The sequence below is a fragment of the Paracoccus sp. (in: a-proteobacteria) genome (genome assembly GCF_046289755.1).
GTDB lineage: Bacteria > Pseudomonadota > Alphaproteobacteria > Rhodobacterales > Rhodobacteraceae > Paracoccus.
In genome coordinates, this window is record NZ_JBKBVD010000010.1 from 1 (window position 1) to 97,953 (window position 97,953).

Annotated in this window: 95 protein-coding genes and 2 pseudogenes; 54 read left to right on the plus strand and 43 right to left on the minus strand. The window is 67.2% G+C overall.

All coding sequences use genetic code 11. The annotated features are described in order from the left end of the window. Both ACK41U_RS05335 and ACK41U_RS05340 read right to left on the minus strand, forming a co-directional pair. Positions 1 to 610: TCP-1/cpn60 chaperonin family protein (locus tag ACK41U_RS05335; protein ID WP_409676997.1), on the minus strand; the 610-nt coding region annotated here is incomplete at its 3' end. A gap of 46 nt (positions 611 to 656) precedes the next feature. Next, positions 657 to 944, minus strand: coding sequence for a co-chaperone GroES (locus ACK41U_RS05340; RefSeq protein ID WP_409676999.1), 288 nt, complete (start codon positions 942 to 944; stop codon positions 657 to 659). 186 nt (positions 945 to 1,130) lie between these two features. Between ACK41U_RS05340 and ACK41U_RS05345 the strand changes: the two genes are divergently transcribed. Then, on the plus strand, positions 1,131 to 2,156 hold the full coding sequence (locus ACK41U_RS05345) for a TraB/GumN family protein (protein ID WP_409677001.1): 1,026 nt from the start codon (positions 1,131 to 1,133) through the stop codon (positions 2,154 to 2,156). 27 nt (positions 2,157 to 2,183) lie between these two features. Here the strand turns inward: ACK41U_RS05345 and ACK41U_RS05350 are convergent, their stop codons facing one another. After that, entirely contained in the window at positions 2,184 to 5,468 is a 3,285-nt protein-coding gene (locus tag ACK41U_RS05350) for a hypothetical protein (protein ID WP_409677003.1), read from the minus strand. A 199-nt stretch (positions 5,469 to 5,667) separates the two neighbouring features. Between ACK41U_RS05350 and ACK41U_RS05355 the strand changes: the two genes are divergently transcribed. Next, complete coding sequence (locus ACK41U_RS05355) at positions 5,668 to 6,516, plus strand: SIMPL domain-containing protein (RefSeq protein WP_409677005.1); 849 nt, start codon at positions 5,668 to 5,670, stop codon at positions 6,514 to 6,516. A gap of 64 nt (positions 6,517 to 6,580) precedes the next feature. Here the strand turns inward: ACK41U_RS05355 and ACK41U_RS05360 are convergent, their stop codons facing one another. Together ACK41U_RS05360 and ACK41U_RS05365 are read right to left on the minus strand one after the other, a co-directional pair. Then, positions 6,581 to 7,867 (minus strand): O-acetylhomoserine aminocarboxypropyltransferase/cysteine synthase family protein, encoded by a 1,287-nt coding sequence (locus tag ACK41U_RS05360; RefSeq protein WP_409677007.1) that lies wholly within the window; start codon positions 7,865 to 7,867, stop codon positions 6,581 to 6,583. Between the two features lie 92 nt (positions 7,868 to 7,959). After that, the gene (locus tag ACK41U_RS05365; protein WP_409677009.1) at positions 7,960 to 8,802 is read right to left on the minus strand and encodes an AAA family ATPase; all 843 of its coding nucleotides are present in this window, start codon (positions 8,800 to 8,802) and stop codon (positions 7,960 to 7,962) included. A gap of 172 nt (positions 8,803 to 8,974) precedes the next feature. On the opposite strand from ACK41U_RS05365, the gene dksA reads away from it, so the two are divergent. Beyond that, positions 8,975 to 9,397: an RNA polymerase-binding protein DksA gene (gene dksA / locus ACK41U_RS05370; RefSeq protein ID WP_409677011.1), complete on the plus strand. Its 423-nt coding sequence runs from the start codon at positions 8,975 to 8,977 to the stop codon at positions 9,395 to 9,397. A 22-nt stretch (positions 9,398 to 9,419) separates the two neighbouring features. Then, entirely contained in the window at positions 9,420 to 10,556 is a 1,137-nt protein-coding gene (locus ACK41U_RS05375; RefSeq protein WP_409677013.1) for an FAD-dependent monooxygenase, read from the plus strand. A 10-nt stretch (positions 10,557 to 10,566) separates the two neighbouring features. On the opposite strand, the gene ACK41U_RS05380 is transcribed toward ACK41U_RS05375, so the two are convergent. The 3 genes from ACK41U_RS05380 to ACK41U_RS05390 form a co-directional block, all read right to left on the minus strand. Further along, positions 10,567 to 10,929 (minus strand): ribbon-helix-helix domain-containing protein, encoded by a 363-nt coding sequence (locus ACK41U_RS05380; RefSeq protein WP_409677016.1) that lies wholly within the window; start codon positions 10,927 to 10,929, stop codon positions 10,567 to 10,569. A 27-nt stretch (positions 10,930 to 10,956) separates the two neighbouring features. Beyond that, entirely contained in the window at positions 10,957 to 11,514 is a 558-nt protein-coding gene (locus tag ACK41U_RS05385; protein WP_409677018.1) for a DJ-1/PfpI family protein, read from the minus strand. Between the two features lie 96 nt (positions 11,515 to 11,610). Further along, a complete protein-coding gene (locus ACK41U_RS05390) occupies positions 11,611 to 12,339 on the minus strand; it encodes a DUF1428 domain-containing protein (RefSeq protein WP_409677020.1) in 729 nt (242 codons plus the stop codon). Between the two features lie 97 nt (positions 12,340 to 12,436). Here ACK41U_RS05390 and ACK41U_RS05395 point away from each other — a divergent pair, with 97 nt between their 5' ends. After that, complete coding sequence (locus ACK41U_RS05395) at positions 12,437 to 13,093, plus strand: winged helix-turn-helix transcriptional regulator (RefSeq protein ID WP_409677022.1); 657 nt, start codon at positions 12,437 to 12,439, stop codon at positions 13,091 to 13,093. Between the two features lie 43 nt (positions 13,094 to 13,136). Beyond that, positions 13,137 to 14,399: a glycerate kinase gene (locus ACK41U_RS05400; RefSeq protein WP_409677024.1), complete on the plus strand. Its 1,263-nt coding sequence runs from the start codon at positions 13,137 to 13,139 to the stop codon at positions 14,397 to 14,399. Here the strand turns inward: ACK41U_RS05400 and ACK41U_RS05405 are convergent. From ACK41U_RS05405 to ACK41U_RS05415, 3 genes are read right to left on the minus strand one after another with little or no spacing between them, the layout of a single operon-like run. Continuing rightward, complete coding sequence (locus ACK41U_RS05405; protein WP_409677026.1) at positions 14,377 to 15,435, minus strand: ABC transporter substrate-binding protein; 1,059 nt, start codon at positions 15,433 to 15,435, stop codon at positions 14,377 to 14,379. The genes ACK41U_RS05400 and ACK41U_RS05405 overlap by 23 nt on opposite strands. Beyond that, positions 15,405 to 16,814, minus strand: a complete 1,410-nt coding sequence (locus ACK41U_RS05410; RefSeq protein ID WP_409677028.1) for a sensor histidine kinase N-terminal domain-containing protein — start codon at positions 16,812 to 16,814, stop codon at positions 15,405 to 15,407. The genes ACK41U_RS05405 and ACK41U_RS05410 overlap by 31 nt, the downstream gene beginning before the upstream one ends. After that, positions 16,811 to 17,476: a response regulator gene (locus ACK41U_RS05415; RefSeq protein ID WP_409677030.1), complete on the minus strand. Its 666-nt coding sequence runs from the start codon at positions 17,474 to 17,476 to the stop codon at positions 16,811 to 16,813. Before ACK41U_RS05415 ends, ACK41U_RS05410 begins: the two co-directional genes overlap by 4 nt. 105 nt (positions 17,477 to 17,581) lie before the next feature. Between ACK41U_RS05415 and ACK41U_RS05420 the strand changes: the two genes are divergently transcribed. From ACK41U_RS05420 to ACK41U_RS05445, 6 genes are read left to right on the plus strand one after another with little or no spacing between them, the layout of a single operon-like run. Then, positions 17,582 to 18,541 carry a Bug family tripartite tricarboxylate transporter substrate binding protein gene (locus tag ACK41U_RS05420; protein WP_409677032.1) on the plus strand — a complete coding sequence of 320 codons (960 nt, stop codon included), beginning with the start codon at positions 17,582 to 17,584 and terminating at the stop codon, positions 18,539 to 18,541. Then, entirely contained in the window at positions 18,538 to 18,981 is a 444-nt protein-coding gene (locus ACK41U_RS05425) for a tripartite tricarboxylate transporter TctB family protein (RefSeq protein WP_409677034.1), read from the plus strand. The genes ACK41U_RS05420 and ACK41U_RS05425 overlap by 4 nt, the downstream gene beginning before the upstream one ends. Before the next feature lie 4 nt (positions 18,982 to 18,985). Next, the gene (locus ACK41U_RS05430) at positions 18,986 to 20,515 is read left to right on the plus strand and encodes a tripartite tricarboxylate transporter permease (protein WP_409677036.1); all 1,530 of its coding nucleotides are present in this window, start codon (positions 18,986 to 18,988) and stop codon (positions 20,513 to 20,515) included. Between the two features lies 1 nt (position 20,516). After that, the gene (locus ACK41U_RS05435) at positions 20,517 to 21,866 is read left to right on the plus strand and encodes an acyclic terpene utilization AtuA family protein (protein WP_409677038.1); all 1,350 of its coding nucleotides are present in this window, start codon (positions 20,517 to 20,519) and stop codon (positions 21,864 to 21,866) included. Beyond that, on the plus strand, positions 21,863 to 22,165 hold the full coding sequence (locus tag ACK41U_RS05440) for a DUF4387 family protein (RefSeq protein WP_409677040.1): 303 nt from the start codon (positions 21,863 to 21,865) through the stop codon (positions 22,163 to 22,165). The genes ACK41U_RS05435 and ACK41U_RS05440 overlap by 4 nt, the downstream gene beginning before the upstream one ends. Next, positions 22,158 to 23,177 carry an AbrB family transcriptional regulator gene (locus tag ACK41U_RS05445; RefSeq protein ID WP_409677042.1) on the plus strand — a complete coding sequence of 340 codons (1,020 nt, stop codon included), beginning with the start codon at positions 22,158 to 22,160 and terminating at the stop codon, positions 23,175 to 23,177. Before ACK41U_RS05440 ends, ACK41U_RS05445 begins: the two co-directional genes overlap by 8 nt. On the opposite strand, the gene ACK41U_RS05450 is transcribed toward ACK41U_RS05445, so the two are convergent. From ACK41U_RS05450 to ACK41U_RS05465, 4 genes are all read right to left on the minus strand, one after another. Then, the gene (locus tag ACK41U_RS05450) at positions 23,174 to 23,923 is read right to left on the minus strand and encodes an SDR family NAD(P)-dependent oxidoreductase (RefSeq protein WP_409677044.1); all 750 of its coding nucleotides are present in this window, start codon (positions 23,921 to 23,923) and stop codon (positions 23,174 to 23,176) included. The two genes, ACK41U_RS05445 and ACK41U_RS05450, sit on opposite strands and share 4 nt — an antisense overlap. 22 nt (positions 23,924 to 23,945) lie before the next feature. Next, positions 23,946 to 25,277, minus strand: coding sequence for a TRAP transporter large permease (locus ACK41U_RS05455; RefSeq protein WP_409677046.1), 1,332 nt, complete (start codon positions 25,275 to 25,277; stop codon positions 23,946 to 23,948). Beyond that, the gene (locus ACK41U_RS05460; protein ID WP_409677048.1) at positions 25,270 to 25,764 is read right to left on the minus strand and encodes a TRAP transporter small permease; all 495 of its coding nucleotides are present in this window, start codon (positions 25,762 to 25,764) and stop codon (positions 25,270 to 25,272) included. Before ACK41U_RS05460 ends, ACK41U_RS05455 begins: the two co-directional genes overlap by 8 nt. An 81-nt stretch (positions 25,765 to 25,845) precedes the next feature. Further along, complete coding sequence (locus ACK41U_RS05465) at positions 25,846 to 26,853, minus strand: DctP family TRAP transporter solute-binding subunit (protein ID WP_409677050.1); 1,008 nt, start codon at positions 26,851 to 26,853, stop codon at positions 25,846 to 25,848. Between the two features lie 148 nt (positions 26,854 to 27,001). On the opposite strand from ACK41U_RS05465, the gene ACK41U_RS05470 reads away from it, so the two are divergent. The 4 genes from ACK41U_RS05470 to ACK41U_RS05485 are packed head-to-tail and all read left to right on the plus strand — an operon-like array spanning position 27,002 to position 31,351. After that, complete coding sequence (locus ACK41U_RS05470) at positions 27,002 to 27,799, plus strand: IclR family transcriptional regulator (protein ID WP_409677052.1); 798 nt, start codon at positions 27,002 to 27,004, stop codon at positions 27,797 to 27,799. Next, positions 27,796 to 28,965, plus strand: a complete 1,170-nt coding sequence (locus ACK41U_RS05475; protein WP_409677054.1) for an acetyl-CoA acetyltransferase — start codon at positions 27,796 to 27,798, stop codon at positions 28,963 to 28,965. Before ACK41U_RS05470 ends, ACK41U_RS05475 begins: the two co-directional genes overlap by 4 nt. After that, positions 28,962 to 30,533: an acyl-CoA synthetase gene (locus tag ACK41U_RS05480; RefSeq protein WP_409677056.1), complete on the plus strand. Its 1,572-nt coding sequence runs from the start codon at positions 28,962 to 28,964 to the stop codon at positions 30,531 to 30,533. The genes ACK41U_RS05475 and ACK41U_RS05480 overlap by 4 nt, the downstream gene beginning before the upstream one ends. Further along, positions 30,533 to 31,351, plus strand: a complete 819-nt coding sequence (locus tag ACK41U_RS05485; RefSeq protein WP_409677058.1) for a hypothetical protein — start codon at positions 30,533 to 30,535, stop codon at positions 31,349 to 31,351. The genes ACK41U_RS05480 and ACK41U_RS05485 overlap by 1 nt, the downstream gene beginning before the upstream one ends. Here the strand turns inward: ACK41U_RS05485 and ACK41U_RS05490 are convergent. Next, complete coding sequence (locus ACK41U_RS05490) at positions 31,348 to 31,668, minus strand: antibiotic biosynthesis monooxygenase family protein (protein WP_409677060.1); 321 nt, start codon at positions 31,666 to 31,668, stop codon at positions 31,348 to 31,350. The two genes, ACK41U_RS05485 and ACK41U_RS05490, sit on opposite strands and share 4 nt — an antisense overlap. A gap of 153 nt (positions 31,669 to 31,821) precedes the next feature. On the opposite strand from ACK41U_RS05490, the gene ACK41U_RS05495 reads away from it, so the two are divergent. Beyond that, a complete protein-coding gene (locus ACK41U_RS05495) occupies positions 31,822 to 32,100 on the plus strand; it encodes a SelT/SelW/SelH family protein (protein WP_409677062.1) in 279 nt (92 codons plus the stop codon). 321 nt (positions 32,101 to 32,421) lie between these two features. Here ACK41U_RS05495 and ACK41U_RS05500 read toward each other — a convergent pair. The 5 genes and pseudogenes from ACK41U_RS05500 to ACK41U_RS05520 form a co-directional block, all read right to left on the minus strand. Next, a pseudogene (locus tag ACK41U_RS05500) lies at positions 32,422 to 33,456 on the minus strand (ABC transporter substrate-binding protein); the annotation flags it as partial. A gap of 95 nt (positions 33,457 to 33,551) precedes the next feature. After that, positions 33,552 to 34,442, minus strand: coding sequence for a polyphosphate kinase 2 (gene ppk2 / locus ACK41U_RS05505; RefSeq protein ID WP_409677064.1), 891 nt, complete (start codon positions 34,440 to 34,442; stop codon positions 33,552 to 33,554). Beyond that, positions 34,439 to 35,371, minus strand: coding sequence for a homoserine O-succinyltransferase (metA, locus tag ACK41U_RS05510; protein WP_409677066.1), 933 nt, complete (start codon positions 35,369 to 35,371; stop codon positions 34,439 to 34,441). The genes ppk2 and metA overlap by 4 nt, the downstream gene beginning before the upstream one ends. A gap of 3 nt (positions 35,372 to 35,374) precedes the next feature. Next, positions 35,375 to 36,238 carry an ATPase gene (locus tag ACK41U_RS05515; protein ID WP_409677068.1) on the minus strand — a complete coding sequence of 288 codons (864 nt, stop codon included), beginning with the start codon at positions 36,236 to 36,238 and terminating at the stop codon, positions 35,375 to 35,377. Between the two features lie 129 nt (positions 36,239 to 36,367). Next, positions 36,368 to 37,489, minus strand: coding sequence for an OmpP1/FadL family transporter (locus tag ACK41U_RS05520; protein ID WP_409677070.1), 1,122 nt, complete (start codon positions 37,487 to 37,489; stop codon positions 36,368 to 36,370). A gap of 220 nt (positions 37,490 to 37,709) precedes the next feature. On the opposite strand from ACK41U_RS05520, the gene guaB reads away from it, so the two are divergent. Next, positions 37,710 to 39,158, plus strand: a complete 1,449-nt coding sequence (gene guaB, locus ACK41U_RS05525; protein ID WP_409677072.1) for an IMP dehydrogenase — start codon at positions 37,710 to 37,712, stop codon at positions 39,156 to 39,158. 15 nt (positions 39,159 to 39,173) lie between these two features. Here guaB and pth read toward each other — a convergent pair whose 3' ends face one another. Beyond that, a complete protein-coding gene (gene pth / locus ACK41U_RS05530; RefSeq protein ID WP_409677074.1) occupies positions 39,174 to 39,872 on the minus strand; it encodes an aminoacyl-tRNA hydrolase in 699 nt (232 codons plus the stop codon). Positions 39,873 to 40,038: 166 nt separating this feature from the next. Between pth and ACK41U_RS05535 the strand changes: the two genes are divergently transcribed. Next, positions 40,039 to 40,671 (plus strand): ATP-dependent Clp protease proteolytic subunit, encoded by a 633-nt coding sequence (locus ACK41U_RS05535; RefSeq protein WP_409677076.1) that lies wholly within the window; start codon positions 40,039 to 40,041, stop codon positions 40,669 to 40,671. Positions 40,672 to 40,832: 161 nt separating this feature from the next. Next, positions 40,833 to 42,098, plus strand: a complete 1,266-nt coding sequence (gene clpX, locus ACK41U_RS05540) for an ATP-dependent Clp protease ATP-binding subunit ClpX (RefSeq protein WP_409677078.1) — start codon at positions 40,833 to 40,835, stop codon at positions 42,096 to 42,098. Between the two features lie 425 nt (positions 42,099 to 42,523). On the opposite strand, the gene ACK41U_RS05545 is transcribed toward clpX, so the two are convergent. Continuing rightward, a complete protein-coding gene (locus ACK41U_RS05545; protein ID WP_409677080.1) occupies positions 42,524 to 43,492 on the minus strand; it encodes a LysR family transcriptional regulator in 969 nt (322 codons plus the stop codon). Positions 43,493 to 43,624: 132 nt separating this feature from the next. Here ACK41U_RS05545 and chvE point away from each other — a divergent pair, with 132 nt between their 5' ends. The 15 genes from chvE (at position 43,625) to ACK41U_RS05620 (ending at position 59,496) form a co-directional block, all read left to right on the plus strand. Beyond that, complete coding sequence (chvE, locus tag ACK41U_RS05550; RefSeq protein WP_409677082.1) at positions 43,625 to 44,680, plus strand: multiple monosaccharide ABC transporter substrate-binding protein; 1,056 nt, start codon at positions 43,625 to 43,627, stop codon at positions 44,678 to 44,680. A gap of 54 nt (positions 44,681 to 44,734) precedes the next feature. Continuing rightward, on the plus strand, positions 44,735 to 46,255 hold the full coding sequence (gene mmsA, locus ACK41U_RS05555; RefSeq protein ID WP_409677084.1) for a multiple monosaccharide ABC transporter ATP-binding protein: 1,521 nt from the start codon (positions 44,735 to 44,737) through the stop codon (positions 46,253 to 46,255). A 9-nt stretch (positions 46,256 to 46,264) separates the two neighbouring features. Continuing rightward, positions 46,265 to 47,455, plus strand: coding sequence for a multiple monosaccharide ABC transporter permease (gene mmsB, locus ACK41U_RS05560; protein WP_409677086.1), 1,191 nt, complete (start codon positions 46,265 to 46,267; stop codon positions 47,453 to 47,455). A 3-nt stretch (positions 47,456 to 47,458) separates the two neighbouring features. After that, positions 47,459 to 48,448 (plus strand): AraD1 family protein, encoded by a 990-nt coding sequence (gene araD1, locus ACK41U_RS05565; protein WP_409677088.1) that lies wholly within the window; start codon positions 47,459 to 47,461, stop codon positions 48,446 to 48,448. A gap of 11 nt (positions 48,449 to 48,459) precedes the next feature. Further along, the gene (gene araD / locus ACK41U_RS05570; protein ID WP_409677090.1) at positions 48,460 to 50,202 is read left to right on the plus strand and encodes an L-arabinonate dehydratase; all 1,743 of its coding nucleotides are present in this window, start codon (positions 48,460 to 48,462) and stop codon (positions 50,200 to 50,202) included. Further along, on the plus strand, positions 50,202 to 51,113 hold the full coding sequence (locus ACK41U_RS05575; RefSeq protein WP_409677092.1) for a Gfo/Idh/MocA family protein: 912 nt from the start codon (positions 50,202 to 50,204) through the stop codon (positions 51,111 to 51,113). Before araD ends, ACK41U_RS05575 begins: the two co-directional genes overlap by 1 nt. Before the next feature lie 10 nt (positions 51,114 to 51,123). Beyond that, positions 51,124 to 52,632 carry an aldehyde dehydrogenase (NADP(+)) gene (locus ACK41U_RS05580; RefSeq protein ID WP_409677094.1) on the plus strand — a complete coding sequence of 503 codons (1,509 nt, stop codon included), beginning with the start codon at positions 51,124 to 51,126 and terminating at the stop codon, positions 52,630 to 52,632. Positions 52,633 to 52,681: 49 nt separating this feature from the next. Beyond that, positions 52,682 to 53,632, plus strand: coding sequence for a galactofuranose ABC transporter, galactofuranose-binding protein YtfQ (ytfQ, locus tag ACK41U_RS05585; RefSeq protein ID WP_409677096.1), 951 nt, complete (start codon positions 52,682 to 52,684; stop codon positions 53,630 to 53,632). 55 nt (positions 53,633 to 53,687) lie between these two features. Then, positions 53,688 to 55,187 (plus strand): sugar ABC transporter ATP-binding protein, encoded by a 1,500-nt coding sequence (locus ACK41U_RS05590; protein ID WP_409677098.1) that lies wholly within the window; start codon positions 53,688 to 53,690, stop codon positions 55,185 to 55,187. After that, positions 55,184 to 56,191, plus strand: a complete 1,008-nt coding sequence (locus ACK41U_RS05595; RefSeq protein WP_409677100.1) for an ABC transporter permease — start codon at positions 55,184 to 55,186, stop codon at positions 56,189 to 56,191. The genes ACK41U_RS05590 and ACK41U_RS05595 overlap by 4 nt, the downstream gene beginning before the upstream one ends. Then, complete coding sequence (yjfF, locus tag ACK41U_RS05600) at positions 56,188 to 57,162, plus strand: galactofuranose ABC transporter, permease protein YjfF (RefSeq protein WP_409677102.1); 975 nt, start codon at positions 56,188 to 56,190, stop codon at positions 57,160 to 57,162. The genes ACK41U_RS05595 and yjfF overlap by 4 nt, the downstream gene beginning before the upstream one ends. Next, entirely contained in the window at positions 57,159 to 58,139 is a 981-nt protein-coding gene (locus ACK41U_RS05605; RefSeq protein ID WP_409677104.1) for an aldose epimerase family protein, read from the plus strand. The genes yjfF and ACK41U_RS05605 overlap by 4 nt, the downstream gene beginning before the upstream one ends. 92 nt (positions 58,140 to 58,231) lie before the next feature. Continuing rightward, positions 58,232 to 58,606, plus strand: a complete 375-nt coding sequence (locus ACK41U_RS05610; RefSeq protein WP_409677106.1) for an NADH:ubiquinone oxidoreductase subunit NDUFA12 — start codon at positions 58,232 to 58,234, stop codon at positions 58,604 to 58,606. Further along, the gene (locus tag ACK41U_RS05615) at positions 58,607 to 59,113 is read left to right on the plus strand and encodes an outer membrane lipid asymmetry maintenance protein MlaD (protein ID WP_409677108.1); all 507 of its coding nucleotides are present in this window, start codon (positions 58,607 to 58,609) and stop codon (positions 59,111 to 59,113) included. Further along, positions 59,110 to 59,496: a DUF2155 domain-containing protein gene (locus tag ACK41U_RS05620; RefSeq protein WP_409677110.1), complete on the plus strand. Its 387-nt coding sequence runs from the start codon at positions 59,110 to 59,112 to the stop codon at positions 59,494 to 59,496. Before ACK41U_RS05615 ends, ACK41U_RS05620 begins: the two co-directional genes overlap by 4 nt. Here the strand turns inward: ACK41U_RS05620 and aat are convergent. The 6 genes from aat to hisA form a co-directional block, all read right to left on the minus strand. After that, positions 59,463 to 60,092: a leucyl/phenylalanyl-tRNA--protein transferase gene (gene aat / locus ACK41U_RS05625; RefSeq protein ID WP_409677112.1), complete on the minus strand. Its 630-nt coding sequence runs from the start codon at positions 60,090 to 60,092 to the stop codon at positions 59,463 to 59,465. The two genes, ACK41U_RS05620 and aat, sit on opposite strands and share 34 nt — an antisense overlap. Before the next feature lie 7 nt (positions 60,093 to 60,099). After that, positions 60,100 to 61,446 (minus strand): acetyl-CoA carboxylase biotin carboxylase subunit, encoded by a 1,347-nt coding sequence (gene accC, locus ACK41U_RS05630; protein ID WP_409677114.1) that lies wholly within the window; start codon positions 61,444 to 61,446, stop codon positions 60,100 to 60,102. Between the two features lie 4 nt (positions 61,447 to 61,450). Continuing rightward, positions 61,451 to 61,960 (minus strand): acetyl-CoA carboxylase biotin carboxyl carrier protein, encoded by a 510-nt coding sequence (gene accB, locus ACK41U_RS05635; protein WP_409677116.1) that lies wholly within the window; start codon positions 61,958 to 61,960, stop codon positions 61,451 to 61,453. A 151-nt stretch (positions 61,961 to 62,111) separates the two neighbouring features. Then, the gene (locus ACK41U_RS05640) at positions 62,112 to 62,426 is read right to left on the minus strand and encodes a phosphoribosyl-ATP diphosphatase (protein ID WP_409677118.1); all 315 of its coding nucleotides are present in this window, start codon (positions 62,424 to 62,426) and stop codon (positions 62,112 to 62,114) included. Beyond that, positions 62,423 to 63,184 (minus strand): imidazole glycerol phosphate synthase subunit HisF, encoded by a 762-nt coding sequence (gene hisF, locus ACK41U_RS05645; protein WP_409677120.1) that lies wholly within the window; start codon positions 63,182 to 63,184, stop codon positions 62,423 to 62,425. The genes ACK41U_RS05640 and hisF overlap by 4 nt, the downstream gene beginning before the upstream one ends. 138 nt (positions 63,185 to 63,322) lie before the next feature. Further along, on the minus strand, positions 63,323 to 64,039 hold the full coding sequence (gene hisA / locus ACK41U_RS05650; protein ID WP_409677121.1) for a 1-(5-phosphoribosyl)-5-[(5-phosphoribosylamino)methylideneamino]imidazole-4-carboxamide isomerase: 717 nt from the start codon (positions 64,037 to 64,039) through the stop codon (positions 63,323 to 63,325). Between the two features lie 141 nt (positions 64,040 to 64,180). Between hisA and ACK41U_RS05655 the strand changes: the two genes are divergently transcribed. After that, a complete protein-coding gene (locus tag ACK41U_RS05655) occupies positions 64,181 to 64,564 on the plus strand; it encodes a DUF2147 domain-containing protein (protein ID WP_409677123.1) in 384 nt (127 codons plus the stop codon). A 35-nt stretch (positions 64,565 to 64,599) separates the two neighbouring features. Here ACK41U_RS05655 and ACK41U_RS05660 read toward each other — a convergent pair whose 3' ends face one another. After that, positions 64,600 to 65,268 (minus strand): ABC transporter ATP-binding protein, encoded by a 669-nt coding sequence (locus ACK41U_RS05660; protein WP_409677125.1) that lies wholly within the window; start codon positions 65,266 to 65,268, stop codon positions 64,600 to 64,602. Further along, positions 65,265 to 66,359 (minus strand): sugar transporter, encoded by a 1,095-nt coding sequence (locus tag ACK41U_RS05665; protein ID WP_409677127.1) that lies wholly within the window; start codon positions 66,357 to 66,359, stop codon positions 65,265 to 65,267. The genes ACK41U_RS05660 and ACK41U_RS05665 overlap by 4 nt, the downstream gene beginning before the upstream one ends. 502 nt (positions 66,360 to 66,861) lie before the next feature. Between ACK41U_RS05665 and ACK41U_RS05670 the strand changes: the two genes are divergently transcribed. Beyond that, complete coding sequence (locus ACK41U_RS05670; protein WP_409677129.1) at positions 66,862 to 67,734, plus strand: ABC transporter permease; 873 nt, start codon at positions 66,862 to 66,864, stop codon at positions 67,732 to 67,734. A 9-nt stretch (positions 67,735 to 67,743) separates the two neighbouring features. Here ACK41U_RS05670 and choV read toward each other — a convergent pair whose 3' ends face one another. The 3 genes from choV to choX form a co-directional block, all read right to left on the minus strand. Next, entirely contained in the window at positions 67,744 to 68,766 is a 1,023-nt protein-coding gene (gene choV, locus ACK41U_RS05675) for a choline ABC transporter ATP-binding protein (protein WP_409677131.1), read from the minus strand. Further along, positions 68,763 to 69,611: a choline ABC transporter permease subunit gene (choW, locus tag ACK41U_RS05680; protein WP_409677133.1), complete on the minus strand. Its 849-nt coding sequence runs from the start codon at positions 69,609 to 69,611 to the stop codon at positions 68,763 to 68,765. Before choW ends, choV begins: the two co-directional genes overlap by 4 nt. Before the next feature lie 73 nt (positions 69,612 to 69,684). Then, positions 69,685 to 70,626 carry a choline ABC transporter substrate-binding protein gene (gene choX / locus ACK41U_RS05685; protein ID WP_409677135.1) on the minus strand — a complete coding sequence of 314 codons (942 nt, stop codon included), beginning with the start codon at positions 70,624 to 70,626 and terminating at the stop codon, positions 69,685 to 69,687. An 85-nt stretch (positions 70,627 to 70,711) separates the two neighbouring features. On the opposite strand from choX, the gene betI reads away from it, so the two are divergent. The 3 genes from betI to betA are packed head-to-tail and all read left to right on the plus strand — an operon-like array spanning position 70,712 to position 74,335. Continuing rightward, positions 70,712 to 71,278 (plus strand): choline-responsive transcriptional repressor BetI, encoded by a 567-nt coding sequence (gene betI, locus ACK41U_RS05690; protein WP_409677137.1) that lies wholly within the window; start codon positions 70,712 to 70,714, stop codon positions 71,276 to 71,278. Further along, positions 71,275 to 72,732, plus strand: coding sequence for a betaine-aldehyde dehydrogenase (betB, locus tag ACK41U_RS05695; RefSeq protein ID WP_409677139.1), 1,458 nt, complete (start codon positions 71,275 to 71,277; stop codon positions 72,730 to 72,732). The genes betI and betB overlap by 4 nt, the downstream gene beginning before the upstream one ends. Next, positions 72,719 to 74,335, plus strand: a complete 1,617-nt coding sequence (betA, locus tag ACK41U_RS05700) for a choline dehydrogenase (RefSeq protein ID WP_409677141.1) — start codon at positions 72,719 to 72,721, stop codon at positions 74,333 to 74,335. The genes betB and betA overlap by 14 nt, the downstream gene beginning before the upstream one ends. Here the strand turns inward: betA and ACK41U_RS05705 are convergent. After that, positions 74,305 to 74,724 carry a winged helix-turn-helix transcriptional regulator gene (locus tag ACK41U_RS05705; protein ID WP_409677143.1) on the minus strand — a complete coding sequence of 140 codons (420 nt, stop codon included), beginning with the start codon at positions 74,722 to 74,724 and terminating at the stop codon, positions 74,305 to 74,307. The genes betA and ACK41U_RS05705 overlap by 31 nt on opposite strands. Before the next feature lie 96 nt (positions 74,725 to 74,820). On the opposite strand from ACK41U_RS05705, the gene ACK41U_RS05710 reads away from it, so the two are divergent. After that, a complete protein-coding gene (locus tag ACK41U_RS05710; RefSeq protein WP_409677145.1) occupies positions 74,821 to 75,666 on the plus strand; it encodes an NAD(P)H-binding protein in 846 nt (281 codons plus the stop codon). 75 nt (positions 75,667 to 75,741) lie between these two features. Here the strand turns inward: ACK41U_RS05710 and ACK41U_RS05715 are convergent. Then, positions 75,742 to 76,686: pseudogene (locus ACK41U_RS05715) on the minus strand (DsbA family protein); the annotation flags it as partial. Between ACK41U_RS05715 and ACK41U_RS05720 the strand changes: the two are divergent. The 5 genes from ACK41U_RS05720 (at position 76,588) to ACK41U_RS05740 (ending at position 84,116) form a co-directional block, all read left to right on the plus strand. Continuing rightward, the gene (locus tag ACK41U_RS05720) at positions 76,588 to 77,721 is read left to right on the plus strand and encodes a pyridoxal phosphate-dependent aminotransferase (RefSeq protein ID WP_409677147.1); all 1,134 of its coding nucleotides are present in this window, start codon (positions 76,588 to 76,590) and stop codon (positions 77,719 to 77,721) included. The pseudogene ACK41U_RS05715 and the gene ACK41U_RS05720 sit on opposite strands and share 99 nt — an antisense overlap. Continuing rightward, positions 77,718 to 78,968, plus strand: a complete 1,251-nt coding sequence (locus ACK41U_RS05725; protein WP_409677149.1) for an N-acetylmuramoyl-L-alanine amidase — start codon at positions 77,718 to 77,720, stop codon at positions 78,966 to 78,968. The genes ACK41U_RS05720 and ACK41U_RS05725 overlap by 4 nt, the downstream gene beginning before the upstream one ends. Positions 78,969 to 79,056: 88 nt before the next feature. After that, positions 79,057 to 81,609: a penicillin-binding protein 1A gene (locus ACK41U_RS05730; RefSeq protein ID WP_409677151.1), complete on the plus strand. Its 2,553-nt coding sequence runs from the start codon at positions 79,057 to 79,059 to the stop codon at positions 81,607 to 81,609. Positions 81,610 to 81,796: 187 nt separating this feature from the next. After that, the gene (gene prfB / locus ACK41U_RS05735; protein WP_409677153.1) at positions 81,797 to 82,924 is read left to right on the plus strand and encodes a peptide chain release factor 2; all 1,128 of its coding nucleotides are present in this window, start codon (positions 81,797 to 81,799) and stop codon (positions 82,922 to 82,924) included. Positions 82,925 to 83,051: 127 nt separating this feature from the next. Further along, positions 83,052 to 84,116, plus strand: coding sequence for a patatin-like phospholipase family protein (locus tag ACK41U_RS05740; RefSeq protein ID WP_409677155.1), 1,065 nt, complete (start codon positions 83,052 to 83,054; stop codon positions 84,114 to 84,116). A gap of 7 nt (positions 84,117 to 84,123) precedes the next feature. Here the strand turns inward: ACK41U_RS05740 and ACK41U_RS05745 are convergent, their stop codons facing one another. The 3 genes from ACK41U_RS05745 to ACK41U_RS05755 are packed head-to-tail and all read right to left on the minus strand — an operon-like array spanning position 84,124 to position 86,265. Then, entirely contained in the window at positions 84,124 to 85,041 is a 918-nt protein-coding gene (locus ACK41U_RS05745; RefSeq protein WP_409677157.1) for a pseudouridine-5'-phosphate glycosidase, read from the minus strand. Further along, positions 85,038 to 85,916 (minus strand): PfkB family carbohydrate kinase, encoded by an 879-nt coding sequence (locus tag ACK41U_RS05750; RefSeq protein ID WP_409677159.1) that lies wholly within the window; start codon positions 85,914 to 85,916, stop codon positions 85,038 to 85,040. Before ACK41U_RS05750 ends, ACK41U_RS05745 begins: the two co-directional genes overlap by 4 nt. Beyond that, positions 85,900 to 86,265, minus strand: coding sequence for an ArsR/SmtB family transcription factor (locus ACK41U_RS05755; RefSeq protein ID WP_409677161.1), 366 nt, complete (start codon positions 86,263 to 86,265; stop codon positions 85,900 to 85,902). The genes ACK41U_RS05750 and ACK41U_RS05755 overlap by 17 nt, the downstream gene beginning before the upstream one ends. A 216-nt stretch (positions 86,266 to 86,481) precedes the next feature. Between ACK41U_RS05755 and ACK41U_RS05760 the strand changes: the two genes are divergently transcribed. From ACK41U_RS05760 to ACK41U_RS05780, 5 genes are all read left to right on the plus strand, one after another. Then, positions 86,482 to 86,856, plus strand: a complete 375-nt coding sequence (locus ACK41U_RS05760; RefSeq protein WP_409677163.1) for an AtpZ/AtpI family protein — start codon at positions 86,482 to 86,484, stop codon at positions 86,854 to 86,856. Between the two features lie 2 nt (positions 86,857 to 86,858). Then, the gene (locus ACK41U_RS05765) at positions 86,859 to 87,608 is read left to right on the plus strand and encodes a F0F1 ATP synthase subunit A (protein WP_409677165.1); all 750 of its coding nucleotides are present in this window, start codon (positions 86,859 to 86,861) and stop codon (positions 87,606 to 87,608) included. 78 nt (positions 87,609 to 87,686) lie between these two features. Next, positions 87,687 to 87,923, plus strand: coding sequence for a F0F1 ATP synthase subunit C (locus ACK41U_RS05770; protein WP_090743205.1), 237 nt, complete (start codon positions 87,687 to 87,689; stop codon positions 87,921 to 87,923). 73 nt (positions 87,924 to 87,996) lie between these two features. Beyond that, positions 87,997 to 88,623 carry a F0F1 ATP synthase subunit B' gene (locus tag ACK41U_RS05775; protein WP_409677167.1) on the plus strand — a complete coding sequence of 209 codons (627 nt, stop codon included), beginning with the start codon at positions 87,997 to 87,999 and terminating at the stop codon, positions 88,621 to 88,623. Then, positions 88,620 to 89,183, plus strand: a complete 564-nt coding sequence (locus ACK41U_RS05780) for a F0F1 ATP synthase subunit B (protein ID WP_409677169.1) — start codon at positions 88,620 to 88,622, stop codon at positions 89,181 to 89,183. The genes ACK41U_RS05775 and ACK41U_RS05780 overlap by 4 nt, the downstream gene beginning before the upstream one ends. 149 nt (positions 89,184 to 89,332) lie before the next feature. On the opposite strand, the gene ACK41U_RS05785 is transcribed toward ACK41U_RS05780, so the two are convergent. Beyond that, entirely contained in the window at positions 89,333 to 90,448 is a 1,116-nt protein-coding gene (locus ACK41U_RS05785; protein ID WP_409677189.1) for a TRAP transporter substrate-binding protein, read from the minus strand. 232 nt (positions 90,449 to 90,680) lie between these two features. On the opposite strand from ACK41U_RS05785, the gene ACK41U_RS05790 reads away from it, so the two are divergent. Then, positions 90,681 to 92,123: a PLP-dependent aminotransferase family protein gene (locus tag ACK41U_RS05790; protein WP_409677171.1), complete on the plus strand. Its 1,443-nt coding sequence runs from the start codon at positions 90,681 to 90,683 to the stop codon at positions 92,121 to 92,123. A 62-nt stretch (positions 92,124 to 92,185) separates the two neighbouring features. Here ACK41U_RS05790 and eno read toward each other — a convergent pair whose 3' ends face one another. The 3 genes from eno to ACK41U_RS05805 all read right to left on the minus strand — a co-directional run bounded on the left by eno (position 92,186) and on the right by ACK41U_RS05805 (position 95,684). Continuing rightward, entirely contained in the window at positions 92,186 to 93,460 is a 1,275-nt protein-coding gene (eno, locus tag ACK41U_RS05795; protein WP_409677173.1) for a phosphopyruvate hydratase, read from the minus strand. A 66-nt stretch (positions 93,461 to 93,526) separates the two neighbouring features. After that, positions 93,527 to 94,246: an endonuclease/exonuclease/phosphatase family protein gene (locus ACK41U_RS05800; protein WP_409677175.1), complete on the minus strand. Its 720-nt coding sequence runs from the start codon at positions 94,244 to 94,246 to the stop codon at positions 93,527 to 93,529. A 40-nt stretch (positions 94,247 to 94,286) separates the two neighbouring features. After that, positions 94,287 to 95,684 carry a protein adenylyltransferase SelO gene (locus ACK41U_RS05805; protein ID WP_409677177.1) on the minus strand — a complete coding sequence of 466 codons (1,398 nt, stop codon included), beginning with the start codon at positions 95,682 to 95,684 and terminating at the stop codon, positions 94,287 to 94,289. A 110-nt stretch (positions 95,685 to 95,794) separates the two neighbouring features. On the opposite strand from ACK41U_RS05805, the gene obgE reads away from it, so the two are divergent. Together obgE and proB are read left to right on the plus strand one after the other, a co-directional pair. Next, positions 95,795 to 96,826 carry a GTPase ObgE gene (gene obgE, locus ACK41U_RS05810; protein WP_409677179.1) on the plus strand — a complete coding sequence of 344 codons (1,032 nt, stop codon included), beginning with the start codon at positions 95,795 to 95,797 and terminating at the stop codon, positions 96,824 to 96,826. After that, a complete protein-coding gene (gene proB, locus ACK41U_RS05815; protein WP_409677181.1) occupies positions 96,814 to 97,929 on the plus strand; it encodes a glutamate 5-kinase in 1,116 nt (371 codons plus the stop codon). Before obgE ends, proB begins: the two co-directional genes overlap by 13 nt. Positions 97,930 to 97,953: the final 24 nt, after the last annotated feature.

The following is a 97,953-nucleotide window of genomic DNA, read 5'->3' on the forward strand; positions in this document are numbered from 1 at the left end:
AGTAGGGCGACAGGTAGCCGCGGTCGAACTGCATGCCTTCGACGACTTCGACCTCGGTCTCCATCCCCTTGTTCTCTTCGACGGTGATGACACCCTCGTTGCCGACCTTCTGCATCGCGTCAGCGATGAAGCGGCCGATCACAGCTTCGCCATTGGCCGAGATCGTGCCGACCTGCGCAACTTCGTCGCTGTCGGTGACGGGACGCGAGGCCGCTTTGATCGCTTCGACCACTTTCGAGGTGGCCAGGTCGATGCCGCGCTTCAGGTCCATCGGGTTCATGCCGGCCGCAACGGCCTTCATGCCCTCTTTGACGATGGCTTGGGTCAGCACGGTCGCGGTCGTGGTGCCGTCGCCTGCGGTGTCATTGGTGCGCGAAGCGACTTCGCGGACCATCTGAGCGCCCATATTCTCGAACTTGTCGGACAGTTCGATCTCTTTGGCGACCGAGACACCGTCCTTGGTGATGCGGGGCGCACCAAAGGATTTGTCGATGACCACGTTGCGGCCCTTGGGACCAAGCGTGACCTTGACGGCATCGGCCAGCGTGTTGATGCCTTTCAGCATGCGGTCGCGGGCGTCGGTGCCGAACTTGACTTCTTTAGCAGCCATTATGAGTCTCCTAATATCTTGGGGGAAGGATGGAACAGTCCGGGGATCAGTTGATCACGCCCAGAATGTCGCTTTCCTTCATGATCAGCAGCTCTTCGCCGTCGATCGTGACTTCGGTGCCCGACCATTTGCCGAACAGAACCTTGTCGCCTGCCTTGACGGTCGGCGCGATCAGCTCGCCCGAGTCCTTGCGTGCGCCTTCGCCGGTCGAGATGACCTCGCCCTCGGCGGGTTTTTCCTTGGCGTTGTCCGGGATGATCAGACCGCCCTTGGTCTTTTCTTCGCCTTGGACGCGGCGGACCAGCACGCGGTCATGCAGGGGTGTGAAAGCCATGTCAGAACACTCCGATATTTCAGGTTGCAGTGTTTCGTTGTTGGCACTCACCGACTGCGAGTGCCAATGACGGTGATTTAGGACGGTCTCGCGGCGATGTCAACGGGCTGTTGTCCCGCGTCGGGTGGAAGGCCGCCGCCCGATGTGCCACAGTCCGCCCGAAATCGGATGGGCAGGGAGACGGCGATGACGCGCCATGTCGTGACAGCGGTGACATTTGTTCTGGGCTGCGGATTCTCTGCGGCGCAGGCCTCGGTCTGCGAGGGGCAGAACCTGTTTCAGACCATGCCGCCCGAGCGTGCCGCCGCGATCGAGGCCGCGACCGAGGGCGTGCCCTTCCGCAACGGCCTGCTGTTCCGGGCCACGCGCGGCGAGGCCCGGATGGTGCTGGCCGGGACCTATCATTTCGACGATCCGCGCCATGCCGCCCTGCTGGACCGCGTCGCCCCGGAACTGGACGGCGCGGCGGCGCTGTTCGTGGAGGCCGGCCCCGATCAGCAGGCGCAGCTGGCCGACGCGCTGGCCCGTGACCCGTCGCTGATGGTGGACCCCGAGGGCGCGACCCTGCCCGAACGGCTGACCCCGCAGGAATGGCAGACCCTGTCCGACGCCCTGTCAGAGCGCGGCATACCTGCCATCGTCGCCTCGCGGATGCGGCCCTGGTATGTGTCGATGATGCTGGGCATTTCGCCCTGCATGATGCGCCAGATGGCCGAGGCGGGCGGGGTGGCCGAGGGGTTGGACCAGATGCTGATGCAGCGCGCCGGGGCACATGATCTGCCCATCCGCGCGCTTGAGCCGTGGGACACCGTTTTTTCGCTGTTTGACGATCTGACGCCCGGGCAGGAGCTGGACATGATCCGCGCGAACCTGCCTGCCGCCGCCCATGCCGATGACTACGCGGTGACGCTGACGGATGCCTATTTCGAGGGCGACGTCTGGAAGATCTGGGAGTTCGCCCGCCATGACGCCTATGCCAATTCGGGGCTGGGGCGGGACGAGATCGACGCCCAGCTGGCGCTGGCGCAGGACCGGCTGATGGATCAGCGCAACCGGGCGTGGATCGCGCCGCTGATCGAGGGCGCCGATGAGGCCGCCCGCGACGGGCGCCACATCGTCGCGGGCTTTGGCGCGCTGCATCTGCCGGGCGAGGCCGGGGTGCTGAACCTGCTGGCGCAGGAGGGGTTCGAGATCGAGCGGCTGGACGACTGATCGTTCCTCTGCCCGCGGCCCCGCGCGCTACTGGCCGTTCAGCACCCCAAGCGCCTGCAGCTGGCCGTTGCGGTTATAGATGATGCGGCTGTCGCGGATCTCGGTGATGGTGCCGCCATTGATCTTGTCACCGATCCGCAATGTCAGCACCCGTCCGTTGGACAGGCGCACCAGGGCGCGGCTGGCCTGACCGGCGCCGACCGTGCCGATGATCTGGGTGCTGTTCAGCCGGATGCCATCCTTGACCGTGGCGGTTTCGGCGGCATTGCCGATCGCACCTTGCGGGACCGCTGCGACGACATCGGGCTCGTTATCAACTTCGGGGGCGCGGTATTGCTGGTTGCGGGCGGCAGCGGTGCGGGCCTCGGCCTCGGCCTGCGCACGGGCGCGGGCTTCGGCCTGCGCGCGGGCCTGCGCATCGGCACGGGCGTCGGCGGCGGCATGGGCACGGGCACGGGCCTCGGCCTGGGCCTGCAGCTCGGCATCCTGACGGCGCTGCGCCGCCATCGCCGCATCGGCCGCCTGTGCTTCGGCGGCGGCGCGCAGATCAGCCGCAGGGGGACCGGCCGCGGCGGCAGCAGCGACGGGGGCCGCGGTGGCCAGCATGGCATTGCTGGTGACGGTCGAGGCTGTGCCAGCGGCACTTGCAACAGCGCTGGCCGCACGGCTGCGGCGCGGGGGCAACGGCGATGAGGACAGCGCCGTCAACGCCACGGCGCCCGGCGATGCGGGGCTGTCAGCGACAGCGGCGGCGATGGCACTTTCGACCGCCCCGGCCGACCGGCGGGCCGCGGGCGGACGTCCGGCAAGCGCGCCGGGCCGGGCCTGCGGACGTGCCGAGCGTGCCAGCGTCCCCGATGCGGATGCAGATGGGGGCGCGCTTGTTGCGACGGCGGCGGTCGAAGGATTGGCGGCTGGCGGGCTGGCCGGGGTGGTGGCGCTGCGCGGCTGTGGGCGATCACTGCTGATCGCCTCTGACACAGCGGCGGCGACGGCGGCCTGCGTCGGCCCGCGCACCGCCACCGGCTTGCGCAAGGGGCGCGCATCGGCCAGCTGGAAGACCAGCCCGCGCTCGGCCTCGCTGAACCCGGTGGCCCCGGCCTGAGCGGTGCGCAGATCGCGCAGCTGACGCATGATCAGCGCGCGCTCGGCCTCGGTCAGGCGGCGGGGTTCGGCCTCTTCGATGGCGCTGCCTTCTTCCAGCAGAGACAGATTGGCAGGGCGCGCGGGCGGACGCGCACCGCCGGGTGCGGTCGCGGCTGGCGCCGTGGCCGTGGGTGAGGGTGCCGCTGGTGCGGCTGCGGGCGCATTGGCGGGCTGCTGACCGCTTGTCGCCGGACGTGCTGCGGGGGGCGCGCTGGGGGGGCGGGGTGCCGCAGCCGCATCAGATGGCGCGGTCGCTGCGGCGGGTGCCGCTGCGGGCGCTGCTGCGGGCGCTGCTGCCGGACGGGTGGCAGGACGTGCCGGGGGACGCGTGGCGCTTGCGACGGGTGCGGGGCCTGTGCCGGCCTGCGCAAAGGGTGCCGGGCTGGACGGCACGGCCGGACGAGGATCGGGCGTTGCCGGTGCCTCAGCACGGGCGGGGGCCGCTCGCGGCGGACGCGGCGACGCGGTCAGGCGCGCCGCGCTGGTCGCAGCGGCCTGAACACCGGCAGGCGCTGCTGCGGGGGTTGACGCAGGCGCAGGTGCGGGCGCAGGCGGTGGGCTTGCCGCTGCGCTTTGCGCGGGCTCTGCCGCAGGCTGTGCCTCTGCCGGGGCAAGTGCCGCGGCGAGGGTCGCAGCTTGTGTCGCAGCTTGTGTCGTCGCCTGCGTTGCCGGATCACTGGCGGTGAACGGTGCGGCCTGATCTGACCCAGCCTGATCTGACGGGGCCTGATCTGACGGGGCGATGCCAAGCGCCTCGTTCAGCGCACGGGTCAGGGCATCGTCGCCCTGATCCGCTGCGGTCGCGGCAGGCGGCGTGGCGATGACCTCGGCAGGCTCCCGAGCTTCGGTTCCGGGTGCGGTGGCCGGGGGGGTGGCCGCCTGCTGCGGGCGCGCCAGCGGCGCTGTGCCGCTGTCCCCGGTTGGCGCAGGCTGTTGGGTGACAGGCTCATCCCCGGCAGCTTGGGGTGCGGCAGGCTCGGTTCCGGCAGGCTGGGTTCCGGCAGGCTGGGGTGCCGCAGTCTCTGGCGCAGCGGTCTCGACCGGCAAAGCGGGTGCAACCGGGGGCACGGCAGGGGGGGCGTCGGTCTGTGACAGTTCGCCCGCCACCGGATCGGCGATTGCGGGGGCGTCAGATGCCGCGCCCGGGTTGGCCGCAACCTGCGGCTGGTCGGGGCGCTGGCCCAGAAACCACAAGCCCAGAACCAGCAGCCCGGCCAGCAACGCGACCATGACCGGCAAGCGCGTCAGATCCAGACCGCGCCAGCCGCTGACAAGCCGGTTGCGGCCCTCTGGCTGGTCTGCCGCAGGCTCGGCACGCAGGGCGCGCGCGCCCGCGGCGCGGTCATGGACCGCCTTGGCGCGCGGTGACAGCGCAGGTCCGGGTTGGGCAAGCTGGCCGTGACGGATCACCGGGCGCGTCGCGGCCTCTGCGGCAGACTCCGCCTGAGGGGCCGGTGCGGCCCCGGCGGCGGCCTTGGCCGAGGCTTCGGGCGCAGGTTCGGCCCCTGGCTGCGCGGCGGTCGCGGTCGCGACCACCACATGCGGCGTAATGCGCGAGGACACCGGCGCTTGCGGCACGCCGGGTTCGGTCAGGTCGATGACCGGCGCGGTCACGCGGGCCTGGGTCAGATCCGGCTCGCTGAAGGGACGGCGGTTGAACTGCTCGGCGGCAAGGCGCGAGGGACCGAAATCGGGGTTGCCCTCAAAGCGGTCGTCGCCCGGCCGCGCCTGAAACCCGGACGGGCGGAAGCCTTGCGCCCGCGCAAAATCCTCGGCCTCTTCCAGCGTGCGCCGCGTGACAGCCGCCACGCGCAGCGTTTCGATGTCGCCGGTGGCGGCGGGGCACCAGTCAAAGACCAGTTCGCCCGCCCCATAGGGCGTCAGCGCCTCAAGCGCGCGCGCAATGATGGCCTGCGTGTCCGAGCCGAACGGCACGGTCAGCGAGGTATAGAGGATCTGATCCTCGGGGATCACCAGAACGGTGTCGAGTTCGCCCGACTGGCCGCCTGCGTCATCGCGCAGACCCCCGAGGACAAAGGCCAGATCCCCCTCGGCAAAACGGGCCTGACCAAGCGGACGCCAGTCAAGGCCTTCACGTCTTTCAAGCAGCACGGCCTCTTCGGTGAAGCTCATGGCAAACTCGGGTGCGGCGGCGTGCTGATTCATGTTATGTTTCGCTGCTCGATTTGCATCATGCGTTCCGTGGCACGATGTCGTTGATGTTCCCTATCACTATCGCAAAACAGACAAATCGAAAAGCGGAACTGGCGCATCTGTGAACGCTTTTCCGTCATGAGCGCGCTATTCTGTCACGGGGCAATGGGGCACAAGGATGGCCGCAGCCTCCGAGTCGAAAGGACACTCCATGCCGCAATTCTCCCGTTCCCCGCGCCGCTTCGCCACAACGGCGCTGGCGCCCGTTCTGGCACTCTTGTTCGCGGGTCAGGCGCTGGCTGCGCCGGTCGGTCAGGCCTGCGGGCCGATGCAGGGGCTGTCGCGCCTGACCGTGACGGGCGAGGGGCAGTCGCGGATCGCACCCGATCTGGCGACCGTGCAACTGGGTGTCACCACACAGGCCGACAGCGCGGCCGAGGCGATGCGCCAGAATTCCGACCAGCAGGCCGCCGTGATCGCGGCCTTGCGTGAGGCTGGGCTGGCCGAGGCCGATATCCAGACCTCGGGGCTGAACCTCAGCCCGCTGATGCAATATGCTGACGGCGTGGCGCCCACGGTGACCGGCTATCAGGCGACCAACCTTGTCAGCATCCGCGTCGCCGAACTGGCGCGGCTGGGCGAGGTGCTTGATGCGATCGTCGCGGCCGGTGCGAACGAAATTCAGGGCATCGCTTTCACGCGTGAAGACGGGGCCGAGCCGCTGGACGCCGCGCGCCGCGATGCGGTCGAGGACGCCCGCCGCAAGGCCGAGGTGCTGGCGGGCGCGGCTGGCCTGTCGCTTGGCCCGGTCCTGACGCTGCGCGATCTGGCGCAGGGTGGTGGCGGTCCGCGCCCGATGATGCGGATGGAGGCGGCGATGGCCGACAGTTCGGTCCCGGTCCAGCCCGGCGAACTGTCGATGACGGCGCAGGTCGAGATCGAATATGCGCTGACGGGCGAAGAGGCCTGCGCCCCGATGCAGCGTCACCGGATGCCGCATGGCGATATGGTGCCGGGCGACATGCCGGGCGATGACGCCCCCGCCGAACCGGCAAACTGACCCGCAGCAAAACCAATGCAGCAAAACCAATGTCGGGGGGCATGATCGCCCCCCGACACCCCGTTCAGGCGGTGGCTGCGGCCAGTGCCTGATCCAGATCGGCGATCAGATCATCCGGGTTCTCGATCCCGATCGACAGGCGCACGACCTCGGGCGCGGCCCCTGCGGCGCGCTGCTGATCCTCGGTCAGCTGCCGGTGCGTGGTGGAGGCGGAATGGATCACCAGCGACCGCGCATCGCCCAGATTGGCGACATGGCTGAACAGCTTCATCGAATCGACCAGTCTGACCGCCGCCGCATAGCCGCCTTTGATCGCAAAGGTGAACAACGCGCCCGCCCCCTTGGGATACAGCCGCCCGGCCGTCGCGTTCCAGGGCGAGCTTTTCAACCCGGCATAGGTCACCCGCTCGACGCGCGGGTCATTTTCCAGCCATTCCGCGACCCGGACCGCATTGGCGACGTGACGCTCCATCCGCAGGCCAAGCGTCTCGATCCCCATCAGCGTGTAATGCGCGCCCTGCGGGTTCATGGTCATGCCCAGATCGCGCAGCCCGATGGCAATGCCGTGGAAGGTAAAGGCCAGCGCGCCGAAGGTCTCGTGGAATGTCAGCCCGTGATAGGCAGGCTCGGGCGCCGACAGGCTGGGGAACTTGTCGCTGGCCGACCAGTCAAAGCGGCCACTGTCCACCACGACACCGCCGGTCACGGTGCCGTTGCCGGTCATGTATTTGGTCAGGCTGTGCACGACCAGCGTCGCGCCCATCTCGATCGGGCGGCACAGATAGGGCGTGGCCAGCGTGTTGTCTACGATCAGCGGAATGCCCGCCGCATCGGCGATTTTCGCCACCGCCGGAATGTCGGTCACATAGCCGCCCGGATTGCTGATCGATTCGCAGAACACCGCGCGGGTGTCCCCGTCGATGGCCGCCTCCAGCGCCGCCGGATCGTCGAAATCCACGAATTTCGCCGACCAGCCAAAGCGCCGGATCGTGTGGCTGAACTGGGTGACGGTGCCGCCGTAAAGCCGCGTCGAGGCCACGATATTGCGCCCCGGCGCCATCAGCGGGAACAGCGCCAGCAGTTGCGCCGCATGCCCCGAGGAACAGCAGACCGCGCCCGCGCCCCCCTCCAGCGCCGCAATCCGCGCCTGCAGGGCGGACACGGTCGGATTGGTCAGGCGCGAATAGATGTATCCGACCTCCTGCAGGTTGAACAACCGCGCCGCGTGATCGGCATCGCGGAACGCATAGGCGGTGGTCTGATAGATCGGCACCTGCCGCGCGCCGGTGGCCGGGTCGGGCGCGCTGCCCGCATGAATGGCCAAAGTGTCAAAGCCGTGACTGTCGCTCATCCGAGCCTCCCTTATCCCTCGGGCCGCAGCCTAGCCGGGCGCGCGCCCCGGCTGCAACCGCCCTGCCATGTCTTCGTTGCCCAATCCCCCCTTTACCGCCCCTGCCGCCGGGCCATGAAGGCCAGCTTTTCGAACAACCCCACATCCTGCTCGTTCTTCAGCAACGCGCCATGCAGCCGGGGCAGCATCGTGGCCGGGTCGCGGGCCAGATCCTCGGGCGCCAGATCCTCGGCCAGAATCAGCTTCAGCCAGTCCAGAAACTCGCTGGTCGAGGGCTTCTTGCGCAGGCCCGGCACCTCGCGCAACTCAGTGAACTGGCGCAGCGCCTCGTCCAGCAGGCGCGGCTTCAGGCCGGGATAATGCACCTCGACGATGGCGCGCAGGGTCTGGGCATCGGGAAAGCGGATGAAATGAAAGAAACAGCGCCGCAGAAACGCGTCGGGCAGTTCCTTTTCGTTGTTCGAGGTGATGATGACGATGGGCCGGTGCCGCGCGCGGATCGTCTCGCCGGTCTCGTAGACATGGAACTCCATCCGGTCCAGCTCCTGCAACAGGTCGTTGGGAAACTCGATATCGGCCTTGTCCACCTCGTCAATCAGCAGCACCACCTTGGCGGGCGCCTCGAAGGCCTGCCACAGCTTGCCCTTGCGGATATAGTTGCCGACATCATGCACCCGCGCCTCGCCCAGCTGGCTGTCGCGCAGGCGGCTGACGGCATCGTATTCGTAAAGGCCCTGCTGCGCCTTGGTGGTCGATTTCACATGCCATTCGATGATCGGCAGACCAAGGGACGCGGCCACCTGCCGCGCCAGTTCGGTCTTGCCGGTGCCCGGCTCGCCCTTGACCAGCAGCGGGCGCTCCAATGTCACGGCGGCGTTCACGGCCATCGCCAGATCGGGCGGGGCGACATAGCGGGCGGTTCCCGAAAACTGCATCTGAACTCTCCTTTTCGGCAAGGTATTTGCGCGCACTTGATGGCCCGGCGGAACGGCTTTGCACAATACGCATCATCATGGTGCAGAGCCTAGTGACAAGCAGCACGTCATACTTTATGGGGGCGCGCAAGGTGCCGGAATTTCTGACCCGCCCGGCGCCGCCGGAGGACGTATGAAAGCCCAGACCTTCCTTCCCCAGGACTATCGCCCTGCCGAGGACGAGCCGTTCATGAATGAGCGTCATCTCGAATATTTCCGGCGCAAGCTGGAAGCCTGGAAGCAGGAATTGCTGGACCTGTCCGCCGAGACGCTGGAAGGTCTGCAGGACAGCGCCCGGTCCGTGCCCGATCTGGCCGATCGCGCCAGCGAGGAAACCGACCGCGCGATCGAGCTGCGCACCCGCGACCGTCAGCGCAAGCTGGTCTCGAAAATCGACGCGGCGCTGCGCCGGATCGAAACCGGCGATTTCGGCTATTGCGAGATGACCGGTGAGCCGATCAGCCTGCGCCGCCTTGACGCCCGCCCCATCGCCACCATGACGCTGGAAGCGCAAGAGCGGCACGAGCGCAAAGAGCGCGTCCACCGCGACGACTGACCGTGGCACAGGCAGGCTCGCCATGACCGCCACCGGCGCCCTTTCGGGGCGCGCGGTGACGGTCGTGGGCGGCGGCATCGGCGGGGTCACGGCGGCGCTGGCGCTGGCGCGGCGCGGGGCGCAGGTGCGGGTGCTGGAACGGGCGCCGCAACTGTCCGAACTGGGCGCGGGGCTGCAGCTGTCGCCCAACGGGATGCGGGTGCTGACGGCTCTGGGGCTGGATCAGGCGGTGGCGCAGGTCTCGCGGCCCGGTCAGGGCGTGCGGCTGTTTGACCACCACGCAAGGCCCGTGCTGCATCTGGACATGGCCCGGCACCGGCCCGATGCGTCATTCCGCATGATCCACCGGGCGCGGCTGCTGGACTGTCTGACCGATGCCGCCCGCACAGCCGGCGTCGATCTGCGGCTGGGGCAGGAGGTCCGGACCCCGCCCGACACGCCGCTGGTCATCGGCGCCGATGGCCTGCATTCGCGCATGCGGGTGGCGCTGAACGGGCGCGAGGTGCCCTTTTTCACCGGCCAGACCGCATGGCGCGCGCTGATCCCCGATGACAGCAGCGGCCCGGCGCCGGCGCAGGTCTTCATGGGGCCGGGCCGCCATCTGGTCAGCTATCCTCTGGCCGGCGGGCTGCGTAATATCGTTGCCGTGACCGAGCGGCGCGAGTGGCAGGATGAGGGCTGGTCCCAGCCCGGCGATCCCGACGATCTGCGCGCCGCCTTTGCGGGCTTTGGCGGGCCGGTTCAGGGCTGGCTGGCGGCGGTCACGCAGGCGCATCTGTGGGGGCTGTTCCGCCACCATGTCGCGCCGGTCTGGCAGGACGGGCGCGTCGCGCTGCTGGGCGACGCCGCGCATCCGACGCTGCCCTTTCTGGCGCAGGGCGCGGTCATGGCGATCGAGGACGCCTGGGTGCTGGCCGCCTGTCTGGACGCCGATCCCGACCAGTCCGCCGCCCTGGCGCGCTATCAGGCGGCCCGCCTGCCGCGCACGGCACGCATCGTCGATGCGGCCACGGCCAATGCCCGCAACTATCACCTGACCGGCGCCCGCCGCCTGATCGGCCACAGCGTCCTGCGTCTGGCGGGCCGGTTCGCGCCCGGCCTGATGCCCGCGCGGTTCGACTGGCTCTATGATTTCGACCCGGTGGCCGAGGCGCTCTGAAGCGCCGCGGCTAGTTCATGCGCAGGCTGCGACGGCTGGCCTCTCGCGCCAGTATTTCGCGCGCGGGGTGGCTGGCAATCGGGCGGCGCCGGTCGGCCGAGATTTCACCCATGGCGATCAGCGCGTGATAGCGCGCGCAGCAGACCCGCAGGAACGAGGTGAAATTGCCAAGGTCGTGATCGGCATCCACCGCCTCGTGCCACAGGCGGGTGATCAGCTGCGCGACGGTCAGCCCGTCGCGGGCGCCGATCTCGGTCAGGGTGTCCCAGAAATGCGCCTCGATCCGGATCGAGGTGGCGACCCCGTCGATGCGCAGGCTGTGGGTGCGGCTTTGCCATTGGCTGGCATCGGCCTTGATGAACAATTCGCACATCGCAAGTCGCCTCCCTTCCCGGTGATGTCAGAGGATCGCCATGAACTGCCGCAGCCATGCCGGATGCGCGGGCCAGGCGGGCGCGGTCACCAGATTGCCATCGGTGACGGCCTCTGTCACCGCAATATCGGCGAAGGTGCCGCCCGAGGCGGTGACCTCATAGGCGCAGGCCGGATAGGCCGAACAGGTCCGCCCCGTCAGCACCCCCGCCGCCGCCAGCAGCTGCGCGCCATGACAGATCGCCGCGACCGGCTTGCCCGCGTCAAAGAAATGCCGGACCATGTCCAGCACCTGCGGGTTCATGCGCAGATATTCCGGCGCCCGCCCGCCGGGCACGACCAGCGCGTCATAGCTGGCGGGGTCCACGGCGGCGAAATCGGCGGTCAGCGCGAAATTGTGGCCGGGCTTCTCGGAATAGGTCTGATCGCCCTCGAAATCATGGATCGCGGTCTTGACCGTCTCGCCCGCCGCCTTGTCGGGGCAGACCGCGTCCACCTCGTGACCGCAGGCCAGCAGGCACTGGAACGGGACCATGGTTTCATAATCCTCGGTATAGTCGCCGGTGATCATCAGGATCCTTGCCATCTCACATCCTCCCTTGCTGATGGTATCGGCAAGGCTAGGGCGCGGGGCGGGGCCACGGGTGGTAGCCGGATACTACATCCGCGGCCCCGGATGGCCTCAGGCTGGGGCCGCGTCGCTGTCAAACAGCGGCTCGAACCCGGCCCACATCATGCGCATCCCGTCAAAGGGCATCTGCGAGGCGTCGAAACCGGCCATCTCGGCCTCCATCGCGCGGGCGGCGGCGTCGCAGGTGGCGCGGTCGGGCCAGAGGGTCCAGCTGAAGACCGGAACCTCACCGGCTTCGGCCCTGGTGGCGCGGTAGATGTCAGTGACCTTGCCGCGTGGGACATCGACGCCCCATGTCTCGACCATGCCGAGGGCGCCGCCCTTGTGAAACATCGCCCAGCCCTCTGCGGCCATCTGGACATAGGCGTCCTGATTGCCCTCGGGCACGGCCAGCAGGAAGCCCTGATAATAGCCCCCGCCTGCGCGCGGTCCGGCCTCAAAGACCGGGGCGAAGCCGCCAAAGATCATGCGGCTGCCGTCAAACGGCATCTCGGGGATCTCTTTCATCGCCGGATCGCTTTGCATCCTGGGCCAGGCGGCATCCGCCGTCGCCCTGTCGGGCCATTCGATCCACGCGAACACGATGGTCTCGTCATCGCGGGCCTCCACCGCGCCGTAAAAATCGGTGACCTTGCCACGGGGCACATCCACGCCCCATGTCTCGACCATCCGGGTGGCGCCATAGGATTTCATCAGCGGCCAGACCGCCTTCACATGTTCAAGGTATCTGGCCTTGTTGGCCGTCGGCACTGCCGCCACCGAGCCGGTGAGAAAAGTCATGTCGCGTTCCTTTCGGTTGCTGTGGCAGGGGGTGATTCCCGCTTGTGCCCTGATGGTGCCAGCGGTAGTATTAAAAAACAACTGTAAGTATGTAAAAATGACCGAGCAGGCAAATTTCCCCCGTCTCCGCTATGACGAAGGCTGTCTGGCCTCGCATGCGCTGAATCTGATCGGGGACAGATGGGCGCTGTTGGTGGTGCGCGAACTGATGTTCGGACCCAAGCGGTTCCAGATGATCCGTGCGGGCCTGCCCGGCGTCACCGCCAGCGTGCTGACGGGCCGGCTGGCGCAGCTGGCGCAGGCCGGGGTGGTGGATCACGACGCGCGCCTTGGCCTTTACGCGCTGACCGATACCGGGCGCGGCCTGCTGCCGGTGCTGGAGGCGTTGTGCCGGTGGGCGCTGACGGTGCCGGGCCATGATCCGGGGCGCTTTATCAGCCCCTCGGCGCTGATGATCTCGATGGGAGTGACCCTGATGCGGGACGCGGCGCAGGGGCACGAGGCGCGGGCGGGGTTCGATTTCGGCAACGAGACCTTCGAGATGCGGCTGGCCGGGGGACAGCTGCAGACCCGCCCGGTCGCACGGTCCGATGCGCCCTTTGTGCTGTCGGGCAGCGGCAATACGCTGGCGATTGCGGTCTATGGCGCGGTGCCACTGGCCGATCTGGTCGTGGCTAGCGGGGTCGGGCTGCGCGGCGATATGGCGGCGGCTGCGGATTTTCTGCGCCTGTTCCGGCTGGCGCCGCAGGGGTGATTGCCTATGCTCGGGGGTCTGAGGGCCACGAGATGAGACGCAGATGAGCACCCCCCACCCCGATCCCCGCCGCTTTCTGACCGGCCTCTTCGAGGCCGCCGTCGCGGCCGCCGATCCCCGGCAGGCGCTGGCCGCGCATCTGCCCGAGATGCCGCAGGGGCGTACCGTCGTCATCGGCGCGGGCAAGGGCGCGGCCCAGCTTGCCCGCGCCTTCGAGGATCTGTGGCCAGGCCCCTGTTCGGGTGTGGTCGTGACCCGCTACGGATATGCCTGTCCCACGCGCCGGATCCGGGTGCTGGAGGCCGCGCATCCGGTGCCCGATGCCGCCGGGCTGGTCGCCGCGCAGGCGCTGATGGCGGCAGTCTCGGGGCTGGGGCCGCAGGATCTGGTGGTGGCGCTGATCTGCGGCGGCGGCTCGGCGCTGCTGCCGATGCCTGCCGGGGGGCTGACGCTTGACGATGAGGCGGATCTGAACCGGGTGCTGCTGGCCTCGGGCGCGCCGATCGGGGGGATGAACGCGATCCGCAAGCAGTTTTCGGCCATCAAGGGCGGGCGGCTGGCGCTGGCGGCGCATCCGGCGCGGGTGGTCACGCTGGTCGTGTCGGACGTGCCGGGCGACGATCCGGCGCAGGTCGCATCCGGCCCGACGCTGGCCGATGCCACCACCCGCGAAGATGCGCGCCAGATGCTGCGCGACTATCGCATCGACCTGCCGCCCCGGCTGCACGACCATCTGGCGGGCGAGGGGGCGCCCGCGCCGCTGCCCGATGATCCGCGCCTTGCAGGCCACCGGCACAGCGTCATCGCCTCGGCCCGCCTGTCGCTGGAGGCAGCGGCTCAGGCGTCCGGGATGCCGGCGGCGATCCTGTCCGACAGCGTCGAGGGCGAGGCCGCCGATGTGGGTCGCGTCCACGCCGCCATCCTGCGCGAGATTGCCACGCGTGACCGGCCTTTCCGGCGCCCGGTGCTGCTGTTGTCGGGGGGCGAGACCACGGTCAGCATCCGCGATGGTTGCGGCAAAGGCGGGCGCAACAGCGAGTTTCTGCTGGCGCTGGCGCTGGCCGCCGAGGGGTGCCGCTTTCACGCGCTGGCCGCCGATACCGACGGCATCGACGGGTCCGAGGCGAATGCGGGTGCCTTTGCCGATGGGACCACGGCGGCGCGGCTGCGCGCGCTTGGCCTGTCGCCGCGCGCGCTGCTGGCGGGGCATGACAGCTGGACCGCGTTCGACGCGCTTGGCGATCTGTTCCAGCCCGGCCCCACAGGCACGAATGTCAACGATTTCAGGGCTGTTCTGCTGGGCTGAGGGCGGGTTGATCCAGTGCGGCCTGCCATTCCGACAGCAGGCCCGCACGGCGCAGCCGGTCGCCATAGACCAGCAGGCCTGCATCCAGCCGGATCGGGCGCAATTGCGGGGCGGGGTCGGGGCCAGTGCCCTCGATCAGCGCCACGCCGCTGGCCCCGGCGATCAGTTCCTGCGCCGGGGGCGACAGCAGATAGGACAGGAACCGCTCGCCGCCTTCGGGATCGGGCGCGTTCACCGGCAGGAAGGCGGACCGGATGATGGCCAGAATATAGTCATCCACAGCGATCTGAATCAGATCGGGATCGTCGGGCCGGTAGCGCGCGGCATAGCTTGCGACCACATTATAGACCACCGACAGCTCGCCCGCGCGCAGATCGTCGATCATCTCACCCCAGCAGCAATACAGCTGCGCGTTCAGCCGCCCCATCACCTCGGCCAGCCGCCAGAACCCGTCCGAGACCTGATCGTCCTGCGACACGAGGAAATACCCCACGCCCGAGATCTGCGGATCATAGCTGCCGATCCGGCCCTGAAAGCGGTCGGGATGGGCGCGCAGGGTGGCGATCAGCTCGCGCCGCGTGCGCGGAATGGGCAGGCCCGCAAAGGCGCTGCGCGAGGCCAGCGTCACGACCGGCTCCAGCGCGATGCCCCATAGCTGATCGCGCCAGCGCGCCCAGTCGGGCAGACCGGCCGCCGGGGGCATGACCGGCGCGGCAAAGCCGTCATTCACCAGCCGCATCTGCAGATCCATCGCGGATGAGATGACCAGATCGAACCGCGCCCCCTCTTCGGCGATCGCCCGGTAGATCTGGGTCGACGACGCCTGCACATAGCGGATCGCATGACCCGGATGACGGGCCACGAAGTCCTCCAGCACCGGGGCAAAGGCCTGCATGTCGGTGGTCGACAGAACCGCGATACGGGGCGCGTCGTCGGGGCCAAAGACACGCTCGGCCTCGATTTCATAGCCATGGCCGGGGGCCGCAAGGGCCAGCGTCGCGGCGATCAGGCCAGCGGCAAGCTGAGCAAGGCGCATGTTCCCCCCTCGGGTCGCGGGACCAGTTGAAAGCGGCCGCGATGGGCGGCGGCGACTTCGGACACGATGGTCAGGCCCAGACCCGAGCCCGCCACATCACCGACATTGTCGCCCCTGCGGAACCGGGTGACAAGCAGCGCCGGATCGCCCGCCAGCCCGCGCCCGTCGTCGCGCAGGCTCAGCACGGCCTTGCCACCCGTCTGCGACAGGTCCAGCGCGATCACGCCCTCGGCGCGCGAATATTTCACGGCGTTGTCCAGAATGTTGCGCAGGGCAATCTCCAGCATCCGCTCATCTCCGACGACGGGGCAGGGCGCGTCCAGCCCGGTTGCGGTGATGGTGATGTCGCGCATCTCGGCCAGAGGCTGCACCGCGCGCAGGACGGAGGCCGTCAGCACGCTCAGGTCCATGGCTGCTGCGTCGAACTGGTCGGTGCGATACATCACCATCGCATGATCCAGGATCTGGCTGGCCGAGCGGCTGCTTTCCCCGATGGCGCGCACCATGCGCCGCAGGCGGGTGCGGGTGGCCTCGTCTTGCGTTTCGGCCAGCGCCAGTTCCGCCTCGGTGCGCACCAGCGACAGGGGCGTGCGGATGCGGTGCGCGGCCTCGAAGATGAAGGTCTCGGCCAGATCGAGGGCGGCGCGCAGGCGCGCGATCAGCCCGTTCACGGATCGCAGCAAGGGCGCCAGTTCGCGCGGGGTGGGGTGGCGCACGGGCGACAGATCACGCGGGCCGCGCGCCGCGACCACCTGCGCCAGCCGCTGCACCGGCGCCAGCACCGCCTGCGCCGCCAGCAGCGCCACCGGCAGCGCCAGCGCCAGAAACCCCAGCGCCACCCAGGTCGCACCCAAAGCCGTCTCGCGCGCGATCGCGGCCTGCCCCTGCCGCGTCTGGCCAAGGATCACGGTCACCGGCGCGATGCGACCGTCGATCAGCATGGGCCGCGCGACCGCCGCAAGACGCAGTGCCGCGCCCTGATAGCTGTCGCCCCAGAACACCGGCGCCAGTCCCAAGGGCGGCTGTGGCGGCGGCGGCAGGCCCTCATAGCCGGTCACCACCTGCCCGCCGACAAGCACGGCGTAAAAGATCCGCTCGTCCCCCATCGCGCCCAGCATCGAGAATGTCGCATAGGGCAGGTTCAGCTCCAGCCCCTCATCGACGCTGCGCACGCCTTCGGCGATGGCGGTCACGGCAGCCCCCAGCACCGCATCCTGCGACGCGCGCGAGGCACGCTCGGCCACCCAGCCCACGGTCACGAACAGCCCCGCGACCAGCAGCGTGGACAGGACCAGAAACTGCCAGACCAGACGCCGGCGCAGCGACCGGATGCGCGCAGGCTCCATCGCGCGGCGCAGGGCACGGGTCGCGGCGCTCATTCCGGGGTCAGCCGGTAGCCCACGCCGCGCAGCGTCTCGATCCGCGCGCCCGAGCCGTCCAGCTTGCGGCGCAACCGGCCCACATAGACCTCGATCGCATTGTCGCTGACCTCTTCGTCGAAGGAAAACAGCCGGTCGATCAGATGCGATTTGGAATAGGCCTGACCGGGGCGCGACAGCAGGATTTCCAGCAGCCGCAATTCGCGCGCCCGCAATTCGCGGGTCTCGCCTGCCACGGTCACGCAGGCGGCCAGCGCGTCAAAGGTGAAGCCCGCGAAATGACGGCGGCTGTCGGCGGCCCCCGCATGGCGGCGCAGAACGGCGCGGCAGCGGGCCTGCAATTCGGCGAAATCGAAGGGTTTGGTGATGTAATCGTCCGCCCCCTGATCCAGCGTGCCGACCCGGTCACTGACCGAGGCAGAGGCCGTCATCATGATCACCGGCGTGTCGCGTCGCGCGGCCCGTTCGCGCACCAGAAAGTCGCGACCGTCCCCGTCAGGCAAGGAAATATCAAGCAGGATCAGGTCGTAAGGCACGCTTTCCAGAAACAGCCGCGCATCGGCCAGCGTGGCGGCATGGTCCACGCCATGCCCCTCTATCGCCAGCCGCGATGCGACGGCCTGTGCCAGTTCTGCGCTGTCTTCGACCAGTAAAAATCGCATCTGCCGGGTTTTTCGTCAGTCCGTGACAGGTTCGTGTCAGCTTTTCACCAAATGCTGTGCCCCGCAAGCCCGCCATATCCCGTGCGGGCAGTCTGGGAGGACAGCATGAAAAAATGGACCCGTGCAGCCGTGGCTGCACTGACGATGAGCGTCGCGACCCCGGCCTTGTCCGCCGAATGTATCGCACCGGCAAACCCCGGCGGTGGCTGGGACTTTACCTGCCGCCAGATCGGCCGGATCATGACCGAACTGGGGCTGGTCCCGAACATGGTGCAGGTGACCAACCTTGCCGGCGCGGGCGGCGGCGTGGCCTATACGCAGGTCGTCAGCAAGCGCGGCAGCGATCCGGAGGTGTTCGTGGCGGCATCCTCGGCCACCACGACCCGTCTGGCGCAGAACGCATTTGCCGGTGCGACCGCCGATCAGGTGCGGTGGGTCGGCTCGATCGGTGGCGATCCCGGCGTGATCGTCGTGGCGCAGAACAGCCCGTTCCAGTCGCTGACCGATCTGGTCGAGGCGGTGAAGGCCGATCCGGGCAGCGTGGCCTTTGCGGGCGGGTCCGCCGTGGGCGGGTTCGACCATCTCAAGGTGCTGATGACGATGGACAAGGCAGGCTTTGGCGATGCCCGCGCGATCAAGTATATCGGCCTTGACGGCGGTGCCGACGCGATCACCCAGACCGTCGGCGGGTTCGCGCAGGCGATGACCGGCGATCTGTCGGAAATCACCGGCTTTATCCGCTCGGGCGATGTGCGCCCCATCGCGGTTCTGTCGGAAAACCGCGTCACGGGTTTTGACGATGTGCCGACAGCCAAGGAACAGGGCGTGGACATCGTGGCGATGAACTGGCGCGGCGTCTATGTGCCCAAGGACATCAGCGACGAAGACTATCAGAAATGGGTCGACATGCTGCGCCAGGTCGGGGAATCCGAGCAGTGGCAGTCGGTGATGGCCGAGAATGGTCTGGAATCCTACGCCCTGTTTGGCGAGGAATTCGAGACCTTCGTGAATGACAACATTGCCGAGGTGCAGGACATCTCGCGCGAGATCGGTCTGATCCAATGATCAGAGGCGACCGCATCTTCGGAGCGTTCATGCTGGTCGTGGCGTTGGGGTATATCCTCAGCGCCCGCAGCATCGCGACAAGCTTCATGTCCGATCCCGTCGGGCCGCGGGTGTTTCCCTATCTGGTCGCTGCGGTCGTCATCATCTCGGCGCTGGTGATGATCCTGCGCCCCGACCCCGACGAGGAATGGCCCGCAGGCCCGATGGTGGGCCAGCTTGGTCTCGCGCTGGTTGTGCTGGCGGGCTATTCGCAGGCGATCAGCCCGCTTGGCTTCCTGATCCCCACGACTGTCGTGGCGGGTATCCTCAGCTGGCAGATCGGCGGCAATCCGATGCGCTCGGCCCTGACGGGGCTGGGGCTGTCGGTGGGCCTGTTCGTGCTGTTCCGTATCATCCTGGGACTGGGCCTGCGCGGCCTGCCCGAAGGCATGGGGTTCTAGATCAATGGAAACACTAGCCAATCTGGCGATGGGATTTTCCATCGCCCTGACGCCCTATACCCTGATGCTGGCGATCATCGGCTGTTTCGTGGGCACGATCATCGGCGCGCTGCCGGGCCTTGGTCCGTCGAACGGCGTGGCGCTGCTGATCCCGATCTCGTTCTCGATGGGGCTGGACGCGATCTCGGCGCTGGTGCTGCTGACCTCGGTCTATTACGGCGCGATGTATGGCGGGCGGATCAGTTCGATCCTGCTGAACATTCCGGGCGATGAGCCTGCGATGATGACGACGCTGGACGGCTATCCCATGGCCAAGCAAGGGAAGGCCGCTGAGGCGCTGGTCGTGTCGGGCGTGGCGTCCTTTGTGGGCGCGATGCTGGCCACGATCGGGCTGATGATCTTTGCGCCCTATCTGGCGCGGGTGGCCTATCAGTTCGGCCCGGCCGAGTATTTTGCCCTCTATATGCTGGCCTTCTGCACGCTTGGCGGGATCGGGTCCAGCAATCAGGCCAAGGCCGCCATGGCCGCCGCCATCGGTCTGGGCATTGCCATGATCGGCATGGACAAGACCACCGGCATGCCGCGCTTTACCTTTGGCGAGCTGCACCTGATGGACGGGGTCGATTTCCTTGTCGCCATCGTCGGTCTGTTCGCGGTGGCCGAGGTGTTCCACTTTATCGAAAGCCACGGCAAGAACAGCGCCATCGGCGTCAAGCTGGGCAAGATCCTTGTCCCGTGGAAGATGCTGAAGCAAACGACCGGCGCCATGCTGCGCGGCACCGGTATCGGCTTTGTGGCGGGTGTTCTGCCCGGCGCGGGCGCATCGCTTGGTTCGTTTCTGGCCTATATGGCCGAGAAATCGGTCGCCAAGGACAAGGACAAGGCATCGTTCGGCAAGGGCAACCCCCGCGGCGTCGCAGCGCCCGAGGCAGGCAATAACGCCGCAGCCGGTGGCGCGCTGGTGCCGATGCTGACGCTTGGCGTGCCGGGCTCGGGCACGACCGCCGTGCTGCTGGCGCTGCTGCTGACGCTGAACATCACGCCCGGTCCGCTGCTGTTCGCCGAGCGCCCCGAGGTGGTGTGGTCGCTGATCGCGTCGCTGCTGATTGCCAACGTCGTGCTGCTGGTGATGAACGTTCCGATGGTCAAGGTGTTCGTGCGGATCCTGTCGGTGCCCGCATGGGTGCTGCTGCCGGGCGTGACGATGATCGCCTTTGTGGGGATCTATTCGCTGACCGGCTCCAGCTTTGACATGCTGCTGATGGTGGGTTTCGGCGTTCTGGGCTATGTCATGCGCAAGCTGGGCATTCCCACGGTCCCGGTGATCCTGGGCATCCTGCTGGGCAACGCGATGGAGGACAACCTGCGTCGTGCCATGGTGCTGTCGAACGGCGAGTGGTCCTATCTGCTGTCCTCGCCCATCGCTATCGGCTTGTGGGTCGCGGCGATTGTTGGTTTTGTCGCGCCGATCTTCCTGCGGCGCATTCTGAAGAAACCCGCGGTCCCCCACGACCCGACCCTGAACGAGGACTGACATGGCCACACGCGTATTGGTGCCCTCGGGCGTTCTGGGTCTCGGCTTTGACGCACAGGCGCTGGCACGCGGGGTGGCGATGTCGCCCGACATCATCTGCATCGACGGAGGGTCCACCGACAGTGGGCCCTTCAGCCTTGGCGCGGGGGTGTCGAAATATTCCCGCGCCGCAACGAAATCGGAATGGCGCGCGCTGATGCTGGCCCGTGCGCAGGCCGGGGTGCCACTGGTCATCGGCACGGCGGGCACCTGCGGCACCGACAGCACCGTGGACTGGATGTTCGATCTGACGGTCGAGCTTGCGGCCGAGCTGGGCCAGTCCCTGTGCGTCGCACGGCTCTATTCCAGCCAGCCCGTGGCGCGTCTGGCCGAGGCGCAGGCCGGGGGCCGCATCGCACCCCTGACGCCCGCGCCCGAATTCCGGCTGGATGACCTGACCAATATCGTCGCACTGGCCGGGGCCGAGCAGATCCACGCCGCACTGGCCACCGGCGCCGACATCATCATCGCGGGCCGCACCACCGACACCGCCACCATCGCCGCATTGCCGCTGTCGCGCGGCGCCCATCCCGGCGGCTGCTGGCATGGCGCCAAGATCGCCGAATGCGGGGCGCTGTGTTCGACCAACCCGACCTCGGGCGTGATCATGGTCGATTTCGACGCGGCGGGGTTCACCGTGACCCCGCTGGCCGAGACCGCGCGCTGCACGCCGCATTCGGTCAGCGCGCATATGCTCTATGAGAATTCGGACCCGTTCCGCCTGTACGAGCCCGGCGGTTATCTGGATGTGACCGCCGCGCGCTATGCCGCGCTGGACGATCGTCGCGTGCGGGTCGAGGGGTCCGAATGGGTGCCCGGCCCCTATACGGTCAAGCTGGAGGGCGCGCGGATCGCGGGCTATCAGACCACCATTCTGGCGATCCTGCGCAATGCCCATTACGCCGGGAATGCGCGCGCATGGGTCACGCGCCTGACCGGCTTTCTGCATGCCGAGATCGCGCGCCGGATGGGTCTGACGCAGGACGCCTACAGCATCGAATTTCGTCTGATCGGCGTCGATGGCGCGCTTGGGGGCCTTGAGAACCGCACGGGCGATCCCGTCGAGGTGGGCGTTCTGGGCATCGTCACCGCCCGCACGCAGGCCGAAGCTGCCGAAATCGGCAAGCTGATCAACCCGTTTGTGTTGCATTACCCGCTGACCGATGACGAGGAACTGCCGACCTTCGCATTTCCCTATTCCCCCGCGACCACCGATCGCGGCCCCTTGTATGAATTCGCGCTGAACCATGTGATGCAGCTCGACGATCCCATGTCGGCCTTCCGCCTGACCGTGACCGAGGTGACCCCATGACCACGCTTGGCGATCTTGTCCTGAAGGTGCGGTCCAAGAATGCCGGGCCGTTCTGGGTGACCATCGACGTGTTCTGCGACGAACCGGCGATCTTCCAGCGCCTGACACGCGATCTGACCAGCGACCGCGTGGCCGCGCTGTTCCACGTCGCGCCCCAGACGCTGAAGCGCTTTGACATTGCCGGTCTGCGGGTGATCAAGTTCAGCCTGCCGCGCCCGGTCGTGCAGGGATCGGCCGCCGACCGCGACATGCACGGCGCCCAATATGCCGCCCTGCTGGAAGAGATGACGATTGACTAAAGCGCGCCTGACCACCTTTGTCGCAGCCCTTGCCGGGGCTGCGGTCTTTCTGCTGATCGGTCTGCCGCTGCCCTGGCTGCTGGGGCCGATGCTGGGCTGCGTGATCGTGGCGCTGGCGGGCGCGCGGATGGCGGGGGCGGGGCAGTTCGGCGTCTTCATGCGCACCTTTCTGGGGGTGGCCGTCGGTGCCTCGATCACCCCCGAGGTGCTGACGGGCCTGCCCGCCATCGCCGGGTCGCTGGCCATCGTGCCGGTCTTTATCGTGGTGATCGCGCTGATCGGCTATCCGCTGTTCCGCCGCGTCTTTGGCTTTGACCACCCGACCGCGTGGTATGCGGCCATGCCGGGCGGGCTGCAGGACATGCTGGTCTTTGGCGAAGAGGCGGGCGGCGACATCCGCGCCCTGTCGCTGATCCATGCGACGCGGATTCTGGTGATCGTGACCGTCGCGCCGCTGATCATGACGTTTTACTGGCAGGTCGATCTGACCCAGCCCCCCGGCGCGCCCCTGGCCTCGGTCGCGTGGGACCAGATCGCGCTGATGGTGGTGGCGGGCATCGCGGGCTGGAAGATCGGCGAGCGGGTGGGCCTGTTCGGCGCCTCGATCCTGGGGCCGATGATCCTGACGGCGGCTTTGTCGCTGACGGGCGTGATCCAGACCCGCCCCCCGGCCGAGATCATTCAGGCCGCGCAATTCTTTATCGGCATTGCGGTGGGCGCGAAATATGCGGGCATCACCGCCCGCGAATTGCGGGTCGATGTGACCGCGGGGCTGGTCTATTCGCTGATGCTGGCCGTGGTCAGCCTGATTTTCCTTGAGATCGTCTATCTGCTGGGGCTCGCGCCCGCGCTGGACGCGTTTCTGGCCTTTCTGCCCGGCGGGCAGGCCGAGATGGTGATTATCGCCATCATCGCGGGCGCCGATCTGGCCTATGTCGTCAGCCACCATATCCTGCGGATCGTGCTGGTGATCCTGCTGGCGCCGGTTGCCGCGCGGTTTCTGAACCGCTAGCCGCGCAGCGCAGGCAGCCCCACCCCCGCCGCGTCGAAACCCCCGTCGGCGGCCAGGATCTGGCCGGTGACATAGCTGGCGCGGTCCGAGCACAGGAACACGATGGCCTCGGCAATCTCGGTCTCGCGCCCGTAGCGGTTCAGCGGGATCGCGTCGTGATAGGCCGCCCGGATCGCCGGGCTGTGCACCGCCAGCGCCAGCTTGGTATCGACCGGTCCCGGCGCCACGCAATTGGCGCGGATGCCCCATTCGCCCAGTTCCACCGCCTGCTGCCGCGTCAGATGGATCACCGCCGCCTTCGAGGTGCCGTAAGCCACCCGCAGCGTCGAGGCCCGCAGCCCCGAGATCGAGGCTACATTGACGATGGCGCCGCGCGTGGGTTTCAGATGCGGGATCACCGCCTGCGAGGTCAGGAAGACCCCGTCCAGATTGGTCCCCATGACCCAGCGCCACGTTTCAAGATCGGTCTCGGCGAGGGGTCGGAAATCGGCCACGCCCGCATTGTTGACCAGCGCGTCGATGCGACCCGCCCACTGCGCCACATCGGCCACCATGGCGGCGACCTGACCGGGATCAGAGATGTCGCAGGTCACGGCGCGGGTGCCGGGCAGGCTCGCCACCTGCGCCAGTTCCTCGCCGTCCAGATCTACCATGGCCACACGCCAGCCCTGATCCAGCAGCAGCCGGGTGGTGGCCAGCCCGATGCCGCGCGCGGCGCCGGTGACGATGGCGGTCTTGTCAGTCATGGGATCTCCTTTCGGGATGGGACTAGCGCAGCCATTGCACCAGCGTCAGCGAGATCGAGGGGAAGGCCGCCACCACCGCCAGACCCACAAGCGCAGCCGCCAGAAAGGGCAGGGCGCCACGGGCCACCCGCTCGATGCTGAGGTTGGCGGTGTTGGCGGCGACATAGAGGTTGATGCCCACGGGCGGCGTGATCAGCCCGATGGCCAGGTTGATCATCACCACGACCCCGAACCAGACCGGGTCCCAGCCAAGGCTGCGCATGACCGGCAGCACGATGGGCAGGGTGATGAACATGACGGTGATCGCATCCATGAACATGCCCGCGATCAACAGGATCAGCATGATGACGGCAAGGATCACCCATTGATTGTCGCTGATGCCCAGCAGGCCGCTGGAATAGGTGCCGACCAGATCCTCGACCGTGATGACCCAGCCGAACAGGGCCGCATAGGCCACCACCAGCATGACCGTGGCCGAGGATGCCGCCGCATCGCTCAGCGCCGCATACAGCCCGCGCAGGCTCAGGCTGCGATAGATCAGACCACCCACGGCCATGGCATAGACGGTGGCGACCAGCGCGGCCTCGGTCGGTGTGAAGATGCCCGAATAGATGCCGCCAAGGATCACCACCGGCGTCATCAGCCCCCAGAAGGCGTCGCGGAACCCCAGCCACAGCCGCCGCCCGTAAGCCGCGCCCACATAGGGGGCGGGCGACAAAGCGGCCAGTCCCGGCCCCGTAGCTGGCCCCCGCACATGACCGCGCCGCGCCAGCAGGGGCAGCACCGCCAGCATGGTCAGCCCCATGAACAGCCCCGGCAGGATCGCCGCCAGAAACAGCTGCGAGATCGAGACCTCGGCAATCACCCCGTAAAGGACCAGCCCGATCGAGGGCGGGATGACGATGGACAGCGCCGCCCCCGCGCAGACCAGACCCGCCGCATGGGCGCGGGAATAGCCGTCCTCCTCCATGCCCTTGATGATCATCGGCCCGATGGCCGCGACCGAGGCGGGCCCCGAGCCGCTGACCGCCCCCCAGAACAGGCAGACGACCGTGCCGACCAGCCCCATGCCGCCGGGCAATCCGCCCACCAGCACGCGGAAAAAGCGGATCATCCGCTCGGCGATGCCGGTGCTGCCCATCAGCGCGCCCGCAAGGATAAAGAACGGGATCGCCAGCAGCGAATAGCGCGCCACGCCCGCGCTGATCAGATCGCCCGCAAGATCGAGGCCAAAGCCGATCCGCCACATCGCATAGATCGCCGACAGGCCAAGCGCAAAGGCCACCGGCACCCGCAGCGCCAGCAGCGCGAAGAACAGCAGCACCATCTGCGTGCCCGCATCCAGATCAGGCATCACGGCCTCCGGTCTCTCCTGTCCCGCCATGGCGGAATTCCTCGACCGTGTGCTGCACAAAGCGCGCCGCGATCAGCAGAAAGGCAAAGGGCACCGCCGCCTGATAATACCACGCCGGAATCCCCAGCGCGTAAGAGCGCAGGCCGTTGGCATAAAGGATCGTCAGCGATTGCCAGGCCAGCCAGCTGGACGCCAGCAGCAGCCCGACCGACAGCGCCGCCGACAGCACCACCACCGGCAGGCGCAAGGCGCCGGGCAGCAGATCGACCGCCGCCGTCACCGCCAGATGCTGGCCGCGCCGCGCCGCGATCGCCGCGCCAAAGACGGTCAGCAGCAGAAAGCCGTTGGTCAGCAGCTCTTCGGACGAGGCCAGCGAATAGTTCGTGCCATAGCGCACCACGACATTGGCAAAGCCCAACAGCGTCATCCCCAGAAACAGGACCGCGCAGATCAGTTTTTCCGCCTCGCGGAACAGGAAGGCAAGCATGAGCACCCCGGATGCGCTGGGGGCACGGCCGCGGCCGGGCCATGCCCCTGATGTCAGTTGTCGCCTGTCAGCTGGCGCGCCTCAGTTGGCGGTGGCGATGGCCTGCTGGAACGCCCCGACCAGATCCGGGCCGACACGCTCGGCCCATTGATCGAAGGCGGGCTGGGTCGCCTCGCGGAAGGCGGCGATTTCGTCGGCGCTGGCCTCGTGCACCTCCATCCCGCGTTCGCGTAGGAAGGCGATGCCGGTCTCGGTGCTCTCGCGGGTGATGTCCTTCTGATAGGCCATCGCCTCCAGCGCCACCTCGCGGATCATCGCTTGCTGCGCTTCGTCATAGCTGTCCCATTTCGCCTTTGAGATGCCAAGGAACACCGGGTCATAGGAATAATGCCAGGTGGTCAGATAGCGCTGCACCTCATAGACCTGCTGCGGGATGATGACGGCGCCGATGGGGTTTTCCTGCCCGTCCACCACGCCCTGCTGCAGCGCGGTCAGGGTCTCGGTCCACTGCATCTGCTGGGGATTGGCGCCAAGCGCGTTCATCACGTCGATATACATCGGCCCCGCGACGCGCATGTTCAGGCCGCGCATATCCTCGGGGCTGGTGATCGGGCGGACATTGTTGGTCACCTCGCGAAAGCCGTTCTCGCCCCAGGCCAGCACCATGATGCCCTGACCCTCAAGCAGCTCGGCCAGCCGGTCGGCGGGGCCGCCGGGCGCGGTCGTCGCATCGACCTGTTCATAGCCGGAATAGAGATAGGGCAGCGAGAACACCGCCATTTCGGGCACCAGCGGCGTGACGTTGATGGCCGAGGTCACGACCAGATCCAGCGCGCCGCGCCCGACCATATCGGCCTGCCGCATCTGGTCGCCACCGGCCAGCTGGGCGTTGGGGAAGACGCGCACGTCGATCTCGCCGCCCGAGCGTTCGGCCAGCAGTTCGCCGAATTTCTCGGCGCCCTTGTGCCATGTGGTGCCGTCGCCGGTATTGTGCGACAGGCGCAGCGTTTCCGCCGTCACCGCCCCCGCGCCAAGCGCAACCGCCATTGCCGTGGCCAGCGCGAAGCGGCCCAGTCCTGTGAATGTCATCGTGATCCCTCCCTCGGTGGCGCCTCCCTCTGGCGCCGGTTCACATCATGGCGTGGTCGCAGCGGCTTTGGCAAGAATGAACTTGCCATTTGCAGATGTCTGCTCAATCCTGTGCGGCGCGATGAGGGCGAATACAGGGGTTCACAATATGGACATGTCCGATCAGCCCGGCGGCACCCAAAGCGTCGACCGGGCGCTGGCGCTGCTGGATCTGATCGCACGCGGCCCCGATGAAGGGGTCGGGCTGGCCGCATTGGTGGCCGCTTCGGGGCTGAACAAGGCCACCGTGCGGCGGCTGGTGCTGGCGCTGATCCGGGGCGGGCTGGTGGCGCAGGATGCGGCCTCGCGGCTGTATCATCTGGGCGATCAGGCGCAGGTTCTGGGCGCGCGGGCTGTGCGCCATCCGGGGCTGGCGCGGGTCGCGGGCGAAAGCGTGATGCGGCTGGCGCAGGAGACGGGGGATGCGGCGCTGCTGTCGGTCCGGCGCGGCGCCTCGGCGCTGTGCCTGATGCGCGAAGAGGGGGCCTATCCGCTGCGCACCCATGCGCTGATGCCCGGCCAGATGCACCCGCTTGGGGTCGGCGCGGGTTCGCTTGCGATGCTGGCGGCGCTGCCGGATGATGAGGCGCGGGCGGTCATCGCCGCCAATGCCGATCACCTCGCGCGCCACTATCCCGACTTTACCGCCCACGCGCTGACCGCGCAGATCGCGCAGGTCCGCGCGGCGGGCGTGGCGCTGAATCCGGGCCGGGTGATCGAGGGGTCATGGGGTCTGGGCATCGCGCTGCACCATCCCGGCGGGCGGCTGGCGGGCGCGCTGTCGGTGGCGGCGGTCGAGGCCCGGATGCGCCCCGACCGCCTGCCCGACCTGACCCGCCGCCTGCGCGCCGAGGCCGCGCGCATCGAAACACGGCTTGCGCAGGACGCGCAGAAAGGACCGACATGACCGATCCCGTCATCCTTGGCTGGGGCCACAGCCTCTTTGGCAAATCCCCGCATGAGGACACCGAAAGCCTGATGGCCGAGGTGGTGCCTGCCGCGCTGGACCATGCGGGCATCACGGCGGGCGATGTCGATGGCATCTTTGTGGGCGTGTTCAACAACGGTTTCTCGGCGCAGGATTTTCAGGCCGCATTGGTCGGCATGGGCGATCCGGCGCTGGCCCAGATCCCCGCGACCCGGTTCGAGAATGCCTGCGCCACCGGATCGGCTGCCCTGTTCGGGGCTGCGGATTTCATCGCCTCGGGGCGGGGTCGGATCGCGCTGGTCGTGGGCGCCGAGAAGATGACCGCGACGCCCACGGCTGAGGTGGGCGAGATCCTGCTGGGCGCCAGCTATCGCCGCGAAGAGGCGTCGGTCGAGGCCGGGTTCGCGGGTCTCTTCGGCCAGATCGCGGCAGGCTATTTCCAGCGTTACGGTGATCGCTCGCAGGAACTGGCGATGATCGCGGCCAAGAACCACGAAAACGGCATGCGCAATCCATACGCCCATATGCGCAAGGATCTGGGGGTGGAATTCTGCGCCACCATCAGCGACCGCAATCCGCGCGTGGCGGGACCGCTGCGGCGCAGCGACTGCTCGCTGATCTCGGACGGGGCGGCGGCTTTGGTGCTGGCCCATCCCGATCTGGCGGCGGATGCGCCGCGCGCCATCGGTTTTCGTGCCCGCGCGCAGGCCAATGACGTGATGGCCCTGTCGCGCCGCGATGTGCTGGAATTCCGCGGCGCCCGCCGCGCATGGGCGCAGGCGCTGGCGGCGGCGGGCGTGACGCTGGACGATCTGTCGCTGGTCGAGACGCATGACTGTTTCACCATCGCCGAGATGCTGGAATACGAGGCGATGGGGCTGGCCGAACCGGGGCAGGGGCATCGCGTCATCCGCGAGGGCCTGACCCATCGCGGCGGGCGGCTGCCGGTGAACCTGTCGGGCGGGCTGAAATCCAAGGGCCATCCCATCGGCGCCACCGGCGTCTCGCAGCATGTCATGGCCGCGATGCAACTGGCCGGTGAGGCGGGCGGGATGCAGCTTGCAGGCGCGACCATGGCGGGGGTCTTCAACATGGGGGGCGCTGCGGTCACGAACTATGTCTCGATCCTGGAGCGGCTGAGATGACGCCCGTTTCGACACGCGTGATGAACCTGTGCCATTTTCTGACCCAGACCGCCCGGCGCCTGCCCGACGCGCCCGCGCTGATCCATGGCGCGCGGGTCAGCACATGGGCCACGATGCAGGCGCGGGCGGGGGCGCTGGCCCATGCGCTGATCCATGATTACGGGCTGGGCAAGGGCGACCGGCTGCTGGTGCAATCGGCCAATTGCGGCCAGATGGTCGAGGCGATGTTTGCCTGCTGGCGCGTGGGCGCGGTCTGGGTGCCCGCCAATTCCCGGCTGGCCCCCGATGATCTGGCTTACCTCGCGCAATCCTCTGGCGCGGCGCTGATGCTGTGCGGCGCGGAATATCCGGGTCATGCGGCGGCCTGCGCGGATCATGTGGGCGCGGTCATCTCGATCGGGGTGTCGGATTTCGGCACCGATCAGGAGGCGCTGATCGCCCGCCATATGGGGCAGATGCCGCCCGAGGCGCCGGTTGACCGCGACGATCCCTGCTGGTTCTTCTTCACCTCGGGCACGACCGGGCGGCCCAAGGCTGCGGTGCTGACCCATGGCCAGATGGCCTTCGTGGTGACCAACCACCTGTGCGACCTGATGCCGGGCATGACCGAGGGGGATGCCTCGCTGGTGGTGGCACCGCTGTCGCATGGCGCGGGCATCCATCTGCTGTCGCAGGTGGCGCGCGGCGTGGCCTCGGTCCTGCCTGCGGGCGAGCGGTTCGACCCGGCGGAGATCTGGGCGCTGGTCGAACGCCACCGCATCACCAACGCCTTTACCGTGCCCACAATCCTCAAGCTGCTGGTCGAACACGAGGCGGTGGACCGGGTCGACCATTCCAGCCTGCGCCATGTGATCTATGCCGGTGCGCCGATGTATCGCGCCGACCAGATCCGGGCGCTGGACCGGCTGGGCGCGGTGCTGGTGCAGTATTTCGGGCTGGGCGAGGTCACCGGCAATATCACCGTCCTGCCGCCCGCGCTGCATTCGCCCGATGATGCGGTGATGCGCATCGGCACCTGCGGCTTCGCCCGCACCGGCATGCAGGTCGAGGTGCAGGACGATCAGGGCCGCGCCCTGCCCGCGGGCGAGACGGGCGAGATTGCGGTGATCGGCCCCGCCGTCTTTGCCGGCTATCACGACAACGCCCAGGCCAACGCCAAGAGCTTTCGCGACGGCTGGTTCCTGACCGGCGATCTGGGCCATCTGGACGCGCAGGGGTTTCTGTATCTGACCGGCCGGTCCTCGGACATGTATATCTCGGGCGGCTCCAACATCTCTCCGCGCGAGGTCGAGGAAAAGCTGCTGGCCCATCCGGCGCTGGCCGAGGTGATCGTGCTGGGCGCCCCCGATCCGGTCTGGGGCGAGACGGGGCTGGCGGTCTGCGTGACGCGCGAGGGGCAGGCGCTGGAGGCCGAGGCGCTGCTGGGCTGGCTGGAGGGGCGGCTGGCGCGCTACAAGCAGCCGCGCCATGTTGTGTTCTGGGCGGCGCTGCCGAAATCGGCCTATGGCAAGATCACCCGCAAGATGGTGCGCGAGGAACTGATCGCGCGGGGGCAATGGCCCGGTTGATGCGGGTGCTGACCCATCCCGGCCCGGTCGCAGCGCGGCGTCTGATCGCGGTGCCCTGCCGCGCGCAGACGGTCACATTGCCCCTGCGCGCGGGGCTGGCGCTGGACCGGGCGGTGGCCGGGGCATTCGCCGGGGCGGGGTTTCAGGCAGGTTATCTGCGTCTGGCCGCTCTGCCGTTGTCGGCGCTGGCCTGGGTGATCCCGGCGCGCGCGGCGCCCGGCAACCCCCGCGTCGCCTGGTTCAGCGACACCCGCCGCGCGGCGGGCGGCACGATCATCGCGGGCGGCCTGCATCTGGGCGCGCGCGACGGCCAGCCCTTCGTGCATTGCCACGGGCTCTGGCGCGACCCGGATGGCGCGCGTCATGCGGGCCATCTGCGCGCCGACGAGACGGTTCTGGCACAGGACTGCACCGCCCAGGGCTGGGGCCTCAGCGGCGCCCGTTTCGAGGTGCAGCACGACCCCGAGACCGGCTTTCCCCTGTTCACCCCGCAGCCCTTCGGCGCCATGGGACCGGGCGAACCCGCGACACTGCAGCGCCTTTGCCCCAATCAGGACCTGTCCCGTGCGCTGGACGGCCTGCCCGACGGCACGCGGATCGAGGGCATTGGCAGCCTGATCGGCACCCGCTTCGACGACGCGCCCCCGATCGACGGCCCCGCGACCGAGATCTGGCTGCGCGAGGGGCGCATCGCCCAAGGCACAGCCCGGCTGCGCGCGGTCTCGGTCGGCATGGACGGCACCGCGCAGGAGGGCTGGCTGAGCCGCGACGAAAACGCCGTCTGCGTCACCGCCGAACTGCTGATCCTGCCCGCCTAGCCCTGCCGCGCCTTGGTCTGGATCGCGTTGAATCCCTCGAATTTCGGCGCCCCTGCATGCAGCTTGCGCGCCTCACCCGCCCGCGCATGCGAGGCGCGGAACTGGTCCGAGGTGGTCCAGCCCCGGAACGCCTCTTCCGATGCCCAGACCGTGTGCGAGGCGTACAGCCGGTGGCCGTCCTGTTCCGGGCCTTTCAGCATGTGAAACTCGACAAAGCCCGGCATTTCGTGCAGGCGGCTTTCGCGGTTCAGCCACAGCGCCTCGAATTCCTCGGCGTTTTCCAGCGGCACGGTAAAGCGGTTCATGGCAAGATACATGGGGCACTCCTGTCAGGTGGCAATGTCCGGGGGGATGGCTCGCTGCTCCGGGGTTGAGGAGAGAGGCTGGCTGCGCGCAGACATGACGCGGGGCGGCGCCAAGGTCAAGGCGCGGTCTTGCAGCGGACACAACCCCGCATTAACCTGGCCGCCATGACCGACCGGCCCCGCATCACCATTCAATATTGCACCCGCTGCAACTGGCTGCTGCGCGCGGGCTGGATCGCGCAAGAGATGTTGCAGACCTTCGGGCAGGATCTGGGCGAGGTCGCGCTGATCCCCGGCGATGGCGGCATCTACCGGATCGAGGTCGACGGCACCCTGATCTGGGACCGCAAGACCGATGGCGGCTTTCCCGGCCCGGCCGAGATCAAGCAACGCCTGCGCGACGTGATCGCCCCCGGGCGCGATCTGGGGCATGTCGACCGCTGAGGGGCGGGCTGCACCGGACAGGCTGGACCTGGTCCTGCGCTATAATTCCACATGTCCCTGCGTCCGGAGTGCGATGCTCAGCGACAAGGGAAATCCGGAACATGCCTGTTTCAAACCCGGCTGGCTTGTGCTTCGGACCGGCACCTCACGGATGAACAACAAGACACAGCTGAACGCCCCCGATTTCAGCGGTCTCAGCCGCGCGGGTCCGTCTGCACGATCTTCGATGGGTGGATGGGTGGTAGGCAACCCTTTGCCTTGGCGCAAATATCCCGCGGGGGTCCGGGGGCGCGAAGCCCCCGGCCATCGCCGGTTTCGTCCGAAACCGGCCTTGATGCGCTCGAACTCGGCCAGCTGCCGCAGGCGCTGCTCGGGATCGGTCGGGGTCTGCGCCAGAACCGGCACGTCCAGCTCGCCCAGCCCCTCGATCACCGCCGGATCATCGGCAATCGTCGCCATCGCCTCGTTCGAGGTATGGCCATAGCCGATCGCATCCAGCAGCCCGCGCCCGGCCGAGGGCTCCAGCCAGGCATTGATGAAATCATAGGCCTTGTCTTCGCTGCCCGGCCCGTTGACCAGATTGATGAAGCCGCAGAAAAACGTCGACGAACCCTCTTCGGGCGCGCGCTGAAAGCCGACCGGATAATTGTCCTCTTGCAGATAGACCACGCCGTCATTCCAGGACCAGGCCACATCCACCAGCCCCGAGGCCATCAGCTGCGCCTGTTCGGACGGGTCCGACCAATAGGCCGCGACATTCTGATGCGCCTGCCGCAGCCAGTCGGCGGCGGCCTGAAACTGTTCGTCGGTCACATCGTCCCAGTCGGTGGTGCCGGTCGCCAGATAGCCAAGCGCCCAGACATCATCGGCGCTGTCGGGCAGCGAGGTGCGGCCCTGATAGGCCGGGTTCACGAAGATCTGCAGGGTCGAGACATCCTCGGTGGGCACGGTCTCGGTGTTATAGGCGATGGCGGTGGCGCCCCAGTCGGTGGGAATGAACCAGACACCCTGTTCGTCGCGGAAAATCTCGCTGTCCAGAAACTGCGCGTCGATCTTGTCGAAATTGGGGATGCGCGCGACATCCCAGGGCTCGATCAGGCCGGCATCGCGATACTTGCCGACCATCTGGCTGCAGGGATGCGCGACATCGGCGCGAAAGCCGGATGCGATCTTCTGAAACGCCTCGTCGTCATCGCCGAAAAAGGCAAAGGTCGGCGACTGGCCGTGCTGGTCGACATAGGCCTGAAAAATCTCGGGCACCTCAAAGCCGGCCCAGTCAAAGACGGTCAGTTCAGGATCGGCGGCCAGCGCGGGCAGGGCGGATGCGGCCAGAATCGTGGATGTCAGCAGGCGCATGAAATCAGAACCTTCCTGTTGCGGTATTTCCCCCGACGCTAGTTGCGCGGCCCATGCAACGCAAGCCTCGGTCCCCCGGTTTTGTCGGCACTTGCCTAGCCGCGCAGCATCTCGGGACCGCCGGTGATCTGCGGGTCGGGCAGGCCGATCACGGCATCATCACGCCCGGCAAAATCGACCGCGCGCAGGATCGTCTGGATCACGGCGATCCGGGCGCGGCGCTTGTCATCGGCGCGGATCACGGTCCAGGGCGCGATGGGCGAATGCGACTGGCTCAGCGTTTCGCGGATGGCGTCGCTGTAGGCGTCCCATTTCGCCAGACCCTCGACGTCGATGGAGCTCAGCTTCCACTGCTTCAGCGGATCGGCCTCGCGGTCCAGAAAGCGGCGCAGCTGCTCGGCCCGGCCCACATTCAGCCACAGCTTGACCAGAATGACCCCGTCATCGACCAGCATCTGCTCGAACGCCGGCAGCTGGCGGAAAAACGCGTGGCGCTGCGCGTCGGTGCAAAAGCCGAAGACACGTTCCACCACCCCGCGATTGTACCAGCTGCGGTCGAACAGCGCGATCTCGCCCCCGGCGGGCAGCCAGTCGACATAGCGCTGGAAATACCACTGCCCCGCCTCGCGATCCGTGGGTTTGGGCAGGGCCACGACATAGGCCGAACGCGGGTTGAGATTGGCGCTGACCCGGCTGATGGCGCCGCCCTTGCCCGCCGCATCGCGCCCCTCGAAGACCACGACCACACGCTTTTTGTCGGCGATCACGCCGTGGATCATCCGCACCAGCTGCAACTGCAGCCGCGCCAGCGTCGCCTCGTATTCGGCCTTGTCCATCACCTGGTCATAGGGGAAGGCCTCGTCCAGTATCTCGCGCTTGCGGCCCTGTTCGATGGCCTTGCGCAGATCCTTGGGGGCGCCGTTGTCCAGATAGTCGGTGATCCTGCCGACCAGCGGCAGTTCGGGAATGGCGGCAGGGCGGGTCATGGCTGCGGATCTCCGATGCGGGACATGTCATACCAGGTGGTCTGATACAGTTCATTGATCCAGTTACCGTAAAGCAGATGCGCATGGCTGCGCCAGCGGTTCGCGGGCATCTGCGCGGGATCGTCGTGGGGATAGTAATTGGCCGGGATCGCGATCGGGCGGCCCGCCGCGACATCGCGGTCATATTCCTCTTTCAGCGTCGTGCTGTCATATTCCAGATGGTTGAAGATATAGAGCGCGCGATGCCCCGGATCGGCCAGCAGGCAGGGCCCGACCTCGGGGCTGGCCAGCAGCGTGTGCAGGCCGGGGCGGGCATCGACCTCGGGCTGGCGCACCTCGGTCCAGCGGCTGACCGGGACCAGCACATCATCAGAGAAGCCGCGCAGATAGGGCGAGGCGGGTTCCAGGTTCCGGTGCCGGAAGCAGCCAAAGGCCTTGGCGGGCAGGGGGTGCTTGGGCAGGCCGTGGAAATGCCAGGCCATCGCCATCCCGCCCCAGCAGACGCCAAAGGTCGAATGCACATGGGTCTGCGTCCATGCGAACACGCGGGTCAGTTCCTCCCAATAGGTGACCTGATCAAAGGGCAGCTGTTCGACCGGGGCGCCGGTGATGACGAGGCCGTCGAATTTCTCGCCCGTGGCCTCGACCTCGCGGAAGGGGCGATAGAAGCTGGCCAGATGATCGGCGGCGGTGTTGCGGCTTTCGTGATCCGACATGCGGATCAGCTGAAAGTCGATCTGCAGCGGCGTCGCGCCGATCAGCCGGGCAAACTGGTTCTCGGTCTGGATCTTCTTGGGCATCAGGTTCAGCAGCCCGATGCGCAGGGGGCGGATGTCCTGCGTGGCCGCGCGGCCCGGCGACATGACCATCACGCCCTCATCGGACAGGATGCGATAGGCGGGCAGGTTCTCGTTGAGGGTAATCGGCATGGGTCAGGTATCCTTGCGCGCAATGGCGCGGGCAATCAGATCGTCGAAATCGGCGGGCGCGCGGACCTGCGCCACCTCTTCGGCCAGCACGGTCACGCCGCGCCGGGCCATCGCCTGATAGCGCGGCTGGCGGTGGGCCAGCGCGCGGGCATAGGTCCAGCGGATGAAATCGTCGGGATTGACCTGATCCGCCTCCAGCCCCTTTTCGACGCGATAGGCGATCCAGGCGCGTTCCAGAAACTGCGGCTGGTAATACATCGGCTTGGGCGCGCGATCAAAGCGGCGCACCAGCTCGGCGGTATGGGCGTCGCTGCCCCTGATCCAGACCATCAGCAGATCGCGAGACAGCGCCGACAGCACCGGGTCGGCGGGATCGTCCGGGTCCACCACCTCGCAGATCGAGCCGCCGCTGTCGCAGACGAAATGCGGGATCGCATAGATGTCCTGCGCGCGGTCCATGAAATGGCGTGTGTCCAGCAGCGAGGCGATCTCGGCCCGGCGGTGCTGGTTCTGGCGCAGGCCGTATTCGTCGAAATCCAGCCCCCCGCGCGAGGGGCTGCCGGGCTTGCCCAGATAGGTCGACAGCGGCGCCAGATTGTCGAAGGTGATGTTGGAGGCGATATAGACGCTGTCAGACATCAGCAGATCGCGCAGGAACGGCACCTTCATCGCCTCGCGCTTGAAGTTGTCGGCGATGTATTCGCCCATATAGCGGGTGCCGATGCGGTAATCGACGCTGTAGTGAAACCAGTCGCCTGTGCCGCGCAGCATCGAGGCCAGATAGGTCTTGCCCAGACCCGACATGCCGAACAGCACGATCCGCTTCGATGCGGCGGCCCGCCAGTCCTCTGCGCTGCGATAGATCATCGGTGTCCCCCTGCTGTCGCGTCCCTAGCTAACCCTGCCGCCGCCCCTTGAAAAGAGCCACCCCGCAACGCCAGACGGCCCCGCATCGCTGCGGGGCCGTCCAACCTGCGCGGTCCTGCCAGACCGGCTTCAGAAGCTGTAGCCGACGCGGATGCCGATGCCCCAGATGTCGCTGTCTTCCATCTGCGCGCGCGCCACGCCGCCGGTCTGCGGACGGGCATCGCCCAGCCGGGAATAGTTGATGCCGGTCGTGATCTTGATGTTGTCCATCGTATAGACAGCCGCCACGGTGATGCCCTTGCGGCCATTCGTCGGCGCCAGCGGCGAGACCAGATCGTCGTTTTCCGGCTCATAGACCAGCGAGACCGAGCCTGACCACGCATCGCTAAAGCGCCGCCCCACCCCGATCGTATAGGTGGTGGTGTCTTCAAGCGCCACGAGGCCCGCGCCCGTCGCTGCCGTGAAGGCCAGCGGATCGACCTTGAACTCGGACCATTTCACCCAGCGGATCGAGCCGAAGACCAGCGTGTCGGCGGCAACGCCCGTCTGCCCCTCCAGCGTCAGCGACCGCGGCGTGTCGACCGAGGTGGTGGTGACGGCGCCGGGGTTGATGTTCTCGCGCGTGTCGAAATCATGCGTGATCTTGGAGTTGTAGGTCAGCGAGATGCGGCCCGCGATCTCGGGGATCTCATAGGCGGCGCCGATCACATAGCCGGTGCCCCATGCCGGATCCACGCGCACATTATAGCCCGCGATGCCGCCATATCCCAGCCCGTTCAGCCCCACCTCGGCCTCGGCGCGCGAGGCCCGGATGCCGCCATGGAACGAGACGTTGTTGTCCAGCCGGTAGCGGGCCAGCGCGGTCACGGTGGTCGAATCCACCCGCGCCAGCGTACCGCCCAGCAGGACCGAGCCGTCTGCCGAAGGGTCGGGCATCATGCCGGGCTGTGTCGGATACAGCACATCAGCGCCAAAGGGCTGCTCGACGATCACACCGACCGAGAGGTTTTCGTCGATCTGATGCTTGTAGGCCAGCCCGACAAAGCCATAGCCCTGCGCGACATCGCCGGTGCGGAACCCGGCACTGTCGCGGCCGCTGACGGTCGGGTCTGCGCCGCCAAAGCTCAGCTCGACATAATTGCCCGGCTCGAACAGCGCGGCCAGCGATTGCGGCGCCCGCTCGATGCCGCCCGACAGGGCCGGTGTCGCCCCCAGCATCAGTGCGGCCACGCCGCCAAATGTCTTTTTCATTGTTTCCTCCCTTGGCTGGCCCCTCGGCCATCGTGGCAGAGTAACGCACGCCGGGATCCATTCAATTACCCGCAGGGGTTGACGTGACGTTCACGTAACACCCCGACGCTTGCCGTGGCATCTGCGCAACGCTTTCGACGTCGTCACGGGCGGGCTGGACAAAAGCGCGCGCCCGTGAAAGGGGAAACTGCCAAACGAGATTGCCGCAAGGATGACCGCCATGCAGATTCGTGAGGCTCTGACCTTCGACGATGTGCTTCTGGTTCCCGCCGCCTCGACGGTGCTGCCGTCAACGGCGGATGTGACCACCCATGTCACCCGCTCCATCCGGATGAACATCCCGCTTCTGTCCTCGGCGATGGATACGGTGACGGAAAGCCGGATGGCCATTGCGCTGGCGCAGGCGGGCGGCATGGGCGTGATCCACCGCAACCTGAGCATCGAGCAGCAGGCCACCGAGGTCAGCCGCGTCAAGCGCTTTGAAAGCGGTATCGTCTATAACCCGATCACGCTGACCCCCGATCAGACGCTGGCCGATGCCAAGGCGTTTCAGGACCGCTACAACGTCACCGGCTTTCCGGTGGTGGACGCGTCGGGCCGGGTGCTGGGCATCGTGACCAACCGCGACATGCGCTTTGCCGATGACGACCGCACCCCGGTCCACGCGATGATGTCGTCCGAAAATCTGGCGATCCTGCGCGAGCCTGCTGACCGTTCCGAGGCGATCAGCCTGATGAAGGCGCGCCGGATCGAAAAGCTGCTGGTGACGGACGATCAGGGCAAGCTGACCGGGTTGCTGACGCTGAAAGACACCGAAAAGGCCGTGCTGAACCCGCAGGCCTGCAAGGATGATCTGGGCCGCCTTCGCGTGGCCGCCGCCTCGACCGTGGGCGATGAGGGCTTTGCCCGCAGCTGCGCGCTGATCGAGGCCGGCGTGGACATGGTCGTCATCGACACCGCGCATGGCCATTCCGCAGGCGTCGCGCGGGCGGTCGAGCGGGTCAAGGCTTTCGCCAGCCATGTTCAGGTCGTCGCAGGCAACGTCGCCACCGCCGAGGCCACCCGCGCGCTGATCGGTGCGGGCGCCGATGCGGTCAAGGTCGGCATCGGTCCGGGCAGCATCTGCACCACCCGCATCGTGGCCGGTGTCGGCGTGCCGCAGCTGACCGCGATCATGGATGCGGCGGGGGCTGCGGGCGATATTCCGATCATCGCCGATGGCGGCATCAAGTATTCGGGCGATTTCGCCAAGGCGATCGCGGCGGGCGCCAGCTGCGCCATGGTCGGCAGCGCGATCGCGGGCACCGATGAAAGCCCCGGCGAGGTGATCCTCTATCAGGGCCGCAGCTTCAAATCCTATCGCGGCATGGGCAGCCTTGGGGCGATGGCGCGCGGCTCGGCGGACCGGTATTTCCAGAAGGATGCGGCCAGCGACAAGCTGGTTCCCGAGGGGATCGAGGGGCAGGTGCCCTATAAAGGTTCGGCGGGCGCGGTGATCCATCAGCTGGTGGGCGGCCTGCGCGCGGCGATGGGCTATACCGGCTGCGCCACCGTGGCCGAGATGCGGACCAATTGCCAGTTCGTGCGCATCACCGGCGCCGGGCTCAAGGAAAGCCACGTCCATGACGTGCAGATCACCCGTGAAAGCCCGAACTATCGTCTCAGTTGAGCCCGTGCCGACCGCTTAGCGAAAGCGGTCGGCCAGCGACCGCAGGCGGTCGGAAAGCCCGGTTGACTGCGGCGGCTCGGCAGGTTTTTCGGCCTTTGGCTTTGCCGCCGGTTTCTCCGCAGACGGGGTGCTGCCTGAATTGCGGGCAGGCACCATCCGCGCTGCGACCGCGTTCTGAAACCGCCCGCCATCGCCCGAGGCCAGCGCCGCCGCCCCGTCCGAGATGCCGCGCAGCAGATCGTCCAGCCAGTCCTGATCGGCCTTGGCGAAATCCGACAGCACCCAGCCCGCGACCCGGTCCTTGTGGCCGGGATGGCCGATTCCCAGCCGCACCCGGCCATAATTCTCGCCGATATGCTGGTGGATCGAGCGCAGCCCGTTATGGCCCGCATGCCCGCCGCCCTGCTTGAGGCGGCATTTCCCGGGCGCCAGATCCAGCTCGTCATGCAGCACGATCACGTCATCGGGGGTCAGCTTCAGATAGCGCATCGCCTCGCCCACGGATTGCCCCGACAGGTTCATGAAGGTCTGCGGCTTGAGCAGCGCCACCCGCGCATCCCCGATCCGGCCCTCGGCCATCAGCCCCTGAAACCGTGCCTTCCACGGCCCCGGACTGTGATCCCCGGCGATCCGGTCCAGCGCCATGAAGCCGATATTGTGACGATTCGACGCATATTTCGCGCCCGGATTGCCAAGCCCCACAATCAGTTTCATGTGCTGCTCCTGCCATGGTTCAGGCCCCGCGCGGGGGCATTTCTGCTCTGCGTCCCTTGCGGCGGACCTTGCCGGTTACTAAGACTCTGTCAACCTTTCGCGGCTAAGACAGGGGTCAAGACCCGGACGAATCGCGGGGACAGGGACGAACAGGCAAGGACAGAAGATGAGCGATCCGGCAGAATTCTACATGAACACCCTTGTTCCCATGGTGGTCGAACAGACCTCTCGCGGGGAACGGGCCTATGACATCTTCTCGCGTTTGCTGAAAGAACGGATCATTTTCGTCTCGGGCCCGGTCCATGACGGGATGTCGACGCTGATCTGCGCGCAACTGCTGTTTCTTGAGGCGGAAAACCCCTCGAAAGACATCAGCATGTATATCAACAGCCCCGGCGGCGTGGTGACCTCGGGCCTGTCGATCTATGACACGATGCAGTATATCCGGCCGCGCGTCTCGACGCTGGTGGTGGGGCAGGCGGCCTCGATGGGCTCGCTGTTGCTGGCGGCGGGCCAGCCGGGGCTGCGCTATTCGCTGCCCAACAGCCGGGTGATGGTGCACCAGCCCTCGGGCGGGTTCCAGGGTCAGGCGACCGACATCCTGATCCACGCGCGCGAAACCGAAAAGCTCAAGCGCCGCCTGAACGAGATTTACGTCACCCATACCGGCAGAACGCTGGCCGAGGTCGAAGAGGCGCTGGAACGTGACCGCTTCATGTCGCCGCAAGAGGCACAGGACTGGGGCCTGATCGACGAGGTTGTCGCACCGCGCGGCAAGGTCGACCCGGAAAAGAAATAGCCCCGTTGGGGATTGTGACGGGCCTTGCTGGTCCTTAACATAGAAAGATGATCCCGGCGCGGCCTCTGGCGGTGCCGGGTAACCAGAACATGCGGGCTGCGGCAGGTGCCGGGTCCGCCCGTCAGCCGGAGCGCCGGCGGCGGAATTGAAGGAAGTGGACGATGGCGAACCAGTCCGGCGGTGACAGCAAGAACACGCTCTATTGCAGCTTTTGCGGCAAGAGCCAGCATGAGGTGCGCAAGCTGATTGCGGGTCCGACCGTGTTCATCTGCGACGAATGCGTCGAGCTGTGCATGGACATCATCCGCGAAGAGACGAAATCGACCGGGCTGAAATCCGGCGACGGCGTGCCGACCCCGCGCGAGATCTGTGCCGTTCTTGACGATTATGTGATCGGTCAGGAACATGCCAAGCGGGTTCTGTCGGTGGCGGTCCACAACCACTACAAGCGCCTCAACCACGGCGGCAAGGGCGAGATCGAGCTGGCCAAGTCCAACATCCTGCTGATCGGCCCGACCGGCTGCGGCAAGACGCTGCTGGCGCAGACGCTGGCCCGCATCCTCGATGTGCCCTTCACCATGGCCGATGCGACCACGCTGACCGAGGCGGGCTATGTCGGCGAGGATGTCGAGAACATCATCCTCAAGCTGTTGCAGGCCAGCGAATACAACGTCGAACGGGCGCAGCGCGGCATCGTCTATATCGACGAGGTCGACAAGATCACGCGCAAGTCCGACAATCCCTCGATCACCCGCGACGTGTCGGGCGAGGGCGTGCAGCAGGCGCTGCTGAAGATCATGGAGGGCACGGTCGCCAGCGTCCCCCCGCAGGGCGGGCGCAAGCATCCGCAGCAGGAATTCCTGCAGGTCGACACGACCAATATCCTGTTCATCTGCGGCGGCGCCTTTGCCGGCCTCGACCGGATCATCGCGCAGCGCAACAAGGGCACGGCGATGGGCTTTGGTGCGGCGGTCAAGGAAAAGGACGACCGCGGCGTCGGCGAGATGTTCAAGGAACTTGAGCCGGAAGACCTGCTGAAATTCGGCCTGATCCCGGAATTCGTCGGCCGTCTGCCGGTTCTGGCCACCCTGACCGACCTTGATGAGGATGCGCTGATCATCATCCTGACCAAGCCCAAGAACGCGCTGGTCAAGCAGTACCAGCGTCTGTTCGATCTGGAAGGCGTGCAGCTGACCTTTACCGAGGATGCGCTGACCGCCATCGCCAAGCGCGCCATCAAGCGCAAGACCGGCGCGCGGGGCCTGCGCTCGATCATGGAAGAGATACTGCTGGACACGATGTTCGAACTGCCCGGTCTGGACAGCGTCGTCGAGGTGGTCGTGAACGAGGATGCGGTCGAGAATATGGCCGTGAAACCGCTGCTGATCCACACCGACACCAAAAAGGAAAGCGCCTCGGCGGGCTGACGCCCGGCAGGGCCCTGACGGCGCGGTGACAGTCAAACGGCCTGCCCCGTCCGGGGCGGGCCGTTTCGCATCCGGGCGCAGACCACCGGATGCGGCCTTTTCACCGATCGCCAGCCAGAGAAACCGCAGCGCCATTGAGGGCATCCATGCGTGCGGTCCGGGTCCCCGGCGGGTCCGGCGCGCCAGCGCCACAGGCATCCCGGCCACAGCGGAACTCCCCGCGACCGTCAGCGGCGCGACGCCTCTGGCGCGGTTTCTCGGGCGAAGATCACGGGGTGCGAAGATCACGGGGTGCAAAAATCATGGGGCGCCGGGGTCCTGCGCCTCGGATCGGCTCTATGCGGGTTCGCATCCCCGCGCGCGGAGATTCTGCCTGCCCCGGCCCCCGCATGCCCCCCCTTGCTTTCCCCCGTGTCATCCGCTCGTCACCCGCCCGGACGTGGACGCCGTTCACCCGCGATCCAGGGGGCAGCCTTTGCGATGACCCGTTTCTGCATCCGCAGCGCCAGCATCGACAGCGGGCGGCGGCGCAGGTTCAGCATGTAATAGGGCGCGACGCGGATGTCCTGCATGCTGGACAGAACGGCGAAATCGGCGCTGACGGGCGGGTTCATCAGCAGCTGCGCGACCTCTTCCGACACCGGGGCGATGGCGTCGCTCTGCGCCAGATAGGCGATGGTGAACAGGATCGAGGGGCTGTTGACGATATTGCCCGGCTCGGACAGTCCGGCAGCGGCGAAGGCCTCCAGCGTGGCCTCGCGGATCGGGGCGCCGCGGCTCTGCATGATCCATTCGCTGTCGACCAGCTCGCCCAACGCGACCGCGGGTTTGTGCGCCAGAGGATGCCGGGCGCGCACGCAAAAGGTGACCTTTTCGTCGCGCATCGGCAGGATCTCGAAATCGCGGCTGTCGAATTCGGGCAGGATCCGGCCCAGCACGAAATCCATATCCCCCGTCACCAGATGGCCCAGCAACTCGCGCGAGGGCATGACATCGACGGTGATGTCGGCGTCGGGCGTCTCGTGCTTGATCTCGCGGATGGCCGAGGCGAGATAGCCGACCGCAGGCCCGGTGACCGCCCCCACCCGCACCGACCCGGCCAGCCCCCCGCGCAGCGCGCTGACATCCTCGGCCATGCTGCTGGTTTCGCGCAGAATGACACGGGCGCGGCGCAGGATGGTCTGGCCCAGCTCGGTCGGCACCATCCCTTTGGGCTGGCGCAGAAACAGCGGTGCGCCGATCTGACGCTCGGTCTCGGCCAGCATGCGCGAGGCGGCGGGCTGCGCGATGCCGCAAACCGCCGCTGCCTGTTGCAACTGGCCGCTGTCGGCGATTTCGACGATCAGACGCAGTTGCGCGGGCTTGAGCAAAAAGCGGGCCGGGGGGTTCAGCATATCAATTCCGTTATGCAGATTACTGATAATATCATTTTATCATTATGTCCCAACATTGCTATCCTTCTGTTGCGCCCCCTTGCCGGGGCATCAACTGGGGTGGCGGGCAAACCCGTCACGGGGGGAGGATACATGAAAACCAAAACCGCCGCGGTCGCGCTGGCGATCGGAGTGTCGTGGCTGGCCATCAGTGCGTCGGCTGAAACCGTCGGGATCTCGATGCCGACGCAGTCGTCGGCCCGCTGGATTGATGACGGCAACAATATGGTCCGGCTGTTCGAAGAGGCCGGCTATGACACCGACCTGCAATATGCCGAGGATGACATCCCGAACCAGCTGGCCCAGGTCGAGAACATGATCACCAAGGGCGTCGATGTGCTGGTGATCGCCGCCATCGACGGCACCACCCTGTCGAACGCGCTGGCCAATGCCGCCGCATCCGACATCAAGGTGATCGCCTATGACCGGCTGATCCGCGACACGCCCGATGTCAGCTATTACGCGACCTTTGACAACTTCAAGGTGGGGGTCGAGCAGGCCAGTTCGCTGGTCCGGGGCCTGGAAGAGCGGTTCGCCGACACCCAGCCCTGGAATGTCGAGCTGTTCGGCGGCAGCCCCGACGACAACAACGCCTATTTCTTCTATGACGGCGCCATGTCGATCCTGCAGCCGCTGATCGACGAGGGCCGCATCGTGATCCTGTCCGGGCAGGAAGGCATGGCCACGGTCGGCACGCTGCGCTGGGACGGATCGGCCGCGCAGGCGCGGATGGATAACCTGCTCTCGGCCAATTACACCGATGCGCAGGTCCATGGCGTGCTGTCGCCCTATGACGGCATCTCGATCGGGATTCTGTCGTCGCTGAAAGGCGTCGGCTATGGCTCGGGCGATCAGCCCATGCCCATCGTGACCGGTCAGGACGCCGAGGTGCAGTCGGTCAAGTCGATCCAGGCGGGCGAGCAGTATTCGACCGTGTTCAAGGACACGCGCGAGCTGGCCCGCGTCACTGTCGGCATGGTCGATGCCATGATCAAGGGGACCGAGCCCGAGGTGAACGACACCGAGACCTATGACAATGGCGTCAAGGTCGTGCCCTCCTACCTGCTGGAGCCGGTGCCGGTCGACGGTTCGAACTGGCAAGAGGTGCTGATCGACAGCGGCTATTACACCCTCGAACAGCTGCAATAAGCCATGCGAACCGTCCCCTTTCGCGGGGGGCGGTTCCACAGCAGGAACGAACCGATGACCGCACTTCTGGAAATGCGCCGCATCACCAAGACCTTTCCGGGGGTCAAGGCGCTGGACGATGTCAGCCTGTCCGTGGCCAAGGGAGAGATCCACGCCATCTGCGGCGAAAACGGCGCCGGGAAATCCACGCTGATGAAGGTGCTGTCGGGCGTCTATCCGGTCGGCAGCTATGAGGGCGACATCATCTATGACGGCAAGCCCGCCGCCTTCCGCACGATCCGCGACAGCGAGGATCTGGGCATCATCATCATCCATCAGGAGCTGGCGCTGGTGCCGCTGCTGACCATCGCCGAGAACATCTTTCTGGGCAATGAACGCAGCCACCGTGGCGTGTTCGACTGGCCCGAGACCTTTCGCCAGACCGAGGGGCTGCTGGCCAAGGTCGGCCTGCGCGAGACACCGGGCACCAAAGTCGAGGCGCTTGGCGTCGGCAAGCAGCAGCTGGTCGAGATCGCCAAGGCCCTGTCCAAGAACGTCCGCCTGCTGATTCTGGACGAGCCGACTGCCGCCCTGTCCGAGGGAGACAGTCAGGCGCTGCTGGACCTGCTGCTGGAGCTGAAGGCGCAGGGTGTCACCAGCATCATCATCAGCCACAAGCTGAACGAGGTCCGCCGGGTGGCCGACAGCGTGACGGTGATCCGCGACGGGGCCACGATTTCGACCATCGACGCGCGGGCGGGCGATCTGACCGAAGACCGCATCGTGCGCGACATGGTGGGCCGCGACATGGCGCATCGCTATCCCGACCGCGACAGGCGCGCGGGCGAGGTGGTGTTCGAACTGTCCGGCTGGAATGTGGGGCATCCCGAGCATCGCGACCGCCGGATGATCCGCGATCTGTCGATGAATGTGCGCGCGGGCGAGGTGGTGGGCATCGCGGGCCTGATGGGCGCGGGCCGGACCGAGCTGGCGATGAGCATTTTCGGCAAAAGCTATGGCCGCGACATTTCCGGCACGGTGCGGATGCACGGGCAGGTGGTCGATGTCTCGACCGTGGACCGGGCGATTGCCGCCGGGCTGGCCTATGTCACCGAGGACCGCAAGACGCTTGGCCTGATCCTGGATGAGACGATCCGGCGCAATACCGTGCTGGCCAATCTGGGCGCGGTCGCCACGCGCGGCGTCGTCGATGACGGGCGCGAGACCGAGGTGGCCGAGACCTACCGCCGCAGCCTGCGCATCCGCACGCCCTCGGTGTTTCAGAAGGTGATGAACCTGTCGGGCGGCAATCAGCAGAAGGTGGTGCTGGCCAAATGGCTGTTCACCAATCCCGAGCTGCTGATTCTGGACGAACCCACGCGCGGCATCGACGTGGGCGCGAAATACGAAATCTACAACATTATCAACGACCTCAGCGCCGCCGGAAAGGCCGTCATCATGATCTCGTCCGAGATGCCCGAACTCTTGGGCATGTGCGACCGGGTCTATGTGATGAATCAGGGCCGGTTCGTGGGGGAACTGACCTCGGACGAGGCCAGTCAGGAAGCGATCATGTCGCTGATCGTCAGGGAATAGGGGACAACCATGGTGGAACAGACCGAACACGCGCCGGCCATGAGCATCGGCGCCTATGTGGCGCGGCATATCCGCGAATACGGGCTGCTGTTCGCGCTGATCGCGATCATGGCGTTTTTCCAGATCGTGACCGGAGGCGTGCTGCTGCGGCCCGTCAACATCACCAACCTGTTCCTGCAGAACAGCTATATCATCATCATGGCGCTTGGCATGTTGCTGGTGATCGTGGCGGGCCATATCGACCTGTCGGTCGGCTCGGTCATGGGGTTCATCGGCGCGCTGGCGGCGGTGATGATCGTGACGATGGGCATGCCGGTCTGGGCGGCGATGGCGATCTGTATCGTTGCAGGCATGGCGATCGGGGCGGTGCAGGGCTATTTCGTCGCCTATTGGAAGATCCCGTCATTCATCGTCACGCTGGCGGGGATGCTGGTCTTTCGCGGGCTGTCGCTGTGGCTGCTGGCGGGCCAGTCGGTCGGGCCGTTCCCGGCGAACTTCCAGCTGCTGTCCACCGGCTTCATTCCTGATATTCTGGGCATCGGCCGCCCCAACGGGCTGGCGCTGGCCTCGGGCGTGCTGGCGGTGTCGCTGATCCTGTGGATCGGGTTGCGCGCCCGCGCCCGCAGCGCCCGCTATGGCATCGGCGATGAGCCCTTTGCGCTGTTCCTGATCCGCAACGGCATCGTCGCCGCCGCGATCCTGTTCGTGACCTGGAAGCTGGCCTGGTTCCGGGGCCTGCCCAATGTGCTGCTGTCGATGGTCATCCTGACGGTGATCTATGTGTTCCTGACCGAGCGCACCACCATCGGGCGGCGGATCTATGCGGTGGGCGGCAATGCCAAGGCCGCGAAATTGTCGGGCATCCGCACGGAACGGCTGACCTTTCTGGCCTTTGTGAATATGGGGATGCTGGCCGCTTTGGCCGGGCTGATCTTTGCCGCCCGGCTGAACACCGCCACCCCCCGCGCCGGTTTCGCGGTCGAACTCGACGTGATCGCGGCGGTCTTTATCGGCGGGGCGTCCATGTCGGGCGGCGTGGGCCGGATCGTGGGGGCGGTCACCGGCGCCTTCATCATGGGGGTGATGAACAACGGCATGTCCATCATGGGCATCGGCATTGATTACCAGCAGGTGATCAAGGGTCTGGTGCTGCTGGCCGCCGTCTTCTTCGACGTTTACAACAAAAACCGCGAGGCCTGAGCCATGCTGCTGTCGCAACTGAACCTGCCTGACGGCACCCGCGCCGTCGCCGCCCGGACCGATGGCGGCGCCCATCTGGTCCCCGGCGTGACCTCGACCCGCGATCTTGCGCTGGCCGCGCTGGCGGCGGGCCGCAGCCTGAAGGCCGAGGTGGCCGCGCGCGGCGCAGGCGATCCGGTCGATCTGGAGGGCGCGCTGCGCGATGGCCGGTTGCTGGTGCCGCTGGACCATCCCGATCCGGCGCATCTGCATCTGACCGGCACCGGCCTGACCCATCTGGGCAGCGCTGCCACCCGCGACGCGATGCACAAGAACCCCGACCCGCAATCCATGACCGACAGCATGAAGATGTTCCGCATGGGGGTCGAGGGCGGCAAGCCCGCGTCGGGCCAGACCGGCGCCCAGCCCGAATGGTTCTACAAGGGCAACGGCCATGCGGCGGTGGCGCCGGGTGCGGCGCTGACCTCGCCCGCCTTCGCGCTGGATGCGGGCGAAGAGCCCGAGATTGCCGGGCTTTACATGATCGCGCCGGACGGGCGCCCGGTGCGGCTGGGCTTTGCGCTGGCCAATGAATTCTCGGACCATGTGACCGAGCGCGGCAACTATCTGTGGCTGGCCCATTCCAAGCTGCGCCCCGCCAGTTTCGGCCCCGAGATGCGGGTGGGCGATCTGCCCGGCCATGTCGAGGGCACCAGCCGCCTGATCCGCGACGGCGCCGTGATCTGGGAAAAGCCCTTCCTGTCGGGCGAGGCGAACATGTCCCACAGCCTGGCCAATCTGGAACATCACCACTTCAAATATGACATCTTCCGCCAGCCCGGCGATGTGCATGTGCATTTCTTCGGCACCGCCACGCTGTCCTTCGCTGACGGGATCACCACGCAGCAGGGCGACCGCTTTCAGATTGAATGCCCGGATTTCGGCCTGCCGCTGGAAAACCCCCTGACCCAAGACACAGCCGACGCGCGCCCGCGTGCCGTCGCCGCCCTGTAAGGTTTCGCGCCATGAGTTTCACCCCCGCCCCCTGGCCCCGCAAACTGCGCTCGCAAGAATGGTATGGCGGCACGTCCCGCGATACGATCTATCATCGAGGCTGGATGAAGAATCAGGGCTATCCGCATGATCTGTTTGACGGAAGGCCGATCATCGGCATCCTGAACACCTGGTCGGACCTGACGCCCTGCAACGGCCATCTGCGCGAACTGGCCGAAAAGGTCAAAGCCGGGATATGGGAGGCCGGGGGCTTTCCTGTCGAGGTGCCGGTGTTTTCGGCCAGCGAGAACACCTTTCGCCCCTCGGCCATGATGTTCCGCAATCTGGCGGCGCTGGCGATCGAGGAAACCATCCGCGGACAGCCGATGGACGGCGCCGTGCTGCTGGTCGGCTGCGACAAGACCACGCCCAGCCTGCTGATGGCGGCGGCAAGCTGCGACATTCCCTCGATCGTGGTCACCGGTGGGCCGATGCTGAACGGTTATTTCCGGGGGGAACGGGTCGGGTCGGGCACCCATCTGTGGAAGTTCAGCGAGGCCGTGAAGGCCGGAGAGATGACACAGGACGAGTTTGTCGAGGCCGAGGCGTCGATGTCGCGGTCCTCGGGCACCTGCAACACAATGGGCACGGCCTCCACCATGGCTTCGATGGCCGAGGCGTTTGGCATGGCGCTGTCGGGCAATGCCGCGATCCCGGCGGTGGACAGTCGCCGCCGGGTGATGGCGCAGATGTCGGGGCGGCGCATCGTGCAGATGGTCAAGGATGATCTGAAACCGTCCGACATCATGACGAAAGCGGCGTTCGAGAATGCCATCCGCGTCAATGGCGCCATCGGTGGCTCGACCAATGCGGTGGTCCATCTGCTGGCCATGGCGGGGCGCGTGGGCGTCGATGTGACGCTGGATGACTGGGACCGCTGCGGGCGCGACGTGGCGACCATCGTGAACCTGATGCCCTCGGGCAAATACCTGATGGAAGAGTTCTTCTATGCCGGCGGCCTGCCCGTGGTCATCAAGCGGCTGGCCGAGGCGGGGCAGTTGCACCGTGATGCGCTGACGGTCAGCGGCGCGACCATCTGGGACGAGGTCCGCGATGTGGTGAACTGGAACGAGGATGTGATCCGTCCCGCCGATAATCCGCTGACCCCGCAGGGCGGCATTGCGGTGCTGCGCGGCAATCTGGCGCCCAAGGGGGCGGTGCTGAAACCCTCGGCGGCCAGCCCGCATCTGCTGACCCATCGGGGCCGGGCGGTCGTCTTCGAGGATATCGACGACTACAAGGCGCGGATCGAGGATGAGGCGCTGGACATCGACGAGACCTGCGTGATGGTGCTGAAGAACTGCGGCCCCAAAGGCTATCCGGGCATGGCCGAGGTCGGCAATATGGGCCTGCCGCCCAAGGTTCTGCGCAAGGGCATCACCGATATGATCCGCATCTCGGATGCGCGCATGTCGGGCACGGCTTACGGGACCGTCGTGCTGCACACCTCGCCCGAGGCGGCGGCGGGCGGGCCTCTGGCCGTCGTGCAGAACGGCGACATGATCGAGCTGGACGTGCCGAACCGCAGGTTGCATCTGGACATCTCTGACGCGGAACTGGCCACGCGTCTGGCCGCCTGGCAGCCGCTGCCCGACCAGCCGACCAGCGGTTACGCCTTCCTGCATCAGCAGCATGTGATGGGGGCCGATACCGGCGCCGACATGGACTTTCTCGTCGGCTGCCGGGGCAATGCGGTCGGAAAGGACAGCCACTGATGAAACTGGCGCTTGTGGGCATCGGAAAGATCGCGCTGGACCAGCATGTGCCCGCGCTGGCCGACAGCCCGGACTGGGAACTGGCCGCGACCGTCTCGCGCAGCGGCACGGTGCCGGGGGTGGACAGCTTTACCGACATCGGCACGATGCTGGACACCCACCCCGAGATCGGCACCGTCAGCCTGTGCCTGCCGCCGGTTCCGCGCTTTGCGGCGGCGGTGGCGGTGCTGCGCGCGGGCCGTCACCTGATGCTGGAAAAACCCCCCGGCGCGACCCTGTCCGAGGTGCATATCCTGCATGATCTGGCCCGCGCGCAGGGGGTCAGCCTGTTTGCCACATGGCATTCGCGCATGGCCCATGGGGTGGCGGCGGCCAGGGCATGGCTGGCCGACAAGACCATCCGCGAAGGCCGCATCATCTGGCGCGAGGACATCCGCAAATGGCATCCCGGTCAGGACTGGATCCTTGAGGCGGGCGGCATGGGCGTCTTTGATCCCGGCATCAACGCCCTGTCGATCCTGACCGAAATCCTGCCGCGCCCCGTGCATCTGACCGGCGCTGAACTGGACATGCCCGCCAACCGGCAGGCGCCGATCGCCGCCCGGCTGCGCCTGTCGGACCAGATCACCGCGGACTTCGATTTCCTCCAGCAGGGCCCGCAGACATGGGACATGGAGTTCCAGACCGATGCGGGTCCTCTGGCCCTGCGCATGGGTGGCAATATTCTGGAAATCGACGGCCAGCCGGTCGAGGGCCGGAACAGCATCATGGGCGAATATCCGGCGCTTTACGCCCGCATGGCGGATCTGGTGCGGCAGGGGGCGTCCGATGTCGATCTGTCGCCCATGGTGCTGGTCGCGGACGCGTTCACTCTGGGCCGCCGCCGCATCGTCGAGACTTTTGAATTCTGAAGGAAGACCAATGACCCAAGAGACGCATGGCAAGCATCTGATCGCAGGCGACTGGCTGGACGGCGAGGGCGTGTTCCAATCCTCCCCGGCGACCGGATCGCCAGCCTCTTACGCCTCGGGCAGCCCGGCGCTGGTGGACCGTGCCGTACAGGCCGCCGAGGCCGCTTTCCCGGCCTTTGCCGCCACCCCGCGCGCCGACCGGGCCGCGTTTCTGGACGCCATTGCCGATCAGATCGAGGCCCGCGCCGAGGCGATCACCGCCATAGGCCACGCCGAGACCGGCCTGCCCGAGGCGCGCCTGCAAGGCGAGCGGGGCCGCACCACCGGCCAGTTGCGCCTGTTCGCGGACCATATCCGGCAAGGCGATTATCTGGACCGCCGCCATGACGCGGCGCTGCCCGACCGTCAGCCGCTGCCGCGCCCCGACCTGCGCATGATCCAGCGGCCCATCGGGCCGGTGGCGGTGTTCGGCGCCTCGAACTTTCCGCTGGCCTTCTCGACGGCGGGGGGCGACACGGCCTCGGCGCTGGCGGCGGGCTGCCCGGTCGTGGTCAAGGGCCACCCGGCCCATCCCGGCACCGGCCAGATCGTGGCCGAGGCCGTGGACGCCGCCATCCGCCAGACCGGCATGCCCGCAGGCGTGTTCAGCTTTATCCACGGCGACACGCATGAGGTCGGGCAGGCGCTTGTCCAGCATCCGCTGATCAAGGCGGTGGGCTTTACCGGGTCGTTGCGCGGGGGCCGGGCGCTTTATGATCTGTGCGCCGCGCGCCCTGAACCGATCCCGTTTTTCGGCGAGCTGGGCAGCGTCAATCCCTGCTTCCTGTTGCCCGAGGCGATAGCTGCGCGCGGGGACCAGATCGCCAAGGGCTGGGTCGCCAGCCTGACCATGGGCGCGGGGCAGTTCTGCACCAATCCCGGCATCGTGATCCTGCCCGCCGGGGACGCCGACGCCTTCACCGATACCGCCACCGCCGCGCTGGCTGATGCGCCCGCGCAGGTCATGCTGGCGGATGGCATTGCCGAGGGGTATCGCGCCGGGCTGGCCCGGATGGCCGGGGCCGCCGCGCCGGTCGCCATGGGCGACAACAGCGGGCGTAAGGCACGCCCGGCGCTGTTCCGCGCCACGGCGGCGCAGTTTCTGGCCAACCCGGCGCTGGCGCATGAGGTCTTTGGCCCGGCGGGGCTGATCGTCACCGCCGACAGCGACGACCAGATGCTGGATCTGGCCCGCGCGCTTGAGGGGCAGCTGACCGTCACCCTGCAGCTGGACGAGGGCGATCTCGCGCTGGCCGCGCGGCTGATGCCGGTGCTGGAACGCAAGGCGGGCCGCATTCTGGCCAATGGCTGGCCCACCGGGGTCGAGGTGGCCGATGCGATGGTGCATGGCGGCCCCTATCCCGCATCCACGAATTTCGGCGCAACCAGCGTCGGCACTCTGGCGATCCGGCGTTTTCTGCGCCCGGTCAGTTTCCAGAACCTGCCGGGCGCCCTGCTGCCCCCCGATTTGCGCGACTGAGAGGGAACAGGCGCGCGAAAACACGACCACAACTTCAAGGGAGGTTACTATGACCAGAACATTGATGACGACGGCGGCGGTGCTTGCACTCTGCGGCACGGCGGCGCTCGCGCAGACCGTGGGATTCTCGCAGATCGGCTCGGAATCGGGCTGGCGGGCGGCGGAAACCACGCTGACGCGCCAACAGGCCGAAGAACGCGGCTATACGCTGCAATTCTCGGATGCGCAGCAGCGGCAGGAAAACCAGATCGCCGCGATCCGGTCCTTTGTGGCGCAGGGCGTCGATGCGATCCTGCTGGCGCCGGTCGTGGCGACCGGCTGGGATTCGGTGCTGGAAGAGGCCGCCGAGGCCGAGATCCCGGTCGTGCTGCTGGACCGCCGCGTGGACAGCGATGACAGCCTCTATCTGACCGCCGTCGGCTCGGATCTGGTGCATGAGGGTCAGGTCGCGGGCCAGTGGCTGGTCGATGAGGTCGCGGGCGCCGACTGCCGCATCGTCGAATTGCAGGGCACGACCGGATCGAGCCCCGCCATCGACCGCAAGACCGGGTTCGAGAACGCCATCGCAGGCCATGACAATCTGGAGATCGTGCGCAGCCAGACCGGCGATTTCACCCGTGCCCTGGGCAAAGAGGTGATGGAAAGCTTCCTTCAGGCCGAAAACGGCGGGCGCGACATCTGCGCGCTTTATGCCCATAACGACGACATGGCGGTGGGCGCCATTCAGGCCATCAAAGAGGCGGGTCTTGCGCCGGGCACTGACATTCTGGTCGTGTCCATCGACGCCGTGCCCGACATCTTTCAGGCGATCGCGGCGGGCGAGGCGAATGCCACGGTCGAGCTGACCCCGAACATGGCCGGTCCCGCCTTTGACGTGCTGGAGGCGTTCTGGGCCGACGGCACCCTGCCCGAAAAGTTCATCCAGACCGAATCGAAGCTGTACACCGCAGCCGATGATCCGCAGGGCGAATACGACCGCCGCAAGGATCTGGGTTACTGATCGCCTCTGGTCGGGCGGCATTGCCCGCCCGGCCAACCCCATGAAGGGACTGCCCATGCTGTTGTCGATCCGCTCGCTGAGCAAGGTCTTTCCCGGCACCCGCGCGCTGGACGATGTCGATCTGGACATTGCGGCGGGCGAGGTTCACGCCCTGCTGGGCGAGAATGGTGCCGGCAAATCGACGCTGATCAAATGCCTGACCGGCGCCTATCTGCGCGACGGCGGCACGATCACTCTGGAGGGGGTGCCCATCGACCCCCGATCCACACTTGAGGCGCAGGAACTGGGCATCGGCACCGTCTATCAGGAGGTGAACCTGCTGCCGAACCTGACCGTGGCGCAGAACCTGATGTTCGGACGAGAGCCGCGCCGTTTCGGGCTGATCGACAGCCGCGCCACGCGGGTCGCTGCGCGGGACACGCTGCGCCGGTATGGCCTGCAGATCGACGTGGACCGCGATCTGGGCAGCTATTCGGTCGCCATCCAGCAGATCATCGCCATCGCGCGGGCGGTCGAGATTTCGGGCAAGGTGCTGATCCTCGATGAGCCGACGGCCAGTCTGGACGCGCGCGAGGTGCGCATGGTCTTTGACGTGGTGCGCGATCTGCGCGCGCGCGGCATGGCGATCATCTTCGTGTCGCATTTTCTGGATCAGGTGTTTGAACTGGCCGATCAGGTGACGGTGCTGCGCAATGGCCGCAAGGTGGCCAGCCAGCCGACCGCCAGCCTTGGCCGCATGTCGCTGGTCGAACAGATGCTGGGCCGCGCGCTGGAAGAGGCCGTGGCCACCCCCCGCGCCGACGGCCACACAGCCACCCTGCCGCCGTTGCTGCAGGTCGAAGGCATGGGCCGGACCGGTGTGGTCGATCCGTTCGACCTGAGGGTGGGCGTGGGCGAGGTGGTCGGGCTGGCGGGGCTGCTGGGCTCGGGCCGCACCGAAACCGCCGAAATGCTGTTTGGCATCCGCCCGGCGCAGACCGGCCAGGTGCGCGACAGTGCCGGGCCTGTGGACCTGCGCACGCCCCGCGCGGCGATTGCGGCGGGCTTTGGCTTTGCCCCCGAGGACCGCAAGACCGACGGCATCGTGGCCGACCTGTCGATCCGCGAGAACATCATTCTGGGTCTTCAGGCCCGCCGGGGCTGGGCGCGCCCGATCCCGCGCGCCGAACAGAACCGGCTGGCCGATGACTATATCAAGCGGCTCGACATCCGCACCTCGGGCCGCGAAAAACCCATCGGAGAGCTGTCGGGCGGCAATCAGCAAAAAGTCGTTCTGGCCCGCTGGCTGGCGATGAACCCGCGCTTTCTGATCCTTGATGAACCGACGCGCGGCATTGATGTCGGCGCGCATGCCGAAATCCTGCGCCTGATCCAGACGCTGACGACCGGGGGCATGTCGGTGCTGGTCATCAGCAGCGAGCTGGACGAGATGGTCGCCGTGGCCGACCGCGTGATCGTGCTGCGCGACCGCGCCCATGTCGCTGAACTGACCGGTATGCAGGTCAGTGCCGACGCCATCATGCGCGCCATCGCAACGCCGGGAGAGGCCGCATGACCCTGTTGACCCGCATCGCCCCGCAACTGATCGCGCTGGCGGCGCTGATTGCGCTGATCTCGGTCTTTTATCCGGGGTTTCTGTCGATCCATCATGACGGCGGGCGGCTGGTCGGCCCGGTCATCGACATCCTGAAACGTGCAGCCCCGGTGGCGTTGCTGGCGGTCGGCATGACGCTGGTGATCGCCACGCGCGGCATTGATCTGTCGGTCGGCGCGATCATGGCGATCTGCGGCGCGGTGGCGGCGCTGACGGTCGCCTCGGGGCAGGGGATGGCCATGGCGCTGCTGCTGGCGCTGGCCGCAGGCGCCATGGCGGGGCTGTGGAACGGCGTGCTGGTCGCGGTCATCGGCATCCAGCCGTTTGTCGCGACGCTGATCCTGATGACCATGGGCCGTGGTGTCGCGCAGCTGATCACCGAGGGGCGCATTCTGACCTTCACCGATCCGGGCTTTGCCTGGCTTGGCTCGGGGACCGCGCTTGGCCTGCCGGTGCCGGTCTGGATCTGGCTGGCCACCGCCATTGCGGTCGCGGCGCTGATGCGGCGCACGGCGCTTGGCCTGCTGATCGAGGCGGTGGGCATCAACCGCCGTGCCGCGCGGCTGGCCGGGGTGAATGCGACCGTGCTGCTGGTCGCGGTCTATGTCGCCAGCGGCATCTGCGCGGCCTTCGCGGGCATTATCGTCACCGCCGACATCCGCGGCGCCGACGCCAACAATGCCGGGCTGTGGCTGGAGCTGGACGCGATCCTTGCCGTGGTCATCGGCGGCAATTCCCTGCTGGGCGGGCGGTTCTCGATTGCGGCCTCGGTGCTGGGGGCGCTGATCATCCAGACCATCGGCGCGGGCATCCTGCTGGCGGGGTTTCCGTCGGAATACAATCTGATCATCAAGGCCGGGCTGGTGCTGGTCATCCTGATCCTGCAATCGCCGCGCATCGCCGCGGAATGGCGGCTGTGGCGCGACAGCCACCGCACGCAAGCCGCCAGAGAGGGCCGCACATGAACACCCGTGCCCTGCCGCTTTATGCGACGATCCTGATCTTTCTGGTGGCCTATGGTCTGGCCTGGACGCAGTTTCCCAATATCCTGTCCACGCGGGTCATCGGCAACCTGCTGACCGACAATGCCTATCTGGGCATCGTCGCGGTGGGGATGACGCTGGTGATCCTGTCGGGCGGGATTGATCTGTCGGTGGGCTCGGTCATCGCCTTTTCGGGCGTGTTCATCGCGGTGATGCTGCGCGACACCGGCCTGCACCCGCTGGTGATCTTTGCGCTGCTGCTGGCGCTGACGGCGGCATTCGGCGGCGCGATGGGGTTTCTGATCCACCGGCTGACGATGCCCGCCTTTATCGTCACGCTGGCGGGGATGTTTCTGGCGCGCGGCGCGGCCTATATGCTGTCGGTCCAGTCGGTGCCGATCGTGCATCCCTTTTACCGCACGCTGCAGAACGCCTATGTCCTGATGCCGGGCCGGGGGCGGCTGACGCTGATCGGGGTGCTGATGCTGCTGGTCGTGGTGACCGGCATGGTGATCGCGCATCGCACCCGCTTTGGCGCCAGCGTCTATGCGCTTGGCGGCGGCGAGCAGACCGCGCGGCTGATGGGCGTGCAGCAGGGGCGCACGACGGTGCTGGTCTATGCGTTCTCGGGGCTGATGGCGGGGCTGTCGGGAATCGTGTTTTCGGTCTACACTGGCTCGGGCTATTCGCTGGCGACGGTGGGGACCGAGCTGACCGCGATTGCCGCCGTGGTCATTGGCGGCACGCTGCTGTCGGGCGGGGCGGGCTATGTCTTTGGCACTCTGGTCGGCGTGTTGACCATGGGGCTGATCCAGACCTACATCGTCTTTGACGGCTCGCTGTCCAGCTGGTGGACCAAGATCGTGATCGGCCTGCTGCTGCTGGCCTTCATCCTGCTGCAAAAGGGGTTGCTGATGCTGTCGCAAAGCCGTGCCCAGGGGCAGTCGTCGTGACCCCGGCGGACCATTTCGGAACCCTGCCCGACGGGCGCGAGATCGGCTGCGTCACCCTGCGCGACGGGGCGCTGAGCGCGCGGGTGCTGACCCTTGGTGCCATCGTGCAGGATCTGCGGCTGGAGGGCGTGGAACACCCGCTGGTGCTGGGATGCCCGGACCCGGTGCAATATCTGGACAAGGGCCGCTATTTCGGCGCCATCGTCGGGCGCTTTGCCAACCGCATCGGCGGCGGGCGCTTTGTCCTCGACGGGCAGGACTATCGGACCGACCGCAATTTCCGGGGCCGCCACACGCTGCATGGCGGTGCGATGGGCACGGATATGCACCTGTGGCAGATCGAGGCGCGGACCGATGCGGGCGTCATCCTGTCGCTGCGGCTGGAAGACGGCGATATGGGCTTTCCCGGCGCCATCGACATCATGGCCGTGATCGCGCTGTCCGAGAATGGGCTGAGCATCTCGCTGTCGGCGCGCAGCGACCGGGCCACGCCCTGCAGCCTGACCCATCACGGCTATTTCGATCTGGACGGGCGCGGTGACATCCGCAACCACCGGCTGATGATCAATGCCGAGCATTACCTGCCCGTCGATGACGACCTGATCCCGGAAGGCTATATCGAGCCGGTCGCGGGCAACGATTTCGATTTCCGCCAGCCGCGCGCCATCGGCGATGCGGGATATGACCACAATTTCTGCCTGTCGCAGGCGCCCGGTGCGCTGCGCACGGTGGCGCGGCTGACCGGCGCGTCGGGCCTGTCGATGCGGGTCCAGACGACCGCCTGCGGGCTGCAGCTGTATGACGGGGCGCATCTGCGCGACATTCCCGGCCTCGACGGGCGGGTCTATGGCCCTCATGCCGGTGTGGCGCTTGAGGCCCAGCACTGGCCCGACGCACCCAACCATCCGGGCTTTCCCGACGCGATCCTGCGGCCCGGCCAGCTGTATGCGGCGCGGACCTGCTATCATTTCGGCTGATGCGGCACGGGCCGGGGCCGGGGGCCACTGGACCTTGGCGCCGTTCTGGGCCATATCCCTTGGGGATCGACCGTTCAATGAGGTGGCTGCCCATGTCCTTTCTGTTGCGCTTTCTGACCTGGTGGAACAGCCAGACGCTCAACACCCAGTTCTGGACCTGGCGGAACGGGAAAAAGGTCGGCGAGGATGCCGGGGGCAACATCTTTTACCAGACCGCCGACGGCAAGCGCCGCTGGGTGATCTATAACGGCGAGGCCGAGGCCAGCCGCATCACGCCGGAATGGCATGGCTGGCTGCACCACACCTGGAACGAGCCGCCGACCGAACAGCCGCTGATCCACAAACCGTGGGAGCAGCCCCATATCCCCAACCTGACCGGCACGCCTGCGGCCTATGCGCCCGAAGGCTCGTTGATGCGGGCGCAGCCTGCGGCGCGGCGCGACTATGATGCGTGGCAGCCGGAGTAAATGACCGCCCCGGTGCAACAGGTGGCGTCCCGGCAGGGCAGCGAGGCGCGGGCCGAGCTGATCGCCGGGGGTGTCGTTCTGGCGGTGGCTGCGGGCTTTCTGGCCTGGGCTGCGGGCGGATGGATGATGCCCGGCAGCGGCTATGAGGTCACGGCCTCGTTCCCCGATGTCGACGGAGTCAGCGTCGGCACCGAGATCCGGCTGGCGGGTGTGCCCGTTGGCCGCGTTTCGGCCATCGCGCTGAACCCGCAGACCTATATGGCCGATGCCGTGCTGCGCCTGCCGCAGGGCATCGTGCTGCCCGCCGACAGCGCCGCGATCATCCAGTCCGACGGGCTGCTGGGCGGCGCCTATATCCAGATCCAGCCGGGCGGCAGCATGGACAACCTCGCCCCCGGAGACGAGATCGAAGAGGTGCAGGGCGCCGTCAGCCTGCTGCAGCTGATGATGAAATTCGTCGACAGTCAGGGCGGTGCCGGGGACAGCGCCGGGGATGATGCGCCATGAGGTTGCTGGCCGCTGCCCTGTCGGCCTGTCTTGCAGCGACGGTTGCGCTGGCACAGGACGAGGCTCCCGTGCCGCCGTCTGGCCCGGAAACAGCACGGGCCACGGGTGCCCTGTTGCGTGGGCTGGACAAGGTGTCGGGCCGCAGCATGGACCTGCCGCTTGGCGTGGGCGAGGCGGTCCGCTACGGGCGGCTTGAGATCCGGCTGGGCGAATGCCGCTATCCCGCAGCCAATCCCAGCGAAGACGCCTATGCACAACTGACCATCATCGACCTGCGCCAGAACGCACAGGTCTTTGCCGGATGGATGCTGGCCAGCTCGCCCGCTTTGTCGGCGCTGGACGATGCCCGCTATGATGTCTGGGTGATTTCCTGCCAAAGCTGACCGGCATCGGGCAGGTCCGCGCCCCGGAAATCGGCGCGCCTGCGGATCGCCTGCGCCAGTTGACACCGATAGCTGTCGCGCGGAATCTCGATCCCGCCCATGCGCGCCAGATGCGGCGTCAGGAACTGCGTGTCAAACAGCCTGAACCCGCAGCGCCGCAGATGTGACGAGGCCCAGAGCAGCGCCATTTTCGAGCCGTTGGTCTGGGTCGAGAACATCGACTCGCCAAAGAACGCGGCCCCCAGCGTGACACCGAATATGCCCCCGGCGCAGCGGCCGTTGTGCCGGATCTTGATCGCATGGGCGTGGCCCGTCAGGTGCAGCCGATGATACAATGCGGACAGCGGGGCGTTGATCCATGTCGTGTCCCGCGCGGCACAGGCGGCCACCACAGCGTCGAAATCAGCGTCCCGATGCGCCGACCAGCCGCCGCGCCGCAGATCGCGCAGCAGCGAGCGAGAGGCATGCACGCCCCCCACCGGCAGCACCCCGCGCATCGGCGGATCGACCCAGAACAGCCGGTCATCCTCGGCGCTGTCAGCCATGGGGAAAATGCCCCGCGCATAACCATCCAGCAGGCGCGCGGGGCCAATCACGCGGGCCTCAGGCGTAGTGCTTTTCCAGCCAGCGTTCCAGCCAGTGGATCGAGTAATCCCCCGTCTGGATGTCGGGCTCGTCCAGCAGCGCCCTGAACAGCGGCACGGTCGTATCGACGCCGTCCACGATCAGCTCGCCCAGGGCACGCGACAGACGCGCCAGGGCCTCGTCGCGGTCGCGGCCATGCACGATCAGCTTGCCGATCAGGCTGTCGTAATAGGGTGGGATCGAATAGCCCTGATACAGTGCCGAATCCATCCGCACGCCCAGACCGCCGGGGGCGTGATACTGGGTGATGCGACCGGGGCAGGGCGAGAAGCCGGGCACTTTTTCGGCGTTGATGCGCACCTCGATCGAGTGGCCGTTGATGACCAGATCTTCCTGATGGAACTCCATCGGCATGCCGGCGGCGACGCGGATCTGCTGGCGGACCAGATCGACACCGAAAATCGCCTCGGTCACAGGGTGTTCGACCTGAAGGCGGGTGTTCATCTCGATGAAATAGAACTCGCCGTCTTCATAGAGAAATTCGATCGTGCCCGCGCCGGAATAGCCGATCTTGGCAATCGCATCGGCGCAAACCTTGCCGATGCGGTCGCGTTCCTCGGGGCTGATCGCGGGGCCGGGGGCCTCTTCCAGCACCTTCTGGTGGCGGCGCTGCAGCGAACAGTCGCGTTCGCCCAGATGCACGGCGCGACCGCGACCGTCACCAAAGACCTGAATCTCGATATGGCGGGGGCGTTGCAGGTATTTCTCAAGGTAGACATCGGGATTGCCGAAGGCCGATTTCGCCTCGGCCCGTGCGGTGCGGAAGGCCACTTCCAGCCCGGCCTCGTTCTCGGCCACCTTCATGCCGCGCCCGCCGCCGCCTGCGGTGGCCTTGATGATCACCGGATAGCCGATTTCAGCGGCGACCGCCTTGGCCTCATCGACATCGTTCACGCCACCCTCGCTGCCGGGCACGCAGGGCACGCCAAGCGCCTTCATCGTGTCCTTGGCGGTGATCTTGTCGCCCATGATGCGGATATGTTCCGCGCGCGGGCCGATGAAGGTGATGTCGTGATCTTCCAGCATCTGCACGAAGCCGGCGTTTTCCGACAGGAAGCCATAGCCGGGATGGATCGCCTGCGCGCCGGTGATCTCGCAGGCCGAGATCAGCGCGGGCATCGACAGATAGGACAGCGTTGACGACGGCGGGCCGATGCAGACCGATTCGTCGGCCATGCGCACATGCATCGCATCGGCATCGGCGGTGGAATGGACCGCGACGGATGCGATGCCCATCTCGCGGCAGGCCCGGATCACGCGCAGCGCGATCTCGCCCCGGTTGGCGATAAGGATCTTGTCGAACATGGGCTTACTCGACGATCATCAGCAGGGTGCCGAATTCGACCGGGCTGCCGTCATCGACCAGAATGCGCTTGACCGTGCCCGCGCGGGGCGAGGGGATGTGGTTCATGGTCTTCATCGCCTCGACGATCATCAGCGTCTCGCCCTCGGCCACGGCCTGCCCGATCTGCACGAAGGCGGCAGCGCCCGGCTCGGCCGACAGATAGGCGGTGCCGACCATGGGCGAGGCCACCGCGCCCGGATGGCTGGCCAGATCCTCGCCTGCGGCAGGGGCGGCCAGCGCGGGGACGCCAGCGGCGGGCGCGGCGGCGGCGGGGGCTGCCTGCGGCGCGGGGGCTGAGGCATAGACGACCTGCTTGCCCTGCTTGGTCAGGCTGATGGTCAGGCGGTCATGTTCGCCATATTCGCGTTTGACCGAGATCTCGTTCAGCTCGCTTGCATTCAGCAATTCGGCCAGCGACCGGATAAAGGCCACATCGCCCTCGTGGTGCTTGCCGTCGTTGGAATCGTTGCTCATGCCGTCCTCTGCCATGTTCTGGTCTGGCCGCTTTCTGTGCGGCGATTGCAGGGCTTATAGCCTTTCCGGCTGCCCAAGGGGAAGGGTCTGGCGGCGCCCCGGACGCATCAGGCCCGGATTTGGCCGCAGATTGGCCGCAGAGCCGTCATGTTCAGCCGTCGCGCGCGGCTTTTTCGGCCAGTCCCGAGACGCCTTCGCGGCGCGAAAGCTCGGCCTCGACATCGGCCAGGCTGACATCGCGGGCGGCCAGCATCACCAGCAGGTGAAAGATCACATCGGCGGCCTCGGCGGTCAGGCGGGCGCGGTCGCCGCGCACGGCCTCGATCACCGCCTCGATGGCCTCTTCGCCGAATTTCTCGGCGCATTTCTCGGGGCCTTTGGCCAGCAGTTTGGCGGTCCAGCTGCTGTCCGGGTCGGCGTCGCGGCGGGTCTGGATGGTGGCGGCAAGCCGTTCGATCGCGTTCATGTCAGCCTCATGGGAATACCTGCGGCGGCCATATGGGCCTTGGCCTCGGCGATGGTATGGGTGCCGAAATGAAAGATGCTGGCGGCCAGAACGGCGCTGGCATGCCCCTCGGTCACGCCCTCGACCAGGTGATCCAGCGTGCCGACTCCGCCCGAGGCGATGACGGGGATGTTGACCGCATCGGCAATCGCGCGGGTGAGGGGAAGGTTGAAGCCCGCCCGCGTGCCGTCGCGGTCCATCGAGGTCAGCAGGATCTCTCCGGCGCCTTTCGCCTCGACCAGACGGGCGAATTCGACCGCGTCGATGCCGGTGGGCTTGCGCCCGCCATGGGTGAAGATCTGCCATTGCCCCGGCGCCACGGTCTTGGCGTCGATGGCCACGACAATGCACTGGCTGCCGAATCGGTCGGCGGCGGCGGCCACGACATCGGGGTCCGCGACAGCGGCCGAGTTGAAGCTGACCTTGTCGGCCCCCGCCAGCAGCAGCGCGCGCACGTCCAGATGGCTGCGCACCCCGCCGCCCACGGTCAGCGGCACGAAGCATTGTTCCGCCGTGCGGGTCACCAGATCGAACATGGTGCCGCGGTTTTCATGGGTGGCATGGATGTCGAGAAAGCAGATCTCGTCGGCACCGGCGGCGTCATAGGCACGGGCGGCCTCGACCGGGTCACCGGCGTCGATCAGGTCGACGAAGTTCACGCCCTTGACCACGCGGCCATCGGCCACGTCGAGGCAGGGGATGATGCGGGTCTTGAGCATCGGGTGCGCCTTTGGCTTGGGCTGTCGGGGGGCTTTTAGCGCAGGCTGGCGCGGGGGGCCAGCGGGGAGGGGGGGCGCTGCCCCCCATCGCGCGAAGGGCGCGATTCCCCCCGGGATATTTTCGTGAAGAAGAGGGGGTCAGGCGAGGGCGGCGAGGGCCTCGCGCAGGTCGAGCGCGCCGTCGTAGAGGGCGCGGCCCGAGATGGCGCCCGCGATGACGCCGGTGGCGGCCAGGGCCTGCAGGTCGGCCAGCGACGAGACCCCGCCCGAGGCGATGACCGGGATGGCGACGGCGCGGGCCAGCGCCTCGGTCGCGGCGAGATTGGGGCCGCCCATGGCGCCGTCGCGGTCGATGTCGGTGTAGATGATGGCAGCGACGCCTGCGTCCTGGAAGCGGCGGGCGAGGTCGGTGGCGTCGATCTCGGTCTCGGTCGCCCAGCCACGGGTGGCGACGCGGCCCTTGCGGGCGTCGATGCCCACCGCGATGCGGCCCGGAAAGGCGGCGGCGGCCTCGGTCACCAAGGCCGGGTTCTCGACCGCCACCGTGCCCAGGATCACCCGGTCGAGGCCGCGTGCCAGCCAGGTCTCGATGGTGGCCATGTCGCGGATGCCGCCGCCCAACTGGGCGGGGATCGAGGTGGCGCCGAGGATCGCCTCGACGGCCGCCGCATTGACCGGGTGGCCTGCAAAGGCGCCGTTCAGGTCGACGAGGTGCAGGTATTGTGCCCCCGCATCCTGGAAGGCGCGGGCCTGTGCGGCCGGATCGGTGCCGAAGACGGTGGCCTTGTGCATGTCGCCGCGCAGCAGGCGGACGCAGTTGCCGTCCTTGAGGTCAATGGCGGGGTAGAGGATCATGGCGCGCTCCGGTCGGGTCTGGGGATCGGGCTGTCTTTGGCATGCGGGGTGGCCGCGCGTAAAGGGGCGGCGGACCTGACGTCATGCTTGCCAGCCGGAAGGGCATGCGCGCAATCTGGGCCATCCTGAGGAGGAGGAACCATGCGTCATATCATTCTGGCCGGTGCTTTTGTGCTGGGGGCGGGCGCGGCGAGCGCCGACCCGATCGAAGGGATATGGCAGACCCAGCCCGATGAGGGCAGTTTCGCCCATGTGACGGTTGCGCCTTGTGGCGGCGCCTATTGTGGCACCATCACCCGCACATTCCGCGATCAGGCCGAGTACCCCTCGCCCAATCTTGGCCTGCAGATCGTCATCGACATGGCCGCGACGGGCGGCGGCAATTATCAGGGCCGGGTCTGGCGCCCGGCGAATGACCGCATCTATGCCGGCAAGGCCGCTGTGTCCGGTGACAGGATGAGCCTGTCGGGATGTGTCGCGGGCGGGCTGCTGTGCAAGAGCCAGACCTGGGTCCGGGTACAGTAACGCCGTCGGGACCGGGTTTCAGACCCGGGCGCGCCTCAGGCCGGGCGGGGGCGGTGCATATTGTCCAGATGCACCGCAATCGCCTCTTCGACATCGTCGAAATAGCTGAGCTGCCCGTTTTCGAGCACCGCGCCGCAATCGCAGATTTCGCGGATCAGTCCCATCGAGTGGCTGACCACCACCGCCCCGGCATTCGCAAGGCGGTTCTTGAAGATCCGGTTGGATTTCGCCTTGAAGGACGCGTCGCCTACGGCGGAAACCTCGTCGACCAGATAGGTGTCGAAGGGGACGGCCATCGACACGCCAAAGGCCAGGCGCGATTTCATCCCCGAGGAATAGGTGCGGATCGGCAGGTTGAAATGCTCGCCCAGTTCGGCGAAGTCCTTGACGAAGTTGATCAGTTCGTCGGTATCCACGGCATAGATCCGGGCGACGAACCGGCAGTTCTGTTCGCCCGTCAGCTCGCCATTGAAACTGCCGCCGAACCCCACCGGCCAGCTGATCGTTCCGGTCGACAGGATGCGCCCCGATGTCGGCAGCATCGCCCCCGAGATCATCCGCAGAAGCGACGATTTCCCCGCCCCGTTGCGTCCCAGCAGGGCCAATGATGATCCCGTCGGAAAGGTCATGGTGATATTGTCGGCCACCACCTGATGGCGGCCGTTCAATGTGTAGGTCTTGCAGAGCCGGTCGAGATGGATCATCGCCGGTCGCGCAGGCTGTAAAACACCAGCGTTCCGATAATCCACAAGAGCAGGATGAACCCGGCGATCATGGCCAGCAGGTTTTCGCGCTGCGGGAACTCGGCGTCCTGAGCCAGGGTCGGGCGGATATAGGGCGCCAGATAACGCGACTGGCGCACGGCCTCGGCCCGCGCCCCCTCATAGCTGGCCAGAGCGGCGGTATAGGTGGTTTCGGCGAACTGACGGTCGACGGCCAGCGTCTCGAACTGGCCGACCAGATCCGACAGCGCGATTTCCCCATTCATCGAGCCGAACTTCTGCCGCTCGGCGTCGATCTGTTCGCGGATCACGTCGATGCGCAGCTCGGTCTGGCTGATGCGCGGATCGTTGGGCTGGGCATTGGCCCGCAGAAGCCCAAGCGAGACCAGCTGTTCGGCCAGCTGCTGCTGAAGCGAGCTGACAACGCCGACCTGCCCCTGAACGTCCGCCGCCGGGTCGACCAGCTGATAGCGATTGCGGAACTCGGTCATGTCGGCGCGGGCGGAGCGCAGGCGGGTTTCGGCGCGTTCCAGCTCTTCGCGGGCATAGCGCAGCGCATCCTCTCGGGCGATATCGTTCAGCTCGTTGATCAGCGAGCCACCTTCCAGCATGATCGCCTCGGCGATCGCCTGGGCGTCGCGCGGTTCGAACGCCAGAATGCGCAGGTCGATCATGCCCGAATCGTAATGCACGCGGATCTTGCGGTCCCACTCGTTGGCCAGACCCTCCAGTGTCTGATCGCCGCGAAAGCGAAAGACCGGATCGTCGGGGGCCTTGGACCATATCTCGCGCAGATCCATGCGGTTGTTGACCCGCTCGACCAGATCGCGGCTCTGGATGAACTTGAACAGGATATCGGCATCGCTCGTCGAGTTCGCGGTCACCCCGACCAGCGAGCCAAGCCCGCCCAGCAGTTCCGATGCGCCGGGCGCCGATTCGCTGCGAACCGAAAATCCGACGAAAGACGCATATTGATCGGCGGCGCGCGCATACAGGTACCAGGCGCTGACCAGCACCGGCAATATGACGACGATCACAAAGCTGATCAGCATGCCATAGTGACGCTTTTGCATGGTCGCGGGGTTCGCCGCAGGCAGGATGGGCGGTTTCGGCGCGGCCGGGCGGGCCGGACCGCCCGGCTTGTTGCCGCCGGGACCGGAGTTGGCGCCAGGTTTCGGGGCGGCAGGCTTTGGAGCTTCGGGTTTGGACTCGGCCTGTTTTGCTGCGAGGGGCTTTGCTTCGGCCTGTTTTGCTTCGGCAGGTTTTATGGCCGACGGCTTCGGTTCAGTCGGTTGAGGGCTGGCCGGTGTCGGCTCGGCCTGCTTTGCCTCGGCGGGTTTCGGGGCCGCGACCTTTGGGTTTTCCTGTGTTGGTTCGACCGGTTTGGGCGTGGGGCCCGATTCGGCGACGGGCTTGGCCGACGCGGCTGCGGGGCTGGTCTGAGGAGCGGACATGCGCGCGGTCCCGCCTTGCATTGTTGATCTCTTGGTCGCCCTCATACATAAGCGCTTCGAACAGTTCCAGCACCGATCCCCCAAAGGATCGTGAGCCGCGTCAGGCGGAAGGCCCGCGTCCATGTCCGACATGCCCCATCCCGGCCCTGTGCCGAAACAACAGGCACCTTTGCCACAGCGCCGTTCGCCCGCGCCGGGCGATGGCAGGCTGCAAGAGGTGCGCAAACATCGCAGCTTTGCCAGCATGCGCGCGATCGGCGCGCTGATGCTGCGTGAGATGGCGACCAGCCATGGCCGCCGGGCAGGTGGCTATCTGTGGACCATCGCCGAGCCTGTGGGCGGGATCGTGCTGCTGACGCTGATCTTTTCGGTTGGCTTCCGAAAGCCCCCCATGGGCACGAATTTCGCGATCTTTTATGCGACGGGCGTGGTGCCCTTCATGATGTATCTGGATATGTCTGGTAAGGTGGCGGGCTCGGTGCGGTACTCCAAATCGCTGCTGACCTATCCGGCCGTGACCTTCGTTGACGCGCTGCTGGCGCGGATCCTGTTCAATACTATCACACAGGCCGTGGTCATGATTCTGATCTTTACCGGCATTGTGATGACAATGGACACGCGCACCGATCCGCAGATTCTGCATATCGCGCTTGGTTTTGCGATGACGGTGCTGATTGCCTCTGCCGTAGGGGTGGTGAACTGCTTCCTGTTCGAGGCCTTCACCTGGTGGCAATCGGTCTGGAGCATCCTGATGCGGCCGCTGTTCCTGCTGTCGTGCATCTTCTTTGTCTTCGACACGATCCCGCAACCCTATCGCGACTGGCTGTGGTGGAACCCGCTGGTGCATCTGGTCGGCCAGATGCGGATGGCGTTCTATCCGGCCTATCACGCGGATTACATCAGCTATATCTATGTGTTTGCGCTAGGTCTGGGGCTGTTTGCGCTGGGGCTGGCGTTGCTGGTGCGCTATCACCGCGATCTGCAGAACAGCTGAGGCGCCCCCTCAGCCGCCCGCAGGCCGCGCCAGCCGCGCAAGGACCCTGCGCCGCGTGACCTGCCCGCCGCCCACCAGCGGCAGCGCGTCATGGTCCGACAGCCGCTCCATCACCGCGCGCAGCGGCAGATCGCGGGGCAGGGGCACGCCCTGCGCCCCTGCCGGATCGCCGGGCTCTGCGACATCCTCGGCGGTCAGCACCGCCAGTGGGTTCATATGGGCCACGAAATCGGCAACATAGCCATTGGCCGGATCGGCGATGATCTGGCGCGCCGTGCCGGTCTGCACGATCCGCCCCCCCTCCATCAGCGCGATGCGGTTGCCCAGCTTGAACGCCTCGTCCAGATCATGGCTGACGAAGATGATCGTGCGGCCGGTGCGCGATTGCAGGTCCAGCAATTCATCCTGCAACCGGGCGCGGATCAGCGGGTCCAGCGCGCTGAACGGCTCGTCCATTAGCAGCACGGGCGCCTCGGTCGCGAAGGCGCGGGCAAGGCCCACGCGCTGCTGCATGCCGCCCGACAATTCGCCCACCCGCCTGTCGGCCCAGTCCGACAGGCCCACGATGCCGAGATGCTGGTCCACCCGCGCGCGGCGTTCGGCGGTAGGCAGGCCCGCCAGTTCCAGCCCCAGCCCCACATTCTCGCGCACGCTGCGCCAGGGCAGCAGGCCGAATTGCTGGAACACCATCGCCACCGTGCGCAGCCGGATTTCCCGCAGGTTGCGCGCGCCCGCGCCCGTCACGCTGATCATCCGCTCACCCTGCCGCAGCCGCACCTCGCCCCGGCAGACCGGGTTCAGCGCATTCACCGCCCGCAGCAACGTCGATTTGCCCGATCCCGACAGGCCCATCAGCACGAGGATCTCGCCCTCGGCCACCGATAGCGAGCAGTCATGCACACCCAGAACCTGCCCCGTCTCGGTCTTGATCGGGCCACGGTCCAGCCCTGCATCCATCAGCGGCAGGGCACGGTCGGGATGATCGCCAAAGACGATGCTGACCCGGTCGAATTCCACGGCATTGCGGGTCATTTGCGGCCCTCCATCCGCAGCATCCGGTCGAGGATGATGGCCACGACCACGATCACCAGCCCCGATTCAAAGCCAAGCGCGGTGTTGACGCTGTTCAGCGCCCGCACGACCGGCACCCCCAGCCCCGAGGCGCCGACCAACGCCGCGATCACCACCATCGACAGCGACAGCATGATGGTCTGGTTCAGCCCGGCCATGATCTGCGGCAGGGCGCTTGGCAGTTCGACCTTCCACAGAAGCTGGCGCTTCGTGGCGCCAAAGGCGGTGGCTGCCTCGACCAGCGCGGGCGGAGTCGAGGCGATCCCCAGCTGCGTCAGCCGGATCGGCGCGGGCAGCACGAAGATGACGGTGGCCAGCAGGCCGGGCACCATGCCGATGCCGAAAAAGACAATCGCCGGGATCAGATAGACGAAGGTGGGCAGGGTCTGCATCAGATCCAGCACCGGGCGCATCCACGCGTAAAGGCGGGGCCGGTGCGCGGCAGCGATGCCGATGGGCACGCCCAGCCCCATGCAGACGATGCAGGCCGACAGCACCAGCGTCAGCGATTGCATCATCTCGGACCAGTAACCCTGATTGAGCACGAACAGCAGCCCCACCGCGACCAGCAGACACACGGTCAGCCGCCGTTGCAGCGCGAAGGTCAGCGCCACCGCCAGCGCGATGAAGATCAGCGGATGCGGCGCCTGCAACGCGCCCAGAATCGCGCCGATCAGCCCGTTCATCGCGTCCGAAATCACGTCGAACACCCATCCCGCATTGGCGTTCAGCCAGTCAAAACCGGCCTTGGCCGTGCGGCCCACCGGGATCTTGTTGTCGGTGATCCAGCCTGTCAGCTGCTCCATGCGCGCTCCTGTTCATCGCACCGGCGGTGCACCCGCGGTGCACCAGCGGGGCACCGGCGAGGTGGGGCCGGTCTCAGCCCTCCAGCGCCGCCATCAGCGCGTCTTCGGCGTCATTACCTGCGGTGGTGGTGACATCCGCCAGCCAGCCGCGCGCGGCATCCGGATTGGCCGACAGCCAGTCGCGGGCGGCGGCCATCGGGTCCTGCCCGTCATTCAGGATCGCGCCCATCACCTCATTCTCCATCGCCAGGGTGAATTCGAGGTTTTGCAGGAACTGCCCGACATTGGGGCATTCCTCGACATAGCCCGCGCGGGTGTTGGTGCGCACCTCGGCGCCGCCCAGATCGGGGCCGAAAATATCGTCGCCGCCGGTCAGATAGGTCATCCGGATCTGGGCGTTCATCGGATGCGGCTCCCATCCCAGAAAGACCACCGGCGTGTCGCGGTCCGAGGCGCGCGCGACCTGCGCCAGCATCCCCTGTTCGCTGGATTCCACGATCTCGAACGTACCCAGACCGAACTGGTCCATGGCCACCATCTCCAGCAGCAGGCGGTTGCCGTCATTGCCCGGCTCGATGCCATAGATCTTGCCGTCCAGCGCCTCTTTCTGATCGGCGATCGAGGCGAAATCGGTGATGCCCAGATCGGCGCCCGCCTGATTGGTGGCCAGCGTGTATTTGGCGCCGGTCAGATTGGTGCGCACCGTGTCGACCGTGCCGGTGTCGCGATAGGGGGCGATGTCGGCCTCCATCGTGGGCATCCAGTTGCCCAGAAACACATCGACGTCATCGGTGGACAGCGCGGTATAGGTCACCGGCACCGACAGGATGCGGGTCTCGGTCTCATAGCCAAGCGCCCCCAGCACGGTCGAGGCCAGCGCCGTCGTCGCCGTGATGTCCGACCAGCCGACATCGGAAAACACCACCTTGCGGCAATGCTCGGGCTCTTGCGCGAAGGCGGGCTGGGCCAGAACGGCGCAGGCGGCAAGGACAGATACGGGGCGGAAATACATCATCGGAGACTCCCTGTTCTTGATTGGTCAGTCAATTAACGTTACATAGGACCGGCAAGGCAACAGAAATCTTGAACGCAGGTGCATCATGCCGAAGCTTGGGGCAGAGCCTATCCGAAAAGCCGCGCTGATCAACGCTGCCATCTACGAGGTGGGCCGCGCAGGCTCACTGGACGTGACTGTGGCGCAGATCGCCAAGCGTGCGGGCATGTCGCCTGCGCTGGCGCATCACTATTTCGGCTCCAAGGACCAGATGTTTCTGGCGGCGATGCGCTATATCCTGCGCACTTATGGCGAGACGGTGCGGCAGGCGCTGCCGGGGCAGGGCCCGCGCGGGCGGCTGGAGGCCATCGTGGCGGCCAGCTTCGCGCCGGTGAATTTTCAGCGCGAGACGGTCAGCGCCTGGCTGAATTTTTACGCGCTGGCGCTGATCAACCCCGAGGCCCGCCGCCTGCTGAATGTCTATCACCGCCGGTTGCGGTCCAATCTGATCGTGGCGCTGCGGGGGCTGACCCCCGATCCCGCGCAGGTGGCCGACACGCTGGGGGCGCTGATCGACGGCGTCTATCTGCGCACCGTGCTGACCCCCGGCCCGACCGATGGCGGCATCGCCCGCCATGTCATTGAAACCTATCTCGACGAGGCCCTCACATGAGCCAGCAGAGCGCGCATTCCGCCCAGCCCACCGCCAGCCTGTTCATCGATGGCCAGCCGGTCGAGGGGCAGGGTGATCCGCTGCCCGTCCGCTATACCTATACCGGCGAGGTGATCGCCACCCTGCTTGAGGCGTCCGCCGCACAGGTCGCGCAGGCCTGCGCCACCGCCCGCGCCGCGCAACCCGCATGGGCCGCGCTGGCGCCGCTGGAGCGGGGCCGCATCCTGGGCCGTGCCGCCGCCATCATCATGGAGCGAAACGAGGAACTGGCCCGGCTGGAGACGCTGGACACCGGCAAGCCGATTCAGGAAACGCTGGTCGCGGACTGGCCCTCGGGGGCGGCGGCGCTGGAATATTTCGCCGGGCTGGCCGCGACGCTGACCGGCCAGATGATCCCGATGGGGCAGGACTGGGCCTATACCCGGCGCGAGGCTCTGGGCGTCTGTGCGGGCATCGGGGCGTGGAACTATCCCAGCCAGATCGCCTGCTGGAAGGCCGCGCCCGCGCTGGTCATGGGCAATACGATGGTCTTCAAGCCGTCCGAGGAAACGCCGCTGGGGGCGCTGAAACTGGCCGAGATCTTCATTCAGGCCGGGATGCCGCCGGGTGTCTTCAATGTGGTGCAGGGGCGCGGCGCGGTCGGCGCGGCGCTGGTCACCAATCCCGATGTGGCCAAGGTCTCGCTGACCGGCTCGGTGCCCACGGGGCGGCGCGTCTATGCCGCCGCCGCCGAGGGGATGCGCCATGTGACGATGGAGCTGGGCGGTAAATCCCCGATGATCGTCTTTGACGACGCCAATCTGGAAGATGCCGTCAGCGCGGCGATTCTGGCGAATTTCTACAGTTCGGGGCAGGTCTGCTCGAACGGGACGCGGGTGTTTCTGCAACAGGGGATCCGGGACGCGTTCCTTGACCGTCTGGCCGAGCGGGTGCGGCAGGTCCGCATGGGCGATCCGCTGGACCCGGCCACGAATCACGGCCCCATCATCAACCCCGCGCAGGCCGCCAAGATCCGCGCCGCCATCGAGGGCGGGCTTGCGGCAGGTGCGCGGCTGGTCTGCGGCGGGCCGGGCGAGGGGGCGTTCATCCCGCCCACGGTTCTGGCCGACGCCACCGACGACATGGCCATCGCCACCGACGAGATTTTCGGCCCGGTGATGACGGCGCTGAGCTTTGTCGATGAGGACGAGGCCATCACCCGCGCCAATGGCACCGGCTTTGGCCTTGCGGCGGGCGTCTTCACCCGCGATCTGACCCGCGCCCATCGGGTGATCGCGCGGCTTGAGGCGGGCACCTGCTGGATCAACACCTATAACCTGACGCCGGTGCAGATGCCCTTTGGCGGCGTCAAGCTGTCGGGTCTGGGGCGCGAGAATTCGGCGGCCGCGATCGAGCATTACTCGCAGCTGAAATCCGTCTATGTCGCCATGGGAGGCGTCGATGCGCCCTACTGACACCCCCTCCAGCGACTATGTCATCATCGGCGCGGGCAGCGCGGGCTGTGCGCTGGCCTATCGGCTGACCGAGGCCGGGCGCACCGTCACGCTGATCGAATTCGGCGGCAGCGATATGGGCCCGTTCATCCAGATGCCCGGTGCGCTGTCCTATCCGATGAACATGCCGCGCTATGACTGGGGCTTTGCCACCCAGCCCGAACCGCATCTGGGCGGTCGCAGGCTGGCCACGCCGCGCGGCAAGGTGCTGGGCGGGTCGTCCTCGATCAATGGCATGGTCTTTGTGCGCGGCAACCCGAAGGATTTCGACCATTGGGCCGAGATGGGCGCGACCGGCTGGGATTATGCCGGCGTGCTGCCCTATTTCAAGCGGATGGAGACATGGCACGGCGAGGCGCCCTCGACCCTGCGCGGCACCGACGGGCCGCTGCACATCACGCGCGGCAAGCGCAAGAACCCGCTGTTCAACACCTTCATCGAGGCGGGGGCGCAGGCGGGCTGGCCGCGCACCGTCGACTATAACGGCGCCCAGCAGGAGGGGTTCGGCCCGATGGAGGCGACGATCTGGAAGGGCCGCCGCTGGTCCGCCGCCAATGCCTATCTGCGGCCCGCGAAAAAGACCGGGCGTCTGACGGTGATCCGCGCCATGGCGCGACGGGTGCTGTTCGACGGCAACCGCGCCACCGGCGTCGAGATCGCGCGCAAGGGCCGGATCGAGGCGGTGCTGGCGGGCCGCGAGGTGATCATCTCGGCCAGTTCGATCAACACGCCCAAGATCCTGATGCTGTCAGGCATAGGCCCCGCAGATCACCTGCGCGACCATGGCATCACGCCTCTGGCCGACCGGCCCGGCGTCGGCGCGAACCTTCAGGATCACCTTGAAATCTATATGCAATACAAGTCGCTGAAGCCGGTGACGCTGTATACCTATTACAGCCTGCTGGGCAAGGGCCGGGTGGGGCTGGAATGGCTGTTGCAGAAGACCGGGCTGGGCGCCTCGAACCAGTTCGAAAGCTGCGGCTTCATCCGGTCGTCCGATGCGGTCGATTATCCCGACATCCAGTATCACTTCCTGCCGCTGGCGGTGCGCTATGACGGCAAGGCGGCGGCCAAGGGGCACGGGTTTCAGGCCCATGTCGGCCCGATGCGGTCTAAATCGCGCGGCACGGTGCGGCTGACCGGCCCCGATCCCGAGGCCGCGCCCGAGATCCGCTTCAACTACATGTCCCATCCCGATGACTGGGCCGAGTTCCGCGCCTGCGTCCGCCACACCCGGCGCATCTTTGACCAGCCCGCCTTTGCCCCCTATCGCGGGGACGAGATCCAGCCGGGCGATGATGTGCAGACCGACGATCAGATCGACGCCTTCATCCGCGAGCATGCCGAATCGGCCTATCACCCCTGCGGCACCGCCCGCATGGGCGCGGCCCATGATGCGGGCGCCGTGGTCGATCCCGATCTGCGCGTGATCGGCGTCGAGGGGCTGCGCGTGGCCGACAGTTCGGTCTTTCCGCGCGTCACCAATGGCAATCTCAACGGGCCGTCGATCATGGTCGGCGAAAAGGCCGCCGATCACATTCTGGGGCGGCTCTCTGCCAGCTGAGGCGCATCCGCAGGCAGCATCTGCGGCAGCTTGACCTCGACCCAGTCGGCCAGCGCGCCGACAAGGGCTGCCGCCTCGCGGCCCAGAGGCGTCAGCGAATATTCGGTCTGCGGCGGCACCACCGGATAGGCCACCCGGTTGACCAGCCCATGCGCCTCAAGCCGTTTCAGCGTCTCGGCCAGCATCCGCTCGCTGACGCCGCCCACCCGGCGGCGCAGCGCGCTGAAGCGATGCGTGCCCTCGGTCAGCACCATCAGCACCAGCACCCCCCATTGGCTTGTCACCACCCGCAGCACCGCGCGCGAAGGGCAGGCCGCCGACAGCACCTGCCCGCGGCGAAGATGCTCACTGATGGGCAGGGGGGCGGTCGTCTGATCGGGGGATTTCATCGCATCTCCATACTTACAACAATGTGCGTACTTACTTGAAGTAAGCCGTTACGCCATATCTGGCAAGCACAGAGTTCGCAGACAGGAGACTTGACCATGACCATCGCAATCACCGGCGCCAGCGGCCAGCTGGGCCGCCTGATCATCGACCAGCTGATTGCCCGGCAGGGCGCGGCGGATCTGATCGGTCTGGCGCGTGCGCCCGAGGCCGCCAACCTGCCGGTCCGGACCCGCGCCGCCGATTACGACCACCCCGGAACGCTTGGGCCTGCATTGGCCGGGGTCGACACGCTGATGCTGATTTCGGGCAACGAGATCGGGCGCCGCACGCCCCAGCACCGCGCCGTGATCGAGGCCGCGCAGGCGGCGGGCGTCCGCCGCATCGTCTATACCAGCCTGCTGCATGCCGACCGCTCGCCCCTCAGCCTGGCGGACGAGCACCGCGAAACCGAGGCGATGCTGCACGCATCCGGGCTGGCCGTGACGATCCTGCGCAATGGCTGGTATCAGGAGAATCACACCGGCAGCATTCCCGCCACGCTGTCGCTTGGCACGCTTTACGGCGCCGCAGGCGCGGGCCGGATCGCCGCCGCCGCCCGCGCGGATTACGCCGAGGCCGCCGCCGTGGTGCTGACCGGCGCGTGGCATGAGGGCCAGACCTACGAGCTGGCGGGCGCGCCTGCCTTCACGCTTGCCGAACTGGCCGCCGAAATCTCGCGCCAGACCGGGCGCGAGATCCCCTTTGTGAACCTGCCCGAGGCGGATTACGCGGCGGCACTGGCCGGGGCAGGCGTGCCCGCAGGCTTTGCCGCCAAGCTGGCCAGCTTTGACGCGCTGGCGGCCGATGGCGCGCTGATGGGCGATGGCACGGTGCTGGCGCGGCTGATCGGGCGTCCGTCGCGCCCGCTGGCCGATGCGGTCGCGGCTGCGCTGCCGGAGTAACCACCCCGCCGCGAGGGGGTAGGACCCCGCGCGGACGGCCTCGAGGCTGGCGGCCAGACCGGCGCGGGGCATGCCACGCAGCATCTGATCGCCGATGACAAAGGCAGGCGTGCCCCGGACACCCAGAGTGGCGGCAAGTTCCTGGTTGGCGCGCAGGACCGAGCTGACCGATTCGGTCTGCATCCGGTTCATCACCTCGTCAGAATCGACCCCGATCTGACCCGCAAGCGCCGCAAGGCTCTGGGCGGTGATGCCGCCGCGCATGCCGCCCATCAGCGCGTTATGGGCGGCCAGATAGGCCTCGTCGCCCGCGATCTGAAGCACCGCGACGGTAAAGCGTGCGGCCAGTTCGCTTTCCTCGCCAAGAATCGGAAGTTCTTTCAGAATCAGCCGGATATTGCCATCATTCTCGACAGTTTCCTGAACCTCGGGGTTGAACTGCTGGCAATAGGTGCAGCGATAGTCGATGAATTCGACCACATCCAGTTCGCCCTCGGGGTTGCCGCCGACCCAGCTTGCGCCATCCTCGAAAATGGCGTCGTGGTTGGCGGCGACCAGCGCGCGGTCATTCTCGACCCCCGCCTCGGCCTGCCGCTCCTCCAGCGCATTGATCGCCTCGACCAGCACCTGCGGATTTTCCATCAGATAGTCGCGCACCGCGCTGCCAAAGGCCGCGCGCTCGGTTTCGGTCATCGCGGACAGGTCCAGGGCTGCGGCAGGCGTGGCGGACAGCAGCAGCGCGGCAATCAGGCGTTTCATCGGCACTCTTTCCCGTGTTCGGTCGCGGGCAGAGTGCCGCCCCGGCGCCGCGAAGGCAAGCAAGCGACGATCAGCTTCCCGCGATCTGGCCTTTCGCGCGCAAAGAACTGGTTTGGCCGGGCAAGCCGCGCTAAACCGCAGGGAAAAAGGAAGGTCGGGCAGATGCGGCAGTCGCAACGCGGGCAGGTGGACCCGTTCATCGTCATGGATGTCATGGAGGCGGCAGCACGGGCCGAGGCCGCAGGGCGCCACATCATCCATATGGAGGTCGGCCAGCCCGGCACGCCCGCGCCCGCCGGTGCCCGCCGCGCCCTGGCCGACGCGCTGGAGGCACCGCTTGGCTATACTGTCGCCCTTGGCCTGCCCGCACTGCGTCAGGGCATCGCGGATCTGTACCGCCGCTGGTATGGCGTGGATCTGGACCCGGCGCGGGTGGTGGTGACGCCGGGCAGCAGCGGCGCCTTTATCCTTGCGTTTTCAGCGCTGTTCGATGCGGGCGACCGGGTGGCGATGGGCTATCCGGGCTATCCCAGCTATCGCCAGATCCTGCGCGCCATGTCGCTGGACCCGGTGGGCATCCCGACCCGGCCCGAGGACCGCTATCAGCCGCGCCCCGGCGATCTGCCGGATGCGCAGGGGCTGATCCTTGCCTCGCCGGGCAATCCCTCGGGCACGGTGCTGACGCGGGACGAACTGGCGGCGCTGGCGCAGGCGGCGCAGGCGCGCGGCATGGCGCTGATCTCGGATGAGATCTACCACGGGCTGTCCTATGGCACGCGCTGCGTCTCGGCCCTTGAGGTAACGGATGAAGTTGTCGTCATAAACTCTTTCAGCAAATACTTTTCCATGACCGGGTGGCGGGTCGGCTGGATGGTCGTGCCGCCAACAATGGTCCGCACGGTCGAGCGGCTGGCCCAGAACCTGTTCATCTGCCCGCCCCATGCCAGTCAGGTCGCCGCGCTGGCCGCCCTAGATTGCATCGAGGAAGCCGAGGCAAACCTATCATATTACGCCGAAAACAGGCGTCTGATGCTGGAAGGTCTGCCCCGCGCGGGCTTTCACCGCATCGCCCCGCCCGAAGGTGCGTTCTACATCTATGCCGATGTCTCGCATCTGACCGGGGATTCTGTCAGCTTTGCGGCGGAAATCCTTGAAAAGGCGGGCGTCTCCGTAACCCCCGGTCTGGATTTCGACCCCGATCGCGGGCGCGGGACGCTGCGCTTTTCCTATGCTCGCGCGACGGCCGACATTGCCGAAGGGCTGCGCCGACTGGAACGTTTCATGGCGGCGCGATGAGGGTCATTGCCGTGCTTCTGGCGATGCTGCTGGCTGTGGGTCTGGTGCCGCCTGCCATGGCGCAGGATCGCGCGCGGATCGACCTTGGCGCCTCGTCGCTGACCGAGGCCGGCCGGGGATGGTTCGGTGGGGGGGGCGGCGGCTGGTTCGGGGGCTGGTTCGGGCCTGCGCCGCTGGACCTGACGCTGACCCTGTCGCAGCCGGTGCCGTACCGCGTGTTTCTGGTGGGTGATCCGGCGCGGCTGGTGGTCGATCTGCAGGGTGTCGACCTGACGGGGCAATCGCCCGGCGATCTGTTCGGCCATGATCTTGCACCGGCAATCCGCTGGGGCAGCTTTCAGCAGGGCTGGTCCCGCATCGTGATCGAATTGCCGGGTTTTTACCGCATTGCCGAGGCGGGGCAGGCGGCGTCGGGCGTGCAGCCGCGCATCACCCTGCGCCTGAAACCGGTCTCCGAGGCCGATTTCGCGCCGCGCCCCTCGGCCACGACGGCGCTGCGTGATCTGCCCGATCCCGCCGACCTGCCGCCGCCCGTGGCCCGCCCCGCGACATTGACCGTGATGCTGGACCCCGGCCATGGCGGCTTTGATCCGGGCGCGCAGGCCGGGGGAGAGACCGAGGCGGCGCTGGTGCTGGCCTTTGCGCTGGAGCTGCGCACGGCCTTGCAGGCGCGGGGGGTCGAGGTGGCGATGACGCGCGAGCGGGACGCCTTCGTCAGCCTTCAGGGGCGGCTGACGGCGGCACGCGCCTCGGGGGCGGATCTGTTTCTGTCGCTGCATGCCGATGCGCTGCCGCAGGGGCACGCAGCGGGGGCGACGGTCTATATCTGGAACCCCGCCGCCGATGACCGCGCGGCGGCGCAACTGGCGCTGCGGCACGAACGCCACGACATGCTGCGCGGGCTGGACCTGACCGGGCAGGACGATCAGCTGGCGGCGGTGCTGATGGATTTCGCGCGCACCGACACCCAGCCCCGGTCCGAGGCGTTCGCGCAGTTGCTGATCTCGCGGATGGCGCTGATGGGGATCGGTCTGCACGGGCGCCCGGTGCAGGGGGCGGCGTTCTCGGTGCTGAAATCGCCGGATATTCCCTCGGCGCTGCTGGAACTGGGCTTTTTGTCGGACGAAAATGACCGCGCCAATCTGTCCGATCCCATGTGGCGCGCGCGCATGATCGAGGCGGTGGCCGATGCCGTCACCGGCTGGTGGCGCGACGAGGCCGCGCGCGCCGGGCTGTTGCGGCACTGAACCCGCCGTCGTTCTGACCGAGTGTTGTTTTGACCGGGTCGCGCGGCGGCGCTATAGACGGCTCACATTCCTGAAAGGCCCCCAGCCCGTGTTGCGCAGTCTTCTTTCCTTCTTCGGTGCGATCTTTTCCTGGATCGTGACCGCCGCCGTCTTTGCGGCACTGACAGTTGGGGCGGTCTTCTGGATCTATTCCCGTGACCTGCCCAGCCACGAGACGCTGGCGCAATACGCCCCCAAGACCATCAGCCGGATCTATTCCGCCGAGGGGCAGCTGATGGATGAATTCGCCGAGGAGCGGCGCATCTTCGTGCCGATCGACGAGGTGCCCGATCTGGTCAAGCAGGCTTTCGTCAGCGCCGAGGACAAGAATTTCTATACCCATCCGGGCTATGATGTCCGCGGCATCCTGTCTGCGGCCTACCAGGCGGTGCAGTCGCGCGGCGCCAGTGTGCGGGGGGCCTCGACCATCACGCAGCAGGTGATGAAGAACTTCCTGCTGTCCAGCGACCGCAGCGTCGAACGCAAGGTCAAGGAGCTGATTCTGGCCGCGCGGCTGGAAGGCACCCTGTCCAAGGACGAGATCCTGGAACTGTATCTGAACGAGATCTTTCTGGGCCAGAACAGCTTTGGCGTGATCGCCGCAGCCCAGACCTATTTCAACAAGTCGCTGTCGGAACTGGCCCCGCACGAGGCCGCGATGCTGGCCGCGCTGCCGCAGGCGCCGGGGCGGCTGCATCCGGTGCGCGCCAAGGACCGGCTGACCGACCGGCGCAATTACGTGCTGCGCGAGATGTGGCACAATGGCTATCTGGATGAGGCCGCCTTTCAGGCCGAGGCGGCGCTGCCGCTGCGATCGGTGCAGAACGGCGATTTTCCGGGCTTTCAGACCCAGCTTCCGGCGCGCGACTATTTCACCGACGAGATCCGCCGCCAGCTGAGCCGCGAATTCGGGCGCGAGGAATTCTTTGGCGGCGGGCTGACGATCCGCGCGACGGTGGACCCCGACCTCCAGACCGAGGCGGCAAGCGCGCTCCAGCGCGCGCTGGAGGATTACGACCGGGGCCGGGGCGTCTGGCGCGGCACGGGCGATGTCCTGCCGCCCGAGGTGCTGACGGATGAGGCGCTCTGGCGCGCGGCCCTGTGGGATCTGCGCCTGCCGCGCGATGTTCCGGGCTGGCGCCCGGCGGTGGTGCTGTCGGTCGAGGGCGGGCGTGCCCGCATCGGCATCGAAGGCATCGCCGAAGAGCCCGAGGGCCACTGGATCCCCGCCGATGATGTGACCTGGGCGCGCAGGCTGGACCGCGAGACCGGCAGCCTTGGGCCGCGCGCGCAGGGCGCGGGCGATCTGGTCCGGCCCGGCGAGGCGGTGCTGGTCCGCGCCGTGACCCGTGACAGCGATGGCGGCTTCGTGCGCTGGTCCCTGCGGCAGGTGCCCGAGGTGCAGGGCGGCTTCATGGCGATGGATGTCAATACCGGCCGCGTTCTGGCGATGCAGGGCGGGTTTTCCTATCAATCCTCGGTCTTCAACCGGGCGACGCAGGCGCAGCGGCAGCCCGGCTCCAGCTTCAAGCCGTTTGTCTATGCGGCAGCGCTGGACAACAACTATACCCCGGCCACCATCGTCGTGGATGAGCCGATCCGCATCAACACCCCGCAAGGTCTGTGGGAGCCCAAGAACGCCTCGGGGCGCCATTACGGGCCGACGCCGCTGCGCACCGGGATCGAACAGTCGCGCAACCTGATGACCATCCGCATCGCCGACAATATCGGCATGAGCCAGGTCGCCGAATATGCCGAGCGCTTTGGCGTCTACGACCGGCTGGCCCCGTTCCTGGCCAATGCGCTTGGCGCGCAGGAGACGACGCTGTTCCGCATGGTCGCGGCCTATGCGATGTTTGCCAATGGCGGCGAACGGGTGGAACCCACGCTGGTCGACCGGGTGCAGGACCGGCGCGGGCGCACCGTCTATCGCCACGATCAGCGGGTCTGCCAGACCTGCGGCATGCAGGCCCTGCCCGCAGGCGCGGCCCCGGTGATCGAGACCAACCGTGAACGGGTGATGGATGCGGTGACCGCCTTCCAGCTGACCTCGATGCTGGAGGGGGCGGTGCAGCGCGGATCGGGCAGCGGGGTCAATCTGCCGGTGCCGATCGCGGGCAAGACCGGCACCACGAATGACGCCAAGGACGTGTGGTTCATCGGCTATTCCAGCAATATCGTCGCGGGCTGCTATCTGGGCTTTGACCAGCCGCGCACATTGGGGGCCAATGCCTTCGGGGGCACGCTGTGCGTGCCGGTGTTCAACGCCTTCATGCGGGCGGCGGTGGCGGAATATGGCGGCACGGCCTTCAAGGTGCCGCCGGGCGGTTACTGGGTCAAGATCGACCGCGCGACCGGGCGCCGCCTGCCCGACGACGCCACCGGCCCGAACGTGATCGCCGAGTATTTCCGCGACGGCGCGGACCCCGACTGGGGCGTGCCGCTGGTCGTGTCGGGCTTTGGCGACGGGCCGGTCACGCTGCCATGGGAGGCGGGGGCGGACAGCCGCGCCTCGACCTCGATCACCACCTCGACGGGCGAGCGGCGGGTGATCCCCAAGCGCACCGATTTCGGCACCATGTCATCGGGCGGGCTTTACTGAGGCGGCGATAATGCGTCCCGCGATGGCGCGGGGGGCTTCGCCGCCCCCCGCACCCCCCGCCCCCCGCACCCCCCGCCATGTCACCCGCCATCTCACCCGGTGCCGCAGCGGTTGCGCGGCTCTTGCCGCGGCGGCGCGCGCACGGTATCACCCCTGACCTGACGCCAGACCCGGAGGAAGCCTGCCCATGCGCGCCGAGACGCAGTCCACGATCGAAGCCATCCGCCGCTCGCTGACCCTGCTGGGGCAGCGGCTGGACTGGACGACCGCGCCGCACCGGCTGGAAGAGATGAACGCCATGATCGAGGATGGCGATCTGTGGTCCGACCCGGCCCGCGCGCAAAAGCTGATGCGCGAGCGGCAGTCCCTGTCCGAGGCGATCGACACCTATCGCCGGATCGAGGGCGATCTGTCCGCCAATGCCGAGATGGTCGAACTGGCCGAGGCCGAGGGCGACGGCGATCTGGTCGCCGAGGCCGAGGCGAACCTCAAGGCGCTGGCCACGATGGCCGCGCAAAAGGAACTTGAGGCGCTGCTGAACGGCGAGGCGGATGCCAACGACACGTTCCTGGAGATCAACGCGGGCGCGGGCGGCACGGAAAGCTGCGACTGGGCCAGCATGCTGGCGCGGATGTATGTGCGTTGGGCCGAGAAAAAGGGCTATGAGGTCGAGCTGCTGTCCGAGACGCAGGGCGACGAGACGGGCATCCGCAGCGCCGCCTACAAGATCGCCGGGCACAATGCCTATGGCTGGCTGAAATCGGAATCGGGCGTGCACCGGCTGGTGCGGATCAGCCCCTATGACAGCGCGGCGCGCAGACATACCAGCTTCAGCAGCATCTGGGTCTATCCGGTGGTGGACGAGAATATCGAGATCGACATCCCCGACCGCGACATCCGCATCGACACCTATCGCAGCTCGGGCGCGGGCGGGCAGCACGTCAACACCACCGATTCGGCGGTGCGGATCACCCACTTGCCCACCAATATCGTCGTGACCAGTTCCGAAAAGTCGCAGCACCAGAACCGGGCCAACGCGATGGCGGCGCTGAAGGCGCGGCTGTATCAGATGGAGCTGGACCGCCGGAATTCGGAAATCAACGCCCAGCACGCCGCCAAGGGCGATGCGGGCTGGGGCAACCAGATCCGGTCCTATGTGCTGCATCCCTACCAGATGGTAAAAGACCTGCGCACCTCCGAGGAAACCAGCGACACGCAGGGCGTGCTGGACGGCGATCTGGACCGCTTCATGGCCGCGACGCTGGCGCTGGATGTGGCGGGCAAAAGCCGTGCCGAGGCGAATGCCGGTGACTGACATGGCAGGGCCGCGCCCGCATCGCTGACGCAGCGGCCATGATGCTGCAATGCAGCATGGGTGCGGAACTTGTGCGGTTTGCCGATGTTTGTATCATGCTGCGGGTGCATGGTGAGGGGTGCGGACCTTGAAGGACAAGAGAATCAATCTGGCGTTGCAGGGCGGCGGTGCGCATGGCGCCTTTACCTGGGGTGTGCTGGACCGGCTGCTGGACGAGCACTGGCTGGAGATTGCGGCGATCACCGGCGCCTCGGCCGGGGCGCTGAACGGGGCGGCGCTGAAGGCGGGGCTGGCGGTGCGGACAGGCGCTGCGGGCCGGCGGGCCGCGCGCGACAATCTGGACGCGCTGTGGGCCGAGGTGGGCGCCATGAGCGACAACCGCATGGTGCGCTGGATGCAGTCGCTGATGCCGATGACCCGCGGGTTCCAGCGCTGGACCGAGCTGGTCTCGCCCGCCGCATGGCTGGACAATCTGACCCGCATCATCAGCCCCTATGATTACGGCCCGTTCTATGTGAACCCGCTGGGGGCGCTGATGCGGGAATTGCCGCATCCCGACTTTGGCGGCCCGGACGGCCCGGATCTGTTCATCTCGGCCACCAATGTCCGCACCGGGCGCATCCGGGTCTTTACCGGCGCGCAGGCCACGGTCGAGGCGGTCATGGCCTCGGCCTGCCTGCCGACGCTGTTTCAGGCGGTCGAGATTGCCGACCCGGAAACGGGGCAGATCGACGCCTACTGGGATGGCGGCTTTGCGGGCAACCCGGCGCTGTTTCCGCTGTATCGCCCGCGTTTTCCGCGCGACATCATGGTGGTGGCGATCAATCCGATGGTGCGCTGCGAATTGCCGCGCACGCCCGTCGAAATCTCGGACCGGGTGAATGAGATCAGCTTTAACAGCTCGCTGATGTCGCAGCTGCGCGCGATCAATTTCGTCAAGGAACTGTTCGCCGAGAACCGGCTGACCGACAAATCCATGAAGAACGTGCTGATCCACATGATCATGGATGACGCGCTGATGACCGATCTGAACGCGCGGTCCAAGATGATGCCCCGGCCCGGCCTGCTGGATCAGATGAAAAAGGCCGGGCAGACCGCCGCCGATACCTTCCTGACCGAGCATGCCGACAAGCTGAACGAGGCCGACAGCTTCGATCTGTCGGCCCTGTTCGCGGGCACCACTGTTCGCTGAGGGCCGGTCAGCCCATCGCCACCGCAATGCGCGCGCCAAGCCGGGCATTGTTCAGCACCAGCGCGATGTTCGATTGCAGCGACCGGCCCTCGGTCAGCTCGAAGATCCGCTGCAACAGGAAGGGCGTGACCGCCTTGGCGGCAATGCCCTGCGCCTGCGCCTCGGCCAGTGCCTGTTCGATGACGGGGGTGATCTCGGCCTGCGGGATTTCCGCGTCCTCGGGGATCGGGTTGGTGACCAGCTGGCCGCCGCGCAGCCCAAGCGCCGCGCGCATCCCGGCGGCGGCGGCGATCTCTTCGGGGCTGTCCATGCGCAGGGGCGCCGCGATGCCTGAGCTGCGCGACCAGAAGGCGGGCAATTCGTCCTGACCATAGGCGATGACCGGCACGCCGAGGGTTTCCAGCACCTCCCATGTCTTGGGCAGATCGAGGATTGCCTTGGCGCCCGCCGCCACCACCGTCACCGGGGTCAGCGCCAGCTCGTGCAGGTCGGCCGAGATGTCAAAGCTGTCCCCGGCGCCGCGATGCACGCCGCCGATGCCGCCGGTGGCAAAGACGCGGATGCCCGCCAGATGCGCGCAGATCATCGTCGCGGCGACCGTGGTGGCGCCGGTGCGGCCATTGGCGACGCAGACCGCCAGATCGGCGCGCGACAGCTTCATCGCCTCGGCGGGCGGGGTCCGGGCCAGTGCGGTCAGCACCTCGTCGGTCAGGCCGATATGGATCTGACCGCCCATGACGGCGATGGTGGCGGGCGTGGCGCCGCCCTCGCGGATGGTGGCCTCGACCTTGCGGGCCATCTCAAGGTTCTGCGGCCAGGGCATGCCATGGGTGATGATGGTCGATTCCAGTGCCACGACAGGGCGGCCCGCGGCCAGCGCCTCGGCCACGTCGGGGGAATAGGTCAGGGGCAGAGAGAGGGTCACGGGACGTCCTTTCCAGAAACATGGGCGGCAGCGGCCGAGACCGCGCGCGCCAAAGCCGCATCGCGCGGCTGGTGGTCAAGCTCGGCGGCCAGATGCGCCGCAAGAAAACAATCGCCCGCCCCGGTGACCCGCGCGATGGTCACGGCGGGCGGGCGATGGGTCAGGGTCGGGCCGCCCGCCACCGCCTCGGCGGCAGGGTTGGCACCATCGGTCACCAGCACCCGCGCCGCACCGCGCGCCACCACCGCCTCGGCGGCTGAGGCGGCATCGGGATATGCGCGGCCCGCAAGGATCTCGGCCTCCAGCCGGTTGAGATAAAAGCAGCCGCGCCGGGCAGCGATCAGCGGCTCCAGCCGTTCGGCCTTGCCGGGGCTGGCCGGGACCACGCGCAGATCGGCGCCTGTCAGGCGCGGGTCACGGGCGATGCGGTCCAGCAAATCCTCGGTCAGATTGCCGTCCAGCACCACTGGCCCGGTCCAGTGCGGCAGGGCGTCCAGCGGCGTCAGGATCGCGGCCCCCGCCTGTTCCAGCGAATGCGCATCGGCAATGGCGGCGATCAGCCCCTCGCTGTCCTCGATCCCCATATAGCAGTCGGTCGGCAGGCCGGTGTCGCGGCTCAGATAGCCGGTCAGCACGCCAAGCCGCGCGGCCTGCGCGATCAGCGCCTCGCCTTCGGGGTCGCGGCCCACGGCGGACAGCACAGCAGGCGACAGCCCCCAGCGCGCCAGCGCCACGGCCACGTTCAGCGCCACGCCGCCGGGCAGGTGGCGGATGCGGCCCGGCACATCGGCGCCCGGTGCCATCCGGCGGGGCGCACGGCCGATCACGTCCCACAGCATGGCGCCGATGCACAATATGTCAGGCGTCTTCGTCATCGCCATCCCTCAGCTGCGCGTTCAGAAAACGCTCGAAATCGTCCAGATCCACCGGGTCGAACTGCCCGAAGCCCTGCATCCAGACCGAGGCCGTACGCATCCCGTCAGGGTCCAGCTTGCACCATGTGATCCGGCCCCGCCGCTCTTGCAGGATCAGACCGGCGGCTGCAAGCACCGCCAGATGTTTCGAGATGGCGGCAAGGCTCATGGCAAAGGGCTGGGCCACGTCACTGACGGCCATGTCATCCTCCAGCAGCATCGACAACACGCGGCGGCGGGTCGGATCGGCCAGAGCGGCAAAGATCTGGTCCAGCCGGTCGGGCAGGAGCGGTGCCAAAGTGGGGGGCATATGCGCAAAAACATCCATCAAGGGCCGCAGATCGGCGGGAATGGTCAACTCGGCGGTTGAATGATGGCCCGTGGCGGCGGGGAATGCAAGCAGGGGCTGGTTGGGCGACGCAGAACAAAAATAATAACTATCAATAACTTAACAGTCTGATCCCTGCGCTTGACTTGACCGCCGCCAGCCCCTAGACAGCCCGCAGCAAACACGGGGGCGTGAGACGTGGCCGAAAAGCCCCAGGGCGGCGATGACAGGGCGGCGGATGCCGACCGGCTGGCTGCACTGGAACGGCGCATCGCCGAGCTGACCCCCAAACCTCGCGGCCCCGGCCCGATGGGAAAATACGAACAGGCCAATCTGGCCTGGCGGATGGTGATCGAACTGGTGACCGGCCTCGGGCTGGGTTTCGCAGTCGGTTTCGGACTGGATTATCTGCTCGGCACCAAGCCGTTCCTGATGGTCCTGTTCATCTTCCTCGGCCTTGCGGCCGGCATCAAGACCATGATGCGCACCGCGTCCGAGCTTGACAGGAAATCCGGCCCCAAGCCGGAAGGCGTAAAACCCGGCGAAACGCCGGAAAGCGACGAGAGGGACTGATCGTGGCGACGGAAGCAACTGGCGGCGGCCTAGAATTCCACCCGATGGACCAGTTCATCGTCAAACCGCTGTTCGGCGGCGAGGCGGTGGCGTGGTACACGCCGACAAACGTCACGCTGTGGCTGTTCCTGACCGCGCTGGCAGCGATTGCCGTGCTGGTTCTGGGCACCCGTGGCCGCGCCATCGTCCCCAACCGCGCGCAATCGGTCGCGGAACTGGCTTACGGGCTGGTTCACAAGATGATCGAGGACATCGCAGGCAAGGACGGGCTGCGTTATTTCCCCTATGTGCTGACGCTGTTCATGTTCATCGTGTTCGCCAACCTGCTGGGTCTGGTGCCGATGGCCTTCACCGTCACCTCGCATATCGCCGTGACCGGCGTGCTGGCCATGGCGGTGTTTCTGGGCGTGACCATCATCGGTTTCGTCAAGAACGGCGCCCATTTCCTCGACCTGTTCTGGATCCGCTCGGCGCCGCTGGCCGTGCGTCCGATCCTGGCCGTGATCGAGGTCATCAGCTACTTTGTCCGCCCGCTGAGCCTGTCCATTCGTCTGGCCGGCAACATGATCGCGGGCCACGCCGTCATCAAGGTGTTCGCGGGCTTTGCAGCCATCGCCGCTGTTGCCCCCGTCGCCATCATTGCGGTGGTCGGCATGTATGCCTTCGAGGTGCTGGTCGCCTTCGTGCAGGCTTATGTGTTCACCATCCTGACCTGTGTTTACCTCAAGGATGCGCTGCACCCGTCGCATTGACGCCAGCCGCCTTTCGTGCGGCCCCGCCGGGGTCGCATACCACCAATCGCCAAACTACAAACCGCAAGGAGACTGATTATGACTGGTGATATCGCAGAACTGGGCCAGTACATCGGCGTCGGCCTGACCGCATTCGGCATGGGCTTTGCCGCTCTGGGTGTGGGCAACGTTGCCGGCAACTTCCTGGCAGGCGCCCTGCGCAACCCGTCGGCCGCTGCTGGCCAGACCGCTACGCTGTTCATCGGCATGGCCTTCGCCGAAGCACTGGGGATCTTCTCGTTCCTCGTCGCGCTTCTGCTGATGTTCGCAGTCTGATCCTGCGCCATCCTTGCGGCGGGGTGGGGTCAGCCCCCACCCCTTCGTGACTTCAATGGCCATGGGGTAGGATATGTTCAGCCTGTTGCAAGAGGCCGCCACCACCGCGGTCGAAATTTCCGGGGATGAGGCCGTCGTGATCGACGAGACCGCAGCCACCGGCGCCGCCACCTATGACGGCGCACAGCATGCGGCAGAAAGCGCGGGACTTCCGCAGCTTGATGTCACGACATTCGCCAACCAGATCTTCTGGCTGGTGGTCACGCTGGTCATTCTGTATCTGGTCCTGTCGCGCGTGGCACTGCCCCGCATCGCCGCCGTCCTGTCGGACCGGCAGGGCGCCATGACCGGCGATCTGATGGCCGCCGAAGAATTCAAGCAAAAGGCCCGCGAGGCCGAAGCCGCCTATGACAAGGCTCTGGCCGAGGCGCGCACCGAGGCACAGCGCATCGTCGCCCTCAACCGCGCCGGGATTCAGGCCGAGCTGGACGCCGCCATCGCCCATGCCGATGCCGAAATCGGCGCCCGCACGGCTGAATCCGAGGGTCGCATCCGCGACATCCGCACCTCGGCTGATGTCAGCGCCCGCGAGGTCGCCCGCGAGGTCACCGCCTCGCTGGTCGAGACCTTTGGCGGATCGGTCGATGCTGCTACGGTCGATCGTGCCGTGGACAGCCGGATGAAGGGGGCGCTGCAATGACCCGCATTTTTGCCATCGCTGCGGGTTCGCTGCTGATCGCCGGACCGGCGGCGGCTGCGGAAGGTCCGTTCTTCTCGCTGGCCAATACCGATTTCATCGTCCTGATCTCGTTTCTGGTCTTCATCGGCGTGCTGGTTTATTTCAAGGTCCCCGGCCTGCTGGGTGGCCTGCTGGACAAGCGCGCCGACAGCATCCGCAAGGATCTGGACGAGGCCCGGCGCCTGCGCGAAGAAGCGCAGGAGATCTATGCCAGCTACGAGCGTCGCGCCCGCGAAGTGAAGACGCAGGCCGAACAGATCGTCGCCAATGCCAAGCGCGAGGCCGAGGCGCAGGCCGCCAAGGCCAAGGATGATCTGGCCCGCTCGATCGAGCGTCGCCTGCAGGGCGCACAGGACCAGATCGCCAGCGCCGAGGCCGATGCCGTGCGCGCCGTGCGCAACCGTGCTGTCGCCGCCTCGGTCGCTGCTGCCGCCGAGATTCTGGAACAGCAGGTCCGTGCGGGCAACCGCTCGGCCGGGATTGATGACGCCATCGCAGACGTGGCGCGTCGTCTGAACTGAGGTCCGTGGGCCATCCGGCCCGCGCCTCTGGGACAGTGATCGGCCTCCGCCCTGACCGGGCGGGGGTCTTTTCCTTGCGCGGCCCTCTGGTCGCAAGACGCCCCCGCCTTGAGAAAGGCGGGGGCGTTGCTGCATTCGTCCAGGGTGGATCAGCCGTTGTTCAGACCGCCCGCCCGCTGCTGGATCATCATGAACGTGTCGAACGTGTATTCCGCCGTCTGCTGATACAGATACCAGTCATCGCGGAAGGTCAGCATCGCCTCATACTGGGTCTTGAAGTCCTCGTTCTCGGCCGAGATTTCGGCATAGACCTCGTTCGAGGCCTGAAAGCCCGCCACCAGCACATCTTCGCTGAACGAGCGCAGCTGCGCGCCCTGCGCCACCAGCTCCTTCAGCGCGGTCGGGTTCAGCATGTCGTATTTCGCCAGCATGTTCTGGTCCACGGCCTGCGCGGCGGTGCGGAACAGCGACTTGTAGCTGTCGGGCAGCTGGTCCCACTGAGGCTTGTTCACGAAGAAGCTGACGGTCGGGCCACCTTCCCAGAAACCGGGGTAATAGTAATAGGGCGCGACCTTGTGAAAGCCCAGCTTGGCGTCGTCATAGGGGCCGACCCATTCGGCGGCGTCGATCGTGCCGCGCTCCAGCGCCGGATAGATGTCGCCGCCGGGGATCTGCTGGGGCACAGCACCCATCCGCTCCAGCACGCGGCCCGCAAGACCCGCGATCCGCAGCTTCAGCCCCTGAAGATCGGCGACCGAGTTGATTTCCTTGCGATACCAGCCGCCCATCTGGGTGCCGGTATTGCCGCCCGGATAGCTGATCAGATCGTATTTTTCGAGGAAGGCGTTATAGTTCTCGATGCCACCGCCGTGATAGTTGAAGGCGGCTTTCGAGCGGGCCGAGAAGGTAAAGGGCAGGTCGGCGCCGCAGGCGAATGCCGCGTCCTTGCCCCAGTTGTAATAGCCGACCGAATGGCTGCATTCGACGGTGCCGTCGGTCGTGGCATTGATCGCGTCCAGCCCCGGCACGATCTCACCTGCCGCGAAGACCTGAATGGTAAAGCGGCCATCGGTCGCCTCGGACAGGCGCTGCGACAGTTCCTCGGCGCCGCCATAGATCGTGTCCAGCGATTTCGGGAAAGACGAGGCCAGCCGCCAGCTGATCTGCGGTGCCTCCTGCGCGATGGCGGGGGCGGCCAGCAGGCCGGTCGCTGCGGCTGCCGCACCGCCGACCGAGGCGCGCGTCAGAAAGGACCGGCGGTCCAGGGCTTTCTTATTGTGCATGTTTTCTCCTCCACACCGGGCAGTTGGCTCTGCCCGTCACGAGCGGCAGTTTAGCCGGACCTTGCCACCTGTCCATGGTCATACTTCACCGCGCCCGCGAATTCTGCGCCGCGCCCGCGCCGCCCCGCCTTTCGCGCAAGAGGCTGATTGTGCAGCCCCACAGGCGCGGATAACGTCTGTGTGACAGGGCGCGAATTCGGGGCGGATGGCGGTAATGGATGGCGGACTGGACGGCGGACTGGACAACTGGCAACCGGATCTGGCGGGACAGACGGGGCCCAAGTTCCGCGCCCTTGCCGGTGCGCTGCGCGAGGCGGCGCGCTCGGGCGTGCTGCCGCCGGGCACGCGTCTGCCGCCGATGCGCGACATGGCGTGGAAGCTGGGCGTGACCACCGGCACCGTGGCCCGCGCCTATCAGGTCGCCGCCGCCGAAGGGGTGATCGAAAGCCATGTCGGGCGGGGCAGTTTCATCGCCGCACCACGCGCCCGGCAGGCGGCGCTGCAACCGCTGCTGTATGAAAGCCTCGACAGCCCGACCCGCGCCGACGGGCCGGTCGATCTGCGCATCCCGCATCTGCCCGATTGCGGACAGGCGGCGATCATCGGGCGGCATATGGCGGCGGTCGGGGCGGATCTGGACGCCGATATACTGGACTATCCTCCGCTCAGCCGCGATCTGCGCTGTCGTCACGCGGTGCTGGACTGGCTGGCCGACCGGCCTCTGGGCGGGCCGGGGCCGGATGATCTGGTGCTGACCCATGGCGGGCAGCATGCGATCACGCTGGTCATGGCACTGGCCATGACCGATCAGCCCGCAGGCGTGATGGCCGAGGCGCTGACCTATCCCGGCATGCGCCACGCCGCACGCCTGATGCGGGCCGAGACGCTGCCGGTCGCGCTGGACGATCAGGGCATGATCCCCGTGGATCTGGACCGGGTGGCGCGGGCCTCGGGGGCGCGGCTTGTCTGCCTGACGCCCTCGGCGCAGAATCCGACGCTGACGGCCATGGGGCTGGCGCGCCGCCAGCAGATCGTGGGCGTCGCGCGGCGCCATGATCTGCAGATCCTCGAAGACGAATGTTACGCCCCAACGCCGCATCCCGATGCGCCGCCCAGCCTGCGGGCGCTGGCGCCCGAACGCGTCTGGCATGTCACCAGCCTGTCCAAGATCATCGCGGCGGGGCTGCGGTTCGGCATGCTGATCTGCCCCGAGGGGATGGGGCAGGCGGGGCGCGTCGCCGCCCAGCACAGCCATATGGGCCTGTCGCAGCCCATCACCGGGCTGATCACGCGGCTGCTGAACTCGGGCGATGCCGAGGTGATCGCCGCCCGCGTCCAGACCGAGGTGGCGGACCTGCTGGCGCTTGCGCGCGACTGTCTGGGCGGTCTGGCGCCGGTGGGTCAGCCGGGCGTGCCGATCCTGTGGCTGCCGCTGCCCGCGCCCTGGCGGGCCGGGGATTTCGTCGCCCGCGCCGCGCAGGCCGGGGTGATCGTGCGCCCGGCCTGCGATTTTCACGCCATGCCCCGGCAGGATGCCGTGCCGGTGCAGGCCGTGCGGCTGGCGCTGAACTGCCGCCTGCCGCGCGACCGGCTGGCCGGGGGTCTGCGGGCGCTGGCGCAGCTGGCCCTGTCCGATCCGGGCGACGGACCCGCCTGAGGGGGCACATGAACGCAAAAGGCGCGCCACCGGGGCGCGCCTTGTCTGTCGGGCAGGCGGGCTCAGCGCAGGATGCTGCGACCTGCATATTCGGCGGTGGCGCCCAGCATTTCCTCGATGCGGATCAGCTGGTTGTATTTCGCCAGCCGGTCGGAGCGCGCAAGGCTGCCGGTCTTGATCTGGCCGCAATTGGTGGCGACCGCCAGATCGGCGATGGTGGCATCCTCGGTCTCGCCCGAGCGGTGCGACATCACCGAGGTAAAGCCCGCCCGGTCGGCCATCCGCACCGCGTCCAGCGTTTCCGACAGGGTGCCGATCTGGTTGACCTTGACCAGCAGGCTGTTGGCGCAGCCCTCTTCGATGCCCCGCGCCAGACGGATCGGGTTGGTGACGAACAGATCGTCGCCGACCAGCTGGATGCGGTCGCCCAGACGGTCGGTCAGCAGCTTCCAGCCCTCCCAGTCATCCTCGGAGCAGCCATCCTCGATCGACAGGATCGGATAGCTGTCGCAGAGGGCGGCCAGATAATCGACATTCTCGGCAGGGGTCAGGGACGCGCCCTCGCCCTTCATCTCGTATTTGCCGCCGCGGAAATATTCGGTGGCGGCGCAGTCCAGCGCCAGCATGATGTCGTCGCCGGGGCGATAGCCGGCTTTTTCGATGGCTTTCAGAATGAAATCCAGCGCGTCGCGGGTGCTGGACAGGTTCGGCGCAAAACCGCCCTCATCGCCGATGCCGGTCGACAGACCCGCCGCCGACAGCTCTTTCTTCAGCGTGTGGAAGATTTCCGAGCCCATGCGCACGGCCTCGCGGATGTTCTCCGCGCTGACCGGCATGATCATGAATTCCTGAATGTCGATCGGGTTGTCGGCATGTTCGCCGCCATTGATGATGTTCATCATAGGCACCGGCAGGATACGCGCGCCCGTGCCGCCGACATAACGATACAGCGGCTGGCTCAGCGCCTCGGCGGCCGCCTTGGCGGTGGCCATCGACACGCCGAGGATGGCGTTCGCGCCCAGCCGGCCCTTGTTCTCGGTCCCGTCCAGCTCGCACATCATCATGTCGATGGCGCGCTGCTCGGTCGCGTCCTCGCCGATCAGGCTTTCGGCGATCTCGCCATTGACGGAAGCCACGGCCTCCAGCACGCCCTTGCCCAGATAGCGGGCCTTGTCGCCATCGCGTTTCTCGACCGCCTCATGCGCGCCGGTGGACGCCCCCGAGGGGACCGCTGCACGGCCCATGGTGCCGTCTTCCAGCGTCACGTCGACCTCGACGGTCGGGTTGCCGCGGCTGTCGAGGATTTCGCGTGCGAAGATGTCGATGATGGCAGTCATAAGGCCCTCCGTTGAAGCGTTGGGCACTTCATAGCGGGCGCGGGCCTCGTTCGAAAGTCGCAATTTTCACGGCAGCGCGAGTGGCAGCGAAATCCGGGCCCAGATCGGCAGGTGATCCGAGGCATCGCGTGCCTGCGCGCCGGTAAAAACGCCCGAATCCAGCAGATCCAGATTGCGCGAGATGGCCATCCGGTCCAGCCGCAGCTGCGGCAGCGGCGCGGGATAGGACGGGCCCGGTGCAATCACCCGGAACCCCGCCAGCGATTCCAGCCCCCGGTCGTCGCGCCATTCGTTGAAATCGCCCATCAGCACGATGTGATCCTCGGCAATGCGCGAGGCCTGCGCGGTGATCCGTGCCAGCTGCGCCCGCCGGGATGAGCGCACCAGCCCCAGATGCAGCCCGATCACCGTCAGCCCCGGCAGGCGCAGGGCCACGGCGCCGCGCGGCTCCAGCCCCGGCAGGGGCAGGCGGCGCAGCACGGCCATCTCGGCCAGATGCGGGCGCATCAGGATGGTCTGCCCGTGCCAGCCAAGGCTGTCACCGGTGGTGCCGTTCATGCGCGCGGGCACCAGCCCCGTTTCCGACAGGATCAGCTTGCGCGGCAGCGCCTCGGGGCGGGCGCCATAGCGGAAATCGACCTCTTGCAGCGCGATGATGTCGGGGTCCAGCGCCCGGATCACCGCCAGATTGCGTTCGGGCGCATGGGGGCCGGTCAGCCCGCGGCACTTGTGCAGGTTATAGCTGGCGAGTTTCAGCATTGTGTCGGGTGACGCTCCTCGGACCATGGGGCCAGCTTTCCGCGACGGGGGCGGGGGGCGCAAGCCCTCAGGTGCCGCAAAACGTATGCTGCACGATCTCGGACGGGCGCGGGGCGTCGGACAGGTCGTCCCAGTCGGCGCGCGTCTCGAAGGGCCGGACTGTGGCGGCACAGAGCCGGTCAAAGGGCGCCAGATCGCCGCCCCGCGCGGCCTGAATGGCCTGTTCGACGCGGTGGTTGCGGGGGATGCGGCGCGGATTGGTGGCGGCGATGCGCGCCATGTCGGGCGACAGGGCCTGCCAGTCGCGCGCCCATGCGTCAAAGGCGGCCGGGTCGGTGAACTCATCGCGCGCAGTGCCGTCTGTCAGCCCGGCAAATGTCCGGGTGAAATCGGCGCGGCCTGTGGCCATCAGCGTCAGCAGCCGCTCGATCAGGGCGCGGTTGGGTGCGCCCTCGATGCCCAGTTTGTCGCCGAACCGCGCCAGCCATGCGGCCTGATAGAGCGGCGCGAACTGGTGCACGGCCTCGGTCGCGGCCTCGATCGCAGGGGCCTCATCGCCCATCAGCGGGATCAGGCAGGTGGCGAATTGCGCCAGGTTCCAGACCGCGATCTGCGGCTGGTTGGCCCAGGCATAGCGGCCCTGACGGTCAATCGAGGAAAACACCGTATCCGGATGATATATATCCATGAAAGCGCAGGGGCCATAGTCGATCGTCTCGCCCGAGATCGCCATATTGTCGGTGTTCATCACCCCATGGATGAAGCCAAGCGCCATCCATTGCGCGATGGTGTCGGCCTGTCGCGCGACCACGGCGCGCAGCAGCGCCAGCGGGCCGTCGGCCTGCGGATAGTGCCGCGCGATGACGTGATCGGTCAGCGCGGCCAGCCCGTCGCGGTCGTCGCGCACGGCGAAATACTGGAAGGTGCCGACGCGGATATGGCTGGCGGCCACGCGGGTCAGCACGGCGCCGGGCAGGGCGGTTTCGCGCTGGACCGTCTCGCCGGTGGCGACGGCGGCCAGCGCGCGGGTCGTGGGCACGCCCATTGCGGCCATGAATTCGCAGACCAGATATTCGCGCAGAACCGGCCCCAGCCAGGCCCGCCCGTCGCCGCGCCGCGAAAAGGGCGTCAGGCCCGCGCCTTTCAGCTGGATGTCGAACCGCGCGCCGTCCGGCGCCACGATCTCGCCCAGCAGCACCGCGCGCCCGTCGCCCAGCTGAGGCACGAAACCGCCGAACTGATGGCCCGCATAGGCCTGCGCCAGCGGCTGGGCCCCCTCGGGCACCGCATTGCCCGCCAGCACGGCCACGCCCGCGTCCGAGGCCAGCCGGTCCGCATCCAGCCCCAGCCGCGCGGCCAGCGCCGCATTGACGGCCAGCAGGCGGGGTTTGCCGACCGGCGTGGGCACGACATGGGCAAAGAACCCCTTGGGCAGGCGGGCATAGCTGTTGTCGAACTGGAACATGGGCGTCTCCTTCCGCCATTACATAGGGTCGGCGCGCGGCTTTGCCACCCCGCGACCCTTGCGCCATGCGCGCCAAGGGCGTATCCGCAGGCGGCAAAAGGAGCCTGTTCATGAAATTTCTCGACCTCGCCAAAGTCTATATCCGCTCGGGCGGCGGCGGCTCGGGCTGCGTCTCGTTCCGGCGCGAGAAGTTCATCGAATATGGCGGCCCCGATGGCGGCGATGGCGGCCGGGGCGGCGATGTCTGGGCCGAGGCCGTGGACGGGCTGAACACGCTGATTGATTTCCGCTATCAGCAGCATTTCTTCGCCAAGTCCGGCCAGCATGGCATGGGCAGCCAGATGACCGGCAAATCGGGCGACGACAAGGTGCTGCGCGTGCCCGTCGGCACCGAGATCCTGGACGAGGACGAAGAGACCGTCATCGCAGACATGACGCAGGTGGGCCAGCGTGTGCTGCTGGCCAAGGGCGGCAATGGCGGCTGGGGGAACCTGCATTTCAAATCCTCGACCAACCGCTCGCCGCGCAATGCCAATCCGGGGCAGGACGGGATCGAGCGCACGATCTGGCTGCGGCTCAAGCTGATCGCCGATGCCGGGCTGGTGGGGCTGCCCAATGCGGGCAAATCGACCTTTCTGGCCGCCGTGTCCAACGCCCGGCCCAAGATCGCGGATTATCCCTTTACCACGCTGCATCCCAATCTGGGCGTCGTGGGCGTGGACGGGCGCGAATTCGTGATGGCCGACATTCCGGGCCTGATCGAGGGCGCCAGCGAAGGCCGCGGCCTTGGCGACCAGTTTCTGGGCCATGTCGAGCGCAGCAATGTGCTGCTGCATCTGGTCGACGGCACATCCGGGACGGTGGCCGAGGATGCGCGCACCATCCTGACCGAACTGGCCGCCTATTCGCCGGTGCTGATGGAAAAACCCCGCGTCACCGCGCTGAACAAGATCGACGCGCTGGACGATGAGGTTCTGGCCGAACGCCGCGCCGAGCTGGAGGCCGAGCTGGGCCATCCGGTCCTGCTGATGTCGGGCGTGGCGCGGACCGGCGTGACCGAGGTGCTGCGCGCTTTGTGGTCGCGGATCGAGCCTGCGCGGGCGCCCGCCGCCGATCCCGCTGCGGGGTCATGGCAGCCGTGACGGCGCCCTCGCTGGCATCGGCGCGCAGGCTGGTCGTCAAGATCGGCTCGGCGCTGCTGGTCGGCCCCGAGGGGCTGCGCGGCGACTGGCTGCGGGGGTTGTGCGACGATGTGGCCGCGTGGCGGGCGCGGGGCTGCGATGTGGTGCTGGTCTCGTCGGGGTCCATCGCGCTTGGCCGCCGGGTGCTGGGCCTGCCCGCCGGGGCGCTGCCGCTGGAACAGGCGCAGGCGGCGGCGGCCGTGGGCCAGATCCGTCTGGCGCGCGCCTATGAAGAGGCGCTGGCCCCCCATGGCGTGACCACCGCGCAGGTGCTGCTGACGCTGGAGGACAGCGCCGACCGGCGGCGCTATCTCAACAGCCGCGCGACGATGCAGACGCTGCTGGGCCTTGGCGTCGTGCCGATCGTGAACGAGAACGACACCGTCGCCACGGATGAGATCCGCTTTGGCGACAATGACCGGCTGGCGGCCCAGATCGCGGTCACCTGCGGCGCCGATCAGCTGCTGCTGCTGTCGGATGTGGACGGGCTTTATACCGCCAATCCCAAGACCGACCCGACCGCGCGGCACCTGCCGCTGATCGCGTCGATCACGCCCGAGATCGAGGCGATGGGCGGTGATCCGGTCTCGGGCCTGTCCAAAGGGGGCATGAAGACCAAGCTGATGGCGGCGCGCACCGCGGTGGCGGGCGGCTGTGCGATGGCGATTGCCGAGGGGTCGGTCCTCCGCCCGCTCTCTGCCGTGGTGCAGGGCGCACGGACCAGCTGGTTCCTGCCCGAAACCGACCCGCAGGCGGCGCGCAAGCGATGGATCGCCGCGATGAAGCCGCGCGGCACGATCACCATCGACGCAGGCGCGGCGCTGGCGCTGACACAAGGCAAATCGCTGCTGCCCGCCGGGGTGGCCTCGGTTCTGGGGAATTTCGGGCGAGGCGAGCCGGTGGCGATTGCCGGCCCCGAGGGCCAGACCCTCGGCTGTGGCCTGACGCGCTATACCGCCGCCGAGACGCGCCAGATCGCGGGCCACCGATCCGCCGAGATTGCCGCGATCCTGGGCTATCCGGGGCGCGCGGCGCTGATCCATCGCGACGACATGGCGCTGTGATCGCCGCAGGCGCGGTCCGCTGAC

Bases quoted from the DNA above. Each gene is read 5' to 3' on its own strand.
- ACK41U_RS05340 (WP_409676999.1), bottom strand. From the start codon at position 944: ATGGCTTTCACACCCCTGCATGACCGCGTGCTGGTCCGCCGCGTCCAA.
- ACK41U_RS05345 (WP_409677001.1), top strand. From the start codon at position 1,131: ATGACGCGCCATGTCGTGACAGCGGTGACATTTGTTCTGGGCTGCGGA.
- ACK41U_RS05350 (WP_409677003.1), bottom strand. From the start codon at position 5,468: ATGAATCAGCACGCCGCCGCACCCGAGTTTGCCATGAGCTTCACCGAA.
- ACK41U_RS05355 (WP_409677005.1), top strand. From the start codon at position 5,668: ATGCCGCAATTCTCCCGTTCCCCGCGCCGCTTCGCCACAACGGCGCTG.
- ACK41U_RS05360 (WP_409677007.1), bottom strand. From the start codon at position 7,867: ATGAGCGACAGTCACGGCTTTGACACTTTGGCCATTCATGCGGGCAGC.
- ACK41U_RS05365 (WP_409677009.1), bottom strand. From the start codon at position 8,802: ATGCAGTTTTCGGGAACCGCCCGCTATGTCGCCCCGCCCGATCTGGCG.
- dksA (WP_409677011.1), top strand. From the start codon at position 8,975: ATGAAAGCCCAGACCTTCCTTCCCCAGGACTATCGCCCTGCCGAGGAC.
- ACK41U_RS05375 (WP_409677013.1), top strand. From the start codon at position 9,420: ATGACCGCCACCGGCGCCCTTTCGGGGCGCGCGGTGACGGTCGTGGGC.
- ACK41U_RS05380 (WP_409677016.1), bottom strand. From the start codon at position 10,929: ATGTGCGAATTGTTCATCAAGGCCGATGCCAGCCAATGGCAAAGCCGC.
- ACK41U_RS05385 (WP_409677018.1), bottom strand. From the start codon at position 11,514: ATGGCAAGGATCCTGATGATCACCGGCGACTATACCGAGGATTATGAA.
- ACK41U_RS05390 (WP_409677020.1), bottom strand. From the start codon at position 12,339: ATGACTTTTCTCACCGGCTCGGTGGCGGCAGTGCCGACGGCCAACAAG.
- ACK41U_RS05395 (WP_409677022.1), top strand. From the start codon at position 12,437: ATGACCGAGCAGGCAAATTTCCCCCGTCTCCGCTATGACGAAGGCTGT.
- ACK41U_RS05400 (WP_409677024.1), top strand. From the start codon at position 13,137: ATGAGCACCCCCCACCCCGATCCCCGCCGCTTTCTGACCGGCCTCTTC.
- ACK41U_RS05405 (WP_409677026.1), bottom strand. From the start codon at position 15,435: ATGCGCCTTGCTCAGCTTGCCGCTGGCCTGATCGCCGCGACGCTGGCC.
- ACK41U_RS05410 (WP_409677028.1), bottom strand. From the start codon at position 16,814: ATGAGCGCCGCGACCCGTGCCCTGCGCCGCGCGATGGAGCCTGCGCGC.
- ACK41U_RS05415 (WP_409677030.1), bottom strand. From the start codon at position 17,476: ATGCGATTTTTACTGGTCGAAGACAGCGCAGAACTGGCACAGGCCGTC.
- ACK41U_RS05420 (WP_409677032.1), top strand. From the start codon at position 17,582: ATGAAAAAATGGACCCGTGCAGCCGTGGCTGCACTGACGATGAGCGTC.
- ACK41U_RS05425 (WP_409677034.1), top strand. From the start codon at position 18,538: ATGATCAGAGGCGACCGCATCTTCGGAGCGTTCATGCTGGTCGTGGCG.
- ACK41U_RS05430 (WP_409677036.1), top strand. From the start codon at position 18,986: ATGGAAACACTAGCCAATCTGGCGATGGGATTTTCCATCGCCCTGACG.
- ACK41U_RS05435 (WP_409677038.1), top strand. From the start codon at position 20,517: ATGGCCACACGCGTATTGGTGCCCTCGGGCGTTCTGGGTCTCGGCTTT.
- ACK41U_RS05440 (WP_409677040.1), top strand. From the start codon at position 21,863: ATGACCACGCTTGGCGATCTTGTCCTGAAGGTGCGGTCCAAGAATGCC.
- ACK41U_RS05450 (WP_409677044.1), bottom strand. From the start codon at position 23,923: ATGACTGACAAGACCGCCATCGTCACCGGCGCCGCGCGCGGCATCGGG.
- ACK41U_RS05455 (WP_409677046.1), bottom strand. From the start codon at position 25,277: ATGCCTGATCTGGATGCGGGCACGCAGATGGTGCTGCTGTTCTTCGCG.
- ACK41U_RS05460 (WP_409677048.1), bottom strand. From the start codon at position 25,764: ATGCTTGCCTTCCTGTTCCGCGAGGCGGAAAAACTGATCTGCGCGGTC.
- ACK41U_RS05465 (WP_409677050.1), bottom strand. From the start codon at position 26,853: ATGACATTCACAGGACTGGGCCGCTTCGCGCTGGCCACGGCAATGGCG.
- ACK41U_RS05470 (WP_409677052.1), top strand. From the start codon at position 27,002: ATGGACATGTCCGATCAGCCCGGCGGCACCCAAAGCGTCGACCGGGCG.
- ACK41U_RS05475 (WP_409677054.1), top strand. From the start codon at position 27,796: ATGACCGATCCCGTCATCCTTGGCTGGGGCCACAGCCTCTTTGGCAAA.
- ACK41U_RS05480 (WP_409677056.1), top strand. From the start codon at position 28,962: ATGACGCCCGTTTCGACACGCGTGATGAACCTGTGCCATTTTCTGACC.
- ACK41U_RS05485 (WP_409677058.1), top strand. From the start codon at position 30,533: ATGCGGGTGCTGACCCATCCCGGCCCGGTCGCAGCGCGGCGTCTGATC.
- ACK41U_RS05490 (WP_409677060.1), bottom strand. From the start codon at position 31,668: ATGTATCTTGCCATGAACCGCTTTACCGTGCCGCTGGAAAACGCCGAG.
- ACK41U_RS05495 (WP_409677062.1), top strand. From the start codon at position 31,822: ATGACCGACCGGCCCCGCATCACCATTCAATATTGCACCCGCTGCAAC.
- ppk2 (WP_409677064.1), bottom strand. From the start codon at position 34,442: ATGACCCGCCCTGCCGCCATTCCCGAACTGCCGCTGGTCGGCAGGATC.
- metA (WP_409677066.1), bottom strand. From the start codon at position 35,371: ATGCCGATTACCCTCAACGAGAACCTGCCCGCCTATCGCATCCTGTCC.
- ACK41U_RS05515 (WP_409677068.1), bottom strand. From the start codon at position 36,238: ATGATCTATCGCAGCGCAGAGGACTGGCGGGCCGCCGCATCGAAGCGG.
- ACK41U_RS05520 (WP_409677070.1), bottom strand. From the start codon at position 37,489: ATGAAAAAGACATTTGGCGGCGTGGCCGCACTGATGCTGGGGGCGACA.
- guaB (WP_409677072.1), top strand. From the start codon at position 37,710: ATGCAGATTCGTGAGGCTCTGACCTTCGACGATGTGCTTCTGGTTCCC.
- pth (WP_409677074.1), bottom strand. From the start codon at position 39,872: ATGAAACTGATTGTGGGGCTTGGCAATCCGGGCGCGAAATATGCGTCG.
- ACK41U_RS05535 (WP_409677076.1), top strand. From the start codon at position 40,039: ATGAGCGATCCGGCAGAATTCTACATGAACACCCTTGTTCCCATGGTG.
- clpX (WP_409677078.1), top strand. From the start codon at position 40,833: ATGGCGAACCAGTCCGGCGGTGACAGCAAGAACACGCTCTATTGCAGC.
- ACK41U_RS05545 (WP_409677080.1), bottom strand. From the start codon at position 43,492: ATGCTGAACCCCCCGGCCCGCTTTTTGCTCAAGCCCGCGCAACTGCGT.
- chvE (WP_409677082.1), top strand. From the start codon at position 43,625: ATGAAAACCAAAACCGCCGCGGTCGCGCTGGCGATCGGAGTGTCGTGG.
- mmsA (WP_409677084.1), top strand. From the start codon at position 44,735: ATGACCGCACTTCTGGAAATGCGCCGCATCACCAAGACCTTTCCGGGG.
- mmsB (WP_409677086.1), top strand. From the start codon at position 46,265: ATGGTGGAACAGACCGAACACGCGCCGGCCATGAGCATCGGCGCCTAT.
- araD1 (WP_409677088.1), top strand. From the start codon at position 47,459: ATGCTGCTGTCGCAACTGAACCTGCCTGACGGCACCCGCGCCGTCGCC.
- araD (WP_409677090.1), top strand. From the start codon at position 48,460: ATGAGTTTCACCCCCGCCCCCTGGCCCCGCAAACTGCGCTCGCAAGAA.
- ACK41U_RS05575 (WP_409677092.1), top strand. From the start codon at position 50,202: ATGAAACTGGCGCTTGTGGGCATCGGAAAGATCGCGCTGGACCAGCAT.
- ACK41U_RS05580 (WP_409677094.1), top strand. From the start codon at position 51,124: ATGACCCAAGAGACGCATGGCAAGCATCTGATCGCAGGCGACTGGCTG.
- ytfQ (WP_409677096.1), top strand. From the start codon at position 52,682: ATGACCAGAACATTGATGACGACGGCGGCGGTGCTTGCACTCTGCGGC.
- ACK41U_RS05590 (WP_409677098.1), top strand. From the start codon at position 53,688: ATGCTGTTGTCGATCCGCTCGCTGAGCAAGGTCTTTCCCGGCACCCGC.
- ACK41U_RS05595 (WP_409677100.1), top strand. From the start codon at position 55,184: ATGACCCTGTTGACCCGCATCGCCCCGCAACTGATCGCGCTGGCGGCG.
- yjfF (WP_409677102.1), top strand. From the start codon at position 56,188: ATGAACACCCGTGCCCTGCCGCTTTATGCGACGATCCTGATCTTTCTG.
- ACK41U_RS05610 (WP_409677106.1), top strand. From the start codon at position 58,232: ATGTCCTTTCTGTTGCGCTTTCTGACCTGGTGGAACAGCCAGACGCTC.
- ACK41U_RS05615 (WP_409677108.1), top strand. From the start codon at position 58,607: ATGACCGCCCCGGTGCAACAGGTGGCGTCCCGGCAGGGCAGCGAGGCG.
- ACK41U_RS05620 (WP_409677110.1), top strand. From the start codon at position 59,110: ATGAGGTTGCTGGCCGCTGCCCTGTCGGCCTGTCTTGCAGCGACGGTT.
- accC (WP_409677114.1), bottom strand. From the start codon at position 61,446: ATGTTCGACAAGATCCTTATCGCCAACCGGGGCGAGATCGCGCTGCGC.
- accB (WP_409677116.1), bottom strand. From the start codon at position 61,960: ATGAGCAACGATTCCAACGACGGCAAGCACCACGAGGGCGATGTGGCC.
- ACK41U_RS05640 (WP_409677118.1), bottom strand. From the start codon at position 62,426: ATGAACGCGATCGAACGGCTTGCCGCCACCATCCAGACCCGCCGCGAC.
- hisF (WP_409677120.1), bottom strand. From the start codon at position 63,184: ATGCTCAAGACCCGCATCATCCCCTGCCTCGACGTGGCCGATGGCCGC.
- hisA (WP_409677121.1), bottom strand. From the start codon at position 64,039: ATGATCCTCTACCCCGCCATTGACCTCAAGGACGGCAACTGCGTCCGC.
- ACK41U_RS05655 (WP_409677123.1), top strand. From the start codon at position 64,181: ATGCGTCATATCATTCTGGCCGGTGCTTTTGTGCTGGGGGCGGGCGCG.
- ACK41U_RS05660 (WP_409677125.1), bottom strand. From the start codon at position 65,268: ATGATCCATCTCGACCGGCTCTGCAAGACCTACACATTGAACGGCCGC.
- ACK41U_RS05665 (WP_409677127.1), bottom strand. From the start codon at position 66,359: ATGCAAAAGCGTCACTATGGCATGCTGATCAGCTTTGTGATCGTCGTC.
- ACK41U_RS05670 (WP_409677129.1), top strand. From the start codon at position 66,862: ATGTCCGACATGCCCCATCCCGGCCCTGTGCCGAAACAACAGGCACCT.
- choV (WP_409677131.1), bottom strand. From the start codon at position 68,766: ATGACCCGCAATGCCGTGGAATTCGACCGGGTCAGCATCGTCTTTGGC.
- choW (WP_409677133.1), bottom strand. From the start codon at position 69,611: ATGGAGCAGCTGACAGGCTGGATCACCGACAACAAGATCCCGGTGGGC.
- choX (WP_409677135.1), bottom strand. From the start codon at position 70,626: ATGATGTATTTCCGCCCCGTATCTGTCCTTGCCGCCTGCGCCGTTCTG.
- betI (WP_409677137.1), top strand. From the start codon at position 70,712: ATGCCGAAGCTTGGGGCAGAGCCTATCCGAAAAGCCGCGCTGATCAAC.
- betB (WP_409677139.1), top strand. From the start codon at position 71,275: ATGAGCCAGCAGAGCGCGCATTCCGCCCAGCCCACCGCCAGCCTGTTC.
- betA (WP_409677141.1), top strand. From the start codon at position 72,719: ATGCGCCCTACTGACACCCCCTCCAGCGACTATGTCATCATCGGCGCG.
- ACK41U_RS05705 (WP_409677143.1), bottom strand. From the start codon at position 74,724: ATGAAATCCCCCGATCAGACGACCGCCCCCCTGCCCATCAGTGAGCAT.
- ACK41U_RS05710 (WP_409677145.1), top strand. From the start codon at position 74,821: ATGACCATCGCAATCACCGGCGCCAGCGGCCAGCTGGGCCGCCTGATC.
- ACK41U_RS05720 (WP_409677147.1), top strand. From the start codon at position 76,588: ATGCGGCAGTCGCAACGCGGGCAGGTGGACCCGTTCATCGTCATGGAT.
- ACK41U_RS05725 (WP_409677149.1), top strand. From the start codon at position 77,718: ATGAGGGTCATTGCCGTGCTTCTGGCGATGCTGCTGGCTGTGGGTCTG.
- prfB (WP_409677153.1), top strand. From the start codon at position 81,797: ATGCGCGCCGAGACGCAGTCCACGATCGAAGCCATCCGCCGCTCGCTG.
- ACK41U_RS05750 (WP_409677159.1), bottom strand. From the start codon at position 85,916: ATGACGAAGACGCCTGACATATTGTGCATCGGCGCCATGCTGTGGGAC.
- ACK41U_RS05755 (WP_409677161.1), bottom strand. From the start codon at position 86,265: ATGCCCCCCACTTTGGCACCGCTCCTGCCCGACCGGCTGGACCAGATC.
- ACK41U_RS05770 (WP_090743205.1), top strand. From the start codon at position 87,687: ATGACTGGTGATATCGCAGAACTGGGCCAGTACATCGGCGTCGGCCTG.
- ACK41U_RS05775 (WP_409677167.1), top strand. From the start codon at position 87,997: ATGTTCAGCCTGTTGCAAGAGGCCGCCACCACCGCGGTCGAAATTTCC.
- ACK41U_RS05780 (WP_409677169.1), top strand. From the start codon at position 88,620: ATGACCCGCATTTTTGCCATCGCTGCGGGTTCGCTGCTGATCGCCGGA.
- ACK41U_RS05790 (WP_409677171.1), top strand. From the start codon at position 90,681: ATGGATGGCGGACTGGACGGCGGACTGGACAACTGGCAACCGGATCTG.
- eno (WP_409677173.1), bottom strand. From the start codon at position 93,460: ATGACTGCCATCATCGACATCTTCGCACGCGAAATCCTCGACAGCCGC.
- ACK41U_RS05800 (WP_409677175.1), bottom strand. From the start codon at position 94,246: ATGGTCCGAGGAGCGTCACCCGACACAATGCTGAAACTCGCCAGCTAT.
- ACK41U_RS05805 (WP_409677177.1), bottom strand. From the start codon at position 95,684: ATGTTCCAGTTCGACAACAGCTATGCCCGCCTGCCCAAGGGGTTCTTT.
- obgE (WP_409677179.1), top strand. From the start codon at position 95,795: ATGAAATTTCTCGACCTCGCCAAAGTCTATATCCGCTCGGGCGGCGGC.
- proB (WP_409677181.1), top strand. From the start codon at position 96,814: ATGGCAGCCGTGACGGCGCCCTCGCTGGCATCGGCGCGCAGGCTGGTC.